Origin of the sequence: Desulfallas sp. Bu1-1, assembly GCF_015594625.1 — a bacterium.
Lineage (GTDB): Bacteria > Bacillota > Desulfotomaculia > Desulfotomaculales > Desulfallaceae > JADNRQ01.
The window spans coordinates 115,343-212,975 of record NZ_JADNRQ010000004.1 but is presented as its reverse complement, the minus strand read 5'-3'; the positions used below and the strand labels follow the sequence as shown (position 1 = coordinate 212,975).

The following is a 97,633-nucleotide window of genomic DNA, read 5'->3' as shown; positions in this document are numbered from 1 at the left end:
TTCGAAGGAGATATGGGTTTTCAGTCCATTTCTGAAAATCACCCGTATTACATAAAGGATAATTATATTGTTTTATGCTTTGGCGCTTACGAGATCGCTCCATATGCAGCCGGTATGCCCGAATTCAGGATACCTATTAATTTACTTTCAAAGCAATTGCGAGAAGATATATTAAATCTACTGACCGATTAGTTTTCCGGCCAACAAATGCTGAAAATCCGCCTCACCGCGTTCCATCAGCCGGCAGAACCTTTCCGCCAGCCATGGGTCGAACTGGGTGCCGGCGCAGCGGCGGCATTCTTCCAGTGCTTCCCGCCTGGACATCCTGGGCCGGTAAACCCGGTCCGAAGTCATGGCGTCGTAACTGTCGGCTATGGCCAAAATACGCGCGCCCAAAGGAATGGCTTCCCCGCGGATTCCTTCGGGATACCCGTTTCCGTCGTAGCGTTCATGGTGATGGAGGGCCATAACGCTGATGGCGTGCATCCCGGGAATGGCCGATAGTATTTCGTGGCTGTAAACCGGGTGTTTTTTGACTTCCTCCCATTCGGTAGCGGTCAATTTGCCCGGTTTACGCAGGATGTTGGTGGAAATGCCCAGTTTGCCTATGTCATGCAGTAAACCGGCAAGGTAAATGCGCTGCTGTTCCTTTTCAGGCATACCCAGTTCACCGGCCAGTAAGGCGGCATATCCCGCTACCTGCCGGGAGTGGCTGGACGTATAGTTGTGCCCCAATTCCATGACATTAATCAATGCCCGCGCGGCATGGACAAGTGTGGATTTCATGCTACACCTCTTAAATACGGAAATTACTGTGCAATAGTTCACCTGATAAATGAACATGTAAAAAATCAACAGGACCATGTCGTTTTTAAGGATGACCTGGTCCCTGAAAAAAACAACCCCGGCAACCTGGCAATCATGCTTCATAAGAAGTTTAGACCCATGGCTTTGCGTCCCGCCCTTTCGGACGGTTTGCCTGGGCAATCGATCGTAGGACGAAATCGAGAAGGTATCATTGTTACCGTAGAAACCCCAATAGCAAACATGCCGGGTAAAAATACAAAAACCCGCATTACATTCACGGGTTTTTTATATTCTGTTACCGTTCTATTTTTATAATTTTTTCAATTTGTTCTTTTAATCTCGGAATTTTTTTGGTTGCAGTATCCAATACAAGCTTCAAATCAACGCCAAAGTAATCATGTACAAGAACATCTCTCATACCGGCTATGGAACGCCATGGTATATAGGGATATTTATCTCTCAGCTCTGTTGAGAGGTTCTTGGTTGCTTCCCCGATAATTTCAATTCTTCTAATTACAGCATCCTGGATCAAAACGGATTCAAAAAAGGTTTCTTTTGTTATGCCACGCATATGACTCTCGATAGCGTTAATGCTTTCCATAATATGCTGAAGAAAAACCAGATCCTTATTCACATGATCGCCTTCCTGTCCTTTAAAACATAAGGTTTAATGTGTTTTGAAAGAGCACCATGAGTTACAACATCTACTTTTCGCTGGAAGGCTTCTTCGAGAGCATGTTTTAACTCAACCAACTCGAACAACGTAAAGTCGGCATTGGGGTCATATTCAATAAGAAAATCTATATCGCTATCTTGCTTCTGCTCTCCACGGGCGAATGAACCGAAGATATATGCTTGATTAACACCGAAATTCTTTAAAATTGGAACCGCCTTGGTTTTTATTGTTTCTATATTGAGCACACATATCCCCCCAAGAGCTCTTTTACTTATTTTACCAACAAATAATTGTTGCTTCAAGCCCCCATACAGAACTATTTCAGGCCCACACTCGACCCATAAACTGCAACGTAAAAAAGGATTTTCCAGGCATAATTTGTAGGCGCAACATTCTCGACATGAGTTTGGCAAGTGCCGGGGATGGTATTGCCGGATCGCGATGGCGTGGTTACGACTGTCGGGTTTGTGTTACTGTCACGTGACGGTCTATTAACAGTCGGTACGGTCACGGTTACCGGTACAGTGATAGTTTTATTCTGGTAGGTAACTACAACCGCTGTCGCGCCTTCACTTACACCGGTCACCAGCCCCGTGCCGGTTACCGTGGCCACGGACGGGTTATTGCTGCTAAATGTGGAGCTGTTGGTTATATCCTTAATAGTACCGTTGCTGTAAGTTTCAATAACCCGCAGTTGGGTGTAATTGCCTTTTGCTAACACCACAGCCTTTGGCTGAACGGATACGTCGACCATAACTACCTCGGGTGCGTTAACGGTCACTGATACAGTGAAACTCTTTCCATTATAGGTTACAACGATGGATGCAAGTCCATAATCCACAGCGGTTACAGTACCGTTTTTTACAACAGCAACTCCCGGGTTGATGGATTGGTAGCTTGCGCTGGCCGTCACATCTTCCGATGTTCCGTCCGACTTGTACGCCGTTACCACCAGCTCCTGAGTTTCTCCGGAATTTAAAGTTAGATTACTGGGATTGACTTAAATGCGTTCTACCAATACTGGCGGAGACAAAACTGTTATCTGGGCAATTGCCGTTTTGCCTTCATAGCTGACAAATATCGTAGCACTGCCCTGACTGTTGCCTTCGACAAGACCGGTGCTTGAAACACTGGCGACGCCGGAGTTGCTTGTCGAGTAAGCAGCTTCGCCAGTTACGTTGCGGGTGCTGCCGTCGGAGTAGCAGGCTTTGACTGTTAATTGCTGAGTGCCACCTTCTTCCAGGGTTACTGTTGCGGGATCCACAATTATACTTTCCACCACAGGTGCCGTTATTTGGACAGGTACGTTAACCGTATACCCACCGTACTGTATGGTTATCGTTGCTGAGCCTGCAATTACACCGGTTACAAGCCCGGTACCGGCTACCGAAGCATTAGAGTTGTCGGAACTGTAGCTGGCTAAAGTGGTTACATCTTTAGTGCTGCCGTCCGACAGGTGCGCGGTTACAGTAACCTGCTGGTTGTTACCAGCTGAAAGGGTAATTGAACTCGGTTCAGCGGTGATGCTTTCAACTACCGGCTCGGTTACTGTGACTTGTACCGTTGCCGACTGACCTTCATATTGGACGGTAATTGTTGCTGAGCCTTGGCTTTTTCCGTCTAGTAACCCGGAGTCGGATACCGTAACTACAGCTTCGTTATCGGATCTGTAGCTGGCTAAAGCGGTTACATCCTCGGTGCTACCGTCAGACATGTGTGCGGTAACTTTAAGCTGAGCAGTTTTACCGGTTGCTAGGTTAAGCTCGTCTGGGCTGACAGAGATGCTCTCAAGTATTGCATTAACTGTAACCGGTACGTCAACGGATCGCCCTTCATAAGAAACCGTGATAACAGTGTTTCCTGCCGCAAGGACACTTATGTTGCCGGATTCGTTCACAGTAGCAATATCGGTATTACTAGAGCTATAACTTGCTTGGGCAGTGATTTCTGCTGTGGTTCCATCAGAGTAATGAGCGATTACTGTTAACTGCTGCATATTTCCTTCATCAATAGTAATTTCTGATGGAGTTACTTCAAGAGACGTGATGTCAAGGACTGTAACTAATACGGTAGCTGTTAATTGAAACTTTCGGGTATGGTATGAGCCAATTGCGCCGTGTATAGCCCACCTTATTCTCAACGTGGCCTTTTTCGTTGCCTTTGCCACTGTTACAGAACTTGGCCTCGAACCGGTAGTGGAGCATGAACCGGTGAAAGATTTCAGTTAGTTTTCGTTGTTCGCCTTTTCCCACACTTATAACTGCTGCCGGGAGGTTATCGAACCAAATTTCCGGTGGAACGCCGCCTATCCACTCGAAAACCAGGATCATTGCGTAGAGCAAGCATTCCGCATTTTCGCTGGGCACCGGTACACAAAAGCCGGCATTGCTATACGGGAAGGAGAACGCTAAATATTTGATTTCCCTAAGTACTCCGTCCCATACCATGTGGCTCGTCCCGAAATCCACCTGGGCTGGTCCGGGTGGGTGTTCCAACCGCAAGTATTTCTCTTGTGCTTCAGTATGGAGTTCTTTTTTACGGTGGGAAACGTATGTTCGCACCGTCCTGTCCGACCCCTGGAAACCATATTGGTCACGTAGTTGCCGGTAAATGGTAGCCGCACTGCGGCGCTCCTTGCGGGGTTTGAGTTTATCCTCCATGAGCCAGGTATTCACGATGTCCGCAAAAGGCTCCATGATTGACTGCCGGCGCTTGGTCTGCATCACGGGCTGATTCCAGTCGTTCTGTTTGGCATACTTAGCTGCTGTTCGCCAGTTGATACCTACCCGCCGGCTAATTTCGGCAATACTACACTCTTCTTGTTCGTAAAGGTATTTGATATACTGTTGTTGGGCCATTGCTATCACCTCTTGTATCCCCTCCTGCTTTTGCCCAAATCAGAAGGGTTTATTCTAGAGCGTGATGGCAATGCCCCTTTTTACCTGTACCAAGCTATGCACTTTTTGGCTACCGTTTTATGCATTTTTATTATGCCAAAAACAATTTTCATGCTGAGTCTGCTGTTATTTATTCTAAAGAACGTAGAATAGTTAGGGTTTTTCTTGGTGCATTCTGTTGTTTTGTTGATGCTTGGGCTTGCGAGAGCACCTTATCCATTACTGATATATTTCCTGCTCTTTCAGGGTTTGCTGCATAACTGGGATTAAACTGTATTATTTTTTATCCAAGCTATATTTATCTGTTTAGGCTTTTTTAAAATGTTTTTAAAAAGGTCTATTTGTCATGCGCTTTTTTAGGCTCTTGCTTACTATGCTTGCTTATCATTACAAGTCTCCCTATATATTACATTTGGGATTTATTGTTTATCGAATACACTCAGATAAGTTTAAACTTGCTGAACTAAAATTGCAAATTCAGACAGCCTGAATTATACTGATAAGGAGGTGGTCTTAGTGAGTTTTGGGGAGCGGTTAAAACAGAGGCGAACCGAGTTAGGTCTACGTCAAGAAGCTATTGGAAAAGTAGTTCATGTCGGAAAATCTACTGTCTCCAATGGGAAAAGGGCATACATGTTCCTAACCTGGATACTGTTACCGAACTCGCCAACTACCTCATGGTTTCCGCCAATTGGCTCCTTGGCCGCTCTAATGTCCGCAACCCACACACTGGTCCCGACGAACCAACCCCCGCAGAAATCTAAGACGTTATTAGAAAAGCGGACATCCAGTTCGACGGTGCCCCGCTTACAGATGAAGACAAAGAGGACATTATCGGCTTCATCCGGGTTGCACTGAAAACAATAAAAAAACGTAAACGGGAACAGCAAGGTGATGGGCAAAATTCAGAATAAAAGGGGTTTATGTAACCATGGAAAAAATATTAAATCAAATTCTTGTGGAACTAAAAACTCTCAACCAACGAGTCGGTGCCATTGAAGAAGGCCAGACCCGTATGGAAAAACGCATGGATAGACTTGAAAAATCCCAGGACGCACTAGCAACAGAAGTGATGGCCGTTAAAGCAGACGTTAGCGAAGTAAAGTCCACTTTAGTTAAATTTGAAAGCGATATAACACCAAAAATTGGAGCTCTGTTTGATGGCTACAGCTTACGCGGCGACCAAATTGAAAACTTGCAAAAACACCTTGATGAACGGCTTAACAGCATCGAGATAGATACCGGTTACCTTGTAGCCAGGGTAGCCCGATTAGAGAAACTAGCAAAGTGATACTGCCTTAAAGGCAGTTTTTGTATTTTACAAACAATTCGACATAATTCGAGGTGACGGCATGGACTGGATCAGTAAAGAGGTAAGTGCCTTGATGGCTAAGTACAGAACCTCGAACCAGTTTGAGTTGTCTGATTATTTGGGTTATATACTGGTTCCCTATGCTTTTAAACGTATCCGCGGTATGCTTTTGGTTGTTGATGGGATAACCTGTATAGGGTACAGCGAAATCTGGTTATGTCCTAAAAGATAGCAACCACCACAATGATAACATAATATCAAGGCCGCCATGCGTGCAGATTGGGACAATATGACCGACGCGGAAAAGAGGTTGGCCCTGCGGCAGGTGATCAAGCGGATCGACGTGTACCCGGACAAGGTTGTGGTCGATCTTTTCGGCATAAAAAAAGAGATAGCGCCAAAGCTTGACTCCGGCGCTACCCTTGTGTTTTAATGGTGGGAGCAAACGGGCTTGAACCGCTGACCCCCTGCTTGTAAGGCAGGTGCTCTCCCAACTGAGCTATGCTCCCGAATGCGACGCTCACTGGATTATACGCATTTCCGGTGGGTTGAACCGCCGGCATCCTGCTTGTAAGGCAGGCGCTCTCCCAGCTGAGCTAATCGCCCTTGGTGACCCCACCGGGATTCGAACCCGGGTTACCGCCGTGAAAGGGCGGTGTCTTAGGCCGCTTGACCATGGGGCCATATTCGATGTTTGAAATTCGATCTAACTTCGAACTTCCAACCTCGAAAATGGTGGGCCCACTAGGATTCGAACCTAGAACCAGCCGGTTATGAGCCGGATGCTCTACCGTTGAGCTATGGGCCCGGGTATTGGCTCCCCGAGCTGGATTCGAACCAGCAACCCTCCGGTTAACAGCCGGATGCTCTACCGTTGAGCTATCGAGGAACGCTGCAGTAGTTATTATACAACAAACCCACCCCATGGTCAATAGTTAATGCTATTCAGTTTTTGTTAATCCAGGTAGTCCTTGAGCTTTTTACTGCGACTGGGATGGCGCAGTTTTCTTAACGTCTTGGCCTCAATCTGGCGAATGCGCTCCCGGGTGACACCAAACTTCTGGCCGACCTCCTCCAGGGTCCGGGCTCTCCCATCGTCCAACCCGAAACGAAGGCGCAGCACCTTTTGCTCCCTGTCGGTCAGTGTTTCCAGCACCTCGTCCAACTGTTCCCGGAGCAACGTAAACGAGGCTTCTTCAGCCGGCGCCCGGGCGTCGTGGTCTTCAATAAAATCGCCCAGATGGGAATCCTCCTCCTCGCCAATGGGGGTTTCCAGCGAAACGGGTTCCTGGGCAATCTTCATGATCTCCCGCACCTTTTCCTCCGAAATGCCCATTTCCTTGGCAATTTCCTCGGGTGCCGGTTCGCGGCCCAGTTCCTGCAGCAACTGCCTGCTGACCCTGATCAATTTATTGATGGTTTCCACCATGTGCACCGGAATACGAATGGTTCTGGCCTGGTCCGCGATGGCTCTGGTGATGGCCTGCCGTATCCACCAGGTGGCGTAGGTGCTGAACTTATATCCTTTACGGTAATCGAATTTTTCCACGGCCTTGATTAAGCCGAGGTTACCCTCCTGGATCAGGTCCAGAAACAGCATCCCCCTACCTACATAACGCTTGGCAATGCTGACCACCAGCCGCAAATTGGCCTCCGCCAGTCGCCGCTTGGCTTCCTCGTCCCCTTTTTCCATCCGCTTGGCCAGCTCAACTTCTTCCTCCGGAGTAAGCAGAGGTACCCTGCCAATTTCCTTAAGATACATCCGAACCGGGTCATCTATTCCAACGCCCTCAGGGATGGTTAAATCCACTTCAACGTCTTCCGGGTGATCTTCTTCCAGGGAAGCATCGTTAATGGTTTCTATGTCCTGGGTCTCGGGAACCACTTCAATACCCAGTCCGGCCAGCTTTTCGTAGACATCATCCATTTGTTCGGGAGTAAGTTCTATGCCCTGGAGACTGTCCATAACTTCGTGATAGGTAAGGACTCCCCGTTTTTTGCCTTTTTCAATTAATTCTTTAACTTCTTTAATGCGTTCGCTTTTAATCGGGTCTTCCCGCATTGTATCATTTCCCCTCCCTTCAGGGTTTTTCGGCAATTTTAATCTCATGTAAAATACGAACCATCTCTTCCCGGTTACCGGATTTCTCCGCCTCAGCCAGTGCCGCGATCAGTTTATCCCGGTACTCAAGCAGTTGCCGTCTTTTAATAGCGTTGATATAACCTGCCATCATACCCTCCACGTCTTCACCAGGAACGGGTTCCATTAACAGCATGCCCAATTTTTGCTGGTGTTCTTCTTCCAGGTAGTCAAACAAAACGGATGAAGCATACGACGGGTGTTTATAAATGTTCAACATAATTTCGTATACTTTATTGCAAAAAGAGTCCCTGAAAAAATTACCGGGTAAAGCGCCGGTAACGCTATCAATTACACTGGTATCTTCTAACATTAGTTTTAATAAACCGTATTCCGCCCTTTCTCCAAAATTAATCCTGTTTTTCCTAATTATATTATGCTTATTTTTAGCAATTTTATCCGAATTAATCCCTATTTTTGGTTGATTGTTGGAAAATCTTCTGAGTTGTTCCGCTACTGCATGGTAGCTGGTATAAAGCCTCGAAGCCACTAGCTTGATTGCTTCGTTTTTTTCCAATTCGCCGTTCATGGCGGCCAAGCTCGGCAGCACTTCTTCCAGTACGGCTTCCTTGCTGGTCGACACGTTTTTGTATTTTTCCAGAGCTACTTGCAATTTAAATTCCACCAGCGATACAGCCGTTTCCACCTGTCGCCGCCAAGCCTCCACTCCCCGCTTGCGCAAAAACTCATCGGGGTCCTTTCCTTCGGGCAGTGAGAGCACCCTGATCCTGCAGCCCAGTTCCTGTAAAATATCCAGCCCCCGAATCGTCGCGGCCACTCCTGCCGCGTCGGCGTCATAGGCTATAATGATTTCCCTGGCGTAGTTCACCAGCAGTCGCCCGTGTTCCCTGGTCAGGCTGGTGCCCAAGGAGGCTACGGTATTGGTGATCCCAAACTGGTGGGCAGTAATAGCATCCATGTACCCCTCGGTAATAATCGCGTACCCCGCTTCGCGGATATGTTGCCTGGCTCTGTCCAGCCCGTAAAGAACCTTCCCTTTACTAAAAAACTCCGTTTCCGGCGTGTTCAGGTACTTGGGCGTGCCGTCCCCCAGCACCCTGCCTCCGAAACCCACTACCTTTCCCTGGATATCTGCGATAGGGAACATCAGCCGGGACCTGAAACGGTCGTAAGCTTTTCGCTCACCCTGCACGGCCAGGCCTACTTCCACCAGATCGCGAACACCAACGCCCTTATTTTGCATGAATTTAATCAGAGCGTCCCAATCTCCCGGCGCAAAGCCTAAACCGAATCTCTTGATGATTTCGGGCGTAAGGCCCCGACCGGCCAAGTATTCTCTGGCCGCGGCCGCGGCGGGATGTTCCATTAACACGGCGTGGAAATAATCCCTGGCCAGGGCATTGATCCTCCAGACCTTTTCGCCCCGGCGCAGGCGCTCTTTCACTTTCGGGCTATATCCTTCGGGAACGGCAACGCCGACCTTCTCGCCCAGGATTTTTACCGCCTCGGGGAAAGACACCTGGTGCTGCAGCATGATAAACTTGAAAACATTCCCCCCGTTATGGCAGCCAAAGCAGTAAAAAATCTGTTTTTCCGGGGTTACGGTGAAGGACGGGTCGGTTTCCTGGTGGAAGGGACATGTTCCAACATAATTCCTACCCCTTTTTTGCAGGTTTACGTAACCGGATATCACCTGCACGATATCGGCGCGAAGCCTGATGCTCTCCAAGATTTCCTCGGGAATATATCCTCCCACCGTATCACCTTCCAACTGCCCGGTGCTTCATAATCAAACCACTGAACCAGTTGGAATTACCATGTGACTGATTCAGCCGAATATATTAACTGTTTAACATTTATTCGCTAACACTAAAAATTATCCTTCCGGGTTCGACATTTTTTGTTCAGCCGCTGTCGGGGATGGCAAAAGATCGCGGTATGAACAACGACTTGAACTGGGCGATGGCGTAACGATCGGTCATACCGGCAATATAATCGCACACCGCCCGTTCCACCCCCACCAGTTCCGACCTGTTGCGGTGTTCCGCGGGCAAGTTTTCCGGGTGTTTGGTCCAGTACTCAAACAGGAATTGGACCACGTGGCGGGCCTTGCCTTCCTCACTCTTGGCCTCGGAATCTATATATACCCGTTCGAAAAGGAATTCCCGCAGCTTGTCGGTGGCTTCCCACACCCTATCGCTCATTCTGATCAACGGTTTGTCCCGGCTGTTTTCAATCAGGTCCACCACCATATTATTAATCCGGGTGCGGTGTTCCTTACCCAGTATTTCCAGGCAAATGGCGGGCAAGTTTTCGATTTTCAGGATGCCTCCCCTGATGGCGTCATCGATATCATGATTGATGTAGGCCACCCGGTCGGCTATCTTTACAATTTGCCCTTCCAGGGTTAACGGGAGACCGGGGCCTGTGTGATTCAAGATGCCGTCGCGTACTTCCCCGGTTAAGTTCAACCCCCGCCCGCCCTCCAGTTCATCCACCACCCGCAAGCTCTGCTGGTTGTGTTTAAAACCGCCCGGCATCACCTCGTTCAGGGCGCTTTCCCCGGCGTGGCCAAACGGAGTGTGGCCTAGGTCATGTCCAAGGGCAATGGCCTCGGCAAGGTCCTCATTCAGACGCAAAGCCCGGGCCACCGTCCTGGCGATCTGAGCCACCTCCAGGGTATGGGTCAGCCTGGTACGATAATGGTCTCCCTCGGGAATAATGAATACCTGGGTTTTGTGCTTCAAGCGGCGAAACGCCTTGGAATGGATAATCCGGTCGCGGTCGCGTTGAAAAGCCGTCCTGATCTCACAAGGCTCCTCGGGGCGCATGCGTCCAACCGACCTGCTGCTGCGCGCGGCCAAAGGAGACAGGTATTGCTCTTCCATCGCCTCGGTATGCAGGCGGACATTCACCCTGGCCACCACCCCTTTACTGCTTAATAAAAAACCCCCGGTGGTGAACCAGCGGGGGTGGGGGCAATAGTTACTTGCCCTGCGTCCGGTGCGCGCGCAGGTCCACCGTGGCCCGCGCCACTTCCAGAACCCGCCGCGCCAGAATCCGGGACCGCGTTATCCCGTTCTGGTCATCCTTAGCAAAACGCTGGGCACAGGCACCCTGATGCCCGGCATCGTCATCAATAAACCCGTCACCTATAACAGTCATGCCCTGACAAAGCATCATATCCTGCAGGGCCCGTACGGTGGTTTCCTGTCCGCCAAAACGGGCCGCGCCGACCGCCAGGGCACCCCCGACAACGTTCAAAAGCGCCTTGTCCTTGCGCAGCGCCCGGGTCTTATCCCAAAAAGCTTTGATCTGGGCGGAAACGGTGCAAAAATATACAGGGCTGCCCATAATAATACCATCACACCGTCTCAATATGCCGAAGGCTTCTTCCAGGGCGGTTCCCCGAAAACACTTGCCTTCGCAAGGATTGGAACACGCCAGGCAGAAAGGCGCCTTCATCCTGCCCATGATTTCGGAAACCTGGATGAAATGTCCTTCGGCCCCCGCATTGTTGATCTCTTCCAACGCGGCCCGGAGTAAAAACGCGGTATTCCCTTCCGGGTCGGGACTACCGTTGATGGCTACAATTAACATATAAATCCCCTTTCCCAACATAGTGCGCACGAAAACACGGTTTGATTTTGCTGCAAAAACCGGTACTTGTATCTGGCGGTCCGGTGATCAAGCTCTGGAGCCATGACGGGTTAAGCACCGCACAGTGCTCCGTTCGCTCCAGAAAACCACCGGACCGCCTGCCGTTGTGGTGTTTTTGCAGTTAAATCAATTTTTACAACTAAAGAGTTTCCGGTAAGTCAATATTTTTCTTTATGATAATAACTTGGGGATTTATACAATTTATGCTCCCCCAAATAATTTATACCTTTAATAACTTCAATGTGGCCAGCACCGAATACAACGGTCCCGTGCGGGTAAGCCTGCTTTCCACCAGGTCCACGGCGGCAACCCGTACCCTGCCGATTACACCGGATTCCCCGGCGATGGCACGCGCTTTGCTTACCAGTTCCCTGGCGCCCCGGGGCGAGCGCAACCGGCCCAGGGTCAGGTGGGAGGAAAACCGGGCACCCTCGGAAGCGAAACCAAGCCGGGCCATGCTTTCTTCCACCCTGTCGTGAAGGAGGCGGAATTTTTGCACCTCGCCCCGGACGCCGACCCAGATTACCCGGGGGCGTTGCGGGCCCGGGAAAAAGCCGATATCCGCGAATTCCAGGATAAACTCGCCGGAGCCGGCAACAGATTCCTCAACAGCCCGGGTAATATCGTCAATAAGACCGGCCTCCACTTCACCCAGGAATTTTACCGTCAGGTGCAAATTATGCTGTTCCACCCATTTAACATCGGCAGGCACTTCGCGCAACCACGATTGGATACCGAAAAATTTTCTTTTTAATTCATCAGGTAAATTGATAGCCCAAAACAGGCGTTTTTGCTGCACCCGCACACCAGCCCGAATAGAATAAAAATTTGTTTTGTGGGTTACATTTATTTCTATATTTTTTTCCCTATTTCCTGTTTATTAACAAATATTTAATAAAAATTTAAGAGAGGGCGGGATAGCCCTCTCCGCTTACCCGTTTTTAACTTTGGCTTGGGCTGCCGCCAGCCTGGCGACGGGAACCCGGAAAGGCGAGCAACTCACGTAATTCAACCCCACCAGGTGGCAGAACTCTATCGACGACGGTTCACCTCCGTGCTCACCGCAGATGCCGATGAGCATATCGGGGTTAACGCTCCGGCCCAGACGTACCGCCGTTTCCATCAGTTTGCCCACACCCTTGCGGTCCAGAACCATGAAGGGGTTATCGGGGAGTATTTTTTTCTGCACGTATTCCTGCAGGAATTTACCCTCGGCGTCATCCCGGCTGAACCCCAGCGTGGTTTGAGTTAAATCGTTGGTACCGAAGGAGAAGAAATCAGCTTCACCCGCGATTTCATCCGCCAGAAGCGCCGCACGCGGCACTTCGATCATGGTACCCACGGTATATTCAAATTCCACCCCGGTTTCCTGCATCACCTTATCGGCCTCCTGCTCCACCACGCGGCGCAGGAACGCCAGCTCGTTCACCTCAATGACAAGCGGTATCTCCACCTCGGGAATTACGGTGTAGCCTTCCCGCACCAGCCGGGCCACAGCCCGGAAAATCGCCCTGGCCTGCATGGCATACACAGCCGGGAAAGTTATCCCAAGACGGCATCCGCGGTGCCCCAACATGGGGTTGAATTCCGACAGCGCGCGCACCTTTTTTAACAATTCTTCCTGGCGCTGTAGTTCCCCGGGATCGCCGCTGGTGAGGCGCAGCCTGGTGATTTCCACCATTAATTCTTCGGCGTTGGGCAAAAACTCGTGCAACGGCGGGTCAAGTAAACGTATGGTCACCGGCAGGCCTTCCATAGCTTTCAGGATGCCGTAGAAATCTTCCTCCTGCATGGGCAACAGTTTCTCCAGGACCGCGTTTCTTTCTTCGTCGGTGCCGGCCAGGATCATCTGCTGCACAATCGGCAGGCGGTCCTGGGCCATAAACATGTGCTCGGTACGGGTGAGCCCGATACCTTCAGCCCCGAATTCCCGCGCTTTGGCGGCGTCCGCCGGCGTATCGGCGTTGGCCCTAACGCCCAGGGTCCGGATTTCGTCGGCCCATTCCAGCAATTGCTGAAATTCTACGCTCAGTTCGGGGTCGATCATGGGCACCTCGCCCAGAATTACCTGGCCGGTGCCGCCGTCAATGGAAATAATGTCGCCTTTCTTAATGATCAACCCATTAACGGAAAATTCTTCCTTGTCATAGTCGATACGAATGGCCTCGCAACCGCAAACGCACGGCTTGCCCATACCCCTGGCCACCACGGCGGCGTGGCTGGTCATGCCGCCCCGGGAGGTAAGAATGCCCTGGGCTTGTACGATGCCGTGAATATCATCCGGCGTGGTTTCGGTGCGCACCATGATCACTTTGTGGCCTTCCTGGCCCATCTTTTCGGCCTCGTCCGCCTCAAACACCACTTTGCCGCTGGCGGCGCCCGGTGAAGCGGGCAGGCCCCTGGCGATCACCTCCAGCTTGACGTTGGGGTCAATGCGCCGGTGCAAAAGGTGGTCCAGCTGGGCCGCTTCCACCCGCATCACAGCCTCTTCCCGGGTAATCAGCCCCTCGTTCACCATGTCCACGGCGATCTTGATGGCCGCCTGGGCGGTGCGCTTGCCGTTGCGGGTTTGCAGAATGAACAACTTACCCCGCTCAATGGTAAATTCAATGTCCTGCATGTTCCGGTAGTGTTTTTCCAACAACCGGCACGTTTCCACAAACTGCTGGTAGACACCGGGCATTTCTTCCTTGAGGGTGGCAATGGGTTGCGGAGTCCTGATTCCGGCCACCACATCCTCGCCCTGGGCGTTAATCAGGTATTCACCGTAAAGTTCATTGGCGCCGGTGGATGGATTTCTGGTAAAAGCCACCCCGGTGCCGCAATCGTTGCCCAGGTTGCCGAAGGCCATCACCTGGATATTAACCGCGGTGCCCAGATCGTCGGGGATCTTGTTCACCTTGCGGTAAACGATGGCCCGGTCGGTATTCCAGGAGTTAAAAACAGCGTAAATTGCCTTGAACAGCTGCTCCATGGGATCCTGGGGAAACGGGCGTCCGGTTTCCCGTTCAATTAATTTCTTATATTCTTCCACCACAACCTGCCATTGCCCGGCAGTCAACTGGTTGTCGAATTTGACGCCGGCCTGGTCTTTCTGGGTTTCGAGAATACGTTCAAACTTGACATGTTCGATCCCAAGCACCACATCACCGAACATATTTAAAAACCGGCGATAGCAATCCATGGCAAACCGGCGGTCGTTGGCGGCGGCGGCCAGTCCTTCCACGGTATCGTCGTTCAGACCGAGGTTAAGTACGGTATCCATCATTCCGGGCATGGAAATGGGCGCGCCGGAACGCACGCTAACCAGCAGCGGGTTTGCGGGATCGCCAAACCTCTTACCGGTTTTTTCCTCCAATATTTTTATGTACTCGCGCACCTGGTCTTCCAAACCGGGCGGAAACTGTTTTCCTTCCAGGTAAAACTGGTTACAGGCCTCGGTGGTGATAATGATGCCCGGAGGAACGGGTAACCCGATATTGGTCATTTCAGCCAGGTTGGCGCCCTTGCCGCCGAGTTGGTCCTTCATATCCGCACGGCCCTCTTCAAACGTGTAAACCCATTTTTTATCTGCCATGCCTTTCCCCCCTGTAGTATATTTCCAGCACCCTGCTGGCAGTTTCCTCGACTGCCTTGTTGGAAACGTCAATTACCGAGCAGCCGGCTTTTCTCATCACGCTTTCCGCGTATTCAAGCTCTTTTAATATTCTTTCCATGCTGGCGTAATCGGCATTGGAAGTAAGGCCAAGGGACTTCAACCGTTCACGCCTGATTTCGTTCAGCAAACTTGGACGAATGGTCAATCCGATCAACCTGTGCGGGGGCAAACTAAATATTTCCTCGGGCGGGGATACTTCCGGCACCAGCGGTACGTTGGCCGCCTTGATGCGCTTGTGCGCCAGGTACATGCACAGGGGCGTTTTGGAAGTGCGGCTGACGCCAATGACCACAAGATCCGCCCGTACAATACCCCGGGGGTCTTTGCCGTCGTCATATTTCACGGCAAATTCAATGGCTTCCACCTTGCGAAAATATTCCTGGTCCATCTTGCGTACCAGTCCTGGTTCCAGCTTCGGCTGCCGCCCGTTCAGCCTAGTCAGCGCGTCCAACATGGGCGTCATGATATCGACGGTCATAATGTTGTATTTTTCCGCTTCCCTGGTGAGGGCTTCCCTTAGTTCGGGCAGCACCAGCGTATAAGCAATCAAGCTACGATACTGCCTGACCTCTTCCAGGATCTCAGGTATTTCCGAAGGATCGTTGACGTAAGGCACCCGGCGGATTTCCACACCGCCGCTGTTAAACTGGCTGACCGCCGCCCGGGCCACCAGTTCCGCCGTCTCCCCGATGGAATCAGAAATAATAAAAATTACAGTTTTGGACTGAATATTATCCGCGGAAATGGTTACCACCCCCTTAATAATCGCCTTCGCCCAGCTCGACAAAGAGCCTTGTGATATTGGTTTTACTGAAACGTCCGATCACCTCGTAACCGGTGGAACCGTCTTGACCCTTAACCGCCCGCACCACGGGCAGGGCGTCCACTTCGTGGCTGATTAGCTTCCGGGCTGCTTCCAGAACCGATTCATCGGGCTCGGCATAAATAATGTTGGGCATTCTGGTCATAATTACTCCTACGGGAAGTTTATGAATATCCTGCCCCCCGAGGGTGGTTTTTAAGAGATCCTTGCGGGAAATGATCCCCTCCAGGAGACCCCCTTCCCGGACGACAAACAGGGTACCCACGTCTTCGATGAACATGGTGACCACGGCATCATAGACGGTGCACTTTTCCGGTACCACTACGGGCACGGATTTAACCTCACCCACCTGGATGCGATGCAATTTTTCAGCCAGCACCCGCCCGGGCTTTTTTCCACTGTGGAAATAACCCACCCGGGGGCGGGCTTCCAGCATGCCGGACATGGTTAGAATAGCCATGTCCGGCCGCAGGGTGGCCCTGGTGAGGTTCAAACGCTCGGCGATTTGTTCACCGGTGATGGGACCTTCTTTTTTCACAATGTCCAAAATCGCTTTTTGTCTCGGGGTAAGCTGCATATCATCGCTCCTTGGAGAGCAAATATGCTATACTATTTAAACTTGCCTCCACAAATAATATATATTATATGTGAACTGTTAAATTTCCTCCAGCCAATAAAAAATATTTTTACTTATTTTTGTACTACTATTTTACTTAAGTCTGCCACACTACCAATAAATTGGGCAATATTTTTCAGCAGTGCCAACCGGTTATCCCTGACCCGCTCATTTTCCACCATCACCATGACATCCTCGAAAAACCGGTCCACCGGTTTTTGAAGCCCGGCAATCAGGGATAGCGCCGCGGGATAGTCCCGGGCCTCGATCCTTGGCCCGGCGGAGGAGGAAATTTCCCGGTAGGACCGGTATAACCCCTCTTCCGCCGCCGTCTCGAACAGCGCGGGATCCACCCGGCCGTGTCCGGCCTTCCGGCTCAAGTTATGCGCACGGGTGAAAGCCGTAAGCAACGCCTCAAAGGCGGGATCTGCGCGGAATGCTTCCAGCGCCTGCGCCCGCAGCCAGGCGCCGGAAATATCGTCGAAACCGGCGGACAATACGGCATCCACGGTATCGTAGGGCAGCCCCCGGTCCATGAACAGCACGCGCAGGCGCTGGCGGAAAAACTCCTCCAACGCGGCGGTTACCTGTTCCAGCGACAGTTTTAATTCCACCCGTCCCGCGTAACCGTTATATGCCCGCCCGATCATTTCCTTCAGCGACAACACCAGCCCGCCGTCGATAATAATGTGGCAGACCCCCAGGGCCTGGCGCCGGAGCGCGTAAGGGTCCTGGGACCCGGTTGGCTCTATGCCCACGCCGAAGCAACCCACCAGGGTGTCCATCTTGTCGGCAATGCTCAGGACCTTGCCCGGCAACGTGCAAGGCAGCGCGTCCCCCGCAAAGCGGGGCAGATAATGTTCGTAGATGGCCAGGGCCACCCCCTCCGGTTCACCCGAACGGCGGGCGTATTCCCTACCCATGACGCCCTGCAGTTCCGGAAATTCATACACCATGTTGGTGAGCAGGTCCGCCTTGGCCAACCGGGCGGCCCGCAGCGTATCCGCCCGCTGCTTTGCATTCGCCCCCAGGCGGACGGATAAATAGCCGGCCAGCGCAGTTATCCGCTGCACCTTTTCGTACACCGTTCCCAGGCTTTCCTGGAACACTACTTTTTTAAGCCCTTCCACTTTACCTTCCAGGGGGGCCTTGAGGTCTTCCTGCCAGAAAAAGGATGCATCGGCAAGACGGGCCCGGAGCACCTTTTCGTTGCCCGCCCTGACCGTATCAATATTTTCGGAACCGCTGTTACTGACGGCCACGAACCGCGGCAGCAGGCGCCCGTTTGCCCCGCGTACCGGAAAGTAACGCTGGTGCTCCCGCATGGGCGTAATCAGCACTTCCTCGGGCATTTCCAGGTACCTTTCGTCGAAACTGCCGCAAAGCGCGGTGGGAAATTCCACCAGATTGGCAACCTCATCCAGCAGGTCCTCATCAATTTCCGCCTCGCCCCCTTCCCGGGCTGCTGCTTCATTAACCTGCTTAAGGATCATATCCCGGCGTTCGGCCACATCAACCACCACAAAGGCCTTTCGCATTACGTCGAAGTAATCACCGGCCCGCGTAATTTCCAGCCTGCCGCCGCCGAGAAAACGGTGGCCGTATGTAAATCGCCCGGATTCCAGGCCCGCCAGCGTGAACGGCACCACATCATCGCCGTAAAGGCAAGCCAGCCACCGGATGGGCCGGGCGAAACGCACCTCCAGATTGCCCCAGCGCATGGGCTTGGGAAAGTGCAGGCCCTCGATCAACGCCGGGGCGACTTCGGGCAGCACCTCTGCAGCGGGTCTTCCCTCTTCCTTTTTCAGGGCAAAAACATATTCAACGGGGCCGATCGACCGGCGCACCAAGTCCTCCACCTTGACTCCCTGGCTTTTGGCAAAGCCCAAGGCAGCGCGGGTCGGTTCGCCCCCGGAGTTATAAGCCACTTTTACCGCCGGGCCCTTGACCTCCTGGACCAGCGCTTCCTGCTTTTCCGCCACCCCGCGGGCCAACACAGTAATCCTGCGGGGGGTACCACAGCAAATAATATCTTCGTAAGCCAGCCTGTTTTCCCGCAGAGCTTTCGCTGCCAACTCCTGTAGCTGCTCCAGCGCCGGAACCAGAAAACGGGCCGGTAATTCTTCTACGCCAATTTCCAGCAAAAAATCCTTCGCCATATCAGGCACCCTCCTTTTTTAACAGGGGATAACCCATTTGTTCCCGTTGCTCCACGTATTTTTCCGCGCAGATCCTGGCCAGGTTGCGCACCCGGTGGATAAAACCGGTGCGCTCGGTAACGCTGATGGCGCCCCGGGCGTCCAGTAAATTAAAGGTATGGGAACACTTCAAAACATAATCGTAAGCGGGCAGTACCAGGCCTTTTTCGGCCACCCGGGAGGCTTCCCGCTCGTACATATCGAACAGCTTGAACAGCATACCGGTGTCGGCTTCTTCAAAATTATAGTGGGAATGTTCCACCTCGCCGCGGTGGTGCACGTCACCATAAGTTACACCGTTAACCCATTCGATATCGAAAACATTGTCCTTTTCCTGTATGTACATGGCCAGGCGTTCCAGGCCGTAAGTGATTTCGGCGCTCACCGGCCGGCAGTCGATGCCGCCGCACTGCTGAAAATAAGTGAACTGGGTGATTTCCATGCCGTCCAGCCAAACCTCCCAGCCCAGCCCCCAGGCGCCCAGAGTGGGCGACTCCCAGTTGTCCTCGACGAAGCGGATATCGTGCTTGCTAGGGTCAATGCCGATGGCTTTCAGGCTGTCCAGATAAACGTCCAGCACATCATCGGGCGACGGCTTCAGGATAACCTGGTACTGGTAATAGTGCTGGAGGCGGTTGGGATTCTCCCCGTACCTCCCGTCGGTGGGCCGCCGGGAAGGCTCCACGTAAGCCACCCGCCAGGGTTCTGGACCCAGCGCCCGCAGGAACGTGGCGGGATTCATCGTCCCGGCACCCTTTTCCACGTCGTAAGGCTGCTGAATAATGCAATTTTGCCCGGCCCAAAAAGTATTCAAGGCCAAAATCAATTCCTGGAAATTCAAATTGTTCTACCTCCTTTGACAAACCCGTAAAATATTAAAACCTCCCGGCCCTGTAATAGCACAGGGACGGGAGGCGTTTTCCCGCGGTTCCACCCTATTTGACCGCCCCGGCGGCGGCCCACCTCTTTTGGAATGCAGGCTTTACTCATCGCCACGGGCGACTTTCCTCCTGCAGCTCCGGAACCCCCTTCACTAAAATGTCCCGCCGGCTCGCACCACCCGCCAGCTCTCTGTAGCACCCATTTTAGCTACTCTTTCCGTCATTGCCCATAGCCGTATGGAATTTTGCTTTGCCAAAACAAATTTATCAAATTTAACCGGCAAAGTCAATCAGCTTTATCATCATTGCAGGGGCTCGCTGTTAAAGGTAAAAGCCCCGCTTTCCTCGCCGGGTTTATCAACTTTATCCGTTTTATCCCGGCGTTCGATTTCCAGAGTATATTTTTTGGCCATGGCCGCTACCGTGCCCAGGGCCCCCAGCACCGCCAGTTCACTGCTCGCCAGCGCCGCCAATAGCCCAACAGCGCCCACCGACGCCGGCACTTCGAAAACGGTACGATCCCCGTGCTTTACCTTGATCCTGGTCTCCTGCCCCCGCTGCAACAGCAACTTGATATTTTCAAGGACATCCTGCCCCTTGGACTGTAATTTTTCGGTAAATTGCTGCTCCTTTTCCTCCAGGTTGATTAAGGCCTGGATGACATCCCCGCCGGCGTCGTCAAGGGCTTTTTTTGCTTCCCGGTAGGAAATTCCGGTACGGGTCCTAATTGCATCAATTTTTTCCAGTTCACTGTTCATTGGTTATCCCCCTTTGCTTATTGCCTTGAGGATAATTTAACCTTTTGGGGCACTTGTTTATACATATTATTATATTTGCACCTGTTCCATAAACTGCAGGGACCTGGGGCGTCCCTCCATGTGCCATTGCAGGTACTCGCGCATAATCACCTTCATTTCCCCCCTGGCCTGTTGTGAAACGCGCAACCGGTCAATCTTGAACGGGTCCCAGCCCGGCAACAACTTCATTACCGACACCGTCTCCCCGCCGCAGGGGACTCCCCGCGTCCCGGAAAAACAGCCGGGGCAAACCAGCCCGCCCGCTTCCGGGCTAAACCGGGCGACGGGGTTAATAGCTCCGCTCCCGCAGTTGACACAACCATCCAGATATGGCTGGTACCCCAGCAGGGATAATAGCCGCAATTCAAACCCGCGGGCCACCAGTTCCAGGTCAGCGGTTCCTTCCATCGCCTTTAAGGTGTGCAGCAGCAGTTCAAATACAGCCTGGTTGGGCTCCCCGTCCGCCGTCAACCCGTCCACCAGCTCAACAACATGACCGGCGTAGCTCATCCGGTCCAAATCCTCCCACAACCCGGGGAATATTTCCAGGCCCTCGCATTGTTCAACACTGTCCAATTCCCGTCCCCGGCGCAGTAATAATTCGCTGTGGCAAAAGGGCTGCACCGCCCCCCGCTTACGGCTGGTGGGCTTGGCGGCCCCGTGAGCCACAACCTTGATTTTCCCTTTCTCCCTGGAAAAAAGGGTCAGGAGGCGGTGAGCGTCGCGCATTTGCCGCGAATTGAGCACCACGGCACGAACTCTATAAAGCTTCATAAACCTGCTCCTTCTTCCAACCCGTGCCTCGCGGACCGCAGTAACGGCATCGGCGGCCCGCCGGCCAACCGGATACAAGATGAAACTTAAATAATGACTCAAAAAACCCGTTTATGACAGGGGGAATTATCGAGCATTTTGTAGAAACAACAATCATGGAATTATAGTTGTTCCGGTTTGCTTAAATCAGCCGTTTTTTTCGCAAGCAGCGGGTTATAAATAAGATGGGATCAACCGAAGAGGGGGATAAACAATGCGCGTTGTTATGGCAATTACCGGCGCCACCGGTGCAGTTTACGGCATTACCCTGCTCCGCGAACTGGCCCGGGCCGGCGTGGAAACCCACCTTGTGTACAGCAAGTGGGCCCGGCGCACCATTGAACTGGAAACCGGTTACAAGGCCGGCGCCATCGATGCCCTGGCCGCACGCGTTTACAATGAGGATGATCTGGCCGCTCCCATTTCCAGCGGGTCATTTAAACACGAGGGGATGGTCATCGCCCCCTGCAGCATGAAAACGCTTTCCGCCCTGGCCGCCGGCTATGCCGATAACCTGATCAGCCGTGCCGCCGATGTTACCTTGAAGGAGAAACGCCGCCTGGTGCTGCTGCCCCGGGAAACCCCCCTGCACGAAATCCACCTGGAAAACATGCTCAGGCTTGCCCGGGCGGGGGCGGTGATTATGCCGCCGGTACCCGCTTTTTATCACCGCCCGACCACGATTACCGACCTGGTGCTACAGACCGTGGGCCGGGTAATGGACCTGTTGAATATCGAAAACAACCTGGCGCCCCGCTGGCAGGGTGGTTAAATCCACCTTTTTAGCCTAAAGACCACAAACATCCACAAGGTTATACCAAGCAAACCCGCGGTAATAACAATAGTGGACCATACGCTTTCCTGCTCGGGCAGGGGCACATTCATCCCGAAAAATCCGGTCACGAAAGTAAGCGGCATAAAAACAGTGGAAATAACCGTCAACACCCGCATGGTTTCGTTGGTACGCGCGCTGATAATGGAGTAATAGGTTTCCAGCGCGCCGTCAAGCAAATCCCGAAAGCTATCGACCGAGTCGGCAATCCGCTCGATATGGTCCACCAAATCCAGGTAATAAGGTTCGCTTTCTTTGGATATCTGAACCATGAACTGCCCGTTCATGCCGGAAAACATCCGCTTTTGGGGCTGAATGGCCCGCCGCATAGCAAGAATGGTCCTTTTCAGTGCCAGGAATTCTTCTGTAATTTCCTTGCTGGGCTGCTCATATAGCTGGTCCTCCAGCTCATCCACCCGCTGATCGATCCGGTCCAAGATCGGAAAATATTCGTCGGTAATACCGTCCAGGATATGGTATAGAAACATCTCCGGCCCGTCCTGCATGTAAGTAGTATTATTGGACAAGCATTCCCGGGCCAGCCGGCCCAGAGTGGGCAGGTTTCTCCGGTGAACGGTAACCACATAATTGGAACTTAAAAAAACGTTCAATTGCTCGGGAGTAATTTCCTCGTCGCTGTCCTCCTTGTAACGAAGGGCGTGCAGCATAAAAAAATAATACTTGTCGTAGGCATCCACCTTGGCCCGGGGGCTGTGCTGCAAGCAGTCTTCAACGGCCAGGTAGTGGAAATCGAAAATATTGGCCAGATACTTTAATTCCCCGTCATCTTTAAAATCATATAGATCCACCCAGAGCAGGTCGTCCTCGTGCTGAATCAGGTCCTTTCGCGTCAGATCCACGTCATGCAGTAACCGTCTCCGGGTGGCGTCATAAAAGTAAGTTTTGATCATTCGGGCCACCTCCACGGAAGTAATATCTAATTATCAAGTTTATCAAGATTAGCCTTCGTCGTCGGTGCGGGCTCTCTTCCATGCAGGCCACCCCCTTAAAATCAATATAAAAGGTCTTCAAGCGCTCATGAAGACCAATAATTAATTATCCGCCTTCTTCAATCGTACAAGCTTTGACTCTGTATAGCTAGAGAAAGTCGCATTCCCAGCCGCGTTAGGTAGAACCTTAATTCGGCAATACCAGTTAACCCGTTACTGTCTCTCGACATTTCCGGGCAGCGGCCTGTGTCCATACAGTAGCCTCACCTAACGAAGAACATATTCAATTTATGTTACATGTATATATTATTACTTAACTTCCGCCGCTGTCAAACGTTGTTTATTCCTCAATGAGACCAAAATTGCGCATGTGGACTTCCCGGTTGCGCCAGTCCTTTTTCACCTTGACCCAGAGCTCTAGAAAAATTTTGGAGCCCAGCAGCGCTTCCATCTCTTCCCGGGCCAGTTTACCCACCTGCTTGAGCATCTGGCCGCCCTTGCCGATCAAGATGCCTTTCTGGCTATCCCGTTCGGTGTAAATGACCGCCCGCACCGCCACCAGGTTTTCCGACCTTTTTTCCACGGATTCCACTACAACGGCAACGGAGTGCGGCACTTCCTGGCTGGTCAGGTGCAGCACCTTTTCCCGGATCAACTCGGCCATGATAAACCGCTCGGGCCGGTCCACGATCATGTCGTCCGGGTAATATTGGGGTCCTTCGGGCAGGTAGCCGATAATCACTTCGATCAGCCGCTCCACGTTTTCCCCGGTCAGCGCCGACACGGGTATTATTTCATCAAAGCTGTGGAGTTGCCGGAACGCTTCAATTATGGGCGGCAGTTCCCCGGGTTTGACCAGGTCAATTTTGTTGATCACCAGCAATACCGGCCCGGTGACTTTCTTTACCTGTTCCACAATATAGCGGTCACCCGGCCCGGGCATGGCGGCCTCCACCAGGAGCAGCACAACATCCACTTCCCGCAGTGTGTTCAGGGCCACCTCGATCATATGCTCCCCTAATTTGTGTTTGGGCTTGTGGATACCGGGCGTATCGATAAAGATTACCTGGTAACCGGGCCCGGTAAGCACAGCCTGAATTTTATGTCTGGTGGTTTGCGGTTTGTCGGACATGATGACCACCTTCCGGCCCATCATCCTGTTCAGCAGGGTGGATTTGCCCACGTTGGTCCGACCCGTAATGGTTACAAAACCGGATTTGAAACCAGTTTCGTTCACATTTGCCTCCTCCCGCAATTTTACTTTGCCTCCACTCATTCCGGAAAGCCGCCGGATCGCCCTGCAACTCATTGTTTGTAATTGGGCGCTCCGGCGGTTTCTTCCATTCGTTTCGCAATTTTACCTTTGCGGCTGGAGCAGCTTTTAGTCTACGCTTGCGGCAACTGCCAGCCTACTTCTTTACGCCCTAAGAGGTCATGGCTTTCGGGCTATGACGGGCTAAGGACCGCATTCAGTGCTCCACTCATTCCAGAAAGCCGCCGGATCGCCCTGCCAAGTATACGGTTTTTCCGCCTATCTGCCCGTGCCGCGGCCGGCGGCGGGAGCATTGGTACCCAGAGTAAAAGCCCCCGGCAGCAGCTCGGCCACGGTGGTCTCCCTGTAATCGCCGTGCCGGTTGGCCAGGTAGACCCTGGTATTGCCGCCGAACTCGGCCAGCACCTGGCGGCAGGCTCCGCAGGGGCTGCAGTAATCGTCCGTACCGGCGACCACCGCGATGGCCTGAAAGGAGCACTTGCCCCGGGCCACGGCGGTAAACAGCGCCACCCGCTCGGCGCATACCGTCAACCCGTACGAGGCGTTTTCCACGTTGCAGCCCGTAAAAACCTGGCCGTCGCCGGTTAAAAGGGCCGCGCCCACCGCGAAACCGGAATAGGGAACATACGCATTTTTCCTGGCTTCCTGCGCCCTGGCAATCAGTTCTTCCGGCGTCACCAAACATCACCTCACCATGTGGATCAGGCGGGGCCAGATCAAAAAATAAGCCACCGCCAGTGCGTTAAGTGCGGTAAGCAACACCGCGCCGGCAGCCAAGTCCTTGGCTGCTTTAGCCAGCGGATGCCGGTCGGGCGTAAATAGATCCACCGCCGCTTCCAGGGCGGTGTTTAACATTTCGGCAGCCAGCACCATAAAAACGGCCACGGAAACAACGGCCAGTTCCACAGGGGGTAGCCCAAGGTACAGGCAAACCAGGGACACCAGCACCGCCGCCGCCAGGTGTATTTTCATGTTGCGCTGGGTCCTGACGGCGTAACCGATTCCGGCAAGGGCCCAGCCGAAAGACCGTACCAGCCGCAACATTATCATCCTTCCCTAGAATTACCGCACCGTTGATTTGCCGGCTTCAGCGCCAGGCGCACCGGTGGATTGCCCTGGTTATTACTTGGCTTTTAAGCAACAACCACGCCAACCCCGCTTCTATTCACCGGTGTTCGAAATCCGGCAACCGGCCACTACTTAAGCACCTGGCCAAGTATCTTTTCTTCCTTTGCCCGCATCGCTTTTTTACCGGTCTCGTCCATGTGGTCGTACCCCAGCAGGTGCAAAACCCCATGCACCGTAAGATAAGCAACTTCCCGCTCAAAACCGTGCCCAAATTCCCGGGCCTGGCGGCGGGCAGTTTCCAGGGAGATTACAATATCTCCCAACACCGGTTCGGCCTCGTCGCCGGGCAATTGTTCACCCTCCAGCATGGCAAAACTGAGCACGTCCGTGGGGCCGTCAATATTGCGGTATTGCTTATTTAGCTCGGCCATGTAAGCGTCATCAACGAAAACCAGGCTCACCTCGGCCTCTTTGGCCATGCCTTCTTCAACCAGCGCCGCCTCGATCACTCCCGTAAGCATTTGTACGAGGTCATCATCAACCGGCACCCGGTCCTGTAAATTACTAACGAGCACTGGCACGTCTAGTCTTTCTCCTTTCCATCTCCCTGGTTACGTCCGGATATTCAATCCGGTTGTGGAATATCCCGGACAGTACCCGGATAAAAGCGCCGGCGATGTTGTCCAGGTCCTTCAAAGTGAGATCGCTTTCATCCAGCTGTCCGTCCATAAGCTTGTCCTTGATAATTTTGCGAACGAGACCCTCCACGCGACCGGGAGTCCGGTTCTGCAGCGACCTGACCGCCGCCTCCACAGCGTCGGCCAGCATTACGATGGCCGCTTCCTTGGTCTGCGGTTTTGGCCCTTCGTACCTGAAATCGTCCTCGGTTATATTTTCGTTTTTATTTCCCTCCACGGCCTTGTGGTAAAAAAAACTACACAGGCTGTCACCGTGGTGCTGTTCAATTATCTCAACTATCCCCTGGGGCAGCTTGTGCTCCCGGGCCAGTTCCACCCCGTCCTTGACGTGGGAGGTCAGAATCAAGGTGCTTAAGGTAGGAGCTATTTTATCATGAGGGTTGTCCCCCATTTGGTTTTCAATAAAAAAGTAGGGGCGTTTCATTTTACCAATATCATGATAATAGGCAGCCACTCTCACCAGTAGCGAGTCGCCGCCCACGGCGTCCGCCGCCGCCTCGGCCAGGTTGCCCACCAGCAGGCTGTGGTGGTATGTGCCCGGCGCCTCGATCTGCAAGCGGCGCAGTAGCGGGTTGCCCGGGTTGGACAGCTCCAGCAGGCGCACCGACGAAGTGATACCGAAGGCGCTTTCCAGGTAGGGAACGGCCCCGTTGGTTAATATGGACGAAAGAATTCCATTGACCGACCCCAAAATCAGGCTCGAGGTTATAGTCAACCCGATGGGCGTGTCGCTCACCAGCCCCATGGCGAAAATAACCAGAATGTTGGCAGCCCCGGTATAAAACCCCGCCCGGGCCAGGTCGCTGCGCTGGCTAAGCTTGCTCACCGCATAAACGCCGGTAATACCGCCAATCAACCCCACCACGGCGAAACGGATTTGCCCCCCTGTCATCAGGCCCAGCAGGAAGCTCATCACCGCCACCACCAGCACGGCCAGCCGGGAATCCAGCAAAATAGCGATCAGCATGCCCGCCGCCGCCATGGGTGCAAGGTAACCGAACAGGGCGCCGAATTCGGGCCACTGGGAGATGTTGATGGCGATAATGGCCTTGGAAACCCCCAATACGCCCAGCACGATAATGCCCAGCAGGTACAAGTGTCCGGCATTCCTGTAAATCTCCCTGTTCTGCTGGTACAGGTAGAACAATACCACCACCATTAACAGGCTTACCAAAAGCGCCGAGCCCAAAATGGACGACACCGGCAAAATGGGACGGGACAACCCCAGTGCCTCCAGCTTGGCAATATGCTCTTCGGTAACTATTTCACCCTCACCAATAATTTTTTCCCTTTCCTTGATAGAAACCATCACCGGTGGCACCGCTTCCCGGGCTTCCTGTTGCATCCGGCGGGTCTGTTCCAAATCGACAAATTTGTTGGGTCGTAAATAATACCGCACAATTTCCGTGGCTAGAAGGTTGTAAGGGCTATCCAGCCTCAGGTCGGCAATTTTGCCCAACAGCCTGTCTTCCACTTCCTTGATGTTTTCCTGGGTCACTCCGTCCGGTGCTTCCATGGCCTGGACGATCATCCCGTTTACGGCCGTTTTCATGTTGTTTAAACCTTCGCCGCCGGAACGTGCCAGCGCTTTCAGGGTGTCGTCTGAAACATAAAAAGGAATAACCTCTTTCAAGCGCTCAATCTTTTGACTTTCATCCAGTTCCTGGTCGGACTGGATTTTAGCTATGGCATCGACCAGCGCGGATATGTTTTGCTGCACATCAACGCTTACGCGCGGATCGGTGATATACTTTTTGGGTACCTGGCTGGCGGCCAGTTCCCGCGCTTCCTCGGTTTTGGCCTTGTCCTCGAAGATGACGCTGCGCGGGGCATAAACATCGATGGGGGAAACCTGTCCCACCACCAGGTTAACCTTTTGGGGCATCAATTCAACAGAAATCAGCAGGGTAAGAGCCCAAAAAAATACAACTGCGGCCAACCCCCTGCGAACTTTCCTTTTCCCGGCCAAACTGCTGAAAAAGTCAAATAGTTTTGCCCTGACCTTAATTAGAGGAAGCATTTAATCACCCCTCTTGACGACCAGCGGATGCGTCTCTCTCCTCGTAAGCCCTGACAATTTTCTGTACCAGGGGGTGCCTGACAATATCATCGCCCGTAAAATAATGAAATGAAATACCCTCGATGCCGTCTAAAACCTGCAGTGCATGCACCAACCCGGATTGCTGCCCCTTGGGCAGGTCCACCTGGGTTATGTCTCCCGTGATTACGGCCCTTGATCCAAAGCCGAGCCGGGTCAGGAACATTTTCATCTGTTCCGGAGTGGTATTCTGAGCCTCATCAAGGATGACAAAGGAATCGTCCAGCGTTCTCCCCCTCATGTAAGCCAGGGGAGCGATTTCAATCACCTGCCGCTCCAGATATTTTTGTGTGTTTTCAAAACCCAGCACGTCGTAAAGGCTGTCATACAGCGGGCGCAGGTAGGGATCAACTTTTTCCTGCAGGTCGCCGGGTAAAAACCCCAGCTTCTCTCCCGCCTCCACCGCCGGCCGGGTCAATACGATCCTGTTCACGTTACGGTTGCGCAATGACCTGATGGCCATGACGACCGCCAGGTATGTCTTACCGGTCCCCGCAGGTCCCACGGCAAACACGATGTCATATTTCTGCAACGCCTCAATGTATTTCTGCTGGCTAATGGTTTTAGGTTTAATTTTTTTCCCCCGCGGCGTCACCAAAACGACATCCCGGGCCAGGCCCGAAAGCGCACCGGGTTTTCCGGCCTTGACGGCTTTGATGGTATAATTGATCTCGTGCGCCGTCAAGCGGTTGCCGGCCCGGTAAAATTCCTGTAGTTGACCGATTATCTCCCGCGCTTTCTCCACCTGCTCCCGGCTGCCGATAATAATTAATTCCTCCCCACGGGCCACCATTTTAACCCCCAGCGAACTTTCCATCAAGGATAGATTTTCATCATGCTTGCCGAATATTTCCACGGCAGCCCCGATATCATCCATGATTACCCGCGCTTCCACGTTTTCCGCCAACTAAGCCGGAACCTCCTCTATCAAACTGGTGGGGTTTTTCAACTCCAATTTCCTCAAGCGTTTCAACTATTGCCCTGACACGAACGATATCCTCGGGTTCCGCAGTTTCCACCACCTGCACCCTCTGGTCCAAAATCCTGGCACTTTTGGGAATTTGCTTTTTGATGCCGGTTAGAGCCCGTTTGCCGGCCATGCGGCGGGCTTCGGCCCGGCTGTATGTCCTGCTGTAAGGCTCTTTTTCAAAGTATTTAACTGTTATAAATTCGACGGGTATATTTATATTCCTCCAAGCGGGTATTCTTTTGACATCCGTCCGGGCACCGTAAAACTTGTAGGGCACTTGCCCCGGCCCCATTAAAATTATTTCCTTTGCCCCGATTTTAATGCAAAGTTTGGTAATTTCCCGCCCCGTCAACACGGTACCCTTTTCCACCAGTTTCATTTCCCCGTAGCCCTCGTACCAAACCCTGGCCCTGACAATCCCCCGGGCGTGCACGTATTGTACCGGTTCTTGTTTGTCTTCCGGTTCTTCGCCGGCCTCTTCCTTCTGCTCCCCACCTTCATTCTCATAAAAGTTTTCAGGCGGCGGTATGGCCGCCGAGATCAAGACCTGGCCCGCGGTAACCGTATCTCCCTCACTGATCACCGGGTGGCCGCTCAACACCAGGATTTCTTTGATCAGGCCATCTTTGGCGGCCACAACGTCCACCTTTTGTTCCCCGCCGCTGTCCGGCGGCAGCACCTTTTCCACCACCTCGATGCGCACCCTTGTCCCATCAACCTGCATGCCAACCCAGGACAAACCGGGTACCTGTCGCGCGATATTCGCCTCCATTTCCGCCGTATCAAGAGACCATTTGGGTACACCGCGGTATAAACCCGCCCGGCGGGCGGCCTGTTCAATCGCTTCGGTTTCCACGCGCTTGTTGCCGGTCACCTCGATAAACCATACAAACGTCGACAACAGGTAAAGAGTAACAACAAAAACCAGCGCACCGGCCAGTAAAGCCTTGCGCCTGCTCAGCCTGCTAATTAAAAATGGCAAACCCGCCCGGCCCGTGATTTTAAAGCGGCAGCGCGTCATCCGGGCCACGTGGCGCAGGGGTTGTACACCGCTCAGACGCACCTTGAGGGCTACCCGGTTCGCGCCCGTAGCGGTAATGCCCCATAAAAAAATACCCCGGGCGGTGGCCATATTGATGAATTTCTCCAGGCATTCCTCCGGCACCGTAATCGTTACGTACCCGCAAAGAAAGGACAAAATTTTAAACAGCAACATTACCCGGCCACCCCCTAACTCAGAAATGAAACCGTAGAAATCTGTCCTTCCACGCAAATCTCATCGGGTAGAATATTCCGCAGGGTCAGATTTTCACCGGTAACTTCAACAACCTTGTCGCTGACGACAACCCGAACCAACCGCGGGCTATATTCCTGGATTCCGCGATGGTTTTCAATAAACACCTGCAGGTTGCCCACCAGCACAATTTTAGGCAAATCCAGCATAATATCGCCGGGCAGTTCCAGGTAATCGGAAAGCTGTCGCTTAAACTTGTTCTTCAAATCCTTGAAGGCCATAAAAAATCCCCCCTTGCCACTAAATTTATGCGGCAGGGAGGGGAAAAATAACGTTCTACTGGTTAATTGTTCCATTAAATATTAGCTGTCCTGGTTTTTCTGCATTTCCCGCACGGCATCGGAGATAACTTCCGCGGAGATACCGCCATGAAAACGGGGTTCATCGTTAATAACCGTCAACGGCAATCTGACCCTGGGCAAAATGGAGGCTATTTTAGGGTATTCCTTCATTTCTTCGGTGGTTACGTCAACAAATTTCACGTTTACCTGGTCGCCGAAACTTTCTTTTAAGGCTATGCTTAAATCTTCAGCTTCCTCTTTCATGGTTTTTTGCGGTCCGCACCCGGCGGAAGGCCTGGGCCCTCAGCCGAAACTAGCGGCCGGAGCGTTAAGTCCAAAAATAATAACCTCAAAAAGTTGCTCCAACTTTAATTCCCCCTCATTAGATTGACAATCTTTGCTCCTTATAGATTCTACCACAGATGGACGTCCCGTGTACACTCGTACGTTCTTATTATAACCATTAGAAAAAAGGGTATCATAAGCAAAATTTCTGTACCGGGCCTTATTTATAAATTTTTTTTATTAAATTCATAAAGGATAGTATAAATTTAAAAAAGAATATTCGTGAGATGCTAAAGTGTGAAAGGAGGGTCTATCTGGTGGCTGATAAAACAATTAAACTTACCGCCCTGGCCAAAACCTCGGGGTGAGCGGCCAAAGTGGGTCCCCATACCCTGTCGCAGGTGCTGCGACATTTGCCCGTTCCCAACAACCCGCGGCTTTTGGTGGGTCTTGAAACCTCCGACGATGCCGCCGTTTACCGCCTAAATAACGAGCAGGCGTTAATTGTAACGGTAGATTTCTTTACACCCGTGGTGGATGACCCGTATCTATTCGGGCAAATCGCCGCGGCCAATGCGTTAAGCGATATTTACGCCATGGGGGGAAAACCGCTTCTGGCCCTGAATATCGTTTGTTTCCCCGATTGCCTGCCGCCCGCCGTACTGGGGGAAATCCTGCGAGGCGGCGCCGATAAAGTGATGGAGGGCGGATGCATTTTAGCCGGCGGGCACACGGTGCGGGACGACGAACCCAAGTATGGTTTGGCAGTTGCCGGCCTTGCTCCCCCCGCCGACATTGTCACCAACGCCACCGCCCGGCCCGGCGACCTGCTGGTGCTGACCAAACCGCTGGGCACTGGCATTATCAACACGGCAGTAAAAGTGGAACTGGCTTCAGAGGACGCCGGGCGGGAAGCCGGGCGCTGCATGTCCGCACTGAACAAGGAAGCCTCCGCCGCCATGCTGCGGCACGGCGCCGGCGCCTGCACCGACATCACCGGATTCGGGCTTTTGGGTCACGCCGCAGAAATGGCCGCGGCCAGCAAGGTAAGCCTGCAAATTGAATTTTCCGCGGTCCCGCTTTTACCTGAAACGATGGAGATGGCCCGCATGGGGCTGATCCCCGCCGGGGCGTACGATAATAAAAACCACCTCGAGGGCAAAATAAGTTTTGCAAGCCGGCTCAAGCCCGAAGAACAACTGGTGCTATGCGACCCCCAGACCTCGGGCGGCCTGCTTATTTCCATCCCGGAAGCCGGGGCCGGTGCGCTGCTAAACGACCTGGTCCAAAAGGGGATACCCGCCGCCGTCATCGGCAAGGTGCTCCCGCCGGGGGAAAAACTAATTAACGTTATTTGAAGGTAAAACAATCAATTTCACGTTAAAGGAGAATATGCCATGTCGCATAAAATAGTCGACTGCCGCGGGCTCAATTGCCCGCAGCCCGTTATCAACACCAAAAAAGCCCTGGAAGAAACGGGCGTCCATACCGTCACCACCATCGTGGACAACGAGGTGTCCCGGCAAAACGTTTCCATGTTTGCCCGCAACGCCGGGTATAGCGTAAGCGAGGAGCAAAAGGAGGGCGCCTACTATTTAACCATCACCCGCCGGGACGGAGCCGGCGATCCCCAAACCCCCGGGAAGGAACAACCGTCCGTTCCCCGCGCCGCCGCGGGACCGGCCGGGGGCCCGGTTTACTTCATAACCACCAACTCGCTGGGGCAGGGCTCCCCGGACCTGGGGCAAGTGCTGATGAAAAGCCTGTTCGTTACCTTGGCAACAATGAATCCTCCCCCCGCAGCGCTGTTGTTCTTAAACACCGGGGTGTTTCTATCCTGCAATGGGTCGCCGGTAATGGAACAACTTGAGCAATTGCACGCCGGGGGCACGGCCGTGCTCTCCTGCGGCACTTGCCTGGAATATTATAAACTAAAGGATAAACTGGCCGTAGGCAGCATTTCCAATATGTTCGACATCAACAACTGGCTCTACGGCCCGCACAAAGTAATTACCATCGCTTGAACGGTTTTACCGGCACTAACATAAAAACTCATCTTCCCCCGAACTGTTTTGAACCTCCTGCTAACAAGAGCTGCAATCCGCGCATTTATCACCGGCGACCGGCGACCATTTATGGCCGGCAATTTGCCGGCCGTCTTTTTGTATTTTTAGTTGTTCCTCCGGCCGGGTAATATTTCGTTCAAGCTGCCCGTCCTGTAGCCCCCCAAATCCAGGGTGGCGTAGTTATAGCCGATTTCCTTGAATTTAAGGACAATCTCACCAGCGGCTCGGATAATCTTGGCTAAATCTTCGTTACCAACTTCAATCCGAGCGATGTTTCCATGGTGCCTGACCCTGAGTTGCCGAATCCCCAGGGAACAAATGAATTCCTCCGCTTGCTCCACCATAGCCAGCTTATCCTTGGTAATGCGCTCCCCGTAAGGAAACCGCGAGGACAGGCAGGCCAGGGACGGTTTATCCCAGGTGGGCAAACCCATTTCCCTGGAAAGCAGCCGGATATCTTCCTTGGTCAGCCCGGCCTCCGCAAGAGGACTTACCGCTCCCGATTCCCGCACCGCCCGCATGCCCGGGCGGTAATCAAACTGGTCGTCGTAATTATCCCCAACAATTACATGGGAAAAGCCTTGCTCCCGGGCAATATCCATTAATTTGCCGAGCAAATTGGTTTTACAGTGGTAGCACCGGTCGGGGGGATTGGCAACAAATCGTTCATTACTTAATTCTTCCGTCCGAATGGTTTGGTGCCGCAAGCCCAGCCGCCGGGCCAGTTCAATCGCCGCTTGCAACTCCTTTTCCGGGTATATCTCCGAGCAAGCGGTGACGGCCAGCGACCGGTCCCCCAGCACTTCACGGGCCACCACGGCTAAAAAAGTGCTGTCCACGCCGCCGGAGTAGGCGACCACGACACTGTCAAGTTCCCGCATAATGCTTTTCAACCAGGATAATTTACGCCGCCGGGCTTCCATAAAAGATCACACCTCGTTCCCATGTGTCATATGACCAGTTAAACTACTATGTTGTATTGTGTTTCAAGCCGCTCCGGATGATGGCGTCGGCCAGGGCCGCCGCCCCGAAACCGTTGTCGATATTTACCACGCCGATACCTTTGGCGCAGCTGTTGAGCATGCTCAGCAACGCCGAAAGGCCTTTGAAGTTGGCTCCATATCCAATGCTGGTAGGTACGGCCACAACCGGCACATCCACCAAACCGGCCACCACGCTGGCCAAAGCCCCTTCCATTCCCGCGACAACGATAATTACAGACGCGGCGTCAAATTTGTCATAATGGGCGAAAAGCCGGTGAATGCCCGCCACGCCCACATCGTACACCCTTTCCACGTCGTGCCCCATTACTTCGGCGGTAACGGCGGCCTCCTCGGCCACCGGGATATCGGCTGTCCCGGCGGTAAGTACAAGAATTTTACGCATTGAATTATTTATTTCACCCCTGGTCAGGGTGATCGTGCGGGCAAGTTCATTGTAGCCGGCCGCAGGATATAATTGCTTGACTGCGTTATAAACTTCCCATCCCGCCCTGGTGGCCAGGATATTACAGTTGCGCTCGGCCAGGCTGCCGAAAATTCTCACCACCTGTTCCACGGTTTTACCCTGGCAGAAAATTACCTCCGGAAAGCCGTTTCTCAACACCCGGTGGTGGTCAATTTTAGCGAAATCGAGGTCCTCATAGGGAAGTTTTTTCAGCACCTCCAGCACTTCCGGAATATTCTTTTTGCCTGACTTGAAATCCTGTAGTAATTCAATAAGATGCTGCGTGTTCATGACGCGCTTTGCAAGCCTCCCCTTCCGAGGATAATTTGGAGCCAAGTAAAATCCTGAGCAGGTTGGGCAACTCCGGGTCCCGCTCGCCCGCTCCGTAACCCACCCGGTCCACAATCATGCCCGGCAGGGGTCCAAATCCCCGGCTAACCGTACTGATAAAGGCGGCGCCCGTGGGCGTTATTAATTCATGGCCGGGACCGTAGGAGTAAACGGGTACCCCGCGCAACAGCTCAATCGTGGCCGGTGCCGGGACCGGTAAAATACCGTGCATGCATTTGACAAACCCGGAGCCGACATTGATCCTGGAGCAGTAAATTTCGCTGATTTCAAGCAAATCCAGGCAAATTGCGGAGCCTACAATATCGACAATCGAATCCAACCCACCAACCTCGTGTAAGTGGATCTTGTCCATGTTAGTGGCATGTATTTTGGCCTCGGCCGCGGCAAGCCGGTGAAAAATTTTCATACTTAATTCTTTAACATTTTGTTTCAAATCGCTTCCGTTGATTATTGCCTCGATATCCTTTAAGTGCCGGTGCGGCTGCAGTACTTCTTCCAGGATCACATTGACCTTGGTGCCGGAAATGCCGCCTCTTTTAACTCTGGACGCCTGCAGTTCATACCCCGGTAAATTCAGTTTGGCCAGTTCCTGTTGCAATGCCGCAATATCCACACCCAGGTCCACACAGGCTCCCAGGATCATATCGCCGCTGATACCGGAAAAACAGTCAAAATAGGCAAACTTCATTAGATCACCTTTATATTCGATATTAATTTTGATTTCGCAGCAAAAACCGGTACTTGTATTTGGCGCCCCGGCGGTATCAATCGTTCGTTTCGCAATTTTACCCTTAAGACTCGGTGATGCTAGTAGTTAACGCTTGCAAAATACTGCCAAACTTCTACTTCACGCCGCTAAGGGGTCATGGCTTTGGGGATATGACGGGCTAAAAAACAACCACGCCCCGGGCGTCCCCGGATGTCGTGTGCCGCCAGGGCAAGCGTCCAACGCCTACCTCTTTCTCCTGCCGCCGCGGGGGCCAAGCACTTCGCCCAGAACAACGCTTGCCGCCAAAGTGGATTTACTATGCAGGGCCGCAACCACAGGGTTACCCGCCCGGTACCGTTTACGTTCCCTGTATAGTTGTCTCCCCGGAGCGGCCGCCTTTTCACCCGGCGCGCAATTACCTTTTTCACCCGCCGGAGCCGGCCGGGGACACCGCGGGAATTCACCTTCCCCGGTGCCTGGCGCGGTTCGGTCCCGCCGCTGTTCCGCATCCCTTGCGCGGTCCCGCTGCAGACCCGGGTCTAATTGAGGTTCGGGTTTACCTTGGGTTTGCCGGTGTTGCTCAACCGGTTTATCCGGGCGCTCGGAGCCCACTTCCCCGGATCGGGCCGGCCTGTTCCAGGGACCTGGGAGGGGGGCGTCTTCTTGATCAGTTGGAGAACTCCAGGGGCCCGGCAGGGGCAAATCATCCCCCGCCGGGCGGTAATCGGGAACTTCCTGGCGCGGGGCCTCCGGCCGGGGGAATCGATAGCGTGGAGCCTTACCCCTGAGCCGGGAAATAATTAAGTAAACCAGCAAAATTATTATCAGGGTTTTCACGAAAGTTACCCCCACGATCTATTCGGTTTGGTATTTTCCGCCGCCTTCCTCATCCATTCCCATTTTGGCGATGTTTTGTCTCATGTTCGTGTCAGCCAGTAAATTTTGCATGTTATAGTAATCCATCACTCCCAGTTTACCCTGTCGCAGCGCGTCGGCCATAGCCAGCGGCACCTGCGCCTCGGCCTCAACCACCTTGGCCCGCATTTCCTGCACCGCCGCCTTCATCTCCTGCTCGCGGGCCACCGCCATCGCCCGCCGTTCTTCCGCCTTGGCCTGGGCGATCTGTTTGTCGGCCTCGGCCTGGTCGATCTGTAGCTTGGCGCCGATGTTGCGACCCACATCAACATCGGCAATATCAATGGACAGAATCTCAAAAGCGGTGCCCGCGTCAAGCCCCTTGTCCAGCACCGTCCGGGAAATAGAGTCGGGGTTTTCCAACACCTCCTTGTGATTATCCATGGAACCCACGGTGGAAACCACACCCTCACCAACCCGGGCCAAAATGGTTTCTTCCCCGGCGCCGCCCACCAGGCGATCGATGTTGGCCCGTACCGTCACCCGTGCCACCACTTTCACTTCAATACCGTCCTTGGCCACCGCCGATACCCACGGTGTCTGGATCACCTTGGGGTTCACGCTCATTTGCACGGCCTCAAGCACGTCGCGCCCGGCCAGGTCAATGGCGGCCGCCCGTTCAAAGGGCAGGTTGATATTGGCGCGGGCCGAGGCGATCAGTGCGTCCACCACCCGGTCCACGTTGCCGCCGGCCAGGTAGTGGGCCTCCAGCTGGTTCACCGATATGTCCAGCCCGGCTTTGTCCGCCTTGATCAGCGGGTTGACGATCCGGGCCGGGGGTACCCGGCGCAGGCGCATGCCGATGAGCGTAAAGATGCCCACCCTAACTCCCGCCGCCAGGGCTGAAATCCACAGGCCCACCGGTATGAAGCTGAAGATGATCACCACGGCCAGTATGGCCAGTACCGCCAGAATTAAAAGAGAAACCACTCCAGTACTCATTATAAACCTCCCTGCTAATTGTGCCGGCCTTGATTCAAGCTGCGTTTATCCATATCGAAGCTCCAACCGGCGAATTTTTCCTTATTTTGATACAATTCTTTCCCACCAGTAGCCCCGGTTTAAGCCTTTTCCACCAATAGTACACCCGCCCGGGGCGATCCGGTGACTATCGGAAAATAAAGCGCAACATTTATAGTCCTAGCCTGGTTTCGTGACAGCTCGAACCACGATACGACCGCCCTCCACCTTGACCACCCGGATTTTAGCCCGGGCGTGAATAAATCCCCCCTCGCTTACAACGTCCAGCCGCTCACCGTTGATTTCAGCAGCCCCGGCTGGGCGCAAAGGGGTGATCGCAACACCCTCCATTCCGATATACCGGCCCAATTCTTCACGGGATGTGGTGTAGCCGGCTTCGTTCTTCTGCCTGGCCACCAGGGTTACCCGTCCCCAAATGTTGGCCTTTTTTACCAGCTTAACGCCGGCCACAAATAAAACGACGCTAAGTACCAGGGCTATCACCAGCGCTTTAAACGCGTGGAAAACATCCACGCTCAGCAGCAATATTCCCCAGCCGATCAGGATGATGCCCGTCACGCCGGCAATTCCAAAACCATAAATGAATAATTCAAGCGCCAGAGCCAGAATACCCAGCAAAAAAGCCAAAACCGCCAGCCATGGAACCAGTTCGGGAGGCATTCCGGGTCACCTCCTTGCTGAAATAGTGCCGGTTAAGTTTATTTTGTTACACAAAAATTATTCGCCGCATATATTCCAATGCCCGGCACCTGGGTGCCGGGCATTCCATTCTATTTCCAAAAAATCAGGCTGCTGCCTAAGCTTCAAGTTTCATTTTAATTAAAAGATCTCGAAAACCGGGCCTTGCGTTTCCGGGCAGCCTCGGATTTCTTTTTCCGTCTCACGCTGGGCTTTTCGTAGTGTTCGTGCTTTCTGGCTTCAGCGAGGACCCCCGCCTTTTGGCAGGTTCGCTTAAAACGCCGGAGGGCACTGTCCAGGGTTTCATTTTTACCAACTTTTACTTCCGCCACTGATTCTTCCCTCCCCTCCGCTGAGCCGCAAACCTTGCGTCAACATCAAACTACATAACAACCTCCAATTAAAATATCATACTGCGCTATTATACAATAACCCCTCCGGGCAGTCAATTACCCGGGCGGCCATTGCAGTTCTCTGCCGGCCAAAAAATGATAATGCAGGTGAAAAACCAGCTGACCGGCATCTTTCATGCAATTGGCAACAAGCCTGAATCCCCGCTCCGCCAGGCCCAGATCCCCGGCCACGACGGCAGCTGCCCTCTGCACCTCGCCCATAATTTTGTCATCCTCGGGCTGCAGATCAAAAAACGTGGGAATATGCTTCTTGGGAATAAACAAGAGGTGGATGGGAGCCGCCGGCTGGATGTCCTTGAAAGCCAGGACGTTATCATCCTCGTAAATAATCTCGGCCGGTATCTCCTTTTTTACTATTTTACAGAAGATACATTCCTGCACCTGTTTCCACCTCCTCCCGAGAATAAAAAAGATAACGGCGGTTTAGCCCTTGTATTTATTCCACATCTGTTTAATAAATCCTGCATTATTTTTAAATTATTCTTCCGGTCAACCCGTTGCCACTCAATCCGGTTACTTTTATTTCCACCAGTCTTCCCTGCCACGCGGGGTCCCCGGTCAAAAACACGCGCACGTAATTATCCATCAACCCCTCGAGGTTGTAACCCTTAACGCCCGGGGAAGCGGGCTCCAGTAAAACCTCCACGGTTTTTTCCAGGTATTGGGCAGCAAAGGCACGGGCCAGTTCCCGGCCGAGGGCGATCAACCGTTTGCTGCGCGCGTCCTTGACGGCGGATTCAACCTGGTCCGGCATCTTCGCCGCCGGCGTGCCCCGGCGAGGAGAATACTTGAACACGTGCATTCCGGAAAAACGCATGTCTTGGACAAACACGCAGGTGTTGGCAAAATGCTCTTCCCGCTCGCCGGGAAACCCCACCATTACATCGGTGGTAATACCCGCGTCCGGTATCTTTTCCCTCGCTTTTTCCAACAGTTGGCGATAAAAAGAAGTATCATAACGCCTTCTCATTTTTTTCAGGATGGTATCATCCCCGCTCTGCAGGGGAATATGCAGGTGCCGGCAGAACGGCGGCCCGGAGGCCAACAGATCAAGCAGTTCCGGGGTGACGTCGTTCGGCTCCACCGAACTGAGCCTCAGTCTGGCCAGTCCCGGCACCCCCGCTATTTTTTCCAGTAGCCGGACCAGGTCAATATCGCCCCGCTCCCTGCCGTAAGCACCGGTGTGGATGCCCGTAAGCACGATTTCCTTAAAGCCCCGCCCCACCAGGGTGCGAACTGCATCCAGCACGCTTTCCGGCGACCTGCTGCGCAGGGGCCCCCTGGCATAGGGCACAATACAATACGAACAGAAATTTTCACAGCCTTCCTGGATTTTTAAAAAAGCCCGCACCCTGTCCTGGTGCGCCTCGCCCGGTAATTCCTCGAACTGGCGACACTGGAAAATGTCCTGCACCGCCTTGAGTTTCCGCCCCTTGGCGGCGCTTTCCACCAGGTCCACAATGGATGCCCGGTTTCCGGCACCCACCACAAGGTCTACCCCTTCCACTTCCAGCACCTCGTCCGGTGCCGTCTGGGCATAACAACCCGTTACCACCACCAGGGCGTCTGGATTGGTCCTGCCGGCCCGGCGGATCAACTGCCTGGACTTGCGGTCCCCCAGATTGGTGACCGTACAGGTGTTGATCACGTAAACGTCAGCCGCACTGTCGAAGTCCACAATGGTATAGCCGCGCTCCCGGAATAGTTGCTCCAAAGCGGCCGATTCATACTGATTGACCTTGCAACCCAGGGTTGCCAGGGCCACTCTCTTTGCCGACATGCTCATTTCCCCCCAGATCGCCCCATTGATAAAGCACCATGGTTATAGCCGCCAGGCCCGCGGTTTCAGTGCGCAGGATGCGCGGTCCCAAGGTAACCGGAACGGCGCCCCGCCGCCGGGCCTCGTCAACCTCCCGCTTTTCCAGCCCGCCCTCGGGCCCGATGATTATGTACACTTCGTCAGGCTTGACCCGGGCCTGTAATTCGGCCTTCAACGACCGGCCCGATTCCTCTTCCCAGGGAACCAGCACAAGGGCGCCCGGCGGTATCAGATCCAGCGCGGCGGGCCAGTGTACCGGTTCCATGACCTCGGGCGCCAGCGCCCGGCCGCATTGCTTGGCGGCTTCACGGGCAATGCGCTGCCAGCGTTCCCGGCGGGCGACCCGTTTTTGGGCGTCCAGCCGCACCACGCTGCGCCCGCATTGCACCGGCAGGAACGCCGCCGCGCCCAGTTCCGTGCCCTTTTGAATTACGAAATCCATTCGTTCGCCCTTGGCTATTCCCTGCACCAGTACCACCCGCAGGGGCGGCTCGCCGCCGGCACGTCCCCGCCGCAGCACCCGGCATTCGACCCGGTCGTCCCGTATTTCTTCGATCCGGCTATCGTAAAAATTACCGCAACCGTCCAATAATGTAATTATATCCCCCGGACCCAGGCGCAATACCCTGCCGATGTGGTGCGCTTCCGGGCCCGTTATCGTTACGGCGTCGTCCCGCAGCGATTCCGGTTCGATAAAGAACCTCGGCAATGAAAACATCTCCTATACTTTCCGGTTCACCAGCGCCACCCACTCACCTTTCGCCAGCTCGCGCTCGGGCTCGAGGCCCGCGCACAAGAGGGCCTGACACACCTCACCGGCCCTTTCCCGGATAATTCCGGATGCGATCAGGCGGCCGCCCGGCTTGAGCGCCGCCGCGGCACCGGGCGCCAGGCGGATAATCACATCCGCAATAATGTTGGCCACCACCAGGTCGGCCCCGGGGCCCGCCAGGTTATTCAGCAGGTTTCCCTGCACCACCGCAACCCTGTCCGATACGCCGTTTCTCTCCGCGTTCTCTCTGGCCGTCCTTACCGCCAGTTCATCAATATCCACGGCGGTGACCCGCCGCGCACCCAGAAGCGCGGCCGCCACCGCGAGGATACCGGACCCGGTGCCCACGTCATAAACCTCTTCGCCGCCTCGCACCAGTTCTTCAAGCAACTCCAGGCACGCGGCGGTCGTTTCATGGGTGCCGCAACCAAAAGCCATGCCGGGGTCCATGTCGATCACTATCTCGCCGGCACCGGCGGTATAGTCCTCCCACGACGGCTTCACCACCAGGCGTTTCCCCACCTTTAACGGTTTATAGTATGCCCGCCAGGAATTAACCCAGTCTTCATCCCGGACTTCCCCGGTCCGCCAGCGCACCCCCAGTTCCCCCAGCCGGCGTGATATCTCCTCCAGCCGGTCCGACACGGAGCAATCGCATAAATAATAGCCCTTAACCACCGTTTCCCTCTCCGGCGGGACTTTTAACAATGGAGACAGCGTTTCGGCATTGCCTTTGCTCAAATATTCTACAATTAAAGCGGGGTCCTCAATGACAACCCCGCCGGAACCTGCTTCATTCATTATATTGGCAACCGCTTCCACGGTTTCCCGGGAACAAAAAACGAAAATCTCCAACCACCTGGCCAATTCAATTCCTCCATTATTTAACCCATGAACACGTCGCGCATCTTTTCAAAAAAGCCCTTTTCCGTGCTCTGCGGTTTTTGCCCCTCAATCCGGGCGAATTCCCTCAGTAATTCTTTCTGTTTTTCCGTCAGCCGGGTGGGCGTAACCACCTTGATGTACACGTGCTGGTCGCCGCGGCCGTACCCCCTGACATCGGGAATACCCTTGTTTCTCATGCGCAGAACCGTCCCGGACTGGGTCCCCTCGGGCACCCTGAGCTTCGCCTTGCCGTCCAGAGTGGGCACTGTGATTTCGTCGCCCAAGGCGGCCTGGGCAAAGTTTACCGGCACCTCAATGATTACATTGTTGCCTTCCCGCTTGAATACGGGATGGGGAAGCACATGGATGAATACAAACAAATCGCCCCTGGGCCCGCCGCGCAGTCCCGCTTCGCCTTCGCCTGCCAGGCGCAGTCTTGAGCCGGTGTCGACCCCGGCTGGTATTTTGACCTTGATGGTTCTGGTGCGCCGCACTTGCCCGGCGCCCCGGCAGGTGGGGCAAGGCTTTTCGATAATCACCCCCGCGCCCCGGCAGCGGTCACAGGTACGCGACTGCACGATGCGGCCGAAAGGAGTCGATTGGGCAAATTGCACCTGGCCCGTGCCTCCACAGACATCGCAATTTTTCTTCGCCGTGCCGGGTGCCGCCCCGCTTCCGCCGCAGGTGCCGCATTCCTCGGTACGCGGAATTTTGATGTCTTTTTCCAGGCCAAAGGCAGCTTCCTCGAAAGTAAGCTCCACGTCGACCCGCAGGTCGGCGCCGCGCTCGGGACCGCGCCGCTGGCGGCCGCCCCCGCCGAAAAACATGTCGAAGATATCGCCCAGCCCGCCAAAATCGCCGAATCCACCGGCGCCAAAGCCGCCGAACCCGTTGAACTGGCCATCTGTAGCCGCATGGCCAAAGCGATCGTAAGCCTGCCTTTTTTCCGGGTTACTGAGCACGTCATAAGCTTCAGTAATTTCCTTGAATTTTTCCGCCGCACCCTCGCTTTTGTTGACATCGGGATGGTACTGGCGGGCCAGCTTTCGGTAGGCCTTTTTGATTTCCTCTTGAGATGCGTCCCGGGAAACGCCGAGCACCTCGTAATAATCCCGCTTTGCCACGGGCATTCACCACCTTCATGTTTCAAACGCCGCCGGGAGGGCATGAGAAAGCCGCCCTCCCGTAACAATACTTAACCAAACACCTTTTTATTCTACGCATAAAAACAAAATCCTGTTACAAATTACTGCTTTTTCTTATCCTCGTCAACCTCGTATTCAGCATCAACTACATTTTCCTTGTTTTCGCCTGCCGGCGCGCCGCCTCCGGTACCACCTGCGGCCTTGCCGGCATCAGCCTGCTGCTGGTACAACGCCGCCGTCAGCTCGTACAGCGGCTTGGTCAACTGCTCTATGGCATTCTTGATTCTTTCGTTATCCTCGCCTTTGAGAGCTTCCTTCAATTGCTCCGTCGCCCTGTTGACCTCATCAACCTTGGCCTTGTCGGCCTTGTCGCCGAGATCCTTGATGGTTTTCTCGGCCTGGTAAATCATGCTGTCGGCCTGGTTGCGCAGCTCCACGGTTTCCTTGCGCTTCCTGTCCTCCTCGGCGTGCCGCTCGGCGTCCTTGACCATCCTTTCAATTTCGGCGTCACTCAGGCCGGTGCTGCCGGTGATGGTAATGCTCTGAGCCTTGCCGGTGCCCAGATCCTTGGCCGAAACATTGACAATGCCGTTTACGTCGATATCAAAGGTAACTTCAATTTGCGGCACCCCCCTGGGCGCCGGCGGAATGCCGGTAAGTTGGAACCGGCCCAGGGTCTTGTTGTCTGCCGCCATAGGCCGCTCGCCCTGCAGCACGTGGATTTCCACCGTGGTCTGGCCGTCGGCGGCGGTGGAAAAGATTTGGCTCTTGGAGGTGGGGATGGTGGTGTTGCGCTCAATCAGCTTGGTGAAAACGCCTCCCAGGGTCTCAATGCCCAGGGAAAGCGGCGTTACATCCAGAAGCAGCACATCCTTGACCTCGCCGGCCAGCACCCCGGCCTGGATGGCGGCGCCTATGGCCACGCATTCGTCCGGGTTAATTCCCTTGTGGGGCTCCTTCTGCAGGTATCTTTTGATTGCTTCCTGCACGGCGGGGATACGGGTTGAACCGCCCACCAGCAGGATCTTGTCGATATCCTTGGGTTCGAGGCCGGCATCCGCCATCGCCTGCCTGGTCGGGCCCATGGTCTTCTCCACCAGGTCCGCGGTAAGCTCGTTGAACTTGGCACGGGTCAGGGTAATATCCATGTGCTTGGGACCGCTGGCATCAGCCGTAATAAAAGGCAGGTTGATGTTGGTGGTCATCACGCCGCTTAATTCAATTTTAGCCTTTTCCGCCGCGTCTTTCAGGCGTTGCATGGCCATGCGGTCGCCCTTGAGGTCAATGCCGGTTTCCTTTTTAAACTCACTTAACAAGTATTCCACAATGCGCTGGTCGAAATCATCTCCGCCCAGGCGGTTGTTGCCGCTGGTGGCCTTAACCTCGAACACGCCGTCGCCCAGTTCCAGAATGGACACGTCAAAAGTACCGCCGCCCAGGTCGAATACCAGGATGGTCTGGTCCTCTTCTTTATCCAGGCCGTAGGCCAGGGCGGCCGCCGTCGGCTCGTTGATAATGCGCAACACCTCGAGGCCGGCGATTTTTCCGGCATCCTTGGTGGCCTGGCGCTGCGCGTCGGTAAAATAGGCGGGCACGGTAATGACCGCCTGGTTAATTTTTTCCCCCAGGTAAGCCTCGGCGTCGGCTTTCAATTTCTGCAGAATCATGGCCGATATTTCCTGCGGGGTGTATTCCTTGCCGTCAATATTGACCTTGTAATTGGACCCCATATGCCTCTTAATCGAGGAAATTGTCCGCTCGGCGTTGCTAACCGCCTGGTTTTTGGCCACCTGGCCCACCAACCGTTCACCGGTCTTGGAAAATCCCACTACGGACGGAGTGGTGCGTCCACCCTCGGCGTTGGGAATAACCACCGCCTCGCCGCCCTCGATAACGGCCATACATGAGTTGGTGGTACCCAAGTCAATACCCAGCACTTTTGCCATATACTTCGCCTCCTAAGGTTAAGTCATGATTGCACTGCAAAAACCGGTATCATATCTGGCGCTCCGGCGGCATCAATCGTTCGTTTCGCAATTTTACCTTTGTGGCTGGAGCAGCTTTTAGTCTACGCTTGCGGCAAACTGCCAGCCTACTTCTTCACGCCCTGAGTGGTCATGGCTCTGGGGATATGACGTGTTGTTGGGGACATACCTCCGACCAAAAAGCCATGACCCTAAAGAGGAGGTGTGTCCCCTGACCTCTTTTCCGCATCCAGTGCTCCACTCACTCCAGGAACCCGCCGGATCGCCTGTCACTGTAGTGTTATTCAGTTAAACCAATCGTCCATTTTCGGTCAGGAACCGGATTTAGTAGCCACCTTAACCATCGCCGGGCGGATCAACCTGTCTTTCAGGTAATACCCCCGGCGCAATTCTTCGATCACGGTGTTATCCGGGTATTCTTCCGTCTCTTCCCGCATTACCGCCTCGTGCTTGGTGGGGTCGAAAACCTCGCCCACGGCGGCTACGGGGGTCAGCCCTTCCTTTTGTAGCACTTCCTCCAGCTGCCGGTAAATCATTTCCACCCCCGCGACAACCTTGGCCGGATCTTCATTCTTGGCGGCCAGCGCCAGCTGGAAATTATCGAGCACGGGCAGCAGCATTTCACAGAGCGAAGCAGACGCGTATTTAAAAAATTCCTCCCTTTCCCTCTGCACGCGCTTGCGGAAATTATCGAAATCGGCCTGCAGGCGGACAAGCCGGTTGAAATATTCCTCCGCCCTTTGCTTTTGTTCGGCCAGTTCCTTTTGCAGTTGCTCAACATCCACCTGGCCTTTGCCGGGCTCGCCCCCTGCGGGTCCGGGAGAATGGTCTTCCTCACGCTGTTCCGGTAAGCCGCCTTCGACATTGCCGCCGCTTTTTGCGTTCTGCTCCGCGTTCTCCCCCGCTTCCGGGTCCGGCCGGTTTTGTTCCTCCTCGAGTTGTACTTCCTGTTTGCCGTTTTCCTGCAAATTAATCCCTCCCGGGAAACCACTTTTCCAATAGTAGTTTTCAATAAATGAAATGGATTTATTTATCATAAACAATAAAAAACTAGCTCCTCCTGCCGAGCAGCCTTTCCATTACCAGAGAAAGGTTCTTGGTCATATACTCCACCACGGTAAACGCCCGGGCATAATCCATCCTGGTGGGTCCGAGCAGGCCTATGCTGCCCATCGGTTTGCCCCCGACGCTGTAGCTGGACATGACCATGCTGCAATCCTTCATCTGCTCGTTGACCATTTCCTCGCCGATACGTGCCGTCACACCCTCGGCGTCCATAACGTCAGCCATAATCTCGGCCAGCATCTGCTCCTGTTCCAGCAAACCGAGCAGGGTTTTCACCTTTTCCACGTTATGAAACTCGGGCTGGTTCAGGATATTGAATACACCACCCAGGAATATTTTTTCCCCGGTTTGCACCGCCAGGCTTTCCCGGATTAAATCCATGGCCATGTTTAAAATATGTTTTTGCTTGGCCAGCTCAAAATAAATCTCCTTCACCAGGGTCAGGCGAATGTTCTCGATTGATTTGCCCTGCAGCTTCTGGTTCAATACCGCCGATATGGTTTCCAAGTCGGCCGGTTTAATGCTTTCCGGGATATCAATGATCCGGTGGTGCACCCCTCCGGCGTCGGTTACCACCACCACCATGGCCTGCTGCGGGCCCATGTGCACCAGCTGGATGTGTTTAAACTTGCCCTTGCCGTAATGGTTGGTTAACACTACCGCCGTGTACCTGGTCAGCTGGGACAACAACCGTCCCGTGCGCCTGAGCACCTGGCCGACGTCCTGCACCTTGGTCATGTAGCTGTTGAACAGCATTCTTTCTTCATCCAAACTGAGTTCCGCCCGTTTCATCAGGTGGTCGACATAATACCTGTAACCACGGTCGGATGGAATCCGGCCCGCCGAAGTATGGGGCTGCTCGATATAACCCATCTCCTCCAGGTCCGCCATTTCATTACGGATGGTCGCCGGGCTTACGCCCAGTTTATACTTCCGGGCAATGGTTCGCGAACCCACCGGCTCCGCCGTGGCGATATAATCCTGAATGATGGCCAACAAAACATTTTGTTTTCTGGCGTCAAGAGTCATTCCTTAACACCTCCTTGTTAGCACTCTCCCATGTTGAGTGCTAACACCTAATAAAAACATAGCACCGTTATTTTTATTTGTCAAGAATTTGTAGGGGGAACAAACTCCGCCATGACTTGATTCGCCAGCTCCAGGCCGCGCCGGGTCAAGCGCAGGCGCTTTCCCGCCTGCTCCAGCATACCCTTTTCCACCAGCCGTTCCGCCACCCCGGGGTAAACATCCTCCAGGGAACAGCCGAACCGGCGGCGAAAATGCTCCATATTCAACCCCGCCGCCAAACGTAAACCCAGAAATACCGTTTCAAAAATTTCGTTTTCCGGTGTGACGGGTTCCGACCATGCCACGGGCAATTTGCCCGCGGCAAGCTTTTCCATGTACTTATCCAGGTTTTGTTCGTTCGCGGAACGCTCCCGCTTTATATAGGAGTGGGCGGCTGGTCCCACCCCAAGATATTCGCAATTATGCCAGTAGACGAGGTTATGGCGGCATTCCCTGCCGGGGCGGGCAAAATTGGAAATTTCATACCGGTAAAGCCCCGCACCGGTTAATATTTTTACGGCGTCGCGATACATTTCCAACTCCATATCCTCGTCACAGGGTACCAGTTGACCACCATCAATCATCGCTTTAAGCGGCGTGCCCTCCTCCAGTTGCAGCCCGTAAGCGGCTACGTGGTCGGGCCGCAAAGCCGCGATTTGTTCCAAACAGTCCCTCCACTCGCGGGGTGTTTGGCCCGGCACCCCAAAAATTAAATCAAGGTTGATATTATCGAAACCGGCCTCCCGGGCCCGGCGCACGGCCTCGATGGTCTGTTCGTGGGTATGAATCCGGCCCAGGGTGCGCAGCGTTTTCCCGCTACAGGCCTGGGCGCCCAAACTGAGCCGGTTGACTCCCGCCCGGCGCAATAAGTTCAACTTGTCCCGGTCCACTGTACCGGGATTGGCCTCAATGGTAAACTCCACGTCCGGCGAAAGGATAAAATGTTCTTTGATTATAGATATTATCTCCATAATTGCACCGGATGATAAACAGGTGGGCGTGCCTCCGCCGATAAAAATCGTGGCCAGGACCCGCCCGGCACGCCGGCCGCCCGTGCGCAGCCCGATTTCCCCGCGCAGGCCGGCCAGGTACCTTCGAGCATCCCGTCCGTTATAAGGATAGGAAGTGAAGTCACAATACAGACATTTGCGCAGGCAAAAAGGAACGTGAATATAAAGGAAACCCGGTAATTCGTTATTTGTATAACAATGGTTATTGTTTCTCATAATTTCGCAAGCAACGGCTCATATTAGTCATCCTCTCCTATATTCAGCACAGCCATAAAGGCTTCCTGGGGAATTTCCACGTTCCCCACCTGTTTCATGCGCTTTTTGCCTTCTTTTTGTTTTTCCAGTAATTTACGCTTGCGGGTGATGTCGCCTCCATAGCACTTGGCCAGCACATCCTTACGCCGCGCCCGGATGGTTTCCCGGGCAATCACCTTGTTGCCGATGGCGGCCTGCAGGGGTATCTCAAACAGCTGCCGGGGAATCAAGCCCCGCAGCTTTTCCACCAGCGCCCTGCCCCGCTGGTAGGCCCTGTCCCGGTGAACAATGGAGCTGAGCGCGTCCAGCGGTTCCCCGTTGACCAGGATATCCATTTTTACCAGGCTGGACTCGCGGTAGCCCGCCAGTTCGTAATCCAGTGAAGCGTACCCCCTGGTGCGCGATTTTAATTGATCAAAGAAATCGTAGATGATTTCACTGAGCGGCAGGTCGTACTTGACCATCACCCTGTTCTGGTTCATGTAAACCATGTCCACGAAAACGCCCCGGCGGTCCTGGCAAAGTTCCATCACCGCGCCGACGTAATCCTGGGGCACCATGATGGTGCCGGCGACAAATGGTTCCTCCATGGAGGCCACTTTGCCGGCGGGCGGCATCTTGCTGGGGTTATCTATTTCCAGCACCTCTCCCGCCGTGGTGATCACCCGGTACACCACGCTGGGCGCGGTGGTAATCAGGTTCAACCCGTATTCCCGCTCCAGCCTTTCCTGGATGATCTCCATGTGCAGCAGGCCCAGAAAACCGCAGCGGAAGCCAAAACCGAGCGCTTCCGAGGTTTCGGGCTCATATACCAGGGACGCGTCGTTTAATTTCAACTTGTCCAGCGCGTCCCGCAGGTCCTCGTAATCCGCCGATTCCACCGGGTAAAGGCCGCAGTACACCATTGGCTTGACCTGGCGATAACCCGGCAGCGGCGCGTCCGCGGGACAGCGGGCGTCAGTAATGGTGTCCCCCACCCGGGTATCCTTGACATTTTTCATGCCGGCGGCCACAAAGCCCACTTCGCCGGCCCGCAATTCTTCAACGGTGGTGGGCGCGGGTCTGAAAACCCCCACCTCGGTGACCTCGAATTCCTTGCCGGTGGCCATCATCTTAATCTGCATGCCCTTTTTAATGCTGCCCTCAACCACTCTGATATAAGCGATAACCCCTTTATAGGGATCATAATGGGAGTCGAAAATCAGCGCCTGTAAAGGGGACTCGTCATCCCCCCTGGGTGGGGGAATTTTGTGTACGATCCGTTCCAGGATTTCCTCCACGCCGGTACCGACTTTGGCCGATGCCAGCACGGCCTCCGAAGCGTCCAGGCCGATCACGTCTTCAATCTCCTTTTTCACGCGTTCCGGTTCGGCGGCCGGCAGGTCTATCTTATTGATCACGGGAATTATTTCCAGGTCGTGGTCGATTGCCATGTACACGTTGGCCAGAGTCTGGGCCTCGATGCCCTGGGCGGCGTCTACCACCAGCAGGGCGCCCTCGCAGGCGGCAAGGCTCCGGGACACTTCGTAGGCAAAGTCCACGTGCCCCGGAGTATCAATCAGGTTCAACACGTAATCGCGCCCGTCCCGGGCCCGGTAATCCAGCCGCACGGCCTGCAACTTGATGGTGATGCCCCGCTCCCGCTCCAGGTCCATCTGGTCCAACACTTGTTCAGCCATTTCCCGCTGGGTCAAGGCGCCGGTATATTCAAGCAATCTATCCGCCAGGGTGGATTTACCGTGATCAATATGAGCAATGATGCAGAAGTTTCTAATGCGTTCCTGTCTTCTTTCCACCGGAAGTTCCTCTCCCCCTCTATCCAGGTCAATTGTCAATCATATTATTATAGCATCCGCCCGGTTATGCTGAAAAGAACTTAATGCCAAAGCCGCAAAGTAAGGGGCACCGCGCCGGGTGCCCCAGGGTAGAACTACAGTTTAACTTCTATTTTAAATGAATAGCTGATCCAGATTAAAAACGCCAGTGCTACAATACCAATGCCAATGCTCCATCCAACCAGTTTTTTCTCCGCCGGTTGCAGTTCGATGTATTCTTCCTGTTCATACGTTACCTGTTCCCGCATTTGCAGGACGGGATCTCCAGCCATAATTTTAACCTCCTCCCGTTACGTTAATATTTCTAACCGCCGATAATCGGAGGCTTGATACCGTGGAAGAAAATCCAGGAGATTAACAGGCCCACCCAAATAATAAAACCGAACAGCGCCAAAACATAGACCAGCGCCAGTTTGCCGAGGCCTTGTTGTTTCAGCACGCTGAAGTTGGAAATTACGCCAATGGAGAAAAACGTCATGGCAAAGAATGTTTGCCTAAAAACATCAGTTTCACTTGTAGCCAATTTCAAAGTTGAATCCACAGCTTCAGGGTTGTTCAAACCCCAAATCAGCAGGATAATGAAAGTTACAAAGTAACCGATGACGAATTTGGGAAACCTGTTCCAAATTTCCACCGCTTGAACCTTTTCGCCGGGTTTCCTGTCAATAAAGTAAACCCAGACAATGGCAAGCAGGAAGGCCCAGATACCGATAAACATATCGATAAAAATCTTGGTGGTTGTTGTCGCCATCAAGATCCAGCCCTGCTCGTAGTTGACGCCGTCCACCGCCAGCGCTTTGGCCCTGATCAGCGAGTCGGTGATCGCGCCGCTGGCCACGGCGGCGCCGTCCGTCTTTACGGCCAGTCCCATCCACGCGCCGGCCACCATCGGCTCGTGGTGCAGGAAAGCCTGAGCCGCAAAGGGTAAAATCACCAGTTCCACAACAGCAAAGATAATCACCAGAGAGGACACCATTACGGGGATGATCGGCCTGGACCGGATGGCGCCGCCAGCCGCGATGGCGGCTGAAACGCCGCAAATGGAAATGCCGGCTGCCAGGGGCGCCGACCATTCCGGGTTAAGCTTAAAGTACTTCCTGGAAATATAATAAACAACCGCCCAGTAAATCAGGTAGGCTTCAATAATGGCGCACAACCCCCTGATCATTACGGTTGTGGCCAGTCCCAGGGCCGAACATGCCTTGACCCCCAAAGCCGCACCCATGATTACAATGGCGGTTTTAATAAACCACTCCGGTCTGGCCGCCTCTTTAAGGTAGCCCGCAAAACCCGTGAAAAAGTTACCAATGATTAGCCCCACTATAAGTGCTATGATATATCCGGCCTCTCCGGTTAAGTTAAGAGACCAGGGAATACCCAAATCCTTAAGTTTATCCGGTGTAGCGGCGATATACGCGTTATGCCCCGCCACCCAGCAAACAAATGTGATCCAAAAGATCAAGGTAAAACCACCGGTAAATTTTTTCAGGTTAAAGCCCAGCAGGCCGGCGCCGATGGTCGTAATCACCAGCATGAACAAATAAGTCAAAATCAAGGAGGTTATGCTGGACATTCCCTCATAGGCCTTTGATACCGGCGCCACTGCTTTGGACAGAGTAGTCCATGTATTGGCCTTGGCCGCCCAGCCCAGCACGTCGTTGCCGCCGATTGCCAAAAGCCCCAGCACGAAAACAAACAAACCGATCCACACGGCCATCCAGTCTTCACTTTTAAAAAGCGAGTTTTCGTTATGTGCACGGTCATTCATGGTTTTTTATACCTCCTTCCAAATCATTATGGATTTGCACATTAAGTAACTACACCCGGGTTGTCTTAATCACCTCCCCTTGCTCGAAAAATGTCGAAGATTGTGATTTAAGTAACTATCTTTTCAATAACACCCCCTTTCATTTTTTGTTGACTATTCAATAATATTTAATATATTTTTAGTTTATAACTTTGTTAGAATTTTGTATATATGGAATATGCAAAATATTGCAGTTTTAAGAAAAACATTGTAATAATTGTTAATTATGAGCAATATTAAAATAAACAAGCACATCAAATGTTTTTGCCAATTTTCCACCTGTAATCGGGGCTGGTGGCCCCACCGCAATAAAATAATTAAACGGAGGCGTCAACATGAAAGCAGATGTGGAGTTGAGCATAATATTCCAGGGCAATCAATGGATCGCCGGCAACGGGTCCATCACGGCGGCCGGCGGAACGCTGGTTGAGCTGGATCAAAACATAAAACGGGCACTTGCCGAAAGCGGTCAATTCACCAAAGGATCAACAGTTGCGATTTACATGAAATTCGATTTCAGTTCCATCCCGGACTGGATCAGGCAATATTCTCCTCATTATTTCAACCGGATGATTAAAGTTGTGATTTAAAATAACAGCCAAAACCGGCCCCCTAAGGCCGGTTTTCCATTTCACGCGCCTTTTGCCGGACATAATCCAGCCATCTGAATGCTTCACCCTGACCGATCTGGAGCAGCTCACCGAAGCGTTCTTCAAGATTCGCCGGCAGGTCCCGGTGTACCTGCAGGGTATGGGAATCGCCCAGCAAGCTTATTTCCACCTTCTCCCCCTCAACCCGCCATTCAAACAGTCGCAACGGCGGGTCGGGAGCCACCAGCCGGTTGTAATGGGTAAGGCAAATATTGATTCCTACAAAAATCAGCCCGATATAGATCCCCATGCTGACCAGCATGGATCTGCCGGGTAAACTCATAACAGGTTTCACCGCTTGCGTTTTGGCCCTATTTTTGCCGTTTTTATTCTTTTCTATACTTTAATCGGCATCCAGGGAGCGTTTTACCATCTCCGCCACGGGGCCCGCCAGAAGCCGGGCGGACTGGACCGCCTCCTCGGTGGAATTGCTCACACTGCCGATTTCCAGCAAAACGGCCCTCGGGTGCAGGAACTGGTTATACCGGCCTTCCTTGATCCGGACCCCCAGGCATAATCCCGGATGCTGCTTTTCGATTTCCGCCGCCAATTCCCGGGCAAACTCGTAATTCTGCCGCCAGGTGGGGAACAGGGCCCGGGCGTCGGAACCGACAATGATCAACACCGGGGCAACCCGACGCCCTTCCACGACCACCAGGCTGTTATCCCGCGATTTACCGGCGTCACGATGAATATCCAGCACCACCTGCACCGAAGGGTTGTCTTCCAACAATTGGCGTAGAGTTTCCTGCGACCGGGCGTAAGAGGTGCTGTAATTGGCGTCGTTTATATCATCCGACCGGGCCACCCGGATCCCGTATTTCTCCACCAGTTCCCGTTCCAACGCGGCGGCAGCTTTAACCACGCCGCCGCGCTTGCCGTTCAAGCGTTCCATCCCGTCTGTCAGGGCGTATGTTTCCCCGGTGTGGGTGTTGTAAATGGCCACCAGGGCTTCTTCCGAGATGGGGGGCACAGGCGTTTGCAGTTCTTCATCGAGCTGGGGAACGGTTTCAGGCGCCAGAACGGGGGCCGTTTCTTCCGGCCGGGCTGAAGCAGCCGCCAAAAGGGGTAGTTGCAATTCCAGAATCTGCAGCGGCTCGCGCCTGCCCACCCCAAAGGCGCGCGCAATCGGCATAATCAAGTCCCGGGGCGAAACAAGCTGGGGGACGTGTTCCCCGTCACCCGACCAGGCGATCAGAGGCACACCCACCCTGATAATACCGCGCGGATCGCGGTCGCTCCACAAAAATAAGGCATCCAACAGCCAGTGCTCACCTTGGGCCAGGGTGGGTACCAATGCGGACAGCAAATGTGCCGCGATAAAAACTAGAACCACCAGCAAAAACAACCCGGTGATGAGCTTGACCCCCCTGCGGGGCCTGTACCGCCGGTAAGTATACTGGTAATAATACGAGGGATGCATAAAAAAACCCCCTCCACCGGTGTATTTAATCATATGCCCCGGCGTGGGAGATTATGACATTTTTTGGCTGAAAATACTTAACCCCACCATTGTTCAGGCGGGGTTATGCACATTTACCGCAGCACCGTCGGCACTACCGCGTCGATAAGCCCGACAACGAAAGCCGAAATCAGCGCTCCGACCAGGCTGACACTGAGCAGGTTGGGGATTACAAATTGCGCCAGGTAAATAACCACCGCAGCGGTAATGAATCCAACAATCCCGCGATTCTGGGGTGAAATTTTATCCCCCAAAAGCGCCTCGGCCACGTAACCCAAAACGGCGATAACCGCCGCCGCGATCAGGGCGCCCGCAAAGCCCCCGCGCACCACGAAACCGGGAGCCAGCCAGCTGACAACAATTAAAACAAGTGCGGAAACTACAAAACGAATGATCAGGCCGATCCATTGCATAAAATATACTCACCTCCTTTTATCAAGCTAATATTTATCATTAACCAAAAAAAACGTTCGTATACGGGAGAAACTTGCTTTTTTTATCAACGCGTGGTAAAATTGACGCTGTTGGGAGGTGAGAAAAATGCCGAATATCAAATCTGCCGCCAAGCGGGTTCGCATTACCAGGAAACGGACCGAGCGCAACAGGCGTATCAAATCCAACTTACGCACCGCCATCCGGCGCTTTAGAGAAGCAATGGCCGGTGAAAACAGGGAAGAAGCCCAAATGAGGTTACGCCGGGCGCTGATTACCATAGATAAAGCCGTCACCAAAGGCGTGCTGCACAAAAATACCGCTGCCCGCAAAAAGTCGCGTTTAACCAAGTTTTTCAACAAAATGGCCGGATAATAAATTACCACCCAGTTGCCAAACATGGGTGGTTTTATTACTTTTCAGCGCATATTTTCAGGATCAAGGTTTCCATGGCGGGATAAAAAGCGGTCCGCCCGGTTTTCACGCGGTAGTCCAGCTCGGCCAGTTCATTAATGCACCGCACCAGCCGGCCCGTACTGAAATTGTTCCGCTGCTGGTAGATTTTTTTATAAACATACGGGTGCAACTTTAAAAGAGCTATAATCTCATCACGGGTGCGGCCCGACTCCAGCAGGCCCCGCACCTGCAGGATCAGCCGGAACTGCCTCGCCACCATGCCGGTGATTTGCTGGGGCTGGTGCTTTTGCAACAACAGGTTGCGGACGCCGGACAGCGCCCGCACGCAATCCTTCGATCCGATGGCGTCAACCACCTCGAAAATGTTTTCCTCCACCCTACCCGCCACCAGTTCCCGCACCATTGCGGGTGAAATTTCTTTTCCCCGGCCGGCATGGCAGGTCAGCTTGCGCATTTCATGATAAAGAGTATACATATCCTGACCGCAACGGGCCAGCAGTTCCTCCGCAGCCTCCCTGCTCAAGGCGCATTCTTCCTCCCGGGCCAGCTTGGCCAGCCACTTGGCCAGCTCCGCAGGTCTGAGCCTGGTAAATTCAATGGCCCGGCCCACCCGGGCCACTTCTTTATAAACTTTTTTGCGGCGATCCACGCCTTGCGCGGTGTCGAAAACCAGGCAGGTGCCGGCATGAGGGCCGGCAAGATACTCCAGGAGCTGTTTCTCCTCCCCCTCATTCTTTCCCTGCGCCGGCTGAAACAGGCCCGGGTTGCGCACCACCACCAACCGCCGGCCGGAAATAAAAGGCGTATGCCCTGCCGCGGTCACAATCTCCCGAACCGGTACGGTTTCCCCGTCCAGAACCTCGTAGTTAAATTCATCACCGCCGGGGGGCAGCAGGGTTTCCCGCAAGCGCAAAATGGCCTGTTCCCTCAAGTAAGTCTCCGGTCCATAAAATAGGTATACCGGGAAAACGTTTCCTTTTTTCAAATCAGTTAAAAAATCAATAAAGTACTTCATACTTACTCCGCCGCTACCGCCCCGTTTCCGCACACCGGACAGCCCGGGTCTCGGCTGATCTCCACGGTATAAAACCGCATGGTCAGGGCGTCGTAAGTCAACAGGCGCCCCACCAAAGGCTCCCCGATACCCAGGGCCGCCTTAACCGCCTCGGAGGCCTCCAGAGCACCGATCACCCCCGGCACCGCCCCCAGCACCCCCAGCTCGCTGCAAGAAGGCGCTTCCCGGGGTGGAACATCCCTGAAAATGCAGGCCAGGCACGGCCCCCGGCCCGGAAGAATGGTCATGACCTGCCCGGAATAAGCGAGCACACCCCCAAATATATAGGGTTTGCCCTGTTCCACGCAGGCGCGGTTGATCAAAAACCTGACCTCAAAGTTATCGGTCCCGTCCACAACCAGGTCGTAGCCGGCGATGATGTCGCGGAAATTGTCGTCGCCAAGCCTCCGGAAAATCCCGGTAACCTTGACGTCTGGATTGAGGGCGGTCAGTTTTTCCCGGGCCGATTCGATTTTAGGGCGGCCAAGATCGGTGGTGAAGTGGAGGATCTGCCTCTGCAAGTTGGACAGATCCACCTGGTCGCCGTCCACCAGGCCGATATGGCCGATGCCGGCCGCCGCCAGGTAATAGGCCGCCGGGGAGCCCAGTCCCCCGCTGCCCACCACCAGAACCCTTGTCCGCAGCAGGCGTTCCTGACCCTCCGGTCCCACCCCGTCCAACAGGATATTTCTTCTGTAGCGCTCCAGTTGTTGATCAGTTAATTTACCCAATAATATCCACCCTTCCTTGGTGCCAGGTGTTGAAACGTTGAAAGTTTATCTTCGACCTTCGCGTAAATATTTATCAATAATAAAATCAGCCGCGCCGGCGATATTGCCGGGATCAAAGCGGGGCACGTTTTCCGGGCAGAGGCCGCGCTCGCCCACCACCGCCACCAGTTGTCCCGGCCGGGACGCCGGCTTTCCCTCGCCACACCCGGCCCGGCGCACTTCGATTTGAGGGAACGGTCCTTGCTTGTAACCCTCGGTGAAAACCAGGTCCACGCCCGGCATCATCGCCGCGATGGCGCCGGGAGAAACCTCGCCGTCCACCTGCAACACCAGGCCGGCCTTCCCCGGTCCGGCGATGGCGGTGCAGGCCGCTCCAGCCCGGGCCAACCGCCAGGTGTCCTTGCCCGGTATGTCCAGCTCAAAAGGCCCGTGATGGTGTTTGATTACTCCCACCCGGAAACCCCTTTCCTTCATTGCCGCCACCAGCTTTTCCAGGAAGGTGGTTTTGCCCGTACCGGCCCAGCCCACAATGGAAATCACCGGCACCCGGTTACTTTTCATCCAGCACCCTCACTTCATCGCCCACCCGTACCACTCCGCCGCGCAGCACTTTGATAAAGATTCCTTCCCGGGGCATCACACAATCGCCGGCCTGGTGATAAATGGCACAGCGGGTGTGGCATTCCTTGCCGATCTGGGTCACCTCGCCCAGGGCTTCGGCCCCGATGGCCATTTTGGTGCCCACCGGCAGGGAAACCAGGTCCAGACCCACAGTGGTGATATTTTCAGCAAAATCCCCGGGGTTGACGTCAAGCCCGGCATCCCTCATTTTCTGCACGCTTTCCAGGGCCAGCAAGCTGACCTGCCTGTGCCACGGCCCGGCGTGCGCGTCCCCTTCCAGCCCGTGGCCGGCCACCAGCCGTCCCGTGCCAATGTTTTTCTTGCGCATACCCTTTTTGGGGCTGGTGCAGACAGCCACTACATATCCCATGGTTCCTCGTCCTCCCTTTCAAATGTGCCGCTTTTACCGCCGGTTTTTCGTACCAGCCGAACCCGGCCGATCACCATTTCCCGATCCACCGCCTTGCACATGTCGTAAATGGTCAGCCCCGCGACGGATACCGCGGTCAGAGCCTCCATTTCAACGCCGGTTTTACCGGTGGTGCGCACCCGGGCCTGGATTTCCACCCGGTCGGGTTTTTTCAGCCTGAAATCCACGTTTACCCCGGTGAGGGTGATGGGGTGGGCCATCGGGACCAACCTGCCCGTTTCCTTGGCGGCCATGATCCCGGCCACCCGGGCCACATTCAGCACGTCCCCCTTGGCCACCCGGCCCTGCTCGATTAACTCCAGAGTGGCCGGGCGCATCATGACTTCCCCCCTGGCCACCGCCTCGCGGACGGTGTCGTCTTTACCGCTGATGTCCACCATCCTGGCGGCGCCTTTCTCGTCAAAGTGGGTGAGTTCTTTGTAACCTTGATTACCGCTCATATATCATCAACCTCCGATTTGTGACATAACCCGGTCGTCCCGCTGCCACCCGGCGGCCAGGTCATGCCCGTCCGGCTTGTTCATGACGGCCTCCCGGAAAATTTGGGCCAGTTCATCCGGCCCGGCGCCCGAGCGCAACGCCTGTTTAAGATCAGTCTCCCGGCGGTTAAACAGACACGGGCGCAGCTGCCCGGTGGACGTCAGGCGCAACCTGTTGCATTCAGCACAAAAATGGTTGCTCACCGCCGAAATAAACCCGACGGTGCCATTGGCCCCGGGCAGGCGGCTGTAACGGGCGGGTCCATTGCCCGGCACTTTTTTCTCGTCCACCAAGTTGCCCAGGTTCCGGGTAAGCAATTCCCTAACCTCTCCGGTGGCAACGAATTTGCCGCCGGCCCACGCATCAGAGGCGCCAACGGGCATCAACTCGATAAAGCGAACGTGCAACGGGTGATCCAGGGTCAGCCTGGCCAAGTCCACCAGTTCATCGTCGTTAAAGCCCCGGATGGCAACGGTGTTGATTTTAACCGGGCTCATCCCGGTTTCCAGGGCGGCGTTGATCCCGCACCAGACCCGGCTCAGATCCCCTCCCCTGGTAATGCGCCGGAACCGGTCAGGTTTCAGGGTATCCAGGCTGATATTGACCCGGTTCACCCCGGCCGCCTTAAGGTCCGTCGCCATCTCCCGCAGCAGAATCCCGTTGGTGGTTACGGCAATATCATCAATTTCCGGAATATCGCGCAGGCCCGCGATCAAGTCCAAAATTCCGCGGCGCACCAGCGGTTCGCCACCGGTCAAGCGCACCTTTTTAATGCCCACCCGCACCCCGGCCTTGACCACCGCAAGTATTTCTTCGATGGACAGAATCTCGTGGTGTGGTATAACTTCAACCCCTTCCGGAGGCATGCAATACACACAGCGCAGGTTGCACCGGTCGGTGACCGATATTCTTAAATAATTGATCTGCCGCTGGAACCTGTCCCGCATAATTACACCTTCTTTATTTGATTGGTTTCGATCGTCCGCCCCGGCCCGCATCAGGAATGACGGCCCCTTTGCTGTAGAATCGTCAAACTAAAAGTAATTATATACGCCAGGAGCAATAGAATAATGCTCAAAGCTGTGCCGACATCAAAGTTGCCCTTGTTGACCTCCATTACTGTAGCCGTGGTAAGGGTCCGGGTCAGTCCCGGTATATTGCCCCCCACCATCATGGCGGCACCCACCTCGGAAATAACGCCGCCAAACCCGGCAATAACCGCGGCTAAAAGTCCCAGGCGGGCCTCCTTCAGCAGCAGCCAGTACAACTGCCGGCGGGACGCCCCCAGGGCCAGGATCTGCAGCCTGATTTTTGGATTCAGCTGCCCGATGGCGGCCATACTGAAACCGGTGACAATAGGGGACGCGATAATGGCCTGGGCGATGATGATTGCCGCAGGGGTATACTGCAGGCCCAAAAACCCCAGGGGGCCGGAACGCCAGAGCATTAAACTGACGAACAGGCCGACCACCACGGGAGGCAGCCCCATTCCAAGGTTAACGAAGCTTACCGCCAGGTTTCTTCCCGGAAAAACCCGGAAAGCCAGAAAAAGCCCCAGCGGCACGCCGATTAACACACTGATCATTGTGGCCGTTCCGGATACCCGCAGCGTAAACAGCGTTATCTGAAGCACTTCCGGATCACCGGAAACAACCATCCGGGCCGCCTTGAGCAAACCCTCCCATACCATTTCCAACAAGCACTACCCCGCTTCAATATGCTTAATATTGCATAACGCTTATAAAAAATTAATCCTTAAAATTTCTGGCAAAGATCGCTTTGATTTCCCGGCCCACTTCTTCGCGAAATTGATAAAACCGGCGAATTAATTCGCCCGCCTCGGGCGTCAACCTTGCGCCGCCGCCCGCTTCGCCGCCAACCCTGGTGGCGACCAGGATCATTCCCCAATTCTTTTCCGCCGCTTTAATCTTGCCCCAGGCGGCGCGATAGGACATGCCCATGGCCGCCGCCGCTCCGCTGATGGAACCGGTTTGTTCTATGTGCTCAAGTAATTTGAAAAAACCGTCACCCTGCACGCCGCCGCCCTTTTCCAGCCAGATTTTATAGCCCGGAGCGAAGGAGGTCAATTTTTCGCGCACATCGTCAAGAGCCACAATCAACCACCCCCCACCGGCGGAAAAAGCGAAACCCGGTCTCCTTCCCCGGGTATGTAATCCAGGGATTGGTGCCTGCCGTTGACCAGGATGGTAAAGACCTGTTCTTCGGGAATACCCATTTTTTGCAGCAAGTCCCTCAGTGTTGCCTCTTCCGGCAATTCAACCGGTACTGGCTCGCCGAAACGCTTGTGGGACAGGTATTTTTCCAGTCCGCTGAATACCCGCAACTCAACCTGCAAGTATTTCACCCCGCAGTATAAAAAACAAATTTAAAAGGGTTATTCAGCAACCCTTTATTTATTATACTAACAGTTCACAATGCCGTCCAGCTCTTTATCCCAATAATCTGGGGTTCGGGCGGTATATGCATCTCCAACCCCAACCTGGCCTCGATACACCTTACAACACCTGTATTTTTGGCCACGCCGCCGGTCATGGTGACCGCCGGTTCCACATCAAGCCGCCAGGCCATATTGGATACCCGTTCGGCCACCGACTCGTGCAGGCCCAAGATAATCTCCTCCCTTGGCCGGCCCATCGCCACCAGGGATACCACCTCGGACTCGGCAAACACGGTGCACATGTTACTGATGGACGCCGCCTCCAGGGTTTCTCCGGATAACCTACCCAGTTCTCGGAGATCCACCTCCAACGCCCGGGCCATCACCTCCAGAAAACGGCCCATGCCTGCCGCACACTTGTCGTTCATCACAAAATCCACCACTTTTCCCGCCCCGTTCAACCGGATCACCTTGCTGTCCTGACCCCCGATATCAATACCAGAACTTCCTCCAGTGCCCTTCTCGCCACCCCGGACCCCCCGGTACCGGTGGGCATAACTATAAAACCGACCAGTTCTTCGTTGTGCAAAACAACCGCCTTGGTCGTAAAAGACCCGGCATCTATACCGGCGTAAAACACCGCCTTCACCTCCGCATTTGCTTACTCCTGCTATTTCGCATCTATCATTTCAATAAATCCTTCCAGCCTGGCCAACAACTGCCCCTCTCCATAATTTCTACCGTCCACACAGTCCCCGTCCAGACTTAAAAACGGCACGCCGGCCGACCTCAACGCTTCTTTGATCGGACGCAGGCCGCCGTTGCTCTGACGGCAGCCCCAGTGGGTAAAATGAACCACCCCGTCGATCCGGTACAAGCGCACCAGTTGCAACAGCGTTTCGATACGCCTTTCGACAGGCCCCAAGGCAAAGTGGGACAGCGCCTTGCGTGCCAGGCTTTCATAGGGCCGTTCCGGGTCCAGGGGTTCCCAGTAAACGTGGTTCATTTCCTCGCAGGCCAACGCCGCGCCGAGGCGGTTTTCCAAGTATTCCATCAGGCCGTTGCGGTAATACGGTTTCAGGTGCAGCCAAAGCAAACGCCTGCGTTCCGGCACCGCCCGGTCGCCTCTACCGGCCAGCCCTTCCAGGTCACGGTAAAATTGCCGGTAGATCTGCACCGTTTCCGGCGCGCCCTGGGCGGTAAACAACAGGTATACGAAATTTAACGCCTGGCTGCCGGGAACGTTAACAAATGTAGCCCGCCGCAACTCGTTAATTTTCAGCATATATTCCCGCGCCTGGTTGGAATTTTCCAGGGCACGTGCCAGGTTGTCCCTGGTCAGCGGGCGCCCCAGGCGATGGGACAACCGCCCGGCAATTTCCTCCAACTGACCGGCAACATAATCCACGGCAGCGTCCCCGCCCGTTCCGGGCACATCCAAAAAAAAGACGGGTTTTTTGTAAAAAGCAGCCACGTGTTCGAACAGCTTTGGGGCGCCGTCGCAGAGGTGAGATGAATAGACCAGAGCGTCAGGAGCCGGCAGGTATTCTTCCAGTACACTTCCCATGGCACACCGGTGAAAGGAGCATGTATCCCGCGTGCTCCAGTATTGTTCGGCGCGCCCCAAAAATTTTGTCGCCAGGCCCAGGCCGGCGGCCACCGCCGCCCCGACTTCCGGGGCGAAGGGCACCGCTTTAAGGGCATGCAATATTTCGGTGGGGAAAAATACACTGTTCCAAATCACCGGGTCCCGCCTCAAGTAGGCCCGTCTGGTTTGCTCCAGGGCATACCTGTTCATCATCCAGACTGCCTGGAGGGAATACTGGTGCCGGCTTTTAACCAGAAGTGCTTTTAAGATATTGTAACTTAGGGGTGAGCGCAGTACGTGCCGGCCCAAATCACCACCCATTTTTTCTTTTACCAGCCGGTAGAAGTCCACGCTATCCCCCCTGTCAGCATTTCTACAAACGCTTCGATTCTAGTCCCTAATTGACCGGTTTCCGCGGCGGAAAAATCTCCTTCCAACCTTAAAACCGGGAAACCGGCTTCACCCAGGTTTTTTTCAGAAGCGGAAACTCGTACAGGTTGACGTCGCAGAATTTAAGACTGTAATAAACCACCCCGTCCGCCCGGTACTCCCGGGCAAGCTTGATTAACTCCGCGCTCCTTGTTTCCGCCGCGCGGCTCATCCGCGGGCAGGGAGGCTTGCCCAGGTAAGCTGTCGCCAGTTTCAATAAGGGATCGCCTGATTCCCATGTATCCCCTGTGTTTTCCATGCCAGTAAAATAGCGCAGGCCGTTGCAGGCATCCTCACAAACCACCAGTCCGCCGCATTCCTCGATCAACTCGACCAGGGCCGGGGGGAGAATACCACCGGTGACCAGGATCCTGGGTCGGCTACCCCCCGCCGTTTCCTTTTTAGCAGTCAGATTGTCAATAATACGGACCAAATCCGGGTTTAATTCATTTTTGGGTATCGTTGCGGCCATGCGTACCAGGGCCATTGCCTCACTGCCCGAAACCAGCGGCCTCGCTTCCCTGCGCAGGTGGTAAAGGTGACGCAGTAAACGCCTTGTTTCGGCGGTTTCAGCAATGGCCCGCCACAAGTCCTCTTGACTCACCCGCCGGCCATAATGCTGCTCAAGAGCGAGCAGCAGGTGGCCCAGATTTTTACTGAAAAACTTCCGGGCTTCGGGGGTATCCCGCCGGGGCAGTTCCAGCCCGTAGACAAACCCATGGGTGATACAACGACGCCAGGCGTTATACAAGTGCACCGCCGCGTTGCAGGAAAACCCGATCACAACCCCCGAAAGGTACGGGTACCTGCCGGCCAATCCCGCATCCAGACACCCTGTGACTTGAGCGCAAAAATTTCCCGGCAGGCAAGCATCGGCCCGGGTAACTTTTGTACCGTCAGCTACGAGCCGGTAAGGTTTTAGTCCCGCTGCCGCGATGATTTCTTCGGGAATGTAGCTGCAGGTCCAGCCCACGGTAAAGTTGTCACTTGCAAAATATCCCTCTTTTGCGTTCGTTTCCTGTGCTTCAACCATTTTCGTCAGGCCTTTCCGAGATAAGAACGGTAATCCAGCGTCTGTCTCACTCCGGAAAGCAGCCGCCGCAGGTGCTCCCAAGACAGCCGTCCGGTAAGGAACTTTTGTAAAAACCACCTTAAAGTCCCCATGGTGTGCCCGGGGCAAAAATAAGCTTTCCGGTACAGACGGGTAAACTCTTTATAAAAATCTACCAACGGCAGCCGCGTCGGCAGGACGGCGTGGAGCAGGTCGAATTGCTCGCAGTTCTTGGTGGTCAGGCGGCTCTTAAGCTGTTGAAAAAGTTCTGTACCGGGCAGCGGCGTCAGAATACTGAACTGGGGTTGTTCGATCCTGAGTTTCTTTATGTAGTGCAGAAGTTTCTGAAAATCGGCACTGCTAAAGCCCGGGTCAACAATAAAAGAAGCGTAGACGCCAACCCCTATGGACTTGAGAAAACTTAAGGCCTTTTCGTTGTTTTCCACGCTGTTTTGCTTGTTGACCAGTTCCATCCCCGATTGGTCAATTTTTTCAAAGCCGATGAAAACCTGATCCAGGCCGATTTCTTTCCACTGGCGGACTATCTCCGGATGTTTCATGATGGTGTCGCTCCTGGCTTGGATGATATACCTGCGCTTGGGCAGGCGGCTGCTCTTCAGCAGGGAAGCTATTCTTTCGGCCCGGCGCACGTCGGCCAGGAAATTGTCGTCGGTGAAGAGCACGTCTCCCGCGGGCAGGCGCTCCACTTCTTCCACCACCCGCTCGGGGCTCATGCTGCGCACTTTGCCCCGGTAAAAACGCCAGATACTGCAAAAATTGCAGCGGTAGGGACAGCCCCGCGCAGTCTCCAGAGTGACGAAGGGTCGCCGCAGCCCCAGGAAATAGCGGTCTCTGTACCGGTCAGTAAGATCCCGGTTCGCCCGTGGGACATCGTCAAGCCGCTGCAAAAGCGGGCGCTCCCCGGTAAAAAATTGACCTTCCCGCATGTTGAGAACCAGACCGGCCACCCAGGCCGGGTCGCCTCCCCCTTCCAGGGCGGCAATCAACTCCGGCACCGTGGTCTCACCCTCACCCACCACCACCGCGTCCACCGCCGGGTGACGGAAGTCTTCCGGGCTCAAAGAGGCGTGGTGGCCGCCTACGAATACAAATATGTCTTTGTTGGCGGCTTTCGCCTCTTGGGCCAATTCCAGTGTCCGGTACACGTCCACGGTAAAAGAACAGCTGATCCCCACCGCCGCAGGGCGGAATTCCTGCACGGCGACGGTGATGTTGTCGTTCGCAAGCATGTCCAGCAGGCGGACGTTGTGATCCCCGAGAGCGGCGCCAACAATCTCCAGCCCCAGCGGTTCGACGGCAATCGTACTTTTATAGCCCATACCGGCTACGGGCCTGGGCTGCACCAGTAGCACTCTCATTTACCGATCCTCCCCCCGGTCCGGCAATGGCATTTCGATATGGCCCAACGCCTCAACTTCGGCCGGCCGCCCGTCTTCCCAGAGCGAATCGGCTAACCTCCCCCAGGCATGGGAATATTCCCGTAGCGCCGCCGCAAACTCGGCGGCATCCCCCCCGGAAGCCAGCTGGGTGGGATGGGCTCCCGACTCGGCCACCATCTCCGCCAGCATATCCGGATTGTCGATAATGGGGCAGGGGCGCAGCATATTGTGGTTGAAGGGCTGTCTTTTCCGGTAGGCCCGCATCAGCGGGGAATTGAGCGCTTCCAGCAGGGTCATGTCTTTGATGTTGCCTGTTGCGTAGTGGACGAAGGCGCAGGGTTCTACTTCTCCGGCGGCGTTGATGTGCAGGTAGCGGCGCCCGCCGGCGATGCACCCCTGCACCAGTTCCCCATCGTTCCAAAAGTCAAAAACGGCGATGGGCTTGCTTTTCCTGAAATACTGCACCTGCCGGTACATGTAGGCCCGCTGTTTTGGAGTGGCCATCAGTTCCAGGTCCACGTCGCTGCCGATGGGGATATAAGTGAAATACCACCCGAAAGTGCAACCCTTGGCAATCATCAGTTCTATAAAATCCTCGCTGCCGACCTCCTCGGCATTCCGGCGGGTGTACGTGGCGGAAAAACCGAACATCACCCCGGCCCTGCGAAGGGTATCCATCGCCTTCATCACGCGGTCGAACACCCCCCGGCCCCGCCTGGCGTCGGTGCTTTCCCGGAAGCCTTCCAGGCTGATGGCAAAACCGATGTTGCCGAGCTTGGCTACCTCCTCGGCCAGGGAATCGTCAATCAACGTGCCGTTGGTATAAACGTGAAAAGCCATGTCCGGGTACTTGGCCGCCAGCGCCAGCAAGTCGTTCCGACGCATAAGCGGCTCGCCCCCTGAAATTACCATGAAATAGATACCCAGCGCCTTGGCCTCGCTGCAGATTCTGTCCAGGGTGGCGTAATCCATCTCTTGTTCCCTGTTGTAGTCTCCCGCCCAACACCCGGTGCAGCGCAGGTTGCACCGGGCGGTAGGGTCGACCAGCAGGGTGAAGGGAATATTGGTGCCCGTTTTGGCAGTTAACTCCCGCTGCCTGGGAATACCAAGAAACCACGCGTTGATAAACATGTTGACGATTAATCGCTCCCTGACCCGGGGATGCACCTCCTTGAAAATCCTCATCGCCAGCTGGTACCAGTTGTTGTCCCTGTCCTGAAAAACCCGCCCGCCAATCTCGATCTTTTCCCGGACTTCGGGGTGAAAAGGGATTTTCCCGGCCCAGTGCAGAAGAGACTGCAGGCCTTCCTCGGGATTGCGGTTTACGTACTTCACCACTTGTTTCAACGCCGCTTCGCCCAGAATACTTACAGCCAGGCTCATTCAAATTGCCTCCTTTCTATAATGGCATAAGACAATTGGCATAAGACAAAGCCACCCAAAAATAATATATAAACAGTAGTTATGCAGTTTCAGGATAATAATCCCAATTCCACAACTTAAAATCCTAATTTCCTCCCCTGGGGTCAATTTTGGCAATCCACTGCCTGCTCGTCTCAAAAACTCGCTTAATTCCTGGATTAGGTTGGGGTAAAATGTTTTTTCCGCTACACTGAAACGGGCTATTTATGTTTGCTTCCGGACTGCGCAATTGGCTCACATAGCATCATTAAATTACGACATCCCTACATGCAATACTAGTATCAAAGCCATAAAAATTAAGATGTAACCATCGTTGTTTTTACTTGATTATAATCCTTTGGTCCCCAGATGGCATGTTCAACTGTAGTAAGAATCGCCCCAACCATATATTGAGTATCGGTTTTCCTAGCTTCGTCCAGTGATATTATTAGAGGTAAACGAATTTCATATAGATCTTGCAGGTTTACGATTATCAGCAAATGTAATTTTTTATCTGAAACATTGGTAAATAAAACCCGGGTTATTCTCGGGTCTTTCTCCCTAACTTCTTGTTCTACTTTCTGAATAGTCGTTTTTAACATGATTAAGCACCCCACTTCTTTCAGTTTTGCTTTTTCAGGATATAACAGTACCACTGCAAATCATGTAAATGGAAATTTATCTTTACTACAGGGTCCCGGCGGTCCCCGCCGGGTTCAGAACCCTCGCGCCGACAGGGCTGCGGGACATCACTTGCGGGGGACCACCGACCCTGCCGCAAACTTGTTTTGTTCTAATGTAATGCCTCGGAAAAAATAATAACCACTGAGTGCTGGATTGCGCACGTTCGCTATGCTTAACTCCATTTTCCGGGGAAAGTCGCGAGCGAATGGAAGTGACCACCGAAGCACAAAATACTATCACCGTAAATTGTCTTTCGATGGCTGATGCTCAGGCTTTACATGATTAACCCTAAATTTAATCCACCGTATCCCGGACATCATTTCTGACCCTTTTTTTATCAAATGTATACGCCGGATAAATCCATTGCACACATTTCCATATGGTATTGCAAATAATCGTTACGCCCATTACAATTGCTACGCCAAGAATAACATGGTTGGCAATAGAAACATTTAAAAAGTCATAATATGCTTTTATTAAAAGATCTGCCTGGGAAGCAGATCCGGCAGCTGCAAATACTTGCTGTTTAAAATTTTCTGCCTGTTCAAGGGCACCCAGCATTTAATAAACCTCCATTCCGGTTTCGCTTTATTCTTTTTATTACGACCGCCAACACACGCCCTGTTAAACTACAACTGCATTATTAATCATCTGCAATATAAATGTGGGTAACCCAAACGCGGATACATGTATGTCTTTATTGTAATATTTGGTCTCAAAGCTAATTTTGTTATCCAATTTCACAGCCAGTGGATCATAATATTTTGAAGCCAATGTAAAGCTCCATAAACCGCTTGGATAAGTAGGAATGCAGGCCAAGTATAATCTTGTTATGGGAAAAAGTATAGCTAATGAGCTGAAACTGGTTTTTAACAAATCTTGATTAAAAAACGGTGACTCCGTTTGGGCAACCAAAATACCCTTTTCGTTCAACAACTTGCTAATATTCTGGTAAAAATCGTGCTTGTAAAGCCCAACAGCCGGCCCCACGGGGTCTGGCGAATCAATTAAAATAACATCATATCGTTCCTGTGTTCTTTGAGCATATTTAATGCCATCATCTATAATAATTTTCACTTTTTCGTCGGTAAGTGCATCGGAAATATTGGGTAAATACTTAATGCTATTTCCTATTACCTTTTGGTCAATTTCCACCAAATCCACACTTTGTACAGTTTTGTGCTTTAGAACTTCCCTTGCGGTACCCCCGTCACCTCCACCGATAATTAATACTTTTTGTGGCTTAGGATGCGTTACCAAAGCCACATGGGCCAGCATTTCGTGGTAAATAAATTCATCCCAGGTAGTTGTTTGCACAATTCCATCAAGGATTAAAGCCCGACCGCATCCCATCTCAACAATGGCCAGATGCTGATATTTTGTCTTTTCCACATGTAATGTCTCTTTAATTTTCCAGAGCAGCTTATACCATTCAGTTTGATCTTCCACCAACCAAAAGTTCATTGATATCCCTCCTATTAGCCTGCCAAAGAGGTCACCATGGATCTTTGCACTATATTCAGAAAAATTTGATGAAATAAGAGATCCGATGTCAATTCCGGATGAAATGATGTGGCCAAAAGATTACCCTGTTTACAAGCAACAATATTTTTTTGATATCGTGCTAACACCTCCACCCCGTCACCGATCGAAATAATTTGCGGAGCCCTTATAAATACACCCGGAAATTCTTCCTGAGCAGCAAATCCACTTAATTTAATTTTTGTTACAAAAGAATGTTTCTGCCGCCCAAAGGCATTTCTCCTGACTTTGATTTTCATTAACTTGAGAGGTTCCACGGAATTGTCCTCAATTTCAGATGCTAGTAATATCAAACCGGCACAGGTACCCCAAATGGGAAAGTTTAATAAACCTTTTTGCCTGATGGCATCAAATAACAGGTTTTTTTGGGCCAGCTTGCTTATTACAGTACTCTCCCCCCCGGGAATGATCAAACCATTAATATGCTTAAGATCCTGATTATACCGAACATCCATGGTATCAATACCAAGTTTTCCGAGACATTGCATGTGTTCCCTGTATGCGCCCTGAAGACCTAAAACTCCTATTTTCACCTTACCACCCCCGTCCGGCCATTCTGTTTTCCTCGGATATGGAAGCCAGGCTAAGGCCGGGCATTGCCATACCTAAATTTTCGGAGATTTCCAATAGCTTATTGGCGTCGTTATAGTAAGTAACCGCGTCAACAATTGCTTTGGCCATTTTAACCGGATTGGCAGATTTAAATATCCCCGAGCCCACAAACACGCCATCGGCACCCAATTGCATCATTAGCGAGGCATCTGCTGGCGTTGCAATTCCACCGGCGGCAAAATTAACTACCGGTAATTTCCCTTCATCATGAACCAGCTTCACGAGTTCATAGGGTGCGCCCATATTTTTTGCTTCAGCCATTAACTCGTCTTCATTCATGTTCACCACTTTACGGATCTCGCTCATTATCGTCCTCATGTGCCTCACTGCCTCCACAACATTTCCCGTCCCCGCTTCACCCTTGGTACGAATCATGGCGGCACCCTCGCCTATTCTGCGCAAAGCCTCTCCTAAATTGCGCGCCCCGCAAACAAAGGGAATGGTAAAATCATGTTTGTTAACATGATGATGTTCATCGGCAGGTGTAAGTACTTCGCTTTCATCAATAAAATCAATTTCAAGTGCCTCAAGGATTTGGGCCTCAACAAAGTGTCCGATCCGAATTTTGGCCATAACCGGAATTGTTACCGCATGCATGATTTCTCGAATAATCCTGGGGTCGGACATTCGCGCCACTCCGCCTTCCCGGCGTATATCCGCCGGAACCTTTTCCAGAGCCATGACAGCCACCGCACCGGCCTCTTGGGCTATTAAGGCCTGCTCCGCATTGGTAACATCCATGATCACGCCACCCTTGAGCATTTCAGCCATTCCGGTTTTTACCTTTATTGAACCTGTACGAGCAGTCATATACCCAACACTCCTTACCTGAAGAAATTTACCCCTCCCCGAAGTACGGGGAGGGATTATAATTCATACTATGGGGAGGAACATCTAAAAATTGAATAATTTGTCCAATTCATCCTTGTTTATATCAAATACCGTGTTATGAGTTGTCACCGGCTCACGGCGCAAAAATTCCGGTAGATCGTCTGATGACCTGCCAAGGCCGGCTGCCAGGTTAAACTCGCGTTCCGTTTTCAACACTTGCTTGCCCAAGGCGACGACATCATCGCCGGTTAAATTTACACCGTACATTGCGTTGATCATCTCGATAACTGCGGGTAACCCTTCAGGATCATCTAAGACAGGGAAAGCGACAAAAAGACATAAGCCGGTACAATCAACTGCAGCCGTGGCAATTTGTAAATCCCTGGATAACTCCACCTGCCCTTCCGTTCCCAAAGGTTCTACAAAACCTCCAACCTTCAGCACGTTCGCGGCTACGGAATAGCCCGCAGTATGGTCCGCTCCCATTGGAGATGTAGCATAGGTTACCCCTATACCCTTGACAGCCCTCGGGTCATAAGCAGCCAGGGCCTGGCCCTTTACAACAGGCACTCTGGTGATCCCAAAAATTTTTCCTGTAATGGCTGCGCCATGGCCGATAATTCTTCCCATGGGGCTTCCCTTTCTTGCTTCTTTCAATAACTGGATAGCCCCCTGGCCGTCTCCAAACGATATAACTCCGGCTTCCATGGCCACCGCCAGGGCAGCCCCTGTTTCAATGGTATCCAAACCGATGTCATTACAGAGCCTGTTTAGCTCGGCAATTTGATCAATGTTGTCAATTTCGCAATTGGCTCCCAAAGCCCATACGCTCTCATACTCAACAGGGGCGCACAGCACTTCTCCCTTTTCATCGGGATAAATATTGGAACAGTGAATTACACACCCGGGATGACATTGGTGCCCCATCTTACCTTTACCACCCCTCTTACCCACAATCTCGGCAATTTTCTCGCCGCCTGTTTCACTGGCCCGCTCAAATCTACCATATTTAAAGTTCCGGGTGGGAAGCGCGCCGGCTTCATTGATTACATTAACCAGAGCGGCAGTCCCAAAGGCGGGCAAGGCCTGGCTGGTTAAGGGGTGATTTCTTATAATTTCAGTGAACTTTTTAGCGGCGCTTTCAAATTTTTGCTTGTTTTTAACAGGTACATCAAAGGTTGTACTGCAATTTATAACAATGGCCTTGAGCTTTTTGGAACCCATTACCGCCCCTAGGCCGCCCCTGCCCGCATAACGGCCCGGATGCCCCTCCATATCATTGGTTGATACCCCCGCACCGGCCATCAACATCTCCCCCGCCGGGCCAATGCAAATGATCCCGGCATTTTTACCATACTTCTGCCTCAATTTATGATTAACCTCATAAGTACCCAGGCCTTTTAATTCCGGCGCCGGGACCAACTCAGCGCCCCCTTCGTTGAGGTGAAGGAGATAAATCCCGTCGTCTTTTGGCTTGCCCTCAATAATAAGCGCCCTGATCCCGAGGTTGGCCAACTTTTGCGGGGTTATGCCTCCCGCATTACTTTCCTTGATCCCACCCGTTAAGGGGCTTTTTCCACCCACGGACAAACGCCCGGATGAAGGAGCGCGCGTACCTGTCAGAAGGCCCGGCGCAAAAACCAGCTTATTACTTTCGCCCAGCGGGTGGCAGGCGGGAGGAACCTCCTTGGCAATTATCGCGGAAGTAAGCCCCCTCCCGCCCAAACCCTGGAATTCGGCCGGCAGTTCCTCTATACTAATTTTTCGGTCACTCATATTAACGCGAACAATTTTATCCATAGTCAACCCCCTCTTTCTTTAACAATTAAATTCTTTATTAGTAAATTTCCAATTTGTTCAAAAATAAGGTAGCAAGATTTAATTTCTTCCTCATGCAAATTCACCGTAAAGGGAGGAACGGGTGGGAAATATATAACAGAAATCGTGCCTGCCATGGGTTGAAGTTGCAGGTTAATCACTTTATTACCTACACTTGAGTTACAAGTCGCCCTTAAAGATTTAATCCCGCCTCGATTAACAAGAGCAATGAAACTTTCATCGTTATTGAAGCTTTTTAGCAAACGGCCAATAACACAATCGTTATTCCTACTCGCAAAGAAAGGTTTTGCCCTAATCAAATTCCCGCTCCATCTCAGCCTAGCATCCAGTTTTGTACCCTGCTGACACGGGCAGCTGCATTTTACAGTTCCTTCGTGCAAACTTTTAATCATGGCACCCATCATTTTTTTTTCAGTGACAAACTTTAACTCTAATCGATCCCATACTGAACTGCCAACCATGGCCGTTTTAGTTTGCTCGCATATTTGACACCCAACCCCCAGGCCGGATAAAACTTCCGCAACCTGCTTTAATATCGCCAGTCTCTTAACGTCATAAACACGGCGCATGTTCACACCCATTTTTATATCGGTTTTACTCACGCTAATTATTCTGATGTTTGTGTTGCTTTAGCTTCAATATTATCAATTTTCTGATTATTGAAAGATGTCCAAATTGCTGCATAGATAAAACATAAGCACATAAACGCAATCCCAATGCCGATAACATCCCATGCCCCTTTAAAGGTGAAATACTCAACCGCGGCAATCAACAGCACACCGAATACGGGTACAAGGATGTGGTTGTTAAAAGGCCTGGGTTGATTTGGGCGGTCAATTTTAAATTTCACTACCAAAAAATTGCTCCATAGGTATATCAACAGCCAGATAAAAGCTGACGCATTGATCAAATATACCACGTCATTCCACAGCATAGGGCCTATCGTAAACAGAATAAAGGTTAGGAAGATTGCCGCCCAGGGCGTTTTGTACTTGGGATGAACGTAGGCAAAAATTTTGGGCCACAAGCCTTCCCTCGCCATGGCATAAGCAATCCTGGGTATGGACGCGAAAGCTACATTAACCGAGCCCATTGAAGCGGTAAAAGAAGCTATACCCATGAGCAACAGGCCAAATTTCCCCAACAATGCCATACCGACGTCAATTTGCGGACTATTACCAACCAGCAAGGCATTATCCTTAACGGGGTCAAGAACACCGACAACCCCCAAACCCATTGCCACATTGATGAAGAGGATGGCCAGTATGCCTAGAATCATCCCCCAGGGTAGATTTCTTTCGGGATCAATTGTTTCTTCAACTAGGGGAACCGCAAATTCGAGTCCGACAAAAAGCCAAAAGGCAAGGGGAATGGCTAAAAATACCGCACCCCAGCCAAACGGGGCAAAATTAGCGATTAAACCCCAATCAAACTTGCCGGCCTGAGTCGCTCCTCCGGCTGCAATCAATCCAAAACCGACCCTTACGATAATCATAAAAATTACTAATAACATTTCAACCCAAGCTGCCAACTGAATACCTAACAAGTTGATAACACAGCAGGTGATCGTGATAAATAGAATCCAACTTACAAGGCTGCCAACCCCTGTGGCATGTTGCAAAGCCCAAGCACCGGCTCCAATTTCCGCGGCAAAAACAAAGCCCATCATACCCCAGTAGGTAGTTCCCACCCCTGTGCTTAAAATGGCTTTACCCCTTGTAAAAGCTTCCTTGGTATATTGATAAATACCCCCGGCCTGCGGAAACATTGTGGCCAGTTCTGAAAAAGACAACACCACCAGCAAGTTTAATCCAAAAGCAATTATCAGCGAGATGATAAAAGCAGGCCCTGCAATACCAAACCCGTTAAAGTTACTGACAAGCGTGCTGGAAGCACAGACAAGTCCGACAGAGACTGCAAAAATGGAGCCCATACCCAAAACCCTTTTCAATTCTTGGCTTTCGGACATGTTTTTAATCATCCCTTTCCTAGGTTTGCAAGGAATTTTTCCGGCTTGGTAGAATCAACTCTACCAAGCCGGATATTTATTCTTGAGCTTGCATACTTTACTCGGTGCAATATTCATCCAGGCAACCCAGCGCATAATCGAGGGCGTCAATAGCTTTATCCATTGACTCCTTGGTAACATTTAGCGATGCCCCGATACGCAGGGTATTGGGGGTAAACCCGCCAAGCATAACGCCTTTTTCAACGCACTTGTTGCGAATAAATACACTGGGATACATACTAATATCCCCGGCATAAACCGTATGGCGATCCTCGGGTGCAAACAATTCCTTGGTCTTCTTATTTTTAACAATTTCAACCTGCCAAAGCATTCCCTTGCCTGCAACAAGCCCTACGCACTTATGTTTTTCTTCCAGTTCCTTGAGTTTGGCCCCGAAGTACTTGCCTGCTTCATCAGCCATTTTAGGCAGGTCAACTTCCAGCATGTATTCCAAGTTAGCAGCTACCGCCGCCATTGCCACCGGGTGCGCCGAGAAAGTGCCGACATGCCACCATCTCCACTCATCAAGGAATTCAGCAATCTCCTTGCTGATTACAACCCCACCGGCCGGCAATGCCGAGCTGACTATACCCTTAGCCATGGTCATAATGTCAGGCTTAACGTCATATTGCTGGTACGCAAACCATGTGCCTAAACGACCGAAACCGGTTAATACTTCATCACAGATCCAAAGAATATCCAGTTCTTTAGTCATTTGGCGAATTTGTGGAATATATTCTTTGGGTGGGTGAATTGTAGCAGCGCCAAAAGATATTTCAGTAATCATGGCGGCAACGGTATCTGGGCCAATAGATTTAATTTTGTATTCGGTTGCCAGCACACACGGCAGCTTGCCATCGCTTAACTTGCATTCGGGATAGGTATGTCCCAGGCTGCACCTGAAGCAGTTCGGGGCAGGGGCAAGGTGGTACCCCGAACCGGGGTGATTGGGCACAACCCTGCATACCACCGGGTCCTTGGGGTCTGCCAGGCCGCTTCTAATACCTCTCAACCTTGTGCAACCAGCTGCTCCCATGGTCCAACCGTGGTAAGCATATTCCCTGGTGATAATGTTGGGCCTGTTCTTGTACAGTTTTGCCAAAATCAAAGCCTTTTCAACAGCCTCACTGCCGGTGGAAACAAAACTAACCTTGCCTGCCCAATCATCGGGACCCAATATATCTTCTATTAAAAGCTTTGCTGCCTTGGAGCGGTAATCCGTGGCATAAGCTTCCCAAAGGTGGCCGTACCTTTCTGTTGCTTCTCTAATAGCCTGCTGGATTTTAGGGTTGCACTGTCCCGCGTTCACACAATAAAGCTGGTTAAAAAAGTCAAGCAGCCTTGTGCCATCCGGCAAAATGATATAATCGCCTTCCACCGCCGCAACCGGAACGTGTGCGTATTCTTCCTTGGTAACATCCAGATGCACGTAATATTTTTCATCCCACTCCTTAACCTTGTTCCAGTCAACATTTGATGGAATCTTTGCCATATAAAACTCCTCCTTGATTAAATAATCACTAAATTTAAATAATTTGTTTTAAATATTCTCCCATACAGTGCGCTTCTGCCACCCCTTGACAGGTTATTTTTCCGTCAATAACATTCACCCCCCTGGCTAATTCTTTGTTTTCCCTAATGGCTTTTTTTACACCGTATTTAGCCAATAATCTGGTGTAAGGTAACGTAACGTTGCTCAGGGCAAAAGTTGATGTTCTGGGTACCGCGCCCGGCATGTTGGCCACGCAATAGTGTATTACTCCGTCAACTTCAAAGGTAGGATTGCTGTGCGTCGTTGGCCTGCTGGTTTCAATACATCCGCCCTGGTCAACGGCAACATCAACAATTACAGAGCCTACCGGCATTTCTTGAAGCATTTCCCTGGTTACCAGCTTAGGTGCCTTTGCCCCGGGAATCAAAACCGCGCCGATTAACAGGTCACATGTGGGCAACAATGAAGCTATGTTGTAAGCCGTTGACTTGAAAGTCTTTACCTTGGATCCGAAAATATCATCAATATAACGCAACTGATCAATATTAACGTCCAAAATAGTAACATTTGCCCCCAGCCCGACGGCCATTTTAGCCGCATTTATGCCCACAGTTCCGCCTCCGATGATCAATACATTGGCCGGTAAAACGCCGGGAACCCCCCCGGGCAGTAATCCACGCCCCCCGTGAACGCGTTGCAAATATTGGGCGCCGATTATAATGGCCATTCTTCCGGCAACTTCACTCATGGGCGCAAGCAAAGGTAAAGTGCCTTTATCAGTCTGTACAGTTTCATAAGCAATGGCGGAAACGCCCTTCTGTACTAAAACTTCAGTAAGTGTTTTATCCGCTGCTAAATGTAAATAAGTAAATAAAATCTGTCCTTGCCCCAAAAAGTCATATTCCGAAGCAATGGGCTCCTTGACCTTAAGGATCATTTCAGAGTTTCTGTAAATTGCCTCGGCCGAAGGCACAACTCTGGCACCGGCGCTGATATATTCACTGTCCGTAATGCCGCTGCCCTCACCCGCACCGGCCTGCACCAGTATTTCGTGGCCGTCACCTTTCAATTCCGAAACACCCGAAGGTGTTATTGCAACCCGGTTCTCATTGTCTTTAATCTCCTTTGGAACACCAATTATCATGCGAACACCCCCACTTCAGTCAACCTGCTGACAAAATGTTTAGTTCAAATTAACTTTTAATCTTAAGTTAAACGGCAACATTTATATTTTTATCAACTATTTTTGATGACCAACCTCCCTTTTGAAGATCAACTTTTTTGAATGCTTCACTGTTTTTAAACAACTATAACTAACAATTAATAAGAAAAACTAAAATAAAAATGAAATTAAAATGAACTTTTAGTAAAAATTTTCTTAATATAAAAATTATTTAAAAAGTTATGATATAATTAAAAAAATAATTAAATCTGCAGCTAAGACTGCAGATGTCAAAAAAAACTGCTTTTTTCATAATTTTACTTTTGAACCTAATCAGGTTTTTTTCAACCGCTGAAATCTCTGATTATGCCTAACATAATTGGAGGGATGTTTATGAAAAAAATACTTGTTGTTGATGATGAAATTGAAATGCTGGAATTAATCAAGAAATACCTCTACCGGGAAGGTTTTGAAGTATTGACAACCTCTAGCCCCGATGAAGCAATTAGATTAATGCAATTTTGGGCGCCGGATTTAATAATACTGGATATAATGCTTCCGGGTGCGGACGGCTTTGATATCTGCAGAAAGATACGTCAAAATAAATCTACCCCCATTATTTTTATCAGCGCTAAAAGCGACGAATCGGATAAGGTTTTGGGACTGGGTTTGGGGGGAGATGACTATTTAACCAAACCGTTTAGTTTAAACGAACTGATCGCCCGCGTAAAAGCCCTTTTGCGCAGGTGTTATCATCATGAATGCAGCTCAGACAAGCATAATAATATTATCAACCATGGTTCCCTGGAAATAAATCTTAGCAGTCACGAAGTTTTCGTATCGGGTAAGCCTATCAGTTTTACGGCCAAAGAATTTGAGTTGTTGGCCTTAATGGCTACCAACCCCAACCGAATTTTTAGCCGTGAAGAACTCTATGAAAGAATCTGGCAAGATGAAGCCATGGGTGATAGTCGAACAGTAATAGTGCATATCAAGCGAATTCGAGAAAAAATAGAAAAAAACCCCAGAGAACCTGAATATTTAAAAACGGTCTGGGGAGTAGGATATAAATTTGCAAAATAAACTTCAGGCAGGTTAAATAAAATGCGTTCAAAACAATTGGCTTATTATTTAACAAGGCTCAAGGAGATATTTGACTCATCCGTCTACATTAAAATATTAATATTTATGCTTTTAACAACCTTGCTGCCGATTATTTTTTTTAGCTTGTTCTCTGTATTTGAAGCCATGAATTTAATTAACAAAACCACGCTTGAATCCAAAAAATACATCATGCAAAATATCCTTCCGCTGCAGGAGGACAATATTTTATCCCAGGCCAAAATTACTGAATTACAAATCTATGAAATAGAATGTGCAGTACAGATACTGCAAGAAAGGGCTGAAGACATATTAAATCACCTAAACGATTATACTTATCCCAATACCAAAACAATAATAACAAAAGATAATCTTGGTTACCTTTCATCCAGTCCCTTGTATTACCAGGGTTATGAAATTTCCAATTTCTTTATCAGTAACACAACCAAACCTACCGCGGATTTAATGGAAAAGATTTATAAGCTAAAACACCTCGATCCCCTTTTGCGATCAGCTGTCTTGAACAATAAAAATATTGTACTGGCTTATGTTTTACTGGCTGAAAATGCTTTACGGGTTTATCCCAAATTAGACTATGCTTTTCTAATAAACAAAAAATTATGGCCTGCTGATTTGAACTTTCAGGAATACGAGTTTTACTACAGTGCCGACCCAAAACACAACCCCGGTAAAAAAGTAACCTGGACTCACATTTACAATGATATTACAACACAGGGTTTAATTATAACCTGCAACGCGCCCCTATATTCCAAAAACGGTTCATTTATTGGAGTGGTAGGCGTTGATGTAAAACTGGAAGCGATAGTAAATAATATTTTAAATATTAAATTCTCCCAACCCAATGCCTATGCCGCCCTGGTAACCAATACAGGTGAGATTATTTACAGCAATCACAAATTGCCGGATTACTCCAATGAGCTGGCAATTAATGTATTGCCTAAGGAAATACACAGACTAATCAAAACTAGTTATTCTGGTTATAAATTTATCGAAATCAATCAAAAAAAGTATTTAGTTCTTTATTCTTCTCCTGCACACTGGAAATTAATTTATGTTATTCCCGAAGCAGAGATTTTTCTTCCATTTCAATTAAACGTAAAAAAACTAATAAATGATTCAATAGTTTCGATATTAAAACACTTTCTTGCCTTTTTCATCGTATTAATATTGTTTAGTATCGGGTTATCAATCCTGTTTTCCAACAAAATCAGTAAACCGATTAAAAAGTTAACCGAGGGTGCAAAAGCCATCAGCAAAGGAGAATTTATAAAAATTCCTGTAAAATCAAATGATGAAATAGCTTTGTTATCTAGAACGTTTAATGATATGTCCCAAAAGTTATATGAAACTATTCAAAGATTAAAACAAAAAGCCCTGGAAAAAGAAAAACTTAACCGCGAACTGACGGAACTAAACCAGTTATTGGATATAAAAGTCAAAAAAAGAACAATAGAATTAACTAAAATGAACCGGCAGCTGGAACAAACCATAAAAAAGCTAAGCAAAACGGAACAATCCCGCAAAGAACTGCTTACAAATGTGTCGCACGAATTAAGAACACCCTTGATGATAATACAGGGATACGTTGAAACAATAAAGGACAGCCTTCCCATGGACCAGGCGGAAATGGAGCAATGCCTCAAAAAGATTTATACCAAATGCCTGCAAATGGAACGATTAATTAGTGATTTATTTATATTATCCCAACTTGAATCCGGGCAGGCATTGAATTTTAAATTCGTTAAATTAGCAGAGATGCTCAACCAGTACTTTGAAGAAGTATCAATCCTTTTTGAAAAGAAGAATATCAGGTTTTCATATGATTTACCTAAAGACTTGCCGTTGGTTTTTATAGACCCGGACAGAATAGTACAGGTTTTCAATAATTTAATTCATAACGCATTAAAGTACACCCCGGAAAGCGGGTTGATAACTGTCAAGATTACTCAACTTGATGATTTTCTCCAAATCAGTATCATAGATACCGGTATCGGCATACCGCAACCGGATTTACCCCATATTTTTAATCGTTTTTACAAAGGGAGCAACTATAAGGAAGGAAGTGGACTTGGACTGGCTATATCAAAGGCTATAATAGAAGCCCATGGCGGTCAAATTACTGTGGATAGCATTCAAGGTAAAGGAACAAAGTTTACCTTTATTATTCCAGTACAAAAATAAATCGGGTTTTAAGCCATTCTACATACGACCTTCCCTTTTTAGCAGCTATGTTATAGTTATAAAAAAGCGGGGTTGAAGTAACCCACCGTAACCCCGCTTTTTATATATTAAATCCCCATGTACCTCTGACTCACAACCGAGCATGAAAATAGCATACGGCTATTTTCAGATGAAAAGTAAATACCTCGTCTTAAAAGTTGAACACCTCGTCCAGTTCTTCGCCCTTGACGTCAAACCTGGTGTTATGCGGCGGCAACTCCTCGGTGTAGAAGAACTCGGGCAGCCGGTCGTCGGCCCTGGTAAAGCCGGCTTCCTGGTTGAACTTGCGCTCCACCTTGAGCACGTTTTGCCCCAGTGCGGCCACGTCTTCCACCGTCAGCGCGGTGCCGTACTGGGCGTTAATCATTTCTACTATTGCGGGTAAAGCCTCGGGGTTGTCCAGTACCGCAAAGGCCACGAACAGGCACAGGCCCGTGGAGTCCACGGCGGCGGTGGCCACCTGCAGGTTGCGGGACAATTCCACCTGGCCGAAGGGTTCCAACGGGTTGACATAGCCGCCCACTCTGAGAATATTGGCCGTAACGGCGTATCCCGCGGTATGGTCGGCGCCCATGGGGGTGGTGGCGTAAGTAACGCCGTTGCCCTTGCAGGCGCGCGGGTCGTAGGCCGGGATGCCCTGGCCCTTCACGGCGGGTACCCGGGTGACACCGAACACCTTGCCGGCGTTGGTGGCGCCGCTGCCGATAATCCGGCCCAGCGGGGTGCCCTTGCCCACTTCCTCCAGGGCGGCGATGGCGGCCTGGCCGTCACCGAAGGGGATCACGCCCGCCTCCATAAGCACGCCCAGGGTGCAGCCCGTTTCAATGGTATCCAGCCCCACGTCATTGCAGATATAGTTCAATTTGGCAATCACGTCCAGGTCGCCGATTTCCAGGTTTGGTCCAAAGCACCAGGCGGTTTCGTACTCGATGGGAGCGCAGACCTTGCCGTCCGGCATGGGATACACGTTGGAGCAGCGCATGACGCAGCCGGGATGGCAGGCATGAGTGGCCTTGCCGCCGCGGGCGACGGCCACCTCGGCCAACTTCTCACCGCTGACCTCACCCGCTTTGTCGAAACGTCCGAATCTGAAGTTGCGTACAGGCAGCGCTCCAGCCTCGTTGATAATGTTCATCAGCACGTTGGTGCCGTAATTGGGCAGGCCCTGGCCGCAGGTCGGGTTGTCCAGCAGGATCTTGGAAAATTTTTTAGCCGCCGCCTTGAACCGCTCAGGGTCCTTAACCGGCACGTCGAATGTTTTGGGGCAGTCCACCACGATGGCTTTCAGGCCCTTGGAGCCCATCACGGCGCCCAGGCCGCCGCGCCCGGCGTAGCGGCTGCTGTTGCCGTCGCTGTCGTTATTGGTCACACCGGCGGACAGCATGAGCATTTCACCGGCGGGGCCGATGGTAATTACGCCAACTTTATCGCCGTAGCGCCGGCGACAGGTGGCGGTCACCTCGTAGGTCCCCTTGCCGGCCAGATCGTCGGCTGGCAATAATTCTGCGCCGTCCGGGGTAATTTTAAGCAGGGATAAACCTCCACCGGCAGGCTTGCCTTCAACAATGATGGCCTTGATCCCCAGGTTGGCCAGTTTCTGCGAAGTAATGCCGCCCGCGTTGGCTTCCTTGATGCCGCCGGTGAGCGGGCTCTTGCCGCCTACGGACAGGCGCCCGGAGGACGGCGCGCTGGTACCCGAGAGCAGGCCGGGGGCGATGACCAGCTTGTTGAACGGCCCCAGCGGGTCGCAAGTGGGGGGCACTTCGTCGGCCACCAGCTGGGAAGTTAATGCCCGGCCGCCCAGCGCCAGGTATTTCTCCGGTACTTCTTCATAGACAGCCTTTTTTCCGGACATATCAACCCTGAGAAATTTTGCCATTAACATTACCTCCTTTGTGATTAATTTATTAAACGATTTAGCTGTAATAACACCACAGCGGCAGGCGTCCGGTGGATTTCTAGAGTGAGTGAAGCACTGGATGCGGTCACTAGCCCGTCATATCCCAAGAGCCACGACCCCTTAGGGCGTGAAGAAGTAGTTGGGCAGCAGGTTGCAAGCGTTAACTACAAGCTTCACCGGTCTCAAGAGTAAAATTGCGAAACGAACGGAAGAAACCACCGGAACGCCAGATACAAATACCGGGTTTTCACAGTAATATCATTTAACTAATTATCAAAACTGAAAATCTGGTACAATTTGGACATTTCTTTCAGGTTACATTGTTTAAAACAGTTTGTCAATGAAATATAACTAAATTTTCAATAAAGGAATCTCATCTGCCACAGGCGAAATATTAACGGGACAATCCAACAAATCCCGGATATAATAATGGAGGAAGTAAAGCAAATTGAGAACGATGAATTACACATGGGAAGAAATACTGGTGCTGGAAACAGCCATTGACGACATGAATCCCGAATTTTACCCATACCTGATTGAAAAACTCCTGGCGGAAGGGGCGCTGGACGCTTACCTTCAGCCAATCATTATGAAAAAGGGCCGCCCCGGTGTAATGCTTACCGTACTAGCTCGTAAAGAAAACCGGGACGTCATCATGACCGAAATATTCAAAGAAACATCCACCCTGGGCGTACGCGTGCGCGCGGAAAACCGCGCCTGTTTGCCGCGGGGCTTTTTAACCGTAACGACGGAATACGGCCCGGTGCGGGTAAAAATCGCCTATGCAGGCAACGGGGAGACCCCCGCCCGGTTCAGCCCCGAATTTGAGGATTGCCGGGCCCGCGCGCTGGAACGCGGCGTCCCCATCCGGGAGGTTTACAACGCCGCCTTGCTGGCGGCTGAAAAGACAAAGGAAAAAGAAAACGGGAGCGATATCCAATGAAATACTTGAACGCGGGCGAAAAAAAGGGCCGGCGCGTCATCATCAGCGTCATAGGCCCGGACCGGGTGGGCATCATCGCCGGTGTCACCACTATCCTGGCTGAAAACAATATCAATATCCTCGACATCAGCCAGACTATCATGCAGGAATTCCTGGTCATGGTGCTCATCGCCGACATGGAACAAAGCAAAATCGACCTCTCCACGCTCAAGGACCGTCTTATCGCCAAAGGCTTCGAACTGGGGGTGCGCATAGACGCCCAAAACGAGGACGTATTCAACTTCATGCACAGGTTGTAATACAGGAGGGGTTATTTTGCTTACCATTCAGGAAATCGTGGAGACAATTAAAATGGTCCAGGAAGAACACCTGGATATCCGCACCATCACCATGGGCATTAATTTGCTGGATTGCGCGGACGCCGACCCCCGGGTCGCCTGCACCAAAATTTATGATAAAATCACCAGGCTGGCCGGCAACCTCGTCCGGGTGGGGGAAGACATCGAGCGGGAATACGGTATCCCGATCGTCAATAAGCGCATTTCGGTGACACCGATCGCGCTGGTGGCGGGGTGCAGCCAATCCGGGGATTACATGATCTTCGCCCAAACCCTTGACCGGGCGGCAGCCGAGGTGGGGGTCAACTTTATCGGCGGCTACTCGGCTCTTGTGCACAAGGGCATCACCGGCGGCGACAGGAAACTGATCGATTCCATCCCCACCGCCCTGGCTTATACCGAGCGGGTGTGTTCGTCGGTTAACGTAGCCACCACTCATGCGGGCATCAACATGGACGCAGTGGCACTGATGGGCCGGGTAATCAAGGAAACCGCATCCCTGACCGCCGAGCGCGACGGTCTGGGTTGCGCCAAGCTGGTGGTTTTCGCCAATGTGCCCGAGGATAATCCCTTCATGGCCGGCGCCTTTCACGGTGTGGGCGAACCGGAATCGGTCATCAACGTGGGAGTTAGCGGGCCCGGCGTGGTCAAGCGGGCCGTGGAGCGGGCAGGAGACGGCGATTTCGGCACCCTGGCCGAAACAATCAAAAAAACCGCCTTCAAGATCACCCGCATGGGCGAATTGGTGGGGCGCACCGCGGCGGCGCGGCTGGGCGTGCCCTTCGGCATCGTGGATATCTCCCTGGCCCCCACCCCGGCGGTAGGTGACAGCGTGGCCGAAATACTGGAAGCCATGGGGCTGGAGCGCTGCGGCACCCACGGCACTACAGCGGCCCTGGCCTTATTGAACGACGCCGTCAAAAAGGGCGGCGCCATGGCCTCGTCTTACGTGGGCGGCCTTTCCGGCGCTTTCATCCCGGTCAGCGAGGACGCCGGCATGATCAGGGCGGTGGAAGAAGGCGCTTTGCACCTGGACAAACTGGAGGCCATGACCTGCGTATGCTCGGTGGGCCTGGACATGATCGCTGTGCCGGGGGATACCACCGCGGAAACTATCTCGGCTATAATTGCCGATGAAGTGGCCATCGGCGTCATTAACCAGAAAACCACCGCCGTGCGGATAATCCCCGCCCCCGGCAAACAAGTGGGCGACCACGTGGAATTCGGCGGCCTGCTGGGCCGGGCGCCGGTGATGCCGGTGCACCGTTTTTCCTCCGCCGGTTTCATCAAACGGGGAGGCCGGATCCCGGCGCCTGTTCACAGCCTGGGCAACTAGGACAAATTACCTCGCGACGGGTCAATCCTTGTCCGGCTTAAAGCCGTTCTCCACCGCTTCCAGAAGCGCGTCAAACCGGACAGGTTTTGGTAGGTACCCGTCGCACCCGGCCTGTAAAATTCGGTCCCTGTCGCCCTTCATGGCCATGGCGGTTAAAGCGATGACCGGTATGTTACAGGTCCGTTCATCCTGTTTGAGGATCCTGGTTGCCGTTATGCCGTCAATACCGGGCATCTGGATATCCATGATGATGAGATCTGGTCTTTGCTCCCGCGCCGTCTCAATTCCCTCTTTACCGCTGCGGGCCTGTATAACCCTGTAACCCTGTGATTCCAGGATGTCGTGGACCAAGCGTAAATTTTTTTCATTATCCTCAATGATTAAAATCACCTTGCTTTTCATTGCGTCAAATCACCCCCGCCCGTACCCCGCCTTTCCAGCACCCTGCGCACCTCGGCAAGCAGCAAGGTCGGGCTGAAGCTGCCTTTTTCCTTAACCGCTTCAACCAACCCCTGCAGTTTCTCGTAATCCCCCCTGGTTAATATTTTGGCCGTGAGTACAATTACCGGCACGTGCTTGAGCCGGGGGTCCCGTTTAATTGTTTTAACCACCTCGAAGCCGTTGATCTCGGGCATCATCAGGTCAAGCAAAATAAGGTCAATCCTGTCTTCCCGGGCCCTTCTGATCCCCTCCGCGCCGCCGTAGGCTTTGAGCACGCGATAACCGTGATCCGTCAAATTGCCCGCAATAATTTCCACGGCCCTGGGGTCGTCATCAATAACCAGAATGGTGGGTAAGCGCCTGAATACGGGTGAAGCGTCTTTGCTCAACCTGTTGCGGACAATGCCGGCCAAGATACCGGGGTCGAACGGCTTTACCAGAACCTCCGACGCCCCGAAATCCAGGCCTTTTTTCAAATCCGAAACCACCGAAATGATAATTACGGGTATACCCCTTAATTCCCGGTCGGCCTGAAGCTTTTTCAACAAACCCCATCCATCCATCACCGGCATCAATATATCCAGAGTAATTATCTGCGGGTACAGCTTCCGGGCCATTTCCAGGCCTTGCCGGCCGTTCACCGCGCGGACCACCCGGTAACCTTCGCTCTTTAAATAAGACTCAATCAACCTGGCATCCCGGTCATCATCCTCAACAACCAGTACCAGGGGTTCTTTTCCGGGCCGCTGATCAATATCCGCACCCCGGCCGGGTCGGTCACTCCGCGCCTCTGCCGGCGGCGGCACCGGTTCCGCGGGAAGGCTGAATATAAACTCACTTCCCACGCCCAGTTCACTTTCCACCCAGATCTTACCACCGTGCATTTCCACCAGTTTCTTGGACAAAGCCAAGCCCAAACCCGTTCCCTCGTGCCGCCTGGACAGAGACCCGTCCACCTGGGAAAACTCCAGGAAGATTTTTTCCCTGTCCTCTTCCGATATCCCGATACCGGTATCGCGTACCCGGACCAGCACGCTGTTGTTCTCCAGGGTGACGGACAGTTCGACCTTTCCGCCTTCCGGCGTAAACTTAAGCGCGTTGGACAGCAGATTAAAAATAACCTGTTTGATTTTACGGGCATCGGCAAATACGGTTCCGACCCTTTCATCAAGCCGCATATCCAGTTTGATATTCTTTTTCATGGCTTTTTCCCGGAACATGCGGATGCTGCCCTGCAAAAGGTCGGGCAGGAATACGTCGCTTAAGTCCAACTCCATGGCCCCCGCCTCGATCTTGGAAAGATCGAGGATGTCATTGATCAAGGCCAGCAGGTGTTCCCCGCTTTCCTTGATATCCCTGACGTACTCCATTTGGCGTTCGTTTAGCTGGCCAAAAAGCTGTCTTTCCAACAACTCGGAAAAACCGATCACGGAATTGAGAGGCGTTCTGAGCTCGTGGCTCATGTTGGTGAGAAACTCGCTTTTAGCCTTGTTGGCATGTTCCAGTTCCCGGTTTTTGCTTTCTATTTCCCGCTGCCTGTCGCCGAGTTCCTGTGATAAAAGCTTCAGATCCTCAAACTGCTTGATGCCGTGCAGGGTGATACCCAGTTGCACAGCCACCTTTTCCAGGAATTTAATTTCTTCCTCTTCCACAGCTCTGCCCGCATCAATTAAAAGCACCCCCTGGATCATTTGCTGGTAATATACCGGAAAAATAGCCCGAACAAGGGGATGACCGGCGCTCGTAGAAAGCCCGGCTTTTTCCTGCCGTTCAATAATCAGGGTCCGCTTGTCAAAAGCCGTGTCGATGATCGCCTGATCCTCAAGGGATGCGGGTGTTCCCACGGGATCATTTTGAACGGACCGGCAAATAACCCGTTCAAAGGACCGTGTCCACTCGTCATAAGCGTAGTAGGCCCCTGCATTGTAACCCAGACGTCTGGTGAGCAGGTCGATTAATTTTTTCAACACTTCGCCGCGATTATCATACCCCGACAAGATGGCCATGGCCCCGGCCGTGACCCGGTCGTACAACATCCGTTTTTGAAGGGCCTCCGCATCTTTTAAATGCCTTATGGCGGAAGCGATATGCCTGCTAACCAGTTCCAAAAAGGGCATGTCCTCGCGGGAAACGCGGTCTTTGCCCGTTCCGTTCAGCTGCAAGAGACCGATGTTTTCACCTTCATCCTTAATGGGCACCAGCACCAGGGTTTCGAAACCGGCAGTCAAACAGGTAAGCCGCCAGGGTCCCTCCAGTTGCAGCGGCCCGGCCGGATCTTCCCGCAGCAAAGAAGCGGAGCCGGTAAAAAAACTACCATAATTGGTCAGGTACTTTTCGTTGATAAAACCGCTCAATTGGTTCCGCAACACTTTGCCGCACAGGCATTCCAGAACGGTTCTTCCATCGTCGCTTTTTTTCGGCGTTCCGTCCGGGGTAAAGGAACACAGGGAATATTCCTTTGCTATAAAGTCCGGCTCAAAACCAGTGTGGGCGAAGTAAGTGAAATCATCTCCTTCGGAAAGTCTAATGGCGGCCGCATCGCAGCCGATCACCCCGGTTAATATTTTAAGTACATTACTGATTGATTGCTTTAAGTTTTTAAAATTAGCCAGTTCGGACAGTATGGCCAGTTCCGCTTGCTGCCGCTCCTCGTTTTTCTTCCGCCCCGTGATATCGGTATGTGAAACCACCGCTCCACCGGTCCCGCCGGACAGGCGGGTTACATTCAACAGAAACCACCGTTTTTCCCCTGGCGCATGACATGGATATTCCATGGCAAACCGGGCACGGGAACCTTCCAAAACGGACTGAATCCCGGCCAGGGCAAGGGCCGACGTAGCGCAACCCTCACCTGCCCCCCGCCGGCAGGCTTCCAGGTAATTCCGGCCGGTGGCGGAAATAGTGGCGGCGTCGGCGCCATTCTCCCGGCCGAATTGCTTCCAGGATTCGTTTACGGCGATGATATTGCCTTCGCCGTCCAAAACAGCAATATGCGCCGTCAGCGAGTTGAGCACCGCCAGGTTGAAGGAGTTGATTTCAGCATGGTCCACCCGTTAGCCCCCCTTGCTAAGAAAACACAAAGATTTACTCCGCGTTAAAGTAATTACTCCATTCGCAATATTTATCCTTTTAAGCACAAAAAATCCCGAAATTAAACTTAACCACCGCCTGCTAAAGCAGGTGGGATTGGTATCGACTGAAAGTCGACTTAAGCATGAGTGCCGCAACCCCCCAACTTCAGTTGGGGGTAGTTGAACAGGTGCTGAACATAACCGCTCCGTCCCGGTCGGTGCGAATAATTTCGGCGCCGGAAAAATTTTACCCCTCGTTCGAAAGTAAAATTATAGGGTACGCAAAACTGTTCCGTTTGTCGTACCCTTTACTGGTAAACTTAATTTTTCACTCAAATTTGACGATCAATGGACGGTGGTAATATAGACATGGGTCTGGCGTCGAAGTGATCATATCTATATTACCAAAGTTAATCCATACCGATACTCGCTGAGATTTACTTTTTAGTTGTCAAGACACTGAGGAGAATTTTATTATAAAGTAGTTTATGCAGTTGATATAATAAAAATTATATAGTATCCTTGAACTGCACTGTAGTTCTCCTTATTCTGGAGATTTGGGCAAAGACAACCCATATCTCTATTATAAGGAGTTTTTTATTTGGTCAGTATCTCTCTGGAACTTTCGCTGAATTTTAGCTATTTACCGGTTTTGAACAAACGCAATTCTATTTATATGTGATACTAATGTTTTTACATATTTCCTATATAAGCAACCAGGTCTACTACACGGCAGGAATAACCCCATTCATTATCATACCATGCTATTACTTTTATCATATTATCACCAATCACCATAGTGGATAAAGCATCTACTATTGAGGAATGAGGATTACCGTAAAAGTCCCTTGATACCAGCGGTAAATCGCAGTACTCCAGTATACCCTGCAATTCTCCTTCAGCGGCCTCTTTTAAGGCCAAGTTAACCTCATCAACCGAAGCAGGCTTATTAATAACAGCCACAAAATCAACCACCGACACGTTCGGGGTGGGAACCCTCATAGCCAGTCCGTTTAACCGTCCGGCCATTTCAGGAAGCACAAGGCTCACCGCCCGGGCCGCGCCGGTAGAAGTGGGAATAATCGACATGGCCGCCGCCCTGGCCCGGCGAAGATCTTTATGCGGCAAATCCAAAATTCGCTGGTCATTAGTATAAGAATGCACTGTTGTCATAGTACCATAATTTATACCAAATCTTTCATGAATCACCTTAACGACCGGAGCCAAACAGTTGGTGGTGCATGAGGCGTTAGAAATTACGTGATGCCTGGCGGGGTCATAGGTATGATGATTTACTCCCATAACAATGGTGGCATCTACACCCTTGCCGGGAGCGCTGATAACCACTTTTTTAGCGCCCGCCAAAACATGTTGACGGGCATCATCCCCCCTGGTATAACGCCCCGTAGATTCCACAACCACATCCACATTCAATTTACCCCAGGGTAAATTCCGGGGTTCAGGTTCGGAAAAAACGTTAATTAGCCTATCATTTACGCTAATACAATTATCCATGGCCAGAACCGGTTCAGTTAGAGTTCCATGGACGGAGTCAAATTTTAGCAGGTGTGCCAGCGTTTTAGGATCTGTTAAATCATTGATGGCGACAATTTCGAGATCATCTCTATGTATGGCCGCCCTAAAGACATTTCTGCCAATTCTTCCGAAACCATTAATCGCTACTCTGACCGTCAGAAAAATCCCCCCTTTAAAATGAACAAACATCCGTTTTTAATTGCTTAATTGGCCAGCATGGAGCGAGTCCGGGCAATTTTCTCAACAAATGCCCGCGCTGTTTCTTTGATCAGGTTATAATCGCCGGTTGCCAGTCCCTGTTTGGTTATATCGCTGCCTACGCCAACAGCCACGGCGCCGGCTTTAATCCACTGATCGACATTGTCCAGATTAACACCGCCTGTAGGCATTATATTAATGTGGGGAAGCGGGCCCCGGAAGGACTTTATGGACCGGGGTCCAAACAATTCACCAGGGAAAAGTTTTACCACGTCAACCCCCAATTCCATAGCAGTTAGCATTTCAGTTACTGTGGCACAACCAGGCATACAGATTTTTTGATAACGGTTACACAAGCGAATGGTGGCAGGATTTAAGCCGGGGCTCACAATATATTGAGCTCCGGCCAGGATGCAGGCACGGGCGGTTTCGGCATCCAGCACCGTGCCTGCTCCAATCAACATTTCTTCTTCTTTAAAATTGCGGGATAATTCCTTAATCACATCAATAGCTCCCGGTACCGTCATCGTTACTTCTATGGCGGGGATACCTCCCTCGCGCACAGCTTCAATAACCTTAATAGCCTTACCGGCGGACTCCGCCCGAATAACGGCGACAATTCCTACATCCATAATTCTTTTTAATTGTTCATGTTTTTTCAGCATTAACCCACAACTCCTTTAAAAGGTTAATTACCTTTGCACCCGGCCGCTTGCATCACCCCTGGCCAGCAGCTCAACTTCATCAACGGTAATTAGATTAAAATCTCCCGGAACTGTGTGTTTTAAACAAGAAGCCGCCGCCGCAAACTCAATGGCGTCTTGTGGCTTTTTGCCTGTTACCAGCGAATAAATAAGACCGGCGCAAAAAGAATCTCCGCCGCCTACCCGGTCAACGATGGGAATGATATCATACTTCCGTGACTGATAAAATTCCTTGCCGTCATATAATAATCCGGACCAACCATTATGCGAGGCTGAGAAACTTTCCCTTAAAGTAATAGCTACATATTTTAAATTAAACTTTTCCACCAATTGCCTGGCTACATCTTTGTAGCCTTCAGCATGTAATTTCCCTTTGGTTACATCGGTCTTCGCCGCCTTGATACCAAAAACGTCCGCCGCATCTTCTTCGTTGCCAACGCATACATCGACGTAATCCATAAGACCGGTCATCACCTTGTTAGCCTTGTCCCTAGTCCACAACTTCTTGCGGTAGTTCAAGTCGCAGCTTATGGTAACGCCCATTTCCTTGGCTACTTTGCAGGCTTCCCGGACACAGGAAGCGGCACTGTCGCTGATAGCCGGGGTGATACCTGTCCAGTGGAACCAATCCGCCCCTTCAAAAATTTCCCGCCAGTTAAAATCTTCCGGCACAGCCTGGCTAATGGATGAATTGCTACGGTCATAAACTACTTTAGAAGGCCGCTGCGAAGAACCACTTTCCAAAAAATAAATCCCAAGACGTTCGCCACCCCGGGCGATGTAATCCGTATTTACACCAAAGCGGCGCACATGGTTTATAGCACATTGTCCAATGGGATTATTGGGAACTTTAGTTACATAACAGGCATTGAGACCAAATTGGGCCAATGAAACAGCTACGTTGGACTCTCCACCACCGTAAGTTACGTCAAAGGAATCAGCCTGTACAAACCTTGAATGGCCGGGTGTTGACAGGCGAAGCATTATTTCACCAAAAGTCACTACTTTCTTTTGCATAACAATCCTCCAATTGGAATATGGTTTTATTTATTAACAAACTCATTGCTTAAATAGCTTACTTAAATTGTAAAACGCTTAATTCGGGCTTACCCGTTCCCCTGGTGATAACCGAGGGTGAGCCAAATCTAACATCATCACGTTCCGGGAAATCGGTACGGAAATGGCTACCCCGGCTTTCCCTACGTGCAAGGGCGGCACAGGCCATTATTTCTCCGGCGCAAAGAAGGCTTAAAAGCTCCCATACATCACGGCTCAGGTATGGTGCGGTTGGAGCACTGAATATTTCATCACGCACCTCGGCAATCGTATTCATAAACTGCTCAAGCCCGGCTTCACTGCGCCTTACCAATAGCCTGTTTTGGGCGCTGGTCTGAAGTTTTTTCTTAAGACCGGAAACATCAACGGACCTTCCTATCCGTTCTTGGAGCCGGGCTTTTTCCCGGCCTATCAAAGACGCGGGGATTTCGGCAGTTTTTTTCCCCAGCGCCACCATAGCCGCGGAACGACCGGCCCGGGCGCCAAATACCTGGCAGGTCACCATCATATTTCCGCCCAAACGGTCGGCGCCGTGGGGCCCGCCGGCCACTTCCCCGGCTGCGTAAAGACCTGGAACCGATGTCTGCCCTTGCTCGTTGATTCTTAACCCGCCGTTAATTGCATGCCCGAAGCAGGCAATTTGCACCGGTTCCCGTAGCACATCCACTCCTCGAGATAAAAGATATTCGCGGGTGATGTTCCACATCTTGCAAAAAGCGCTATCAGGCGGAAGTGCTTTAAGGTAATCATCGTTTAACAGGGTAAAATCCAGGTTGACCCCGCCTTGATCGGTCCCGCGTCCTTCCGCGATTTCGGTTTGGATAGCAACTTCAATGTACCTTGAGATATCCGATGAACTAAAGGGAAAGTGATGGGAATGGGTATCCATTACCTCCTCCGCTTTAATCCCTTCCGGCAGGTAGTTGGACAAAAACTGCTCACCGTATTTGTTTGTCAACAGGGGATGCGCAGACCAAACCCAGCCGTTTAAAATATTGACCACGGGATGAATTATACCGATTCCGGCCTGCATGAACTCCATGTTGATCAGTTCCGCCCCGGCTTCATATCCCAGCGTGTAACCATCACCGCAAATGTCCAGCGGATTAAGATTCCTGGCAAAAAGCTGACCGGCCCCACCTGTCGCCAGGATCACCGCCCCGGCGGCAATGGCCTTATATTCGCCGCCCTGATCGATAAAACCGGCACCTATGCACTCGCCGTCTTGAATAAACAGGTTCGTTACCAAGCATTCTTCATAAACAGTAATGTTGCGTTTTTTTAGCTGAGGAATTAAGACCTGAATAATTGGTTCGCCATGTCCTTTAATTACATGGGTGCGAGGACGACTGGCAAAACAACTCAGGAACTCAAGGTAATTATCCCCGTCCCGCTCGAATCGCACCCCCCAGTCCTCCAGGGTTTTTAAAGCCAGAGGCGCTTCTTCCGCCACCAAACGCGCCAATTTTGGGTCGGCCATACCATGTGCGGCAGTCATAATATCTTTATAATGTTCTTCCGGCGTATCATCAGGATCCACCTGACCGTCCGCCACGTTAAAACCGGCCATTTCGGCCACCTTGTAGGCCGTTGCCCCACTTGCCCCCAGCTTACCCTTCAACAGCATTATCACCCTGGCCCCAGCATCCGCCGCTTCTATTGCAGCACGGCAGGCTGCGCCACCTCCGCCAATTATTAATACCGTTTGCTCTGTTTTCACCTGCATAATTTAAATCCCCTCTTATACCTCCAATATCCAGTCCAACCTTAGCCAAACTGGAATGAGAAGTTTAATCCAAACTTTATAACTTAATTTGCATCGGTTCCGGACGAAACAGACGAGGGTCCATTGTCTTGAGGTCCGCTGCAACACGAACCGGAATGGTCAATTTGTCGAGCACGTCCTTTTGCACATCAATCCCGGGCGCAACCTCAATGATTTCCAGCCCTTCCCGCACCAGCTTGAAAACAGCCCTTTCCGTAACGTAAATCACTTCTTTTTGCTTTTTCCGCATCATCTCGCCGCTATAGGTTATGTGTTCAATTTTATCGGTAAACTTATTAAATTTCCCTTCTTGAAGTATTTTAAGCCTGCCGTCTTCTATCTCCACCTTTAAACCACCGGCGGTGAAGTAACCGCAGAAAACTACCCTGGGCACGTTATTGACGATATTGATAAACCCGCCGCAACCGGGAATCAGCAGCCCCAGCTTGCTAACGTTCACGCTCCCGTTAGCGTCGGCCTCTCCAAATGCCAGGCAGGTCAAATCGAATCCTCCCCCGTCGATGAAATCCATCTGGGCACCGGAATCTATAATGCACTGCGGGTTGGCGGAAGCACCGAATTGCAAGCCGGATACCGGCAAACCGCCCCACGAACCTTGTTCGATGATAAAGCTCACCTTGTCCGTAAAACCTTCTTCCACGGCAATCTTGGGTATGTTACCTGGAATGCCGAAACCAAGGTTGATAATCATTCCTTGCTTAAACTCCATTACCGCCCGGCGGGCAATTACCTTATCCGCAGAAAAAGGCATCGGTTCAATGCGATCCAGCGGCTGCCTTACCTCGCCGGATAGCCAGGGATCATACGCTGTTTGTGTTCCCTGCATTTGGTTTGGGTCAACCACTATAGCGTCCACCAGCATACCCGGAACCTTGACGGCGTGGGGGTTCATGCTCCCTTTTTGAGTTACCCTTTTTACCTGGGCGATTACTTTTCCTCCATTGTTCTTGGCCGCCATGACCTGAGCCAGGATCCCCAGGGTAGCGGGCTCATGCTCGAAGGTAAGATTGCCGTTCTCATCTGCAGTGGTAGCCCTGATAATAGCAACATCAATGGGTATCGGCTTGTACCATAACCATTCCCGGCCTCCCAACTCAATTAGCTCAACCAGGTCTTCCTTGGTAATATCATTCAATTTTCCCCCCTGCTGCCGCGGGTCGACAAAGGTGTTCAACCCCACCTCGGTAAAGGTACCGGGCTTTTTCGCCGCCGTATCGCGTAACATTTGCATCATAGTACCCAGGGGCAGGTTATAAGCTTCAACTTCGTTGTTCAACACCATCCGGGCAATTTTATTGCCGCTGCCGTCGGAACGCCCCAAAACATATGACCCGCCGATCAACCGTTTAATTAACCCCTTGTGCGCCAGGTGATCCAAACCGGGCAGACTGATCCGATCGCCTATGGCGATAGGGAAAAACACTGTCAAGTTTCGTGGTGAACCGGTAGATAAGAACCGTTTTTCAATGGCATCCAGCATAGCTTCCGGCACCATCATCCCCGCCGAGGCACAGGCGGTAATGGTATCCCCGTCCTTAATTAAACCTGCAGCCGATTCAAAACTTGTTACTTTACTCAATGTCATCTCCTCCAGTTGCCGTTTTTTTATATCAATTTGAGAGATATTGTATTAACGTATCTTATATTAAGTTTTACCCACCTACTGCCGTGGGAACCAGTAACCTGGGTAGGAATAAGACAACATCAGGTAAAAAGATTATCATGGCAATAACCAGCAACATCACCAGGTAAAAAGGAACCAGAGTTCTAACAACCTTCAATACCGGAACATTGCCAATGCCGGCGCTCAACAAAAGTGTTAACCCATAAGGCGGTGTCAAAAATCCAAAGCAAAGCACAACAGTAACCAGTACGCCAACATGAACGGGGTTGAGTCCCGCCTCAGCAATCATCTTTTGAACTATGGGAAGAAAAATTACTATTGCGGGAATAGCATCCATGAAGGTTCCCAAGATCAAATACAAAACAGCAATAAAAATTAAGGTCGCATAAGTGCTGTCGGTTACGGGCCCCGCCAAATCAACGATTAAATTTGGAACCTGCAAGTAAGCCATAATATAACCGAAAGCACCTGCCCCTGCCACTGCCAGCAAGGGACTGGCCAGCGCTACGAGTGATTTTTTAAAAGCTTCGCAAGAAATACGCCAGTTCAATGCACGATAAATAAACACTGAGACCAAAAGGGAATATATTACCGCAATCATGGCACTTTCCGTGGCGGTAAATACCCCGCCAACAACCCCGAACACAATGATAAACGGTACAATCAGCGCCCAGATACTGTCCCAAAAGCTGGAAAATATTTGTTTTAGCGTGGCTCTGGCGGTGGTTGGAAATTTATTGGCGGTCGCCCAAAAATAGATTACCAGCATCAGCGTTACCCCGACAATCAGACCCGGCAGGGCGCCGCCCAAAAACAAGCCGGCTATGGAAACGCCACCGTATGCGCCGTATACCACCATGATGATACTGGGCGGGATAATCGGACCCATGGTGGCTGCCGAAGCATTTACCGCCACAGCCATTTCACTCGGGTAACCTTCTTTTTTCATCGCCGGAATTAAGATGCTTCCCAGCGCCGCAGCATCTGCGGTACCGGATCCGGAAATGCCCGCCATCAACATATTCGCAAAAACAGTAACATGGCCCAGACCGCCGCGAATATGGCCCACCACGCTGCGGGCGAAAGCAACCAGGCGCTCGGTTATGGATCCTTTGTCCATAATCTCGCCCACCAGCATAAACAGGGGCACAGCCAGCAGGGTATAACTATCAACGCCCGTAAACATGTTTTGCACCACCACCAGGGGTGATATGCCTGCCAGCAGGCCGGTAACCATCGCCGAGAGGGCCAGAGAAATAGCAATTGGAACTCCCAGCAAACATAAACCAAAGAAGCTTATAAAAAGAACGGCGATCAAGAACATTTTTACCCTCCCCGTTGCACATTAATCCACACTCTGATGGATTCCACCAGGTAATACAGCATGAACAGGCCCGCCAGGGGTATGGAAACAGCCGAATAGAATATTGGTATGCCGGAGGGCATGGCCACCCTTTCCAAACCCATCATGGCAAATTGATACCCGTAAATGATTAGAACAAGTATAAAAATAGCCTGACAGAGGAAAACAAACGGCGTTAGAAACTTGTTTCCAGCGAACAACTCAATACGGTAGTGCGTTCCGTGACGAAAGCCAATGGCCGCCCCGAAAAAAACCGTCCACATGAAGGCAAATCGTGCCACATCCTGCAGCCAAACGACGGGATGACCCGATTCCCGCATAACCACGTCCACCAGGACAACAGTTAAAAAGAAAGCCAGTAAAAAACTGCCTATTGCCAGTTGCATTTTTTCAAGGACATCACCTAAAGCAGTTAACTTGGCCACAGCCTGTTCCGCCTGTCCCCGGGATGTATTGCTCTTTTGATTAATTCCCATACCGTAAACCTCCCTTCCAAAGGAGCTGGGTTTTGAAGGGCGGCTGGCGCCACCCCTCAAACGCAAATTACATCCTGCCAAGCTCCAGCTTACTTGCCCAATTCCTGAATCCGGGCCAGAACATCCTCGGATCCAAGTTCCTTGGCTATTTGCTCGTGCAGAGGTTTAACCCTCTCCCGGAAAGGAGCCACATCCACCTTGATATCCTTTACCCCGTATTTGCTTGTCAACTCTTCCATGGCCTTGGCATCGTTTTCAAGCTGCTTGTCCAAACCGTATCGAGCCATCTCGGCCCCTGTTTCCATAATTATTTTCCGAATATCTTCGGGGAGTTTCTCCCAGGTCTTGTTGGAGATCCATACCTCGGACATTAGCCATTCATGTCCCGTTTCAATGAAATAGGGAGCTACTTCATAGTGTTTCGCTGTCAGGTAGGAAGATGGAGTGTTTTCAGCTCCTTCCACCAGGTTAGTTTGAAGTGCGGTATATACTTCATTAAAAGGTACCGTGGTGGGTTTACTGCCAATGGCTGCCCAAACCTTGGTTTCAATGGGAGATGACATGACCCGCACTTTCATACCCTGTACATCATCAATCCCCTTGATTTCACGG

Annotated in this window: 100 protein-coding genes, 4 tRNA genes, 2 riboswitches and 1 other annotated feature (1 of these 107 only partly in view); of the genes, 13 read left to right on the top strand and 91 right to left on the bottom strand. The window is 52.1% G+C overall.

Annotated elements, in window-relative coordinates; translation table 11 throughout:
* On the top strand, window positions 1-192 hold a 192-nt coding region (locus IT084_RS06630; protein WP_195712062.1), incomplete at its 5' end, for an RsiV family protein.
* Here IT084_RS06630 and IT084_RS06625 read toward each other — a convergent pair.
* The 6 genes from IT084_RS06625 to istA all read right to left on the bottom strand — a co-directional run bounded on the left by IT084_RS06625 (window position 178) and on the right by istA (window position 4,341).
* Window positions 178-786 (bottom strand): HD-GYP domain-containing protein, encoded by a 609-nt coding sequence (locus IT084_RS06625; RefSeq protein WP_195712061.1) that lies wholly within the window; start codon window positions 784-786, stop codon window positions 178-180. The genes IT084_RS06630 and IT084_RS06625 overlap by 15 nt on opposite strands.
* A gap of 117 nt (window positions 787-903) precedes the next feature.
* Window positions 904-990, bottom strand: a riboswitch (cyclic di-GMP riboswitch).
* A 112-nt stretch (window positions 991-1,102) separates the two neighbouring features.
* Window positions 1,103-1,441, bottom strand: coding sequence for a DUF86 domain-containing protein (locus tag IT084_RS06620; protein WP_195712060.1), 339 nt, complete (start codon window positions 1,439-1,441; stop codon window positions 1,103-1,105).
* Window positions 1,438-1,728 (bottom strand): nucleotidyltransferase family protein, encoded by a 291-nt coding sequence (locus tag IT084_RS06615; protein WP_195712059.1) that lies wholly within the window; start codon window positions 1,726-1,728, stop codon window positions 1,438-1,440. Before IT084_RS06615 ends, IT084_RS06620 begins: the two co-directional genes overlap by 4 nt.
* 71 nt (window positions 1,729-1,799) lie before the next feature.
* Window positions 1,800-2,435, bottom strand: coding sequence for an Ig-like domain-containing protein (locus tag IT084_RS06610; protein WP_195712058.1), 636 nt, complete (start codon window positions 2,433-2,435; stop codon window positions 1,800-1,802).
* 48 nt (window positions 2,436-2,483) lie between these two features.
* A complete protein-coding gene (locus IT084_RS06605) occupies window positions 2,484-3,650 on the bottom strand; it encodes an Ig-like domain-containing protein (protein WP_313885438.1) in 1,167 nt (388 codons plus the stop codon).
* On the bottom strand, window positions 3,532-4,341 hold the full coding sequence (gene istA / locus IT084_RS06600) for an IS21 family transposase (RefSeq protein ID WP_195712056.1): 810 nt from the start codon (window positions 4,339-4,341) through the stop codon (window positions 3,532-3,534). The genes IT084_RS06605 and istA overlap by 119 nt, the downstream gene beginning before the upstream one ends.
* Before the next feature lie 970 nt (window positions 4,342-5,311).
* On the opposite strand from istA, the gene IT084_RS06595 reads away from it, so the two are divergent.
* Both IT084_RS06595 and IT084_RS06590 read left to right on the top strand, forming a co-directional pair.
* Window positions 5,312-5,671, top strand: coding sequence for a hypothetical protein (locus IT084_RS06595; RefSeq protein WP_195712055.1), 360 nt, complete (start codon window positions 5,312-5,314; stop codon window positions 5,669-5,671).
* Window positions 5,672-5,960: 289 nt separating this feature from the next.
* The gene (locus IT084_RS06590) at window positions 5,961-6,125 is read left to right on the top strand and encodes a hypothetical protein (RefSeq protein ID WP_195712054.1); all 165 of its coding nucleotides are present in this window, start codon (window positions 5,961-5,963) and stop codon (window positions 6,123-6,125) included.
* Here IT084_RS06590 and IT084_RS06585 read toward each other — a convergent pair.
* The 16 genes from IT084_RS06585 to recO all read right to left on the bottom strand — a co-directional run bounded on the left by IT084_RS06585 (window position 6,126) and on the right by recO (window position 21,200).
* Window positions 6,126-6,201: transfer RNA gene (locus IT084_RS06585), tRNA-Val, on the bottom strand.
* 98 nt (window positions 6,202-6,299) lie between these two features.
* A tRNA-Glu gene (locus IT084_RS06580) sits at window positions 6,300-6,375 on the bottom strand.
* Window positions 6,376-6,425: 50 nt separating this feature from the next.
* A tRNA-Ile gene (locus IT084_RS06575) sits at window positions 6,426-6,500 on the bottom strand.
* A gap of 6 nt (window positions 6,501-6,506) precedes the next feature.
* Window positions 6,507-6,581, bottom strand: a tRNA-Asn gene (locus IT084_RS06570).
* A 66-nt stretch (window positions 6,582-6,647) separates the two neighbouring features.
* Complete coding sequence (gene rpoD, locus IT084_RS06565) at window positions 6,648-7,754, bottom strand: RNA polymerase sigma factor RpoD (protein ID WP_195712053.1); 1,107 nt, start codon at window positions 7,752-7,754, stop codon at window positions 6,648-6,650.
* A gap of 19 nt (window positions 7,755-7,773) precedes the next feature.
* Window positions 7,774-9,549, bottom strand: coding sequence for a DNA primase (gene dnaG, locus IT084_RS06560; RefSeq protein ID WP_195712052.1), 1,776 nt, complete (start codon window positions 9,547-9,549; stop codon window positions 7,774-7,776).
* Between the two features lie 148 nt (window positions 9,550-9,697).
* Complete coding sequence (locus IT084_RS06555) at window positions 9,698-10,708, bottom strand: deoxyguanosinetriphosphate triphosphohydrolase (protein WP_195712051.1); 1,011 nt, start codon at window positions 10,706-10,708, stop codon at window positions 9,698-9,700.
* Between the two features lie 70 nt (window positions 10,709-10,778).
* Complete coding sequence (locus tag IT084_RS06550) at window positions 10,779-11,393, bottom strand: flavodoxin family protein (protein ID WP_195712050.1); 615 nt, start codon at window positions 11,391-11,393, stop codon at window positions 10,779-10,781.
* A 280-nt stretch (window positions 11,394-11,673) separates the two neighbouring features.
* Window positions 11,674-12,252, bottom strand: coding sequence for an RNA 2',3'-cyclic phosphodiesterase (gene thpR, locus IT084_RS06545; protein ID WP_313885437.1), 579 nt, complete (start codon window positions 12,250-12,252; stop codon window positions 11,674-11,676).
* A 132-nt stretch (window positions 12,253-12,384) separates the two neighbouring features.
* The gene (gene ppdK / locus IT084_RS06540) at window positions 12,385-15,030 is read right to left on the bottom strand and encodes a pyruvate, phosphate dikinase (RefSeq protein WP_195712048.1); all 2,646 of its coding nucleotides are present in this window, start codon (window positions 15,028-15,030) and stop codon (window positions 12,385-12,387) included.
* The gene (locus tag IT084_RS06535; RefSeq protein WP_395879519.1) at window positions 15,020-15,865 is read right to left on the bottom strand and encodes a pyruvate, water dikinase regulatory protein; all 846 of its coding nucleotides are present in this window, start codon (window positions 15,863-15,865) and stop codon (window positions 15,020-15,022) included. The genes ppdK and IT084_RS06535 overlap by 11 nt, the downstream gene beginning before the upstream one ends.
* A gap of 4 nt (window positions 15,866-15,869) precedes the next feature.
* A complete protein-coding gene (locus tag IT084_RS06530) occupies window positions 15,870-16,511 on the bottom strand; it encodes a helix-turn-helix transcriptional regulator (RefSeq protein ID WP_195712047.1) in 642 nt (213 codons plus the stop codon).
* A gap of 113 nt (window positions 16,512-16,624) precedes the next feature.
* The gene (gene glyS / locus IT084_RS06525) at window positions 16,625-18,709 is read right to left on the bottom strand and encodes a glycine--tRNA ligase subunit beta (protein ID WP_195712046.1); all 2,085 of its coding nucleotides are present in this window, start codon (window positions 18,707-18,709) and stop codon (window positions 16,625-16,627) included.
* Between the two features lies 1 nt (window position 18,710).
* A complete protein-coding gene (gene glyQ / locus IT084_RS06520; protein WP_195712045.1) occupies window positions 18,711-19,589 on the bottom strand; it encodes a glycine--tRNA ligase subunit alpha in 879 nt (292 codons plus the stop codon).
* A 59-nt stretch (window positions 19,590-19,648) separates the two neighbouring features.
* Window positions 19,649-19,862: a binding site (T-box leader), on the bottom strand.
* A gap of 69 nt (window positions 19,863-19,931) precedes the next feature.
* A complete protein-coding gene (locus IT084_RS06515; RefSeq protein ID WP_195712044.1) occupies window positions 19,932-20,387 on the bottom strand; it encodes a DUF4342 domain-containing protein in 456 nt (151 codons plus the stop codon).
* 69 nt (window positions 20,388-20,456) lie between these two features.
* The gene (recO, locus tag IT084_RS06510) at window positions 20,457-21,200 is read right to left on the bottom strand and encodes a DNA repair protein RecO (protein WP_195712043.1); all 744 of its coding nucleotides are present in this window, start codon (window positions 21,198-21,200) and stop codon (window positions 20,457-20,459) included.
* Window positions 21,201-21,453: 253 nt separating this feature from the next.
* On the opposite strand from recO, the gene IT084_RS06505 reads away from it, so the two are divergent.
* Complete coding sequence (locus tag IT084_RS06505) at window positions 21,454-22,011, top strand: UbiX family flavin prenyltransferase (RefSeq protein WP_195712042.1); 558 nt, start codon at window positions 21,454-21,456, stop codon at window positions 22,009-22,011.
* Here IT084_RS06505 and corA read toward each other — a convergent pair.
* The 10 genes from corA to IT084_RS06455 form a co-directional block, all read right to left on the bottom strand.
* The gene (corA, locus tag IT084_RS06500; RefSeq protein WP_195712041.1) at window positions 22,008-22,982 is read right to left on the bottom strand and encodes a magnesium/cobalt transporter CorA; all 975 of its coding nucleotides are present in this window, start codon (window positions 22,980-22,982) and stop codon (window positions 22,008-22,010) included. The genes IT084_RS06505 and corA overlap by 4 nt on opposite strands.
* 150 nt (window positions 22,983-23,132) lie before the next feature.
* A riboswitch (M-box (ykoK) riboswitch) is annotated at window positions 23,133-23,303 on the bottom strand.
* 58 nt (window positions 23,304-23,361) lie between these two features.
* Window positions 23,362-24,258 carry a GTPase Era gene (gene era, locus IT084_RS06495; protein ID WP_395879515.1) on the bottom strand — a complete coding sequence of 299 codons (897 nt, stop codon included), beginning with the start codon at window positions 24,256-24,258 and terminating at the stop codon, window positions 23,362-23,364.
* A gap of 294 nt (window positions 24,259-24,552) precedes the next feature.
* The gene (locus IT084_RS06490) at window positions 24,553-24,972 is read right to left on the bottom strand and encodes a cytidine deaminase (RefSeq protein WP_195712039.1); all 420 of its coding nucleotides are present in this window, start codon (window positions 24,970-24,972) and stop codon (window positions 24,553-24,555) included.
* A gap of 6 nt (window positions 24,973-24,978) precedes the next feature.
* On the bottom strand, window positions 24,979-25,338 hold the full coding sequence (locus tag IT084_RS06485; RefSeq protein WP_195712038.1) for a diacylglycerol kinase: 360 nt from the start codon (window positions 25,336-25,338) through the stop codon (window positions 24,979-24,981).
* Between the two features lie 152 nt (window positions 25,339-25,490).
* Window positions 25,491-25,943 (bottom strand): rRNA maturation RNase YbeY, encoded by a 453-nt coding sequence (gene ybeY / locus IT084_RS06480; RefSeq protein ID WP_195712037.1) that lies wholly within the window; start codon window positions 25,941-25,943, stop codon window positions 25,491-25,493.
* Entirely contained in the window at window positions 25,927-28,080 is a 2,154-nt protein-coding gene (locus IT084_RS06475; protein ID WP_195712036.1) for an HD family phosphohydrolase, read from the bottom strand. Before IT084_RS06475 ends, ybeY begins: the two co-directional genes overlap by 17 nt.
* A 4-nt stretch (window positions 28,081-28,084) precedes the next feature.
* On the bottom strand, window positions 28,085-29,065 hold the full coding sequence (locus IT084_RS06470; protein WP_195712035.1) for a PhoH family protein: 981 nt from the start codon (window positions 29,063-29,065) through the stop codon (window positions 28,085-28,087).
* Complete coding sequence (yqfD, locus tag IT084_RS06465) at window positions 29,028-30,344, bottom strand: sporulation protein YqfD (RefSeq protein WP_195712034.1); 1,317 nt, start codon at window positions 30,342-30,344, stop codon at window positions 29,028-29,030. The genes IT084_RS06470 and yqfD overlap by 38 nt, the downstream gene beginning before the upstream one ends.
* Before the next feature lie 14 nt (window positions 30,345-30,358).
* Complete coding sequence (gene yqfC, locus IT084_RS06460) at window positions 30,359-30,643, bottom strand: sporulation protein YqfC (protein ID WP_195712033.1); 285 nt, start codon at window positions 30,641-30,643, stop codon at window positions 30,359-30,361.
* Window positions 30,644-30,724: 81 nt separating this feature from the next.
* Window positions 30,725-30,967 (bottom strand): hypothetical protein, encoded by a 243-nt coding sequence (locus tag IT084_RS06455; protein WP_195712032.1) that lies wholly within the window; start codon window positions 30,965-30,967, stop codon window positions 30,725-30,727.
* 308 nt (window positions 30,968-31,275) lie between these two features.
* On the opposite strand from IT084_RS06455, the gene selD reads away from it, so the two are divergent.
* Both selD and yedF read left to right on the top strand, forming a co-directional pair.
* Entirely contained in the window at window positions 31,276-32,346 is a 1,071-nt protein-coding gene (gene selD, locus IT084_RS06450) for a selenide, water dikinase SelD (RefSeq protein ID WP_207744442.1), read from the top strand.
* Window positions 32,347-32,385: 39 nt separating this feature from the next.
* Window positions 32,386-33,012 (top strand): sulfurtransferase-like selenium metabolism protein YedF, encoded by a 627-nt coding sequence (gene yedF, locus IT084_RS06445; protein ID WP_195712030.1) that lies wholly within the window; start codon window positions 32,386-32,388, stop codon window positions 33,010-33,012.
* 146 nt (window positions 33,013-33,158) lie between these two features.
* Here yedF and larE read toward each other — a convergent pair whose 3' ends face one another.
* From larE to IT084_RS06350, 19 genes are all read right to left on the bottom strand, one after another.
* Window positions 33,159-33,977: an ATP-dependent sacrificial sulfur transferase LarE gene (gene larE / locus IT084_RS06440; protein ID WP_195712029.1), complete on the bottom strand. Its 819-nt coding sequence runs from the start codon at window positions 33,975-33,977 to the stop codon at window positions 33,159-33,161.
* A gap of 46 nt (window positions 33,978-34,023) precedes the next feature.
* Window positions 34,024-34,791 carry a nickel pincer cofactor biosynthesis protein LarB gene (gene larB / locus IT084_RS06435; protein ID WP_195712028.1) on the bottom strand — a complete coding sequence of 256 codons (768 nt, stop codon included), beginning with the start codon at window positions 34,789-34,791 and terminating at the stop codon, window positions 34,024-34,026.
* On the bottom strand, window positions 34,769-35,539 hold the full coding sequence (larC, locus tag IT084_RS06430) for a nickel pincer cofactor biosynthesis protein LarC (protein WP_195712027.1): 771 nt from the start codon (window positions 35,537-35,539) through the stop codon (window positions 34,769-34,771). Before larC (IT084_RS06430) ends, larB begins: the two co-directional genes overlap by 23 nt.
* 264 nt (window positions 35,540-35,803) lie before the next feature.
* Window positions 35,804-36,397 (bottom strand): hypothetical protein, encoded by a 594-nt coding sequence (locus IT084_RS06425; RefSeq protein ID WP_195712026.1) that lies wholly within the window; start codon window positions 36,395-36,397, stop codon window positions 35,804-35,806.
* An 18-nt stretch (window positions 36,398-36,415) separates the two neighbouring features.
* On the bottom strand, window positions 36,416-37,417 hold the full coding sequence (floA, locus tag IT084_RS06420; RefSeq protein WP_195712025.1) for a flotillin-like protein FloA: 1,002 nt from the start codon (window positions 37,415-37,417) through the stop codon (window positions 36,416-36,418).
* A gap of 198 nt (window positions 37,418-37,615) precedes the next feature.
* On the bottom strand, window positions 37,616-38,116 hold the full coding sequence (locus IT084_RS06415; RefSeq protein ID WP_195712024.1) for an NfeD family protein: 501 nt from the start codon (window positions 38,114-38,116) through the stop codon (window positions 37,616-37,618).
* Between the two features lie 155 nt (window positions 38,117-38,271).
* The gene (rpsU, locus tag IT084_RS06410) at window positions 38,272-38,466 is read right to left on the bottom strand and encodes a 30S ribosomal protein S21 (protein ID WP_195712023.1); all 195 of its coding nucleotides are present in this window, start codon (window positions 38,464-38,466) and stop codon (window positions 38,272-38,274) included.
* 117 nt (window positions 38,467-38,583) lie between these two features.
* Window positions 38,584-38,928 carry a histidine triad nucleotide-binding protein gene (locus tag IT084_RS06405; protein WP_195712022.1) on the bottom strand — a complete coding sequence of 115 codons (345 nt, stop codon included), beginning with the start codon at window positions 38,926-38,928 and terminating at the stop codon, window positions 38,584-38,586.
* Window positions 38,929-39,019: 91 nt separating this feature from the next.
* Window positions 39,020-40,327 (bottom strand): tRNA (N(6)-L-threonylcarbamoyladenosine(37)-C(2))-methylthiotransferase MtaB, encoded by a 1,308-nt coding sequence (gene mtaB / locus IT084_RS06400; RefSeq protein WP_195712021.1) that lies wholly within the window; start codon window positions 40,325-40,327, stop codon window positions 39,020-39,022.
* Window positions 40,272-41,084 carry a 16S rRNA (uracil(1498)-N(3))-methyltransferase gene (locus tag IT084_RS06395; protein ID WP_313885436.1) on the bottom strand — a complete coding sequence of 271 codons (813 nt, stop codon included), beginning with the start codon at window positions 41,082-41,084 and terminating at the stop codon, window positions 40,272-40,274. The genes mtaB and IT084_RS06395 overlap by 56 nt, the downstream gene beginning before the upstream one ends.
* 3 nt (window positions 41,085-41,087) lie before the next feature.
* Complete coding sequence (prmA, locus tag IT084_RS06390) at window positions 41,088-42,005, bottom strand: 50S ribosomal protein L11 methyltransferase (protein ID WP_195712019.1); 918 nt, start codon at window positions 42,003-42,005, stop codon at window positions 41,088-41,090.
* Window positions 42,006-42,022: 17 nt separating this feature from the next.
* On the bottom strand, window positions 42,023-43,147 hold the full coding sequence (gene dnaJ / locus IT084_RS06385; protein WP_195712018.1) for a molecular chaperone DnaJ: 1,125 nt from the start codon (window positions 43,145-43,147) through the stop codon (window positions 42,023-42,025).
* A 122-nt stretch (window positions 43,148-43,269) separates the two neighbouring features.
* The gene (gene dnaK, locus IT084_RS06380; protein ID WP_195712017.1) at window positions 43,270-45,114 is read right to left on the bottom strand and encodes a molecular chaperone DnaK; all 1,845 of its coding nucleotides are present in this window, start codon (window positions 45,112-45,114) and stop codon (window positions 43,270-43,272) included.
* A 350-nt stretch (window positions 45,115-45,464) separates the two neighbouring features.
* Window positions 45,465-46,121, bottom strand: coding sequence for a nucleotide exchange factor GrpE (grpE, locus tag IT084_RS06375; protein WP_243276789.1), 657 nt, complete (start codon window positions 46,119-46,121; stop codon window positions 45,465-45,467).
* Between the two features lie 82 nt (window positions 46,122-46,203).
* Window positions 46,204-47,247 (bottom strand): heat-inducible transcriptional repressor HrcA, encoded by a 1,044-nt coding sequence (hrcA, locus tag IT084_RS06370; RefSeq protein WP_195712016.1) that lies wholly within the window; start codon window positions 47,245-47,247, stop codon window positions 46,204-46,206.
* 80 nt (window positions 47,248-47,327) lie between these two features.
* Window positions 47,328-48,512 carry a radical SAM family heme chaperone HemW gene (gene hemW / locus IT084_RS06365; RefSeq protein ID WP_195712015.1) on the bottom strand — a complete coding sequence of 395 codons (1,185 nt, stop codon included), beginning with the start codon at window positions 48,510-48,512 and terminating at the stop codon, window positions 47,328-47,330.
* A gap of 23 nt (window positions 48,513-48,535) precedes the next feature.
* Window positions 48,536-50,347, bottom strand: a complete 1,812-nt coding sequence (gene lepA / locus IT084_RS06360; protein WP_195712014.1) for a translation elongation factor 4 — start codon at window positions 50,345-50,347, stop codon at window positions 48,536-48,538.
* Between the two features lie 134 nt (window positions 50,348-50,481).
* Window positions 50,482-50,658, bottom strand: coding sequence for a hypothetical protein (locus IT084_RS06355; RefSeq protein ID WP_195712073.1), 177 nt, complete (start codon window positions 50,656-50,658; stop codon window positions 50,482-50,484).
* A gap of 32 nt (window positions 50,659-50,690) precedes the next feature.
* Window positions 50,691-52,154 (bottom strand): putative sulfate exporter family transporter, encoded by a 1,464-nt coding sequence (locus IT084_RS06350; protein WP_195712013.1) that lies wholly within the window; start codon window positions 52,152-52,154, stop codon window positions 50,691-50,693.
* A 374-nt stretch (window positions 52,155-52,528) separates the two neighbouring features.
* Here IT084_RS06350 and IT084_RS06345 point away from each other — a divergent pair, with 374 nt between their 5' ends.
* Window positions 52,529-52,783 (top strand): DUF5395 family protein, encoded by a 255-nt coding sequence (locus IT084_RS06345; RefSeq protein ID WP_195712012.1) that lies wholly within the window; start codon window positions 52,529-52,531, stop codon window positions 52,781-52,783.
* Window positions 52,784-52,805: 22 nt separating this feature from the next.
* Here the strand turns inward: IT084_RS06345 and IT084_RS06340 are convergent, their stop codons facing one another.
* The 3 genes from IT084_RS06340 to IT084_RS06330 form a co-directional block, all read right to left on the bottom strand.
* Window positions 52,806-53,126, bottom strand: a complete 321-nt coding sequence (locus IT084_RS06340) for a hypothetical protein (RefSeq protein WP_195712011.1) — start codon at window positions 53,124-53,126, stop codon at window positions 52,806-52,808.
* Window positions 53,127-53,186: 60 nt separating this feature from the next.
* Complete coding sequence (spoIIP, locus tag IT084_RS06335; protein ID WP_195712010.1) at window positions 53,187-54,266, bottom strand: stage II sporulation protein P; 1,080 nt, start codon at window positions 54,264-54,266, stop codon at window positions 53,187-53,189.
* A gap of 113 nt (window positions 54,267-54,379) precedes the next feature.
* On the bottom strand, window positions 54,380-54,718 hold the full coding sequence (locus IT084_RS06330; protein WP_195712009.1) for a phage holin family protein: 339 nt from the start codon (window positions 54,716-54,718) through the stop codon (window positions 54,380-54,382).
* A gap of 127 nt (window positions 54,719-54,845) precedes the next feature.
* Here IT084_RS06330 and rpsT point away from each other — a divergent pair, with 127 nt between their 5' ends.
* Window positions 54,846-55,112 carry a 30S ribosomal protein S20 gene (rpsT, locus tag IT084_RS06325; RefSeq protein ID WP_195712008.1) on the top strand — a complete coding sequence of 89 codons (267 nt, stop codon included), beginning with the start codon at window positions 54,846-54,848 and terminating at the stop codon, window positions 55,110-55,112.
* Between the two features lie 37 nt (window positions 55,113-55,149).
* Here rpsT and holA read toward each other — a convergent pair whose 3' ends face one another.
* From holA to ald, 26 genes are all read right to left on the bottom strand, one after another.
* Window positions 55,150-56,169, bottom strand: a complete 1,020-nt coding sequence (gene holA, locus IT084_RS06320; protein WP_195712007.1) for a DNA polymerase III subunit delta — start codon at window positions 56,167-56,169, stop codon at window positions 55,150-55,152.
* Window positions 56,170-56,171: 2 nt separating this feature from the next.
* The gene (locus IT084_RS06315) at window positions 56,172-56,939 is read right to left on the bottom strand and encodes a HesA/MoeB/ThiF family protein (RefSeq protein WP_195712006.1); all 768 of its coding nucleotides are present in this window, start codon (window positions 56,937-56,939) and stop codon (window positions 56,172-56,174) included.
* Between the two features lie 45 nt (window positions 56,940-56,984).
* Window positions 56,985-57,500, bottom strand: coding sequence for a molybdopterin-guanine dinucleotide biosynthesis protein B (mobB, locus tag IT084_RS06310; RefSeq protein ID WP_195712005.1), 516 nt, complete (start codon window positions 57,498-57,500; stop codon window positions 56,985-56,987).
* Window positions 57,490-57,930: an MOSC domain-containing protein gene (locus IT084_RS06305; RefSeq protein ID WP_195712004.1), complete on the bottom strand. Its 441-nt coding sequence runs from the start codon at window positions 57,928-57,930 to the stop codon at window positions 57,490-57,492. Before IT084_RS06305 ends, mobB begins: the two co-directional genes overlap by 11 nt.
* Window positions 57,918-58,430: a cyclic pyranopterin monophosphate synthase MoaC gene (moaC, locus tag IT084_RS06300; protein ID WP_195712003.1), complete on the bottom strand. Its 513-nt coding sequence runs from the start codon at window positions 58,428-58,430 to the stop codon at window positions 57,918-57,920. Before moaC ends, IT084_RS06305 begins: the two co-directional genes overlap by 13 nt.
* A gap of 6 nt (window positions 58,431-58,436) precedes the next feature.
* Window positions 58,437-59,417: a GTP 3',8-cyclase MoaA gene (gene moaA / locus IT084_RS06295; RefSeq protein WP_195712002.1), complete on the bottom strand. Its 981-nt coding sequence runs from the start codon at window positions 59,415-59,417 to the stop codon at window positions 58,437-58,439.
* A 50-nt stretch (window positions 59,418-59,467) separates the two neighbouring features.
* A complete protein-coding gene (locus IT084_RS06290; protein WP_195712001.1) occupies window positions 59,468-60,166 on the bottom strand; it encodes an ABC transporter permease in 699 nt (232 codons plus the stop codon).
* 52 nt (window positions 60,167-60,218) lie between these two features.
* On the bottom strand, window positions 60,219-60,584 hold the full coding sequence (locus IT084_RS06285) for a LysR family transcriptional regulator (protein ID WP_313885435.1): 366 nt from the start codon (window positions 60,582-60,584) through the stop codon (window positions 60,219-60,221).
* Between the two features lie 2 nt (window positions 60,585-60,586).
* Window positions 60,587-60,835 carry a MoaD/ThiS family protein gene (locus IT084_RS06280; protein WP_313885434.1) on the bottom strand — a complete coding sequence of 83 codons (249 nt, stop codon included), beginning with the start codon at window positions 60,833-60,835 and terminating at the stop codon, window positions 60,587-60,589.
* A 65-nt stretch (window positions 60,836-60,900) separates the two neighbouring features.
* Window positions 60,901-61,338, bottom strand: a complete 438-nt coding sequence (locus tag IT084_RS06275; RefSeq protein ID WP_313885433.1) for an acyl-CoA dehydratase activase — start codon at window positions 61,336-61,338, stop codon at window positions 60,901-60,903.
* Window positions 61,335-61,508 (bottom strand): hypothetical protein, encoded by a 174-nt coding sequence (locus tag IT084_RS17975; protein WP_207744439.1) that lies wholly within the window; start codon window positions 61,506-61,508, stop codon window positions 61,335-61,337. Before IT084_RS17975 ends, IT084_RS06275 begins: the two co-directional genes overlap by 4 nt.
* A 30-nt stretch (window positions 61,509-61,538) precedes the next feature.
* The gene (locus IT084_RS06270) at window positions 61,539-62,807 is read right to left on the bottom strand and encodes a 2-hydroxyacyl-CoA dehydratase subunit D (RefSeq protein WP_195711999.1); all 1,269 of its coding nucleotides are present in this window, start codon (window positions 62,805-62,807) and stop codon (window positions 61,539-61,541) included.
* On the bottom strand, window positions 62,786-62,893 hold the full coding sequence (locus IT084_RS18975) for a hypothetical protein (RefSeq protein WP_395879504.1): 108 nt from the start codon (window positions 62,891-62,893) through the stop codon (window positions 62,786-62,788). Before IT084_RS18975 ends, IT084_RS06270 begins: the two co-directional genes overlap by 22 nt.
* 2 nt (window positions 62,894-62,895) lie before the next feature.
* Window positions 62,896-63,918 carry a 2-hydroxyacyl-CoA dehydratase subunit D gene (locus IT084_RS06265; protein WP_195711998.1) on the bottom strand — a complete coding sequence of 341 codons (1,023 nt, stop codon included), beginning with the start codon at window positions 63,916-63,918 and terminating at the stop codon, window positions 62,896-62,898.
* Between the two features lie 5 nt (window positions 63,919-63,923).
* On the bottom strand, window positions 63,924-65,315 hold the full coding sequence (locus tag IT084_RS06260; protein ID WP_195711997.1) for a B12-binding domain-containing radical SAM protein: 1,392 nt from the start codon (window positions 65,313-65,315) through the stop codon (window positions 63,924-63,926).
* Window positions 65,316-66,719, bottom strand: coding sequence for a radical SAM protein (locus IT084_RS06255; protein ID WP_195711996.1), 1,404 nt, complete (start codon window positions 66,717-66,719; stop codon window positions 65,316-65,318).
* 335 nt (window positions 66,720-67,054) lie between these two features.
* Complete coding sequence (locus tag IT084_RS06250) at window positions 67,055-67,339, bottom strand: hypothetical protein (protein WP_195711995.1); 285 nt, start codon at window positions 67,337-67,339, stop codon at window positions 67,055-67,057.
* A gap of 376 nt (window positions 67,340-67,715) precedes the next feature.
* The gene (locus IT084_RS06245) at window positions 67,716-67,982 is read right to left on the bottom strand and encodes a hypothetical protein (RefSeq protein WP_195711994.1); all 267 of its coding nucleotides are present in this window, start codon (window positions 67,980-67,982) and stop codon (window positions 67,716-67,718) included.
* Between the two features lie 63 nt (window positions 67,983-68,045).
* Window positions 68,046-68,885, bottom strand: coding sequence for a polyamine aminopropyltransferase (speE, locus tag IT084_RS06240; RefSeq protein WP_195711993.1), 840 nt, complete (start codon window positions 68,883-68,885; stop codon window positions 68,046-68,048).
* 14 nt (window positions 68,886-68,899) lie between these two features.
* On the bottom strand, window positions 68,900-69,496 hold the full coding sequence (gene pdxT / locus IT084_RS06235) for a pyridoxal 5'-phosphate synthase glutaminase subunit PdxT (protein WP_195711992.1): 597 nt from the start codon (window positions 69,494-69,496) through the stop codon (window positions 68,900-68,902).
* Between the two features lies 1 nt (window position 69,497).
* Entirely contained in the window at window positions 69,498-70,385 is an 888-nt protein-coding gene (gene pdxS, locus IT084_RS06230; RefSeq protein WP_195711991.1) for a pyridoxal 5'-phosphate synthase lyase subunit PdxS, read from the bottom strand.
* A gap of 84 nt (window positions 70,386-70,469) precedes the next feature.
* A complete protein-coding gene (locus IT084_RS06225) occupies window positions 70,470-72,206 on the bottom strand; it encodes an aldehyde ferredoxin oxidoreductase family protein (protein WP_195711990.1) in 1,737 nt (578 codons plus the stop codon).
* Window positions 72,207-72,208: 2 nt separating this feature from the next.
* On the bottom strand, window positions 72,209-72,847 hold the full coding sequence (locus IT084_RS06220; RefSeq protein ID WP_195711989.1) for a hypothetical protein: 639 nt from the start codon (window positions 72,845-72,847) through the stop codon (window positions 72,209-72,211).
* A 5-nt stretch (window positions 72,848-72,852) separates the two neighbouring features.
* Entirely contained in the window at window positions 72,853-74,214 is a 1,362-nt protein-coding gene (locus IT084_RS06215; RefSeq protein ID WP_195711988.1) for an APC family permease, read from the bottom strand.
* A 97-nt stretch (window positions 74,215-74,311) separates the two neighbouring features.
* Entirely contained in the window at window positions 74,312-75,745 is a 1,434-nt protein-coding gene (locus IT084_RS06210; protein ID WP_195711987.1) for an aspartate aminotransferase family protein, read from the bottom strand.
* A 34-nt stretch (window positions 75,746-75,779) separates the two neighbouring features.
* Window positions 75,780-76,889, bottom strand: a complete 1,110-nt coding sequence (ald, locus tag IT084_RS06205) for an alanine dehydrogenase (RefSeq protein WP_195711986.1) — start codon at window positions 76,887-76,889, stop codon at window positions 75,780-75,782.
* A gap of 411 nt (window positions 76,890-77,300) precedes the next feature.
* Between ald and IT084_RS06200 the strand changes: the two genes are divergently transcribed.
* Window positions 77,301-77,990 carry a response regulator transcription factor gene (locus tag IT084_RS06200; RefSeq protein WP_195711985.1) on the top strand — a complete coding sequence of 230 codons (690 nt, stop codon included), beginning with the start codon at window positions 77,301-77,303 and terminating at the stop codon, window positions 77,988-77,990.
* 21 nt (window positions 77,991-78,011) lie between these two features.
* Window positions 78,012-80,210, top strand: coding sequence for an ATP-binding protein (locus tag IT084_RS06195; protein ID WP_195711984.1), 2,199 nt, complete (start codon window positions 78,012-78,014; stop codon window positions 80,208-80,210).
* A gap of 190 nt (window positions 80,211-80,400) precedes the next feature.
* Here the strand turns inward: IT084_RS06195 and IT084_RS06190 are convergent, their stop codons facing one another.
* Window positions 80,401-82,128 (bottom strand): aldehyde ferredoxin oxidoreductase family protein, encoded by a 1,728-nt coding sequence (locus IT084_RS06190; protein WP_195711983.1) that lies wholly within the window; start codon window positions 82,126-82,128, stop codon window positions 80,401-80,403.
* A gap of 478 nt (window positions 82,129-82,606) precedes the next feature.
* Here IT084_RS06190 and larC (IT084_RS06185) point away from each other — a divergent pair, with 478 nt between their 5' ends.
* From larC (IT084_RS06185) to IT084_RS06175, 3 genes are read left to right on the top strand one after another with little or no spacing between them, the layout of a single operon-like run.
* Entirely contained in the window at window positions 82,607-83,092 is a 486-nt protein-coding gene (gene larC / locus IT084_RS06185; protein WP_243276805.1) for a nickel insertion protein, read from the top strand.
* On the top strand, window positions 83,089-83,391 hold the full coding sequence (locus IT084_RS06180) for an ACT domain-containing protein (protein WP_195711981.1): 303 nt from the start codon (window positions 83,089-83,091) through the stop codon (window positions 83,389-83,391). Before larC (IT084_RS06185) ends, IT084_RS06180 begins: the two co-directional genes overlap by 4 nt.
* Before the next feature lie 16 nt (window positions 83,392-83,407).
* Window positions 83,408-84,766, top strand: coding sequence for a PFL family protein (locus IT084_RS06175; protein ID WP_195711980.1), 1,359 nt, complete (start codon window positions 83,408-83,410; stop codon window positions 84,764-84,766).
* Window positions 84,767-84,787: 21 nt separating this feature from the next.
* Here IT084_RS06175 and IT084_RS06170 read toward each other — a convergent pair whose 3' ends face one another.
* The 10 genes from IT084_RS06170 to IT084_RS06125 form a co-directional block, all read right to left on the bottom strand.
* Window positions 84,788-85,168, bottom strand: coding sequence for a response regulator (locus tag IT084_RS06170; protein ID WP_195711979.1), 381 nt, complete (start codon window positions 85,166-85,168; stop codon window positions 84,788-84,790).
* A complete protein-coding gene (locus IT084_RS06165; protein ID WP_195711978.1) occupies window positions 85,165-88,257 on the bottom strand; it encodes a response regulator in 3,093 nt (1,030 codons plus the stop codon). Before IT084_RS06165 ends, IT084_RS06170 begins: the two co-directional genes overlap by 4 nt.
* 714 nt (window positions 88,258-88,971) lie before the next feature.
* Complete coding sequence (gene gap, locus IT084_RS06160; protein WP_195712069.1) at window positions 88,972-89,973, bottom strand: type I glyceraldehyde-3-phosphate dehydrogenase; 1,002 nt, start codon at window positions 89,971-89,973, stop codon at window positions 88,972-88,974.
* Window positions 89,974-90,017: 44 nt separating this feature from the next.
* On the bottom strand, window positions 90,018-90,677 hold the full coding sequence (locus IT084_RS06155; RefSeq protein ID WP_195711977.1) for a bifunctional 2-keto-4-hydroxyglutarate aldolase/2-keto-3-deoxy-6-phosphogluconate aldolase: 660 nt from the start codon (window positions 90,675-90,677) through the stop codon (window positions 90,018-90,020).
* Window positions 90,678-90,704: 27 nt separating this feature from the next.
* On the bottom strand, window positions 90,705-91,733 hold the full coding sequence (locus IT084_RS06150; protein WP_195711976.1) for a sugar kinase: 1,029 nt from the start codon (window positions 91,731-91,733) through the stop codon (window positions 90,705-90,707).
* 58 nt (window positions 91,734-91,791) lie between these two features.
* Entirely contained in the window at window positions 91,792-93,498 is a 1,707-nt protein-coding gene (locus IT084_RS06145) for an FAD-binding protein (RefSeq protein WP_195711975.1), read from the bottom strand.
* 76 nt (window positions 93,499-93,574) lie between these two features.
* Window positions 93,575-95,137: an acyl CoA:acetate/3-ketoacid CoA transferase gene (locus IT084_RS06140; RefSeq protein ID WP_195711974.1), complete on the bottom strand. Its 1,563-nt coding sequence runs from the start codon at window positions 95,135-95,137 to the stop codon at window positions 93,575-93,577.
* A gap of 73 nt (window positions 95,138-95,210) precedes the next feature.
* On the bottom strand, window positions 95,211-96,506 hold the full coding sequence (locus IT084_RS06135) for a TRAP transporter large permease (RefSeq protein WP_195711973.1): 1,296 nt from the start codon (window positions 96,504-96,506) through the stop codon (window positions 95,211-95,213).
* A gap of 2 nt (window positions 96,507-96,508) precedes the next feature.
* Window positions 96,509-97,021 carry a TRAP transporter small permease gene (locus IT084_RS06130; protein WP_195711972.1) on the bottom strand — a complete coding sequence of 171 codons (513 nt, stop codon included), beginning with the start codon at window positions 97,019-97,021 and terminating at the stop codon, window positions 96,509-96,511.
* An 89-nt stretch (window positions 97,022-97,110) separates the two neighbouring features.
* Window positions 97,111-97,633, bottom strand: the 3' portion of a protein-coding gene (locus tag IT084_RS06125; RefSeq protein WP_195711971.1) for a TRAP transporter substrate-binding protein. Its footprint extends 518 nt past the window's final position; only the last 523 of its 1,041 coding nucleotides appear in the window; the start codon falls outside the window, past its right edge; the stop codon is at window positions 97,111-97,113.

Excerpts from the sequence above, each read along its gene's own strand:
- IT084_RS06625 (WP_195712061.1), bottom strand. The coding sequence starts at position 786 with ATGAAATCCACACTTGTCCATGCCGCGCGGGCATTGATTAATGTCATG.
- istA (WP_195712056.1), bottom strand. The coding sequence starts at position 4,341 with ATGGCCCAACAACAGTATATCAAATACCTTTACGAACAAGAAGAGTGT.
- IT084_RS06595 (WP_195712055.1), top strand. The coding sequence starts at position 5,312 with ATGGAAAAAATATTAAATCAAATTCTTGTGGAACTAAAAACTCTCAAC.
- IT084_RS06590 (WP_195712054.1), top strand. The coding sequence starts at position 5,961 with ATGCGTGCAGATTGGGACAATATGACCGACGCGGAAAAGAGGTTGGCC.
- rpoD (WP_195712053.1), bottom strand. The coding sequence starts at position 7,754 with ATGCGGGAAGACCCGATTAAAAGCGAACGCATTAAAGAAGTTAAAGAA.
- IT084_RS06550 (WP_195712050.1), bottom strand. The coding sequence starts at position 11,393 with ATGTTAATTGTAGCCATCAACGGTAGTCCCGACCCGGAAGGGAATACC.
- ppdK (WP_195712048.1), bottom strand. The coding sequence starts at position 15,030 with ATGGCAGATAAAAAATGGGTTTACACGTTTGAAGAGGGCCGTGCGGAT.
- IT084_RS06530 (WP_195712047.1), bottom strand. The coding sequence starts at position 16,511 with ATGCAGCTTACCCCGAGACAAAAAGCGATTTTGGACATTGTGAAAAAA.
- glyS (WP_195712046.1), bottom strand. The coding sequence starts at position 18,709 with ATGGCGAAGGATTTTTTGCTGGAAATTGGCGTAGAAGAATTACCGGCC.
- IT084_RS06515 (WP_195712044.1), bottom strand. The coding sequence starts at position 20,387 with ATGAACAGTGAACTGGAAAAAATTGATGCAATTAGGACCCGTACCGGA.
- recO (WP_195712043.1), bottom strand. The coding sequence starts at position 21,200 with ATGAAGCTTTATAGAGTTCGTGCCGTGGTGCTCAATTCGCGGCAAATG.
- IT084_RS06505 (WP_195712042.1), top strand. The coding sequence starts at position 21,454 with ATGCGCGTTGTTATGGCAATTACCGGCGCCACCGGTGCAGTTTACGGC.
- corA (WP_195712041.1), bottom strand. The coding sequence starts at position 22,982 with ATGATCAAAACTTACTTTTATGACGCCACCCGGAGACGGTTACTGCAT.
- IT084_RS06485 (WP_195712038.1), bottom strand. The coding sequence starts at position 25,338 with ATGTTGCGGCTGGTACGGTCTTTCGGCTGGGCCCTTGCCGGAATCGGT.
- IT084_RS06475 (WP_195712036.1), bottom strand. The coding sequence starts at position 28,080 with ATGCTTCCTCTAATTAAGGTCAGGGCAAAACTATTTGACTTTTTCAGC.
- yqfD (WP_195712034.1), bottom strand. The coding sequence starts at position 30,344 with ATGTTGCTGTTTAAAATTTTGTCCTTTCTTTGCGGGTACGTAACGATT.
- yqfC (WP_195712033.1), bottom strand. The coding sequence starts at position 30,643 with ATGGCCTTCAAGGATTTGAAGAACAAGTTTAAGCGACAGCTTTCCGAT.
- IT084_RS06455 (WP_195712032.1), bottom strand. The coding sequence starts at position 30,967 with ATGAAAGAGGAAGCTGAAGATTTAAGCATAGCCTTAAAAGAAAGTTTC.
- yedF (WP_195712030.1), top strand. The coding sequence starts at position 32,386 with ATGTCGCATAAAATAGTCGACTGCCGCGGGCTCAATTGCCCGCAGCCC.
- larE (WP_195712029.1), bottom strand. The coding sequence starts at position 33,977 with ATGGAAGCCCGGCGGCGTAAATTATCCTGGTTGAAAAGCATTATGCGG.
- larB (WP_195712028.1), bottom strand. The coding sequence starts at position 34,791 with ATGAACACGCAGCATCTTATTGAATTACTACAGGATTTCAAGTCAGGC.
- larC (WP_195712027.1), bottom strand. The coding sequence starts at position 35,539 with ATGAAGTTTGCCTATTTTGACTGTTTTTCCGGTATCAGCGGCGATATG.
- floA (WP_195712025.1), bottom strand. The coding sequence starts at position 37,417 with ATGAGTACTGGAGTGGTTTCTCTTTTAATTCTGGCGGTACTGGCCATA.
- IT084_RS06415 (WP_195712024.1), bottom strand. The coding sequence starts at position 38,116 with ATGCCTCCCGAACTGGTTCCATGGCTGGCGGTTTTGGCTTTTTTGCTG.
- mtaB (WP_195712021.1), bottom strand. The coding sequence starts at position 40,327 with ATGTCGGCAAAGAGAGTGGCCCTGGCAACCCTGGGTTGCAAGGTCAAT.
- IT084_RS06395 (WP_313885436.1), bottom strand. The coding sequence starts at position 41,084 with ATGTTTTCATTGCCGAGGTTCTTTATCGAACCGGAATCGCTGCGGGAC.
- dnaK (WP_195712017.1), bottom strand. The coding sequence starts at position 45,114 with ATGGCAAAAGTGCTGGGTATTGACTTGGGTACCACCAACTCATGTATG.
- hrcA (WP_195712016.1), bottom strand. The coding sequence starts at position 47,247 with ATGACTCTTGACGCCAGAAAACAAAATGTTTTGTTGGCCATCATTCAG.
- hemW (WP_195712015.1), bottom strand. The coding sequence starts at position 48,512 with ATGAGAAACAATAACCATTGTTATACAAATAACGAATTACCGGGTTTC.
- IT084_RS06355 (WP_195712073.1), bottom strand. The coding sequence starts at position 50,658 with ATGGCTGGAGATCCCGTCCTGCAAATGCGGGAACAGGTAACGTATGAA.
- IT084_RS06350 (WP_195712013.1), bottom strand. The coding sequence starts at position 52,154 with ATGAATGACCGTGCACATAACGAAAACTCGCTTTTTAAAAGTGAAGAC.
- IT084_RS06345 (WP_195712012.1), top strand. The coding sequence starts at position 52,529 with ATGAAAGCAGATGTGGAGTTGAGCATAATATTCCAGGGCAATCAATGG.
- IT084_RS06340 (WP_195712011.1), bottom strand. The coding sequence starts at position 53,126 with ATGAGTTTACCCGGCAGATCCATGCTGGTCAGCATGGGGATCTATATC.
- spoIIP (WP_195712010.1), bottom strand. The coding sequence starts at position 54,266 with ATGCATCCCTCGTATTATTACCAGTATACTTACCGGCGGTACAGGCCC.
- IT084_RS06330 (WP_195712009.1), bottom strand. The coding sequence starts at position 54,718 with ATGCAATGGATCGGCCTGATCATTCGTTTTGTAGTTTCCGCACTTGTT.
- rpsT (WP_195712008.1), top strand. The coding sequence starts at position 54,846 with ATGCCGAATATCAAATCTGCCGCCAAGCGGGTTCGCATTACCAGGAAA.
- holA (WP_195712007.1), bottom strand. The coding sequence starts at position 56,169 with ATGAAGTACTTTATTGATTTTTTAACTGATTTGAAAAAAGGAAACGTT.
- mobB (WP_195712005.1), bottom strand. The coding sequence starts at position 57,500 with ATGAAAAGTAACCGGGTGCCGGTGATTTCCATTGTGGGCTGGGCCGGT.
- IT084_RS06305 (WP_195712004.1), bottom strand. The coding sequence starts at position 57,930 with ATGGGATATGTAGTGGCTGTCTGCACCAGCCCCAAAAAGGGTATGCGC.
- moaC (WP_195712003.1), bottom strand. The coding sequence starts at position 58,430 with ATGAGCGGTAATCAAGGTTACAAAGAACTCACCCACTTTGACGAGAAA.
- moaA (WP_195712002.1), bottom strand. The coding sequence starts at position 59,417 with ATGCGGGACAGGTTCCAGCGGCAGATCAATTATTTAAGAATATCGGTC.
- IT084_RS06265 (WP_195711998.1), bottom strand. The coding sequence starts at position 63,918 with ATGGTTGAAGCACAGGAAACGAACGCAAAAGAGGGATATTTTGCAAGT.
- IT084_RS06260 (WP_195711997.1), bottom strand. The coding sequence starts at position 65,315 with ATGAGAGTGCTACTGGTGCAGCCCAGGCCCGTAGCCGGTATGGGCTAT.
- IT084_RS06255 (WP_195711996.1), bottom strand. The coding sequence starts at position 66,719 with ATGAGCCTGGCTGTAAGTATTCTGGGCGAAGCGGCGTTGAAACAAGTG.
- IT084_RS06250 (WP_195711995.1), bottom strand. The coding sequence starts at position 67,339 with ATGTTAAAAACGACTATTCAGAAAGTAGAACAAGAAGTTAGGGAGAAA.
- IT084_RS06245 (WP_195711994.1), bottom strand. The coding sequence starts at position 67,982 with ATGCTGGGTGCCCTTGAACAGGCAGAAAATTTTAAACAGCAAGTATTT.
- speE (WP_195711993.1), bottom strand. The coding sequence starts at position 68,885 with ATGAACTTTTGGTTGGTGGAAGATCAAACTGAATGGTATAAGCTGCTC.
- pdxS (WP_195711991.1), bottom strand. The coding sequence starts at position 70,385 with ATGACTGCTCGTACAGGTTCAATAAAGGTAAAAACCGGAATGGCTGAA.
- IT084_RS06225 (WP_195711990.1), bottom strand. The coding sequence starts at position 72,206 with ATGGATAAAATTGTTCGCGTTAATATGAGTGACCGAAAAATTAGTATA.
- IT084_RS06215 (WP_195711988.1), bottom strand. The coding sequence starts at position 74,214 with ATGTCCGAAAGCCAAGAATTGAAAAGGGTTTTGGGTATGGGCTCCATT.
- IT084_RS06210 (WP_195711987.1), bottom strand. The coding sequence starts at position 75,745 with ATGGCAAAGATTCCATCAAATGTTGACTGGAACAAGGTTAAGGAGTGG.
- ald (WP_195711986.1), bottom strand. The coding sequence starts at position 76,889 with ATGATAATTGGTGTTCCAAAGGAGATTAAAGACAATGAGAACCGGGTT.
- IT084_RS06200 (WP_195711985.1), top strand. The coding sequence starts at position 77,301 with ATGAAAAAAATACTTGTTGTTGATGATGAAATTGAAATGCTGGAATTA.
- IT084_RS06195 (WP_195711984.1), top strand. The coding sequence starts at position 78,012 with ATGCGTTCAAAACAATTGGCTTATTATTTAACAAGGCTCAAGGAGATA.
- IT084_RS06190 (WP_195711983.1), bottom strand. The coding sequence starts at position 82,128 with ATGGCAAAATTTCTCAGGGTTGATATGTCCGGAAAAAAGGCTGTCTAT.
- larC (WP_243276805.1), top strand. The coding sequence starts at position 82,607 with ATGAATTACACATGGGAAGAAATACTGGTGCTGGAAACAGCCATTGAC.
- IT084_RS06180 (WP_195711981.1), top strand. The coding sequence starts at position 83,089 with ATGAAATACTTGAACGCGGGCGAAAAAAAGGGCCGGCGCGTCATCATC.
- IT084_RS06170 (WP_195711979.1), bottom strand. The coding sequence starts at position 85,168 with ATGAAAAGCAAGGTGATTTTAATCATTGAGGATAATGAAAAAAATTTA.
- IT084_RS06155 (WP_195711977.1), bottom strand. The coding sequence starts at position 90,677 with ATGCTGAAAAAACATGAACAATTAAAAAGAATTATGGATGTAGGAATT.
- IT084_RS06150 (WP_195711976.1), bottom strand. The coding sequence starts at position 91,733 with ATGCAAAAGAAAGTAGTGACTTTTGGTGAAATAATGCTTCGCCTGTCA.
- IT084_RS06145 (WP_195711975.1), bottom strand. The coding sequence starts at position 93,498 with ATGCAGGTGAAAACAGAGCAAACGGTATTAATAATTGGCGGAGGTGGC.
- IT084_RS06135 (WP_195711973.1), bottom strand. The coding sequence starts at position 96,506 with ATGTTCTTGATCGCCGTTCTTTTTATAAGCTTCTTTGGTTTATGTTTG.
- IT084_RS06130 (WP_195711972.1), bottom strand. The coding sequence starts at position 97,021 with ATGGGAATTAATCAAAAGAGCAATACATCCCGGGGACAGGCGGAACAG.